Annotated in this window: 66 protein-coding genes and 2 tRNA genes (1 of these 68 running past the window's edge); 20 read left to right on the top strand and 48 right to left on the bottom strand. The window is 50.9% G+C overall.

The window, feature by feature from the left end:
• The first annotated feature begins 942 nt into the window (after nucleotides 1–942).
• The 3 genes from HK11_RS09170 (at nucleotide 943) to spt (ending at nucleotide 4,269) form a co-directional block, all read left to right on the top strand.
• Nucleotides 943–2,700, top strand: coding sequence for a fatty acyl-AMP ligase (locus HK11_RS09170; protein WP_086555031.1), 1,758 nt, complete (start codon nucleotides 943–945; stop codon nucleotides 2,698–2,700).
• 111 nt (nucleotides 2,701–2,811) lie between these two features.
• On the top strand, nucleotides 2,812–3,063 hold the full coding sequence (locus tag HK11_RS09165; protein WP_086555030.1) for an acyl carrier protein: 252 nt from the start codon (nucleotides 2,812–2,814) through the stop codon (nucleotides 3,061–3,063).
• 6 nt (nucleotides 3,064–3,069) lie between these two features.
• Nucleotides 3,070–4,269: a serine palmitoyltransferase gene (gene spt, locus HK11_RS09160; RefSeq protein ID WP_086555029.1), complete on the top strand. Its 1,200-nt coding sequence runs from the start codon at nucleotides 3,070–3,072 to the stop codon at nucleotides 4,267–4,269.
• A gap of 3 nt (nucleotides 4,270–4,272) precedes the next feature.
• Here the strand turns inward: spt and HK11_RS09155 are convergent, their stop codons facing one another.
• The gene (locus tag HK11_RS09155; RefSeq protein ID WP_233133404.1) at nucleotides 4,273–5,229 is read right to left on the bottom strand and encodes a hypothetical protein; all 957 of its coding nucleotides are present in this window, start codon (nucleotides 5,227–5,229) and stop codon (nucleotides 4,273–4,275) included.
• A 2-nt stretch (nucleotides 5,230–5,231) separates the two neighbouring features.
• Entirely contained in the window at nucleotides 5,232–6,227 is a 996-nt protein-coding gene (locus HK11_RS09150) for a diacylglycerol kinase family protein (RefSeq protein ID WP_233133403.1), read from the bottom strand.
• Between the two features lie 484 nt (nucleotides 6,228–6,711).
• On the opposite strand from HK11_RS09150, the gene HK11_RS09145 reads away from it, so the two are divergent.
• Genes HK11_RS09145 through HK11_RS09130 form a run of 4 tightly spaced genes read left to right on the top strand, consistent with a single transcriptional unit; the run spans nucleotide 6,712 to nucleotide 10,527 of the window.
• Nucleotides 6,712–7,860, top strand: a complete 1,149-nt coding sequence (locus HK11_RS09145; RefSeq protein ID WP_233127764.1) for an LptF/LptG family permease — start codon at nucleotides 6,712–6,714, stop codon at nucleotides 7,858–7,860.
• Nucleotides 7,861–7,910: 50 nt separating this feature from the next.
• Nucleotides 7,911–8,951, top strand: coding sequence for an LptF/LptG family permease (locus tag HK11_RS09140; RefSeq protein WP_086555058.1), 1,041 nt, complete (start codon nucleotides 7,911–7,913; stop codon nucleotides 8,949–8,951).
• Nucleotides 8,948–9,751, top strand: a complete 804-nt coding sequence (locus HK11_RS09135; protein ID WP_086555025.1) for a sterol desaturase family protein — start codon at nucleotides 8,948–8,950, stop codon at nucleotides 9,749–9,751. The genes HK11_RS09140 and HK11_RS09135 overlap by 4 nt, the downstream gene beginning before the upstream one ends.
• On the top strand, nucleotides 9,748–10,527 hold the full coding sequence (locus HK11_RS09130) for a nucleotidyltransferase family protein (RefSeq protein WP_086555024.1): 780 nt from the start codon (nucleotides 9,748–9,750) through the stop codon (nucleotides 10,525–10,527). The genes HK11_RS09135 and HK11_RS09130 overlap by 4 nt, the downstream gene beginning before the upstream one ends.
• Before the next feature lie 29 nt (nucleotides 10,528–10,556).
• Here HK11_RS09130 and HK11_RS09125 read toward each other — a convergent pair whose 3' ends face one another.
• Nucleotides 10,557–11,240: an HAD hydrolase-like protein gene (locus HK11_RS09125; protein WP_086555023.1), complete on the bottom strand. Its 684-nt coding sequence runs from the start codon at nucleotides 11,238–11,240 to the stop codon at nucleotides 10,557–10,559.
• Between the two features lie 112 nt (nucleotides 11,241–11,352).
• On the opposite strand from HK11_RS09125, the gene glmU reads away from it, so the two are divergent.
• Nucleotides 11,353–12,705 carry a bifunctional UDP-N-acetylglucosamine diphosphorylase/glucosamine-1-phosphate N-acetyltransferase GlmU gene (gene glmU / locus HK11_RS09120; RefSeq protein ID WP_086555022.1) on the top strand — a complete coding sequence of 451 codons (1,353 nt, stop codon included), beginning with the start codon at nucleotides 11,353–11,355 and terminating at the stop codon, nucleotides 12,703–12,705.
• A complete protein-coding gene (gene glmS / locus HK11_RS09115) occupies nucleotides 12,705–14,528 on the top strand; it encodes a glutamine--fructose-6-phosphate transaminase (isomerizing) (protein WP_086555021.1) in 1,824 nt (607 codons plus the stop codon). Before glmU ends, glmS begins: the two co-directional genes overlap by 1 nt.
• Before the next feature lie 52 nt (nucleotides 14,529–14,580).
• On the opposite strand, the gene HK11_RS09110 is transcribed toward glmS, so the two are convergent.
• Both HK11_RS09110 and HK11_RS09105 read right to left on the bottom strand, forming a co-directional pair.
• Nucleotides 14,581–15,405 (bottom strand): DUF3108 domain-containing protein, encoded by an 825-nt coding sequence (locus tag HK11_RS09110; RefSeq protein WP_086555020.1) that lies wholly within the window; start codon nucleotides 15,403–15,405, stop codon nucleotides 14,581–14,583.
• Nucleotides 15,406–15,472: 67 nt separating this feature from the next.
• Nucleotides 15,473–16,270, bottom strand: coding sequence for an IclR family transcriptional regulator (locus HK11_RS09105; protein ID WP_194299611.1), 798 nt, complete (start codon nucleotides 16,268–16,270; stop codon nucleotides 15,473–15,475).
• A 240-nt stretch (nucleotides 16,271–16,510) separates the two neighbouring features.
• On the opposite strand from HK11_RS09105, the gene HK11_RS09100 reads away from it, so the two are divergent.
• On the top strand, nucleotides 16,511–16,996 hold the full coding sequence (locus HK11_RS09100; RefSeq protein WP_086555019.1) for a glutathione peroxidase: 486 nt from the start codon (nucleotides 16,511–16,513) through the stop codon (nucleotides 16,994–16,996).
• 27 nt (nucleotides 16,997–17,023) lie between these two features.
• Here the strand turns inward: HK11_RS09100 and HK11_RS09095 are convergent, their stop codons facing one another.
• The 27 genes from HK11_RS09095 to HK11_RS08965 all read right to left on the bottom strand — a co-directional run bounded on the left by HK11_RS09095 (nucleotide 17,024) and on the right by HK11_RS08965 (nucleotide 45,303).
• Nucleotides 17,024–17,707 carry an ABC transporter ATP-binding protein gene (locus HK11_RS09095; RefSeq protein WP_086555018.1) on the bottom strand — a complete coding sequence of 228 codons (684 nt, stop codon included), beginning with the start codon at nucleotides 17,705–17,707 and terminating at the stop codon, nucleotides 17,024–17,026.
• Nucleotides 17,700–18,950: a lipoprotein-releasing ABC transporter permease subunit gene (locus tag HK11_RS09090; protein ID WP_086555017.1), complete on the bottom strand. Its 1,251-nt coding sequence runs from the start codon at nucleotides 18,948–18,950 to the stop codon at nucleotides 17,700–17,702. The genes HK11_RS09095 and HK11_RS09090 overlap by 8 nt, the downstream gene beginning before the upstream one ends.
• Complete coding sequence (gene proS, locus HK11_RS09085) at nucleotides 18,950–20,269, bottom strand: proline--tRNA ligase (protein WP_086555016.1); 1,320 nt, start codon at nucleotides 20,267–20,269, stop codon at nucleotides 18,950–18,952. Before proS ends, HK11_RS09090 begins: the two co-directional genes overlap by 1 nt.
• 148 nt (nucleotides 20,270–20,417) lie before the next feature.
• Nucleotides 20,418–22,064 (bottom strand): ribonuclease J, encoded by a 1,647-nt coding sequence (locus tag HK11_RS09080; RefSeq protein ID WP_086555015.1) that lies wholly within the window; start codon nucleotides 22,062–22,064, stop codon nucleotides 20,418–20,420.
• 14 nt (nucleotides 22,065–22,078) lie between these two features.
• A complete protein-coding gene (locus tag HK11_RS09075) occupies nucleotides 22,079–22,885 on the bottom strand; it encodes a type III pantothenate kinase (RefSeq protein WP_086555014.1) in 807 nt (268 codons plus the stop codon).
• Nucleotides 22,869–23,633 carry a biotin--[acetyl-CoA-carboxylase] ligase gene (locus HK11_RS09070; RefSeq protein WP_086555013.1) on the bottom strand — a complete coding sequence of 255 codons (765 nt, stop codon included), beginning with the start codon at nucleotides 23,631–23,633 and terminating at the stop codon, nucleotides 22,869–22,871. Before HK11_RS09070 ends, HK11_RS09075 begins: the two co-directional genes overlap by 17 nt.
• A gap of 12 nt (nucleotides 23,634–23,645) precedes the next feature.
• On the bottom strand, nucleotides 23,646–25,088 hold the full coding sequence (gene nuoN, locus HK11_RS09065; protein ID WP_086555056.1) for an NADH-quinone oxidoreductase subunit NuoN: 1,443 nt from the start codon (nucleotides 25,086–25,088) through the stop codon (nucleotides 23,646–23,648).
• A gap of 78 nt (nucleotides 25,089–25,166) precedes the next feature.
• Complete coding sequence (gene nuoL / locus HK11_RS09060) at nucleotides 25,167–27,107, bottom strand: NADH-quinone oxidoreductase subunit L (protein ID WP_086555012.1); 1,941 nt, start codon at nucleotides 27,105–27,107, stop codon at nucleotides 25,167–25,169.
• A 6-nt stretch (nucleotides 27,108–27,113) separates the two neighbouring features.
• On the bottom strand, nucleotides 27,114–27,437 hold the full coding sequence (gene nuoK / locus HK11_RS09055) for an NADH-quinone oxidoreductase subunit NuoK (RefSeq protein WP_173559295.1): 324 nt from the start codon (nucleotides 27,435–27,437) through the stop codon (nucleotides 27,114–27,116).
• A complete protein-coding gene (locus HK11_RS09050) occupies nucleotides 27,434–28,144 on the bottom strand; it encodes an NADH-quinone oxidoreductase subunit J (RefSeq protein WP_086555011.1) in 711 nt (236 codons plus the stop codon). Before HK11_RS09050 ends, nuoK begins: the two co-directional genes overlap by 4 nt.
• Nucleotides 28,145–28,180: 36 nt before the next feature.
• Complete coding sequence (nuoI, locus tag HK11_RS09045) at nucleotides 28,181–28,669, bottom strand: NADH-quinone oxidoreductase subunit NuoI (protein ID WP_086555010.1); 489 nt, start codon at nucleotides 28,667–28,669, stop codon at nucleotides 28,181–28,183.
• Nucleotides 28,669–29,697: an NADH-quinone oxidoreductase subunit NuoH gene (gene nuoH, locus HK11_RS09040; protein ID WP_086555009.1), complete on the bottom strand. Its 1,029-nt coding sequence runs from the start codon at nucleotides 29,695–29,697 to the stop codon at nucleotides 28,669–28,671. The genes nuoI and nuoH overlap by 1 nt, the downstream gene beginning before the upstream one ends.
• A gap of 7 nt (nucleotides 29,698–29,704) precedes the next feature.
• On the bottom strand, nucleotides 29,705–31,780 hold the full coding sequence (gene nuoG / locus HK11_RS09035) for an NADH-quinone oxidoreductase subunit NuoG (protein WP_086555008.1): 2,076 nt from the start codon (nucleotides 31,778–31,780) through the stop codon (nucleotides 29,705–29,707).
• Nucleotides 31,781–31,785: 5 nt separating this feature from the next.
• The gene (gene nuoF / locus HK11_RS09030) at nucleotides 31,786–33,117 is read right to left on the bottom strand and encodes an NADH-quinone oxidoreductase subunit NuoF (RefSeq protein WP_086555007.1); all 1,332 of its coding nucleotides are present in this window, start codon (nucleotides 33,115–33,117) and stop codon (nucleotides 31,786–31,788) included.
• Between the two features lie 13 nt (nucleotides 33,118–33,130).
• Nucleotides 33,131–33,766: an NAD(P)H-dependent oxidoreductase subunit E gene (locus HK11_RS09025; RefSeq protein ID WP_086555006.1), complete on the bottom strand. Its 636-nt coding sequence runs from the start codon at nucleotides 33,764–33,766 to the stop codon at nucleotides 33,131–33,133.
• Between the two features lie 2 nt (nucleotides 33,767–33,768).
• Nucleotides 33,769–34,983 carry an NADH-quinone oxidoreductase subunit D gene (locus HK11_RS09020; protein WP_369822944.1) on the bottom strand — a complete coding sequence of 405 codons (1,215 nt, stop codon included), beginning with the start codon at nucleotides 34,981–34,983 and terminating at the stop codon, nucleotides 33,769–33,771.
• Between the two features lie 65 nt (nucleotides 34,984–35,048).
• The gene (locus tag HK11_RS09015) at nucleotides 35,049–35,711 is read right to left on the bottom strand and encodes an NADH-quinone oxidoreductase subunit C (protein WP_198943246.1); all 663 of its coding nucleotides are present in this window, start codon (nucleotides 35,709–35,711) and stop codon (nucleotides 35,049–35,051) included.
• On the bottom strand, nucleotides 35,704–36,267 hold the full coding sequence (locus tag HK11_RS09010; RefSeq protein ID WP_086555004.1) for an NADH-quinone oxidoreductase subunit B family protein: 564 nt from the start codon (nucleotides 36,265–36,267) through the stop codon (nucleotides 35,704–35,706). The genes HK11_RS09015 and HK11_RS09010 overlap by 8 nt, the downstream gene beginning before the upstream one ends.
• A gap of 11 nt (nucleotides 36,268–36,278) precedes the next feature.
• On the bottom strand, nucleotides 36,279–36,644 hold the full coding sequence (locus HK11_RS09005) for an NADH-quinone oxidoreductase subunit A (protein WP_086555003.1): 366 nt from the start codon (nucleotides 36,642–36,644) through the stop codon (nucleotides 36,279–36,281).
• A gap of 205 nt (nucleotides 36,645–36,849) precedes the next feature.
• A tRNA-Val gene (locus HK11_RS09000) sits at nucleotides 36,850–36,924 on the bottom strand.
• 83 nt (nucleotides 36,925–37,007) lie between these two features.
• Nucleotides 37,008–37,292, bottom strand: a complete 285-nt coding sequence (locus HK11_RS08995) for an HU family DNA-binding protein (RefSeq protein ID WP_086555002.1) — start codon at nucleotides 37,290–37,292, stop codon at nucleotides 37,008–37,010.
• A 144-nt stretch (nucleotides 37,293–37,436) separates the two neighbouring features.
• Nucleotides 37,437–39,929, bottom strand: a complete 2,493-nt coding sequence (lon, locus tag HK11_RS08990; protein ID WP_086555053.1) for an endopeptidase La — start codon at nucleotides 39,927–39,929, stop codon at nucleotides 37,437–37,439.
• A gap of 174 nt (nucleotides 39,930–40,103) precedes the next feature.
• The gene (gene clpX / locus HK11_RS08985) at nucleotides 40,104–41,369 is read right to left on the bottom strand and encodes an ATP-dependent Clp protease ATP-binding subunit ClpX (protein WP_086555001.1); all 1,266 of its coding nucleotides are present in this window, start codon (nucleotides 41,367–41,369) and stop codon (nucleotides 40,104–40,106) included.
• A 120-nt stretch (nucleotides 41,370–41,489) separates the two neighbouring features.
• Nucleotides 41,490–42,155, bottom strand: coding sequence for an ATP-dependent Clp protease proteolytic subunit (locus HK11_RS08980; protein WP_173559301.1), 666 nt, complete (start codon nucleotides 42,153–42,155; stop codon nucleotides 41,490–41,492).
• A 168-nt stretch (nucleotides 42,156–42,323) separates the two neighbouring features.
• Nucleotides 42,324–43,655, bottom strand: coding sequence for a trigger factor (gene tig / locus HK11_RS08975; protein WP_086555000.1), 1,332 nt, complete (start codon nucleotides 43,653–43,655; stop codon nucleotides 42,324–42,326).
• An 89-nt stretch (nucleotides 43,656–43,744) separates the two neighbouring features.
• Nucleotides 43,745–43,829, bottom strand: a tRNA-Leu gene (locus HK11_RS08970).
• A 76-nt stretch (nucleotides 43,830–43,905) separates the two neighbouring features.
• Nucleotides 43,906–45,303 (bottom strand): NAD(P)H-hydrate dehydratase, encoded by a 1,398-nt coding sequence (locus HK11_RS08965; protein ID WP_086555051.1) that lies wholly within the window; start codon nucleotides 45,301–45,303, stop codon nucleotides 43,906–43,908.
• Nucleotides 45,304–45,525: 222 nt separating this feature from the next.
• Here HK11_RS08965 and HK11_RS08960 point away from each other — a divergent pair, with 222 nt between their 5' ends.
• From HK11_RS08960 to rlmD, 3 genes are all read left to right on the top strand, one after another.
• Nucleotides 45,526–45,981, top strand: a complete 456-nt coding sequence (locus HK11_RS08960; protein WP_086555050.1) for a hypothetical protein — start codon at nucleotides 45,526–45,528, stop codon at nucleotides 45,979–45,981.
• Between the two features lie 173 nt (nucleotides 45,982–46,154).
• Complete coding sequence (locus tag HK11_RS08955) at nucleotides 46,155–48,149, top strand: DEAD/DEAH box helicase (protein ID WP_086554999.1); 1,995 nt, start codon at nucleotides 46,155–46,157, stop codon at nucleotides 48,147–48,149.
• A 2-nt stretch (nucleotides 48,150–48,151) separates the two neighbouring features.
• A complete protein-coding gene (gene rlmD, locus HK11_RS08950; protein WP_369822942.1) occupies nucleotides 48,152–49,474 on the top strand; it encodes a 23S rRNA (uracil(1939)-C(5))-methyltransferase RlmD in 1,323 nt (440 codons plus the stop codon).
• Here rlmD and HK11_RS08945 read toward each other — a convergent pair.
• From HK11_RS08945 to HK11_RS08905, 9 genes are all read right to left on the bottom strand, one after another.
• Entirely contained in the window at nucleotides 49,428–49,802 is a 375-nt protein-coding gene (locus HK11_RS08945; protein WP_086554998.1) for an iron-sulfur cluster assembly accessory protein, read from the bottom strand. The two genes, rlmD and HK11_RS08945, sit on opposite strands and share 47 nt — an antisense overlap.
• Before the next feature lie 14 nt (nucleotides 49,803–49,816).
• On the bottom strand, nucleotides 49,817–50,284 hold the full coding sequence (locus HK11_RS08940) for an SUF system Fe-S cluster assembly protein (protein WP_086554997.1): 468 nt from the start codon (nucleotides 50,282–50,284) through the stop codon (nucleotides 49,817–49,819).
• Nucleotides 50,271–50,726, bottom strand: a complete 456-nt coding sequence (gene sufU / locus HK11_RS08935) for a Fe-S cluster assembly sulfur transfer protein SufU (protein ID WP_086554996.1) — start codon at nucleotides 50,724–50,726, stop codon at nucleotides 50,271–50,273. The genes HK11_RS08940 and sufU overlap by 14 nt, the downstream gene beginning before the upstream one ends.
• The gene (locus HK11_RS08930; RefSeq protein WP_086554995.1) at nucleotides 50,723–51,973 is read right to left on the bottom strand and encodes an aminotransferase class V-fold PLP-dependent enzyme; all 1,251 of its coding nucleotides are present in this window, start codon (nucleotides 51,971–51,973) and stop codon (nucleotides 50,723–50,725) included. Before HK11_RS08930 ends, sufU begins: the two co-directional genes overlap by 4 nt.
• Nucleotides 51,974–53,248: a Fe-S cluster assembly protein SufD gene (gene sufD, locus HK11_RS08925; RefSeq protein WP_086555048.1), complete on the bottom strand. Its 1,275-nt coding sequence runs from the start codon at nucleotides 53,246–53,248 to the stop codon at nucleotides 51,974–51,976.
• 5 nt (nucleotides 53,249–53,253) lie between these two features.
• Entirely contained in the window at nucleotides 53,254–54,024 is a 771-nt protein-coding gene (gene sufC, locus HK11_RS08920; RefSeq protein WP_086554994.1) for a Fe-S cluster assembly ATPase SufC, read from the bottom strand.
• Nucleotides 54,025–54,036: 12 nt separating this feature from the next.
• Complete coding sequence (gene sufB / locus HK11_RS08915; RefSeq protein ID WP_086554993.1) at nucleotides 54,037–55,527, bottom strand: Fe-S cluster assembly protein SufB; 1,491 nt, start codon at nucleotides 55,525–55,527, stop codon at nucleotides 54,037–54,039.
• The gene (locus tag HK11_RS08910; protein ID WP_086554992.1) at nucleotides 55,515–56,003 is read right to left on the bottom strand and encodes an SUF system Fe-S cluster assembly regulator; all 489 of its coding nucleotides are present in this window, start codon (nucleotides 56,001–56,003) and stop codon (nucleotides 55,515–55,517) included. The genes sufB and HK11_RS08910 overlap by 13 nt, the downstream gene beginning before the upstream one ends.
• Nucleotides 56,004–56,116: 113 nt before the next feature.
• Nucleotides 56,117–57,415, bottom strand: coding sequence for a DUF445 domain-containing protein (locus HK11_RS08905; RefSeq protein WP_086555047.1), 1,299 nt, complete (start codon nucleotides 57,413–57,415; stop codon nucleotides 56,117–56,119).
• Between the two features lie 418 nt (nucleotides 57,416–57,833).
• Between HK11_RS08905 and HK11_RS08900 the strand changes: the two genes are divergently transcribed.
• Together HK11_RS08900 and HK11_RS08895 are read left to right on the top strand one after the other, a co-directional pair.
• Nucleotides 57,834–59,948, top strand: a complete 2,115-nt coding sequence (locus HK11_RS08900; protein WP_086554991.1) for an AsmA family protein — start codon at nucleotides 57,834–57,836, stop codon at nucleotides 59,946–59,948.
• 243 nt (nucleotides 59,949–60,191) lie between these two features.
• Nucleotides 60,192–62,507, top strand: a complete 2,316-nt coding sequence (locus tag HK11_RS08895) for an AsmA family protein (protein ID WP_086554990.1) — start codon at nucleotides 60,192–60,194, stop codon at nucleotides 62,505–62,507.
• A gap of 160 nt (nucleotides 62,508–62,667) precedes the next feature.
• Here HK11_RS08895 and fusA read toward each other — a convergent pair whose 3' ends face one another.
• From fusA to HK11_RS08875, 4 genes are all read right to left on the bottom strand, one after another.
• Entirely contained in the window at nucleotides 62,668–64,755 is a 2,088-nt protein-coding gene (gene fusA / locus HK11_RS08890) for an elongation factor G (protein ID WP_086554989.1), read from the bottom strand.
• Between the two features lie 223 nt (nucleotides 64,756–64,978).
• Entirely contained in the window at nucleotides 64,979–65,284 is a 306-nt protein-coding gene (gene rpmB, locus HK11_RS08885; RefSeq protein WP_086554988.1) for a 50S ribosomal protein L28, read from the bottom strand.
• 112 nt (nucleotides 65,285–65,396) lie between these two features.
• Nucleotides 65,397–65,681 carry a hypothetical protein gene (locus tag HK11_RS08880; protein ID WP_086554987.1) on the bottom strand — a complete coding sequence of 95 codons (285 nt, stop codon included), beginning with the start codon at nucleotides 65,679–65,681 and terminating at the stop codon, nucleotides 65,397–65,399.
• 205 nt (nucleotides 65,682–65,886) lie between these two features.
• On the bottom strand, nucleotides 65,887–67,704 hold the full coding sequence (locus HK11_RS08875; RefSeq protein ID WP_086554986.1) for an ABC transporter ATP-binding protein/permease: 1,818 nt from the start codon (nucleotides 67,702–67,704) through the stop codon (nucleotides 65,887–65,889).
• A gap of 114 nt (nucleotides 67,705–67,818) precedes the next feature.
• Between HK11_RS08875 and HK11_RS08870 the strand changes: the two genes are divergently transcribed.
• Nucleotides 67,819–68,676 carry an NUDIX domain-containing protein gene (locus HK11_RS08870; protein ID WP_086554985.1) on the top strand — a complete coding sequence of 286 codons (858 nt, stop codon included), beginning with the start codon at nucleotides 67,819–67,821 and terminating at the stop codon, nucleotides 68,674–68,676.
• Between the two features lie 64 nt (nucleotides 68,677–68,740).
• Here HK11_RS08870 and HK11_RS08865 read toward each other — a convergent pair whose 3' ends face one another.
• From HK11_RS08865 to HK11_RS08855, 3 genes are read right to left on the bottom strand one after another with little or no spacing between them, the layout of a single operon-like run.
• Nucleotides 68,741–71,647 carry a [protein-PII] uridylyltransferase gene (locus HK11_RS08865; RefSeq protein ID WP_086554984.1) on the bottom strand — a complete coding sequence of 969 codons (2,907 nt, stop codon included), beginning with the start codon at nucleotides 71,645–71,647 and terminating at the stop codon, nucleotides 68,741–68,743.
• A 46-nt stretch (nucleotides 71,648–71,693) separates the two neighbouring features.
• Nucleotides 71,694–74,348, bottom strand: a complete 2,655-nt coding sequence (gene mutS / locus HK11_RS08860; RefSeq protein ID WP_086555046.1) for a DNA mismatch repair protein MutS — start codon at nucleotides 74,346–74,348, stop codon at nucleotides 71,694–71,696.
• Between the two features lie 41 nt (nucleotides 74,349–74,389).
• A complete protein-coding gene (locus HK11_RS08855; protein WP_086554983.1) occupies nucleotides 74,390–76,276 on the bottom strand; it encodes a tetratricopeptide repeat protein in 1,887 nt (628 codons plus the stop codon).
• Nucleotides 76,277–76,369: 93 nt separating this feature from the next.
• Here HK11_RS08855 and HK11_RS08850 point away from each other — a divergent pair, with 93 nt between their 5' ends.
• From HK11_RS08850 to HK11_RS08835, 4 genes are all read left to right on the top strand, one after another.
• Complete coding sequence (locus tag HK11_RS08850; protein ID WP_086555045.1) at nucleotides 76,370–77,884, top strand: carboxypeptidase M32; 1,515 nt, start codon at nucleotides 76,370–76,372, stop codon at nucleotides 77,882–77,884.
• Nucleotides 77,885–77,950: 66 nt separating this feature from the next.
• The gene (locus tag HK11_RS08845) at nucleotides 77,951–79,102 is read left to right on the top strand and encodes an L-dopachrome tautomerase-related protein (RefSeq protein WP_086554982.1); all 1,152 of its coding nucleotides are present in this window, start codon (nucleotides 77,951–77,953) and stop codon (nucleotides 79,100–79,102) included.
• A gap of 95 nt (nucleotides 79,103–79,197) precedes the next feature.
• Nucleotides 79,198–80,595, top strand: coding sequence for a threonine synthase (thrC, locus tag HK11_RS08840; protein ID WP_086554981.1), 1,398 nt, complete (start codon nucleotides 79,198–79,200; stop codon nucleotides 80,593–80,595).
• A gap of 50 nt (nucleotides 80,596–80,645) precedes the next feature.
• On the top strand, nucleotides 80,646–81,775 hold the 5' portion of the coding sequence (locus HK11_RS08835; RefSeq protein WP_086554980.1) for a pitrilysin family protein. 136 nt of this gene lie beyond the right edge of the window; 1,130 of the gene's 1,266 nt are visible here — the first part of the coding sequence; the start codon lies at nucleotides 80,646–80,648; its stop codon lies beyond the right edge, outside the window.

Here is an 81,775-nt window from a genome sequence, read left to right as displayed (position 1 = left end):
CCTTCTACAGACACAAAACCGTAACGTCAATCATAAAAATTAAAAAAATCATGAAAATTTCAAATTCTTATTTTTTCTATATTTTTCAATGAGTTGCCTTCGTTTCATCAGATGAGGCCGCCGCCTTAGTGTCTTTGGCCACATATTCGCCACGCTGATAAAGCAGGCCGCCCGTTCAAAGCGCATAATGAGTGATGCGAAGCTTCTCAAAGCACACCGGACAACCTCTCCTCTGGCTTTAAAGGGAGTGAACAGGCACCAAAGCGGGCTAAACTCAAAACTTCACGTTGTGTGCGGTGATCAGGAGCTGCGGAGAGCTTTTATCGGTTAAAGGATCAGATCAGTAACGTCAGAAGAGCGGATGTTCTGCAGGCAGCTCTTGCCGACAAGACAAAAGAGCTATCGGAGGCAGAGGCTATGACAGCAATAAAACTACATAGCCTTTCGTAACCCAGACTATCACCACCTTCTACGTCTCAAAAAGAGTCCTGAGCCAGGTTATTGCCCCTCCCCCGCCTCTTTAATGGGAAAGTGTTTTACGAAAAGCTAATTTTGAGTTGCATCGTAAGAAAGCAGATGTCAGGCTCCTCCCACATTAATATAAGGCATAAAAAAATACTTCTTTAATAATACGATGAGTGACCTCAAAATTTCGCTCCAGAACTGATTATCTGACTTTCACAAGCGTGCGTATGTTTTTCTTAACCGATGAAAAATTCTTCAGATTTGAGAAGAAAATCTATATATTACAATGCATTAAATGATATTCTCCCTTGTGAAGTTTCATAAAAAATTCTTATTGGGCCAGCATTTTACGAACATGATACTTTCGTAAAATCACAAAAAGACTATATAGGCCTCACGTTCGATCTTACAGGAAGCGGACTACGCCCCTTATGTCAGGGGTGATTTACCAGTTAATTTTCTTCGAATGGCCAACTGATGACCCTGATGAACTCTGCACCTTCACTCCACAATGATGAATCGTTGCAGCCGGTTCCTTCCAGTTCTGGCCAGCCACGTCGGTATGGAGATTTTCCTACCTTCCCAGCCGCACTTGACTATGCAGCTCAGGGGGAAGCAGGCCTCAATATATACTCAGGCAAAGGCTTACTGCTGGAAGCCCTGCCCTATAAGAAATTGCGCAACCAGGCTGTTCAGACCGCTCAGCGCCTTTTAGGAACAGGCCTGAAACCTGGCGACAAAGTCGCTATTATCGCTGACAGCGATGGTGATTTTGCCCGTATTTTCTTTGGATGTCAGTATGCCGGGCTTGTTGCTGCCCCGCTTCCCCTGCCCGTTGCATTTGCAGGTAAAGAAGCATACCTGGCGACACTCCGCGGCATGATCAGCAGCGCTGAAGCCAAAGCTGTTATTATACCAGATGTCATTGCTGACTGGACCAGTGATATTATCGGCGGTCTCGATCTGGTTTTTGCCGGTTCACCGACTGAACTCTTCGACCGTCCGGCTTTTGACACAGCCTTACCTGAAATTGAAACCGAAGCTCTTTCTTATCTTCAGTTTTCCTCAGGCAGCACCCGTTTCCCTATGGGAGTTTGTGTCAGTCAGCGTTCTGGTATGGCAAATGCTATGTCTATCGCACGTGATGGCCTCCAGGTGCGCCAGACCGGCGATCGCTGTGTTTCATGGCTTCCGCTTTATCATGATATGGGCCTGGTAGGCTTCTTTCTCACGCCTATGACCTGTCAGCTTACTGTTGATCTGCTGCCAACGCGCGAGTTTGCACGCCGGCCTCACGTCTGGCTTGACCTGATCAGCCGTAACCGCGGCACGTTGTCTTACAGTCCGTCATTCGGTTATGAGCTTTGCGCACGTCGTGCTCCCGCAGCCGGGCTCGACCTCTCAAGCTGGCGTGTTGCTGGAATTGGCGGCGATATGATTCGTCCGCACGTACTGGCTGAATTTGCGGAGTGTTTTGCCCCTGCCGGCTTTGACGCACACTCATTTGAAGCCAGCTACGGCATGGCAGAGACGACTCTGGCTATCAGTTTTGCTCCACTTGGCACTGGCATCGAAACCGATACCATTGACCTGGATATTCTTGAAAGCGAGGGTGTCGCCACTCCTCCGACACATACCAGCACCACAACACGAACCTTCGTGTTGTGTGGCAGAGTATTGCCCGGGCACGCAATGGAAGTACGCGACCAGAACGGAGAAGCTCTGCCAGACCGTAAAGTGGGCACCATCTTTGTTCACGGCCCTAGCCTGATGGATGGTTATTACCGCCACCCTGAAGAAACAAGAAACGTTCTTGATGAGCAGAAATGGCTTAATACCGGTGACCTTGGCTATATGCTTAACGGGCAGGTTGTTGTTACCGGGCGCGCCAAAGACCTGATTATCATTAACGCACGTAATATCTGGCCTCAGGATCTGGAGTGGTCGGCAGAAACTCATCTGCAGGCTCTGCGTAGCAATGATGTTGCGGTCTTTGCCGTTGAAAAAGATAATAAAGAGCACATTGTCGCCCTCATCCAGTGCCGCGCAACAGACCCGGAAAAACGTGCAGCTCTTCAGTCCGAAGCTGTCAGCCTTTTCCGCAGGCTCCACGGACTTGATGTTGCCGTCACCCTGGTGCCCCCACGGGCTCTGCCACAGACATCATCCGGCAAACTGACCCGTGCCAAAGCACGCACGATGTTTCTCAACGGAGAATTCACACCTCAGCAATAGCCTTTTACAAACGGTGCGCAGCTGATATAACCCGCCTTGTTTCTCTGAATGTTACCGCGCGCAGACAAGCAGGTTGCGTCCGTTCTTTCGTTTTCTAAGGATAATTCGACTATGAGCGAAACAGTTGATAGCGTTTCAGCACTTATCATTCAGAAGCTGCTCGATAACCCTAAAGTGCCACGTGACATCAACGGCGATTGTAAGATCATGGAAGATCTCGCCTTTGATTCGCTTGCCGTTATGAATTTCGTCATGGAAATCGAAGATACGCTCGACGTCTCTGTTCCCCTGGATAAGCTGGCAGACGTAAGAACTGTCGATGACCTTGCTAAGTGCATCGTTGACCTGCAAAATAAAGGCTGAGCGTAAATGTCTTCTATTTTTGCCAAATTCAGCGGCACTGCCAGCGCCCTTGGCGGCCTGATAGAAAGCGGTGGCCGTAACCCGTTTGGCGTGGTCATCGAGAAAGTTGTATCTTCAACTGTTGGCGTGATCGAAAATCGTGAAACGTTACTGTTTGGCACGAATAACTATCTCGGTCTTAGTCAGTCACAAAACGCTGTTAAAGCTGCACAGGATGCTGCTGCGAAATATGGTGTTGGCACTACGGGTTCACGCATTGCCAACGGCACGCAGTCTCTTCATCGTCAGCTCGAGGTGCAGATAGCCTCCCATTTCAACCGCCGTGATGCCATGGTTTTTTCAACCGGATATCAGGCAAATCTGGGTATTATCTCGGCTCTGGCTGGCAAAGAAGACTACCTGCTGCTAGATGCCGACAGTCATGCCAGTATCTATGATGGCAGCCGTCTGAGCACTGCTCAGGTTATTCGCTTTCGTCATAACGACCCTGATGATCTTCATAAACGTCTCAAACGCCTCGAAGGAACACCAGGAGCAAAACTGGTTGTTGTAGAAGGCATCTATTCAATGACCGGCAACATTGCCCCGGTTGCTGAATTTGCTGCTGTTAAGCGTGAAACTGATTCTTACCTTCTGGTTGATGAAGCACACTCTTTTGGCGTTATCGGTGAAAACGGCCTTGGCGTCGCGGAAGCTGCCGGCGTTGAGAAAGATGTCGATTTTATTGCCGGAACATTCTCTAAAAGCCTTGGTACCGTTGGCGGCTACTGCGTATCAGACCACCCTGAGATGGATCTTATTCGCGTAAACTGCCGCCCTTACATGTTCACGGCCTCTCTGCCCCCTGAAGTCATTGCCGCAACCATGACGGCTCTTGATGAGATGAAGGCACATCCTGAATTGCGTACCCAGCTGATGGACAATGCAAAACGTCTGCATGGCGGCCTGCATCGTATCGGCCTGAATGCAAGTAAACAGGTTAGCCCTGTCGTAGCCGTAACCCTGGAAACACTGGGCCAGGCTATTACAATGTGGAACCGGCTGCTTGAGGAAGGCGTGTATGTAAACCTTTCTCTGCCACCTGCCACGCCTGACAACCGTCCATTACTGCGTTGCTCTGTTATGGCAACACATACTCCGGCTCAGATTGATAAAGCTCTTGAGGTTTTTGCATCTGTTGCCAGGGAATGTTCAGTGCTCTCCTGAGCACTACGAGCGGACATTCCTCTGAAATGCACCCTTCTGCCACAGGCGTATCAGCAACGGTACGCCACAAATCAGAGGGTGCTTTTCCATAAATGGTGTAAGCGGCACTTTTATACCGCTGTGGCGCTCAATTTTCCACGCAGCGTAACGTGCTCCGCCAGTAAATGTAAAAGCTGCCTTTATAAGCCTGGCGATATTAAGCGGTTTACCAAAAGCGGTTCTTAGCCGCCATTTTTGCTCAAGCTTATGCCGCTCCTGCGCTGAGAAACAGGGTGAAAGCCCCTCACCTGCCTGTGTAAACTTAACACCTGCAGCCTCCCAGCATGGCACGAGCAATTCGGCATAACGCCTGGGGTATGTCTCAACAATACCAGCACCACGGCTGGCTTTTTCAACACGTAATTCTGTCTGATACGTTTTCTGGTACAGAGCTTTCCAGAAACTCAGGGCATCCCCACCATGAACAGGCCCCATAAAAGCGGCCCAGCGCGACGCTGTGACAACAGCACGCGTTATACATGTACAAACAGCAGATTCAGCCTGTTTATCTCTTACCCACACCAGCCTGACAGGCTGCGAAAAACGTGCCCATACTGTTGTATCCAGCGTTGAAAAACCAGTTTGGTGCCGAAGCTGAGCCAGCGTAACAAAAGCAATTTTTGCCCTGAGCATACGGCCCGCTACAGGAATTTCATGATATTCAACATTAGGAGGCAGTATGGCATTACCAGACCTGGCCAGAAAAGATCGCGGCCAGTCTGCCTGACGATTGAGAACGATATAAAAATCAAGCAGCGTGTCGTCCTGGATCCCCCCTCTTAAACCTGATCCATAAAATATGACCGCGAGAGGGTTACCCTGCTTAACGAGGCTCTGAACAAACCTGCTCACTTCCTCCGGGACAGGTTCAGAAAGCTCCTGCTTGATATAATCAGGCAACCCTGAGACGTTCTGCCTCACTTTCAGTCGTCCTTTTTGCTGAACTGAAGAAAAGAAACTTCTGGTCCTGCCTCAATTTCAAAACCTCCCTCCGGAGAGGTTTGCAGAATTTCTCCGTCCAGAACCAGTAACGGCTCTCCTCTGAGTGAGATTTTATCAGCCAGACCACTGTTATATGACGGGCTCTGACGGATCCATGAAGGAATACGATTACGCAACAGGTTAAACACTGCTGTCGTCAGACGTTCAGGATGTGCTGCAACATCGAGATAAACTACCCCCTGCTCAGCCGAATCTGATCTTTGCCAGAATGGCCAGACACCATGAGGGAAGCGGCGAAGCGCCGTAAACAACATCAGAAAATGTCTTTTGCTTTCTGCTGGCACGCCATCAAGCGTGACATCAACAGCTGAACCATCGAGCCATTTTTTACGTGAATGAGGCGCCAGTAACTTTAATACTGTGAGTAAAAATGCGCAGATAACAGCCGCTTCATGGGAGAAGGTTTTAAGAAATCCAGGGCGATGAGCTATTTCGATACCGCGTGTAAAAGCACCCAGCCCTCCGAAAAAACCAAGGACGGAAACATGAGAGCCATCCGGCCACGAAACCACCAGAGGGCGCCTGCGCACAACTGAGCATTTATTCATCTGCCCCTGAGCGAGGAGTGCAAGCTGCTTTAATGCTGCCTCACCTCTCAGGCCAAAACCCACATCCTCTGCGACCAGGTTTGTATTGCCTGATGGCAAAACAATAAGAACAGGCCATTCCTCTTTCGGCCAGCCTGATGCATGCATTACGCTCAGCACCTTACTGACTGTACCATCTCCGCCATCGACAATCAGATATTTGATTTTACGCGGAGCAATATCTGCCAGAGCTGCAACTAAAGCGGCTTCTGTCTCAGGGGCACAGAACAGCAGATCTGGTAAAGCACGCAGCACGTCAGAAGCACTCAGCCCTGTCTTTACGTTGCGTCTGCTCTGAGGATTGTGGATTAACGCGAAACTACAAGGCACATAAATTCTCATACATTCACAGAATGAACACCGATGCCTTATGCCTCGGCTGGAGACGGTGGTATAGTCTGAGTTGTCACTCTTGTCACATGCTGTTTACACAAATGCATTACGCATTACGCTGCTGCTCTCTGCACTTACGTCTTTCTGCGTCACGATTATGTCTCAATCCTGTGCATTAACGCAGGTGTATAACCTCCCTGCTTTGTCACCAGTACACAAAGCCGGAAAAAGACCAGAAGAGGTCATCTGTTTTGCTGCGCCACTATAGCTTTCAGACAGTATGTCGTATTATATAGCCTACTCCTCTAACGATCTCAGAGCCGGAGTTAAGAACGCAAGAGCCTGAGGGCCGCACCAAAGCGGCGCAACACTACAACTATTCGTTTCATGCCGTTCCTTTTTTTTCCTGATCGACGTAAGATCTCTCATGCTCTCATTGCCGTTCGTACATAAGATAAAAGCACATCTGCGGCCAACTACGATGGACCGCTATCTGATTACTCAGACACTGCCTCCTTTTTTTCTGGCTCTGTCGGTTGTTATGATCGCGCTGCTTCTTGAGCGTTTACTCGCTTTGTTCAACCTTCTTGCCGCAGGTAACAATCATCTTTTTACCTTTCTGGGACTGCTGACAACTCTCACCCCTCATTATCTGGGGCTGGCCATACCGGCTGCACTCTGCGTCAGTGTCTTCACCGTTGTACGACGCATGAGCCAGAATGAGGAGATTGATGCGATAAACAGCAGCGGCATGTCTTTGATTCGCCTGACACGCCCTCTTATGCAACTGGGCCTGCTCCTTGGGTGTATATCCTTTTTACTTTATGGCTTTATCCAGCCATATGCGCGCTACGATTTTCGTCAGTCGCTCTATATTGCCAGTCATACCGGGTGGGCACCTCGTCTTCAGTCTGGTGTTTTTGCCAGTCCCTCTCCCAATATTACCATTGTCGCAGACCATGTTGATCTTGCCGGGTCGCGACTAAAAAAAGTTTTCATCAGAGATATGTCAGGCCATAAAGAAAGAGATATTACTGCCAAAAATGGACAGATCCGCCTGACAACGAATGATGATTCTGTGGAAATTGACTTGCAGGATGGTGAAATCCTGACAATTCCGGAAACAGGAGCGCCAACCCTGACAACGTTCGATCATGCAACACGTCTGCTGGTTGAAGCGTCTCACATATCTCCGTTCCGCAAACGAGGCGACGATGAGCGGGAGCTGACATCACATGAACTTATTCGTCATATGGTCAGGCAGGATACGCAGATACCCTTCTCAAGCCTGCGCGCAGAACTTCATTTCAGGCTGGCACGCAGTATAACCATCCCCTTCATTCCGGCTCTTGCTGCTGCTCTGGCTATCGTACGCAAACGTCAGCGCAATACCAGTGGTCTGATTATTGCCTTCCTGATACTTGTGGGTTTTGACCATATTCTGCAGTTTGGTCACAGTCTTGTAGACACAAAAAATGCTTCCCCTTACTTAATGACGTGGCTGCCCTCATTTTTGTTTATTATCGGCTGCTCAGCCCTTCTGGCTTCAAAGTCAGGCCTGCTGCTCACAGCAAAAGCACTCTGGTTTCGTAAACCTGAAGCTTCCGCACCACTGAAAGAACAGCCGTGAGCAAAATCGAACGTAATAATCGATTTGTGCTGCTGCGCTATCTTTCGGGAATGCTACTCTCCCGCGTTCTGATATGTGCTGCCGCACTGGTCGGCCTGCTTGAAATTCTGGCCCTGCTGGAACAGACCACTCCTATTCTGCAGAGACATCTTGGTATTTCAGGTATCCTTACCTACGCAGGTATGCGACTACCGTTTTTACTCTCCAGCACACTCCCTCTCAGCGTGCTCATCGGCAGTCTCCTGACACTGACGCAAATGACTCTCTCGAGCGAGATGGCTATTCTTCAGGCATCCGGCCTGTCGATGATTGGTCTGTATAAAAATCTTATACCCGCGGTTCTTATCGTCGGCGTTCTTGGCATCGCGCTTGATGACCAGATAACACCCCGGTCGGAGCAGGCTCTTACCGCATGGTGGAATCGTACTAACCCGCACCCTGAGGACGGACATTTTTTCTGGTTTCGTGGAAAAGACACATTAACCCGCGTCTCTTATGTCGCTGATGGCGGCAATGCATTACAGGGAATCGATATCTACTCACGCACTCCGCAGGGTTTGTTACAATATGTGACACATGCAAAAAATGCTGATTATACCCACGTAACTGGCTGGACGCTGAGGCACATAACCCGCGTTGAAGTAAAAGCCACGACAGCTGTGACTTTACCCGAACAGCCTGAGCAAACATGGGATATCCCATTGCTGCCTAAAGATTTTATCAGACTCTCCGTTAGTAACCCACCTCTCTCATCAGGCACAATTCTTGGCATGTTACGCGGCCGTCTGCCGTCAGATGCCAGCCCCGGTTATTTGCAGGGCGGGTTGCTGGAGCGCTTTTTAAGGCCGATGACTTTGCTCGTATTACTGTTAATTACGATGCCGGTTATCCATATTCCCCCACGGACGGGAATAAGAAGCTGGACACCAGTGTGGTGTCTTGCCTCCGGGTTACTGTTCGTAATTTTACAGGGCTTATTACGCGCCATGGGGAATGCTGGTCTTTTACCCCCTCCGGTCGCAACTATACCCGGACTGATTATTTTTACACTGGGAGCTATGACAGCTCTTCTGAGGAATGAAACAAAATGAGTGGAACGCTAAACAATGCGAGCCTGAGAACAGGTCGTAGCTTTGATCTGGGGAAAATGAACCTCAGGCAGCTCTGGATAGCTTATCTGACTTACCCTACCATTCTTCTGTATTTTGCACTGATCATCGCAAATGTCGCGATTTCAGCACATTTCTTTGCAGGCTGGCTACACACACTATGTGCCGTTGTTGCTGTCATGCTGGTTTACCCCGTGGTGTGGTATCTGCTTCATCGCTTTGTTCTGCACGGGCGGGTACTTTATAAAATTCGTGCAACATCAGCATTGTGGAAACGTATCCACTTTGATCACCATCAGGACCCTCATCTGCTCGATGTTCTGTTTGGCTCCCCTATGACCACGCTGCCGACCATTGCTATCATTACCATTCCTATCGGATATATGATTGGTAGCTGGGGATGCTCAGCCGCTGCATTTGGTGCCGGCATTACCATAACCTGCATTTATGAGTTTTTTCACTGCATTCAGCATCTGAACTATAAACCCCGGGCCGCCTGGATTCAGCGTATGAAAGCCTATCATGTGCTGCACCATTTTCATGATGAAGATGGTAATTTCGGCATCACAAGCTACGTTGTCGATCGTGTTATGGGCAGCTTCTATCTTGATGCAAAAGCACGCCCGCGCAGCCCGACTGTGTTTAATCTTGGCTATGACCTTCAGGAAGCGAAGCATTATCCCTGGGTGATGGACCTGACAGGCTCCCCTCCCCGTGACCGCCCCGATGGTGCCCGCCCCAAAACCGAAAAAAACGATAGTAACCGCCGGAATGCGGCATGAGTGCTGATACTGCTAAAATCTGCGCACTCATTCTGGCCGGCACACGGCCAGGGGTGGCTGACCCTATGGCACAGGCTGCCGGAGTGTCGCACAAAGCGATACTGCCAGTTGATGGCATCCCCATGATTTCACGCGTTATCAGCACATTACGCAATACTCCCGAGGTGGGACGCATTGTTGTCTGTATTGATAATGCTGATGTGCTGAAAGAGGTTGTGCTCCCGGATACGGATATTATCGCCGCCCGTCCTGAAGGACCAAGTGCCAGCGTAATGGCCGGCCTCAGAGAACTGGGGGCTCCTTTACTCGTGACCACAGCGGATAATGCGTTGCTGCGCCCTGAATGGATAACGGAATTTCTCAACAAAGCCAGTCCGGCAGCTGATCTTTCAGTCGCCGTTGCCGCGAAAGACAATGTCCTGCGGGATGTTCCGCTCACAAAGCGTACTTTTATTCACCTGTCAGACTTGTCTTTTTCAGGCTGCAATCTGTTTCTCTTACGCTCCGGCCGCTCTGCGAATATCGTAAAGCTGTGGCAACACATAGAGAAAAACCGCAAACATCCCCTCCGCATTGCCTGGCTTTTAGGTGTTTTCACTCTTATACGCGCGCTGTGCAAACAGCTTAGCCGGGCGGCTTTATATGCCCGTCTGAAAAAAATGACCGGTGCACAGGCTGAGCTTGTCTGCCTTAATGATGGCAGAGCTGCCGTCGATGTCGACAAACCAGCCGACCTGATACTGACAGAGCGGCTTCTGCGCGAGAGCAGACCCTGACTTTAGCAGGGCCTGCTGGCGTCAGATTTTTAAACTGATCCGGCCAGCAGCTGCTCTGCCGCTTTGGGCACATCGTGCATATCAGCTACCTGCATGTCAGCCATTTCTGCAAGTTCCGGGCCGCCATAACCCCATGCAGCAAATAAAGAGCGACAACCGGCACTACGGGCGGCAATCAGATCTGGTGACATATCGCCTATCATCACACTCTGCTCCGGCGTGCCATCAGCCTTTTTAATTGTACCGAGCAAATGGACCGGATCAGGCTTTCTGGCTGGAAAACTATCTCCACCTCCGACACAACTAAACAACTCGAACAAACCAAACCGCTCCAGAATAGCCAGAGCAGCGACCTCAGGTTTATTGGTGCACACAGCCAGACGCCAGCCCTGAGCACGCATGGTTTTCAGCGTTTCTTCAGTTCCGGGGAAAAGGCGGGAATACCGTGTTGCCCGTGGAGTATAAAACTCCATAAAACGCTCACAGGCCTCTGCAGGGCTGATCGAACCGACATCAGCTCCTTTTCTGAGTGCCGATGCAAGCAGACGCTCAACAAGAGCTGCTACGCCGTTACCAATCATTGCGCGCACCTCTGTGTCAGTGACCTCAGGAAAGCTGTAAGAAGAGAGGAGCTGACGAGCGCAGTCTGCCAGGTCAGGTAATGAATCGATCAGGGTGCCATCCATATCAAACACCGCAAGTTTTACAGACATGACTCCTCCAGTTCTTTTAAATACCCTATAAGGAGAATGTCATAACTATGACTTTGTCAAAACACGTTCTGAGTTTGACAGAACGCTGAGGTTAGCCTACCGGAATCCTGTCATGACATCATCTTCCTCCCCCCGTCCCGCTACCGCTGTTCTGCTCGCTGCAGGGCGTGGAACCCGCATGCAGTCCTCCCGTCCAAAAGCCATGCAAAGGCTTGCCGGCCGCCCGATGCTGGCACACCTGATCGACAGTGCTGCCCGGGTTTTTGACAAACTTGTTGTCGTTGTCGGCCCTGACATGCCTGAGGTTGAACAGCTGGCCGCACCACATGCCGTTATTGTACAAAACGAACGGCTTGGCACCGCACACGCAGCACTGCAGGCAGAAGCCCTGTTTGGAGACGGTGATGTTGCCGTTCTTTATGCTGACAACCCCCTGATTTCCTCCGACACACTTTCCCGTCTGTTAACGGAAAGCCGCAAATCTGATACAGGCCTTGCCCTGCTGGCTATGCGCCCTGCTCAACCCGGGCGTTATGGCCGCGTTATCACATCAGCTCAGTCTCACAACGTGCAGAAAATTGTCGAGTGGGCCGATGCAACACCAGAGGAACGTGCTGTTAACCTGTGCAACGCAGGTGTGCTCTGTGCAAAGGCGCAGGATTTTCGTCGCTGGCTGAAAGAGGTTAAAAATACAAATGCGAAACAGGAATATTACCTGACAGATGTTGTCGGGCTTGCCGTCAGGGAGGGTGTCTCTGTCAAAAGCGTCGAGGCAGCTGAAAGTGAGCTTCGTGGCATTAACTCCCGCGCTGAACTGGCTGAAGCTGAAGCCGCACTGCAGCAACGTCTGAGACTGCATGCCATGGAGAAGGGTGTCACGCTTGTCGCACCTGAAACTGTTTTCCTCTGCACAGATACTGTTCTTGAAGCTGATGTGCTGATTGAACCCAATGTTGTGTTTGGCCCGGGTGTGACCGTGCGCAGCGGCGCCGAGATCCGCGCATTCAGTCATCTGGAGGGATGCGAAGTACAGTCCGCCGCTATTGTTGGTCCTTATGCCCGCCTGCGCCCCGGAGCACAGATTGGCGAAGAGGCACATATCGGCAACTTTGTCGAAATCAAAAATTCTGTGATTGGCAAAGGCAGCAAAGCAAACCACCTGACTTATCTTGGTGACACCTCTGTTGGCACGCGCACCAATATCGGAGCTGGTACCATTACCTGCAACTATGATGGTGCCTCCAAACATAAAACGACTATTGGTGATGATGTGTTTGTTGGCTCTAACGCGATACTGGTAGCTCCGCTCACTGTCGGGTCTGATTCTTTAATCGCTGCCGGCAGCACAATCACAAACGATATTCCACCCGACGCCCTGGCACTGGCACGTGCAAAACAGGTCAATAAACCCGGGCTTGGAAAAAAACTGAAAACCGCTTTAAAAAATAAAAAAGGAAATGGCTGATGTGCGGAATATGCGGTGTTACTGGTCTCCGACATGCCACCCCGATTGTTTTCGAAGGTCTGAGACGGCTTGAATATCGCGGATATGATTCTGCGGGTATCGCCACCCTGGTTGACGGAAAAATAAGTCGGCGGCGCGCAGCTGGTAAACTCGACAATCTGGGCCTTCTGCTTGAAGAAAAACCTCTTGCCGGCACTACAGGCATTGGCCACACCCGCTGGGCCACGCATGGTGCGCCGACAACATCAAACGCCCACCCCCATGGCACAGACCGGGTTGCCATCGTGCATAACGGAATCATCGAGAATTTCGAAACGCTGCGCCACGAGCTTGAAGCCGAAGGTGTTGTTTTTGAAACAGAAACTGACAGTGAAACAATAGCTCGGCTCATCGACTTATATTTATCACAGGGGCACACCCCGAAAGAATCTGTGCTTAAAAGCCTGAAACGCCTTGAAGGGGCGTATGCCATTGCTGTCATTTTTGCAGAACATGACGGCCTGATGATTGGTGCCTGCCATAGCGCACCCCTCGCAGTGGGCTATGGTGATGACGAGATGTTTCTGGGCTCTGACTCTCTTGCCCTGGCACCTCTGACCCGCCGTATCACTTACATGCAGGATGGGGATTGCGTTGTCATTACCCCCGCCGGCGCACAATTTATGACCTTTGACGGAGAGCCGGTCGAGCGTGAAGAAAAAATTGCGGCTCTGACCTCAGGCGCAATTGGCAAAGACGGTTATCAGCACTTCATGGAAAAAGAACTCCATGAACACCCGCTGGTTATTGGTCAGACCCTGCAGCGTATGATTGACCCGGCCACACGCCAGGTTGTTTTGCCTGAGCTGCCCTGCAACCTGGCTGAAGTGCCCCGTGCGGTTATGACAGCATGTGGCTCTGCCTTCTATGCGGCTATGGTTGGCCGTTTCTGGCTTGAGAGCGTTGCCCGCCTGCCCGTTGACATCGATATTGCCAGCGAGCTGCGCTACCGCGACCCTCCCCTCACAAAAGGCTCTCTGGGATTACTGATTTCTCAGTCAGGTGAGACGGCAGATACCCTGGCCGCCCTGCGCACTCTGCGTCAGAACTCAGCGCATATCCTGTCAGTGCTTAATGTTGAGCACAGCACCATGGCCCGTGAGAGTGATGCTGTTCTTGGCACCGCAGCCGGCCCGGAGATTTCTGTCGCCTCAACAAAAGCGTTTACAGCTCAGCTCACCGTACTGGCCTGCCTGACCATTGCTGTAGCCCGCAGTCGTGGCACGCTGGATGCCGCCGGAGAAGAAGAGCTGGTAACAGCCCTGCTTGACCTGCCCAGCCGTGCAGCTGACGCCCTGGCTCAGGCTGATGCCATACGCTCAATGGCCAGAATTATCGCTGATGCCAGCAATGTTTTATATCTGGGCCGGGGTAGTATGTTCCCTGTTGCTATGGAGGGTGCCTTAAAACTTAAGGAGATCTCCTACATACACGCCGAAGCCTATGCCGCCGGTGAAATGAAACACGGTCCGATCTCACTGATTGACAACACCGTGCCGATTGTTGCCAGCGCACCTTTCACGCCATTATTTGATAAAACACTGTCAAACCTGCAGGAAGCAAAAGCACGGGGCGGACGCCTGCTTGTGTTTACTGACACAAAAGGAGCTGAACGAGTCTCAGCAATTGCGGAACAAATGGTTGTTCTGCCGCATGTGCATGATTTTACAGCGCCTGTAGTGCAGACTATTCCTGTACAGATGCTGGCTTATGAAGTTGCCGTGCTCAGAGGGACAGACGTCGATCAGCCTCGTAACCTGGCAAAGTCTGTTACTGTGGAATAATTACAAAAGGCAGAGAAAATTTTCTTTTCTCTGCCTTCCCTGTCAGCGGGAGTCAGGGCTGATATTTAGGTGTTTTATTCAGCAACATATTAATTTGCCCCATTGTTGCAGTCGTCAGCTCAAAACGAATGGCAACAAGCCCCATATTATCAATCTGTTCAAACCAGATACTGCCTGCCTGGGGCTTTTCCAGTTCTCCGGGGTTACCATCGTCTTTAAAGCTTTTAATAACCTGCCAGCTAAAATCACAGCGCAGTGCGGTCTTCCCCCAGCGAAATGGCCCGGCAGATGGAATTTTTTGTTCTCCTGCTGTACGCGCGGTAAATATGCTCAGATGACGGGTGCCATCAAAAATCCTGTTACTGCTATCGCAACGATGCGTCGCCCTGACCTGATGAAGTAACTGTATAAGCATAGACATCGCGTCAAGCGCACCTTTACGCTGCTTCGCTGACGGAAGTTCTTTAGCCGGGTTCGGAGACTGCAACTCAGGTATTTTATTTTTATAAATAATGTTTTTCGTGTCAGCCTTGTCACTGGTTTCACGATGCATCTCAAAAGTTTCAGGCTCAGCAGCCATACCGACGAAGCGTCCGCGTGCCTTCATCAGCATATCTGTTTTCATAAACCAGCTTAGAAAACCTGAAGTTTTCATATGCATATCAATACTGTACTGCTCGCTGCCCAGTGCATAAGACGTATTAACATTCAGTACATGCATACCATGAACAAACACATGGTAACTCAGTGTCATTTTTTCAGACTGCGACCATGCAGACTGCGGATCAGAAAAGCCGAGTGCTATGCTCAGACCGGCAACTGCCATCCATTTTTTATGGCTCCGACATCCGGTAAGCACACTCTTTTTAAAAATCATCAACACTCTCCAGGAGACGCATTAAAAAAGCGCGCCTGTGAACAGAGCGTCAGACCCGAACGCCCCTTCAGGCCGCAGAAACGGACCTGTATCCCAGACGCTTAGAAACCGCCTGTGCAAGAGCCATAGCGCGGTTACCCAGCGATGCTATGTCATAACGCCCTACTTCAGCCTGCAACAGGCTGATGCCAAGCCCCGCCACGACATGCCCCGAGTAATCCCTTACAACTGCTCCGGCACACCACAACCCTTCGTAAACATTTTCACTATCGACAGCATAGCCTCGCTCCCGAATTACGGCAATTTCACGGACAAGACCGGTCACAGAACATACACTTTTTGACGTCAGCGGCTCAGGCCAGGCAGAAGCCGGGTATAACGTAAGCCACTCCCTGAATGAAGTATCATCCATTTCGGCCAGGATCGCGCTCCCTGTGGCTGTAAAAATTGCCGGCAGGCGCATCCCGACCCGAAAAGACGCACTCAGCCCGGTCTGACTGCTGCGGCAGGCTACGTACACCACTTCCATCCCCTCCAGCAGAGTCAGGGTGATGGTAAATGAATCCAGCCCGGAAAACCCGTCAAGTGCATGATAAAACTCTGCGACAAGATCACGCTTTTCGGCAGCTCCGCCAACCCACTCAAGCAAACGTGTTCCGATACGATAACCGTGATTAACGGTCTTTTCCAGCAGTCCAAGCTCAACCATGACAGCCAGAAGCCCGTGGGTTGTACTCCTTGGCAAACCAAGCTGACGGGCCACATCTGCCGCTAAAGGCGGGTGTGATGCTCCCCTCACCATATCCAGAACGCGAACAGCCCTGCGTAGAGCCGGAACAGAATCAGCCTGTTTTGTCACAACCATTTTTATTTTCCTTATTGACAAAAAAGGCCGATGCCCTCATTGTTCCAAATACGGGATTAAGTTCAATATAATGAACAAAAATAATGAACGCAATCTTTTAGAAAACTACGTGCGGAAGTCAGAAGAAGAACCCGAAAAGGGCCTCTGATTTCCGCATAGTTTTCCCATCCTGTTTCTCCTGCGCATATGTTAGAGTCTCTCTCGTATATCCTGCCTAAGCTATTAATAGAGATTTTTCTAATGACAACAGTGTACGATTTTACTTTGCCTGCTTTAGACGGCGGCACTCTGGATCTGGCAGCTTATAAAGGGCGCCCTTTACTGATTACCAACACAGCATCACAATGCGGCTTTACACCACAATATGAAGGCTTACAGGCTATCTGGTCCCAGTTTAAAAAAACCGGCCTGGTGGTTATTGGCATCCCATGCAACGACTTTGGTCAGCAGGAACCAGGCACGTCTGCCGAGATCAGCACGTTTTGTCATAAAAACTACGGGGTCAGTTTTCCTATGGCGGCACGCAGCTCTGTAAAAGGGAATACTGCCATTCCTCTTTTTACATGGCTGACGAAAGAACTCGGTTTTTTTGCACAGCCAAGATGGAATTTTTATAAATATATCTTTGACAAACAAGGGCAGCCAGCAGCCTGGTTCAGCAGCATTACGCCACCCACAGCTAACCGCACCAGAAAAGCGATTGAAAAAGTCGTCTGCAGCTACTGATCAGATAAATGCGATGACCACATTGTGTCATCGCTCTGCAATAAGCCCGTCACGCAGCGTAATAACCTTGTCCATACGCGACAGAAGCTCTTCATTATGCGTGGCAATTAATGCTGCCAGCCCCTGCTCTCTGACGGCCTGTGTCAGTTCTTCAAAAACGCGATCGGCAGTATTAACGTCAAGATTACCTGTTGGCTCATCAGCCAGCAATAAAGACGGTTTATTTGCCAGTGCACGGGCAATGGCCACACGCTGCTGCTCGCCACCGGATAACTTACCTGGCAGATGACTGACACGATGGGACAACCCAAACAGATTAAGAAGTTCTTTTGCCTGAAAACGGGCCTCATTTTTATGCACACCGGCAATCATCTGCGGCAGCATCACATTCTCTAACGCTGTAAATTCACCCAGCAGATGATGAAACTGATAAACAAAGCCAATACGGTCACGGCGTAACGCTGTACGCTGGCGCTCAGTAATGCCGCTGGCTTTTTGTCCGCAAATTTCTATCTCACCCTTGTCCGGTGTATCAAGCAGACCAGCCAGGTGTAACAGCGTTGATTTACCCGTACCTGACGGTGCCACCAGAGCGACCAGCTGCCCTTTTTCAAGCATAAAATCAGCGCCCTGTAACACAGGGAGAGCGTTTACCTCCCCCCTGTTATAGACTTTCGTTATGCCCGACAGACGCAGAACAATATTATTCATGACGCAAAGCCTCTACCGGGTCGGTTCGTGCCGCACGCCAGGACGGATAAAGTGTAGCGAGAAGAGAGAGCACCAGAGCCATAATCATGACCTCAGCCACCTGCCCCCATATAAGCCGGGCTGGCAGGCGGGTCAGAAAATAAACTTCAGGATTAAACAGGTTCGTACCGCTCAGAGACTGTAAAAACTGACGGATACGCTCGATATTAAGCGAAAATACAACCCCGAGCGCAGTACCCGCGAGTGTACCTGTAACCCCCACAGAGGCACCACACATCAGAAAAATACGCATAATTGCGCCACGGCTGGCACCAATGGTGCGCAGCACGGCGATGTCTCGTGTTTTATCTTTTACCATCATGATCAGTGACGAAATCACGTTAAATGCTGCAACCAGAATAATCAAAGTCAGAATAAGAAACATCACATTCTGCTCGACCTGTACCGCACCAAACAATGCATTGTTAGCATTTGTCCAGTCCAGCACGCGCAGACCATTAGGGTCGCCCACAGCATTCACAATCTGATGCGTAACACTACGAATATTCTGTGCGTCTTTTACCATCACCTGAATCTGGGTGATCTGATCGGGCATTTTGAAGTAAACCTGCGCTGCATGCAGGGGCATAAACACATAACCTGAGTTATAATCGTTCACACCCGCATCAAAAATAGCAACAACATGGTAAGTTCTGATACGTGGCACGGTGCCAAAAGCCGTAGCCGCCCCTTCGGGGGAAATCAGCGTAACCGGCGAGCCAATATAAAGACCAGCTTTTGAAGCCAGTGACACACCAACGATAACAGCGTCAGGCCCCTCAAATTTATCGAGAGAACCTGCGATAAGAGAGGAACTGACATCTTTAAGGTCAGTCAGCCCCTGTTTTGTCATGCCATGCACAATGGCACCACTATTAAACTGCCCGGAACTAATCAGCACCTGCCCTTCGATCAGAGGGGTAGCGCTTGTGACATCCGGAACAGTTTTAACGCGTTTAACAACCTCTTCATACTGGCTGATTGTCCGGCCAGATCCGTAAACTGTCAGGTCACCGTTCAGCCCGAGAATCCGATCCATCAGCTCAGACTGAAAGCCGTTCATAACGGCCATAACAATAATAAGAGTCGCCACCCCGAGCGCGATGCCAATCAGCGAAAAAATAGCGATAACAGAGACAAAGCGCTCTCCACGCCTTGCACGCAGATAACGCCCTGCGACAGCGCGCTCAAAGGGGCCAAACATTATGCGCCTGCCAGAACCAGAGACAGAGCTTCATCAACCGTCAGGTCATGACGCTCGCCCGTCGCGCGACGTTTAAGCTCAACACGTCCTTCTTTCGCGCTGCGTGGCCCGACAATAATCTGCCACGGGTGCCCCATCAGGTCAGCATTAGCAAATTTGGTACCTGCACGGTCTGACGTGTCATCATACAGAAAATCTTCTGTATTTTTGTTATAGATGCCTTCACATACCGCGTCACAGGTTTCATCACCCGCTTTCAGGTTAATGATAACAGCTTTAAACGGTGCGACAGCGTCAGGCCAGATAATGCCGTTATCGTCGTGGCTGGCTTCAATAATCGCACCAACCAGACGTGACACACCAATACCATAAGAACCCATTTCAGGATAAAGACGTTCACCATCAGCACCCACCACGCTGACATCCATTGCTTTGGTATATTTATTACCAAAATGGAAAATATGACCGACTTCAACACCACGTCCTTCACGACGGCGTTCCTCAGGCACTTCCTCCCAGGCAGTCGTATCATGCATCTCGTCAGTTGCGGCATAAGGTGTTGTGACACGTTTATAAAATGTCTCAAGCGCTGCCGGATCAGTCACATCAACCGGGGTATCAAGCCAGTCCTGCCCCTCAAGGGCTGCATCATAGAAAACACCGCTCTCACCCGTTGGTGCCAGAATAAGGAATTCGTGGCTTAGTTCACCGCCGATCGGCCCGGTATCAGCGCGCATTGGCACGGCTCTTACACCAAGACGCTGAAAAGTACGCAGGTAAGCCAGCATCATACGCTGGTAGCTGGCAACGGCAGCCTCATAATTCAGATCAAAGCTGTAAGCATCTTTCATCAGAAATTCACGACCGCGCATAACGCCAAAACGTGGCCTGACCTCATCACGGAATTTCCACTGAATATGATACAGGGTCTGAGGCAGCTCTTTATATGAATTAATGATCTGACCAAAAATATCAGTAATCATCTCTTCATTTGTCGGTCCGTAGAGTAGATCTCTCTTATGGCGGTCCTGAATGCGCAGCATTTCAGGGCCATAAGCATCATAACGCCCGGAGCGTTTCCACAGATCAGCGGACTGCAGAGTCGGCATCAGTACTTCCTGAGCACCAACGCTATCCTGCTCTTCACGTACGATCTGACTGATATTACGTAAAATTTTCAAACCAGCCGGAAGCCAGGCATAAATGCCTGAAGCTGTCTGACGAATAAGACCCGAACGGAGCATCAGACGATGCGAGACAATCTGTGCCTCTGCCGGATTTTCTTTAAATGTCGGGAGAAAACTGCGCGAAAGACGCATAATAAGACCCAGCCCTGTTGAACAAAGCAGCCCTTTCAGGCTGCTGAAAAAATTACAATGCTCTGTGCGCTACGGCGCGACACCTGTAAAGCGATGCTTTCGCCTCCAGGTGTTATTTTTTTTGATGATGCGCGGGAGAAAACGCCTGTCACACCCGTAAAACATGTACATCAACAAGCGGACGCTTTTGCAGTTTACGCCCTAAAGCGCGACGCAAAGCCGTTTTTGCTGCATCACAAAATGCCTTATCATCATTACGCAGTTCATCAGGTATCATATCAATCGCGCTGGCAAACTCTTCGCACACGCGAACACTTTCCTGATCATCAGCGTCGAGCAGACCCGGGGCGCTGACCTTGGGCTCACCAATAACAAACCCCTCGTCATCAATCGCCACACTGGCAATGATAATACCGTTAAACAGCATTTTACGACGGGCCGCGAGAACACCACCATCCATCGGCAGAAGACGGCCACCATCAAGAGCAAGACGACCACTGGGAGCCGTATCAACAACCTCGACTTTTTCTGGCGCAAGTCGCAGCACATCCCCGTCCTCGAGCAGCACAGGTGTAATATTCTTATCCTGAGCCAGAGCAGCATGCGCTGTCAGATGCCGCCACTCACCATGCACCGGCACAGCATAACGTGGCCGCACCAGGTCATACATCATGCTGACATCATCACCTGTTGCATGACCTGAAACATGCACAAAATGCTCTTTATCAGTAATAACCCGGACACCACGGCGTGACAGATTATCCTGCACGGCCATAATCGCGCGTTCATTACCCGGAATCATACGGCTTGAATAAATAACCGTATCTCCCTCACCCAGTGACACACTGGGGTGTACATCCATCGATATACGAGAAAGAGCTGAACGCGGCTCACCCTGACTGCCTGTGATAATCATAACGACCTGATCGTCAGGCAGGTCATTTACCTCCTGCTCTGTCAGGAAAGGCAGCACACCGGAAAGATAACCGCAGTCACGCGCAGCAACATCAAGGTTACGCAAAGAACGCCCGACCAGAACGACTGTGCGACCCGCTGCCTGCGCAGCCATGGCAATGCTTTCAACGCGTGCAACGTTTGACGCAAAGCAGGTGACCGCCACACGGCCTTTCAGACTGGCAATAAGAGACGTCATGCTGCGACGGACCTCAGCCTCTGACTGAGACGGACCTGAGCTCATCACGTTAGTGCTGTCACACACCAGAGCGAGGACACCCTCATCACCCACCTCTTTCAGGCGGGCGATATCGGTTGGCGGGCCAACCAGAGGTGTCGGGTCAAGCTTCCAGTCACCTGTGTGAACGATTACCCCTGAAGGTGTACGCAGCACAACAGCCTGAGCCTCAGGTACAGAATGCGTGACCGGTATAAATTCAAGATCGAAAGACCCCACCTCAAAACGTCCCCCACAGGGAATGACGTGAATGGGTACATCCTGCAAAATACGCGCTTCACCCAGTTTGCGGCGCAAAACAGCACCTGCAAAAGGCGTCACATAAACCGGGCACTCAAGCAAAGGCCATAAATGGGCAACTGCACCAATATGATCTTCATGAGCGTGAGTAATGATCAGACCTGCAAGCTGGTCACGTCGTTCGGCAATAAACACCGGATCAGGAACCAGAATTTCTGCTTCAGGTGTATCATTACCACTAAAACCAATACCGCAATCTATCGCAAGCCAGGTTTCACCCTGACGATAAAGATTGAGGTTCATGCCAATCTCGCCTGTTCCGCCTAATGGCAGAAAGGCCAGATCGCCGTTCTGTTCTGTCATTCGTATAGTTATCCTTAAGCTAAACTGTCTTTTTCAGTGATAAAACGAGGCAGAGCATTACGCTCTGCCAATATTCGCAACCCATTCAGGGTCAGCATTGAATCAACATGGTCAAAGACCTTCGTTCCTTCTGAGAAGAGCGGAGCCAGACCACCGGTCGCGAGCACTTTCATTGGCTGCCCGACTTCCCGCCTGATCCTCTCAACGATCCCCTCAATTAATCCCAGATACCCCCAGAACACGCCTGACCTCATAGCCGAAACCGTATTCCGCCCTACAACCGTCTCTCCAACCGGCCTGCCGACCCCGATGCGGGGCAGACGGGCTGCTGCCTTATGCAATGCCTCAACTGACAAATTAATACCAGGAGCGATAACACCACCGCAATAATTACCTTCACCATCAACAACATCAAATGTTGTCGCAGTACCAAAATCAATCACAGTCAGGGGGCCGCCATAATAGTGATGTGCGGCCAGACTGTTGAGCAAACGGTCGACCCCGACCTCCTCGGGGGTATCCATCTTAACTTCTATACCCCAGTTGAGCTCTACAGATGCGAGAAGAGGCTCCACAGAAAACCACTGACGACACAACGCCCGCAGATGGTATAAAGCAGCAGGAACAACCGTACCGATAACTGCCCCGTTAATATCCTCTCTGGCAATGCCGCTCATGCTCAATAACGTCAAAAGCCAGACGGCATACTCGTCAGAAGTCCGCTGTGAACTTGTCGTAATGCGCCAGCTACCCCGCCATGCTGCGCCGTCATACACCGCAAACACAACATTGGTATTCCCTGCATCAATAACCAGTAACACGATCAGTCTCCTGTGATAGCAGAAGCACTTCGCCAGCGGCAATTTTTTTTATGCCCTGCCCGGTTTCAAGTAACAAACGCCCGTCGGGTTCAAGCCCTATAAACCGGCCCTGTTCATTCAATGATTCATTTCTGACAGTCAGCACAGTTCCTACCGGATGAGCTCTGCTTTGCCACTCGTGACATAAAACTGCAAAACCCTGCTGTGCCCAGACATCAAGCCAGCGATGGATTTGCTTTAACAAAGCCTCAGCCAGTGCTTCAGCACCGACCTCTGCATAGCCGTCAAGTGAGGCAACCTGCCGGCCAATGTCATGCTGAGACGGAGGAGCATGAAGATTGGCACCAAAACCTATGACCATCGCACTCCCCTCATATTCGAGCAGAATGCCACCAAGTTTTTTCCCTGCCAGAAGAATATCATTCGGCCATTTAATAAGAAGGTCAGCGCGCGCAGCCGGTGCAACATCAGCCAGTGCATCATAAAAAGCCAGAGAGGCCAGGAAAGGCCAGCACCCAAGCTGCAGATCAGATGTGACGGAGGCAGGATCAAGCAAAACCGAAAGAGCAAGACTACGCCCTGCATCCACCCACGAGCGGCCACGGCTGCCGCGGGCTTTTGTCTGATGATGGGCCAGCAGAGCCAGACCAGGAGCGGCCCCTGCCCGGGCGCGCTCCTTACATACATCAGAAGTTGAAGTCAGCTCATCATAACATTCCAGGCGCCATGGCGGACAAACCAGCTTCATTCCACTCTCTTTTTACCCTACCAGAGCCTGTGCGGCCTGCTGTGCGATTGACATAATCGGTGACAATACCAGCAGGAAGAACAATGTGGCCAGCCCCATACTGCCAGAAACAAGTGTCAGAGCCGGTGCGTAGCGGTCAAATTTCTCAGCCGGAGCTTCAAAATACATAACTCTGACGACATTGAGGTAGTAATAAGCACCCACAATACTTGACACAACACCGATAGCAACCAGGGTATAAAGACCAACCTGCCAGGCTGCAGCAAACACCATAAACTTGCCAAAGAAGCCAGCCAGAGGTGGTACACCAACCATGCTGAACATGAAGATAGCCATCAGACCAGCCATCAGAGGGTTTCTCTTACCCAGCCCGGCGAGATCAGAAATTGAAGTCATCTCTGTTCCTCTGCGGCGCATAGTGGCGATGACACCGAATACACCGGCATTCATAACCAGATAGGCGGCAAGGTAAACCAGAGTAGCTCTTACACCCTCAGCAGAATCAGCGGCCAGGCCAATAAGCGCATAGCCCATGTGACCGATAGAAGAATATGCCATAAGACGTTTGATGTTCTGCTGCGGAATAGCAGCCAGTGAGCCATAAAGCATGGAACAGACAGCAACGACTTCTATCAGCAGTTGCCAGTGCTGAGCCACCAGACCAAAAGGTCCGGTCATAATACGAAGGAACAGAGCAAAAGCTGCAAATTTAGGAGCACCTGCCATATAGGCTGTCACTGGCGTTGGTGCACCCTGGTAAGCATCTGGTGTCCACATATGGAAAGGCACAACAGAGAGCTTAAAGCACAAACCAGCAATGATAAAAATGACACCAATGGTAAGACCGGTTGGAACAACCTCAACGGCATCAACAGTTTTCATCAGACCGGAATAGTTCATTGTGCCGGCATAACCATAAACCAGCGACATGCCGTAAAGCAGCAGACCAGAAGCCAGAGAGCCAAGTATGAAATATTTCATACCAGCTTCTGATGACAAAATATTCTCACGCTCAAGAGCGCAGAGGATATAAATAGACAGAGATGACAGCTCCAGCCCGACGAACAATGTCATCAGATTAGAGGAAGACGCCATCACCATGGCACCAAGCGTTGAGAATAAAATAAGAACCGGCGTCTCAAACGGTAAAGTCCGCTTTCTCTCCCCCGTCCGGCTCAGGCCTCTGTAGCCAACTGCAACCAGAACTGAAAGAATAGCCGAAGCCAGAATGAGCAGCTTCATAGCTTTTGAGAAGCTGTCATTCACAAATGTACCAGAAAACGCCGAACCGTCAGGCGCATTGATAACCAGAAAAATACACCCCAGAAAAGAAGCAAGAGTCAGCATCGAGCACGGGAAAAAAGCTGTCTCCTTCTTTTGCGAAACACCAGCGGCAAGAATGACAAGCCCCGAAAATGCAAGTGCTATTTCTGGTATAGACAGTGACCAGTTGATATCATTCAGGGGCATCACAGCGCACTCCGTTCAAAACAACCTGCAAGAGAAGATTATTAATCAGCATGCCTCTTCCCCTTATGCACACAGAGCGACGGTCAGCAGCACGACAAGCCCCGCCAGCATTGTAAAAGCGTAAATGGCCACCGAACCAGTCTGCATCCGTGCTGCCTGACCCGCTGTATCTGACGTTAGTTCTGCCAGGTCACGTGGCAGACCTTCAGCTGCCCCCAACTCGACATCCTTCGACAGAATGCCTGCAATCGCTTTGTATGGACGCACAAAAATGAACCCATAAAGCTCATCAAAATACCATTTATTAAGCAGGAAACGATAAAGCGGCCCCATTGCCCGAGCCAGTGCTGCCGGAATAGCCGGAGAGTGCACATAAAACACATAAGCCAGAGCAATACCGCACAGCCCTGCAATAGAAGGAAGCAGGCTGATAAATGACGGGATATGCTCAAAAGCTTCCATGATATTATTAGAAGCGCCGTTCACAATCGCACCGTTCCAGAACTGCTCCTGATGAACACCAATATAGAACGGGGCGAGAAGCACACCGGCAACTGTTGCACCCGTAGCAAGCAGTACCAGGGGCAGAGCCATAGAGAACGGGCTTTCATGCGCTGCATCACGGGCGGCCTCATTTGCAGGCCGACCATGAAACACCAGGAACAAAAGCCTCCAGCTATAAAATGCAGTAAGAAATGCTGTTATGGTACCCAGCGCCCAACCATAGTGGCCGACTGAGGTATTAGCGGCCCACAGCGATTCCAGAATAGCATCCTTTGACCAGTAGCCAGCGAAGGGAAAAACCCCGGCCAGCGCAAGGCTGCCTATCCACATAACCACATAGGTTAACGGCAGCTTTTTCCACAATCCGCCCATACGAAACATATTCTGCTCATCATGCATCGCATGAATAACCGAACCTGCACCAAGGAACAGAAGCGCTTTAAAGAAAGCATGAGTTGTCAGATGGAACACTGACATCTGATAAGCACCAACACCCGCCGCGGCAAACATATAACCCAGCTGAGAGCAGGTTGAATAAGCAATGGCACGCTTAATATCAGGCTGAACCATGCCAACCGTTGCGGCAAAGAAGCAGGTCGTTGCACCGATCACAACAATCAGTTTCTGAACAGACGGCGCACAGTCAAACAGGGGTGACATACGGGCGATCAGAAAAATGCCTGCGGTCACCATGGTTGCAGCATGAATCAGTGCTGAAACAGGTGTCGGCCCTTCCATCGCATCTGGCAGCCATGTGTGCAGAAACAGCTGAGCCGATTTACCCATTGCCCCAATAAAGAGCAGCAGGGCAATGATCTCTGTCGTGCTCCAGGAGTGACCAAGGAAATGATAATGCGAACCAGAAATCTCGGGTATGGCAGCAAAAATTGCTTCATACTGAACGGAGTGGAACACAACATAAATCAGGCCGATACCGACCAGAAAGAAAAGGTCAGCAACGCGGTTTACTACAAAGGCTTTGATGGCAGCTGCTGTTGCTGAAGGCTTGTCGTACCAGTATCCGATCAGCAGATAACTGGCGAGGCCAACGCCCTCCCACCCGAAAAACAGCTGGATCAGATCATTGGACGAAACCAGCATAAGCATGGCAAAGGTAAACAGAGACAAATATGAGAAAAACCGGTAGGTCGGCATACTCTCATGGCTCATATACCCAAGGCTATAGCAATGCACGAGCAGAGAAACGGAAAGAACCATCGCCGTCATTGTGACAGACAGGGTGTCGGCTCTTAAAACCCACTCGGCATGAAAACCACCTGCATTGATCCACTCAAGAACCGGGAGCGCATGCAGCGGGAAGCCAGCACTCCAGTTAGCATAAAGTGTAACAATACCGCACAGAGCTGCAACAGACATACAGCTCAGAGTAATAATCTTAGCGAGCACATCACCGAAGAGACGGCCACCAAGCCCTGCGACGACAGAGCCGGCAAGCGGTAAAAAAATCGCTGCTGCAAACAGGTGAAGATCGGTCTGCATGTCCGCTCATCCCTTCATCATAGTGACATCCTCAACCTGGATAGAACCACGGTTGCGGAAATAAGTGGTCACAATTGCAAGCCCGATTGCAGCTTCAGCAGCAGCAATGGTAAGGACAAACAACACCATAATCTGACCTGATAAATCGTTATGAGCCGACGAAAACGCCACAAAATTTAAATTTGCGGAGAGAAGGATCAGCTCCATAGACATCAGGATAATGATTACATTTTTTCTGTTAAGAAAAATGCCAAACACTCCAAGCACCAGTAACGCGGCACTGACGACCAGGTAGGGTGTGAGTCCGACGGAGGCGATTGCCGGGGTCATACATCTTTCTCCTTCTTATCGGCCTCGATCTGCCCGCCAGATGCATAAGAGTCAGGGACAGATGTTTCATGATATGAGGTGTGCGGACGCAGAAAACCGCCCTGACTGATGACGCCCACGCCCAGCGGAGCATCAATCATCTCAAGTGTTTCTGAGGGCACACGCGCATGCTGTTTATCAATGATCTGACGACGACCTGAACCAACCGGACGGAGCGTCAGCACAATTGCGCCAATCATTGCCACCAGCAAAATCAGGCCACATCCCTGAAAAAGAAGGATGTAGTGCGTATAAATAAGGTCACCCAGTGCAGCGGTGTTCGTCTGACCGGGGGCTCCCGACAAACGGGTTACGCTCACTGATGACATATGCCAGTTGCCAACAGCGACAAGAAGCTCGGCAAAAAGAACCACGCCAAAGCATACGCCAATCGCAGCATGTTGCTGGAGACCTTCACGCAGTTTCGTGAAGTCAATATCAAGCATCATCACGACAAACAGGAAAAGAACAGCAACAGCACCGACGTAAACGATTACCAGCAGCATCGCGAGAAACTCAGCTCCGGCCACCAGAAACAATCCTGCAGCATTAAAAAATGCTACGATAAGGAACAGAACTGAGTGCACCGGGTTACGGGCACTAATCACCATCACGGCTGAAATCAGCAGAACTGTTGAAAATAAATAAAATACAAGCTGCGGTAACATCAGGCGTTCTCCTGCCGGATCATGACAAGCATCCCTTCAACGATACGGGGCATCGAGCTCAAGGCGGCGGGCCAGCAGGGCTTCCCACCGATCGCCATTCGAAAGCAACTTATCTTTGTCGTAGAATAATTCTTCACGAGTTTCGGTCGCAAACTCGTAGTTTGGCCCCTCAACAATCGCATCTACCGGGCAGGCTTCTTCACACAAGCCGCAATAAATGCACTTGGTCATATCAATGTCATACCGGGTGGTACGCCGTGACCCGTCATCACGCTCTTCAGCTTCGATGGTAATCGCCTCAGCCGGGCATGTCGCTTCACAAAGCTTGCAGGCAATGCAGCGCTCTTCTCCGTTAGCATAACGGCGCAGCGCATGCTCACCACGAAAGCGAACTGACAGTGGCCCCTTCTCGTAAGGGTAGTTAAGGGTCACCTTTGGCTGAAACATCATTTTAAATGTTGATGCCATACCAGCGACAATTTCAGTCAGCAGAAAGGAGCGGATATTTCGGCTTAATGTACTCATCAGTTCATACCTCCACCCTGAGGGAGAAGCCCAGTCACCATCAGAAAAGCTGCTGTTCCAATCATCCAGATCAGACTGAATGGCAAAAACACTTTCCACCCGAGACGCATAAGCTGATCGTAACGAAAACGCGGGAACGTTGCGCGCACCCAGATGAAAACAAACAGACAGAAAAGAATTTTAGCAATCAGCCACAGCGGCCCTGGCACCAGCGTAAAAGGAAAGACGCCAATAGGTGGCAGCCACCCCCCGAGAAAAAGAATACTAACCAGAGCCGACATCAGAATCATGTTGGCGTATTCACCAAGGAAGAAGAGACCGAAAGCCAGAGAAGAATACTCAACGAAGAACCCGGCAACCAGTTCACTTTCACCTTCGGGCAGGTCAAATGGTGCACGCCCCGTTTCGGCCAGTGCTGAAATAAAGAAAATAATGAATACCGGGAACATTGGCAGACAGAACCAGATATGCCGCTGAGCCAGCACAATATCATTCAGGTTCAGGCTGCCCACGGCCAGCAGAACTGACACAATAATCAGCCCGATGGACACCTCGTAAGAAACCATCTGTGCCGCGGCTCGCATAGACCCCATAAAGGCGTATTTCGAGTTTGAAGCCCAGCCTGCGATAAGAATACCGTAAACACCCAGCGATGACACAGCCAGCAGGTAGAGAATTCCGACATTAATATTTGCAACAGCCAGACCATTACCTGTAGGGATAACAGCCCACGCCAGCATAGCCAGGGCAAACGCCAGAAATGGTGCAAACAGAAACAAAATACGGTTAGCACCTGCGGGAATGACCGTTTCTTTCACGATCATTTTAATCGCATCAGCAAACGCCTGCAGCAAACCGAACAAACCATTAACGTTTGGGCCGCGACGACGCTGCATCGCAGCCATTACCTTACGTTCCATAAGGGTAAGGTAAGCAACGCCGATCAGCAAAGGGACGAGAACAGCAAGGGTCTCGAGCACCATAAGAATAATCTGACCGACAAGCGTTTGATAAAAGAAGTGCGCCATCAGTCTCTTACTCCGCTGCTACAGCGCGCATGGGACCATACACGCGAGAACATTCTGCCATTGTCAGGCTGGCCCGGCTGATAGAGTTTGTCTGGTAATAATCATCAATAACCGGACGGATACGAGCATTATTGAACTCTGCCGTACCTTTTGAAACACTGCTGTCTGTCACCGATTGCGGTGCGGGAGCAATTTCATTACCGGCGTTCGAAAAGACCGGATTAACTTCGGCCATACGCGCCCTCAGAGCTTCAACAGAATCATAAGGCAAAGGATGCCCGGCAACTTCTGAGAAAGCTCTGATAATCTGCCAGTCTTCTCTGGCCTGACCTGGAGGGAATACAGCCCGCAGGGCACGCTGCACCTCGCCCGCCGTATTAACATAAGTCCCTGATTTTTCGGTATAAGCTGCACCGGGCAGAATAATATCGGCCCTTGCCGCAGCAGCATCACCGTGATGCCCCTGATAAATCACAAACGTATCTTTGCTGATCTTATCAAGTGGGAAATCATCTGCCCCCAGGAGCCACAGAATTTCAACTCCGCCACGGAGCATATTCGTAACAGCAAAACCTCGGCTACCAGGAACAAACCCGATATCAAGCGCACCCACACGAGACGCTGCTGTATGCAGAATATTCAGCCCGTTCCAGTCCTGAGTAATCACACCGGTCTGATGTGCCAGTTGCAGGGTGGCTTCATAAATAGTCTGCGCATCCGGACGGGTTAGTGCCCCATGCCCCAGAATAATCATAGGGCGCTTTGCTGTTTTCAAAACCTCGGCAAAAGCCTCTGAACCATCAAGCAGCCGGGTCAGGACTTCCGGCCCCTCCCCCAGTACATCGACATTATAGGTCAGGTCGACAGGCAATGCACCAATACTGGCAACAGGGAAACCACCACGTCCTTTATGCAAATACTGCTTGCGAATACGGGCATTAAGTACAGGAGCCTCGTGACGGGGTATGCTGCCAATCAGCAGAAGAGCATCTGCCTCATCAATACCGGTGATACCGCTGTTAAACAGATACCCGCTGCGGCTGCGCATATCATACCAGGCACCGTCCTGCCGGCAGTCTGTATGAGAGGAACCCAGAGCCGTCATCAGGTCTTTCAGAGCGCACAGGCTTTCAACATCACACAGATCACCTGCTATTGCACCGATACGATCACCGGAAACGCCTTCAAAACGACGCGCCATCGAAACCAGGGTATCCTGCCAGCTTGCCTTATGCAGCTTGCCGTGCACACGCACCCATGGGTGGTCAAGGCGCCTTTTCTTCAGGCCATCAACCGAAAAACGCCCTTTATCTGAAAGCCACTCTTCATTCACCTCGTCATTAATACGAGGCACAATGCGCATAACTTCAGCGCCCCGGGCCTGGATCTGAATATTCGTACCCACAGCATCCATCACATCAATGCTATCGGTTTTTTTGTATTCCCATGAACGCGCACGAAACGCCGTTGGTTTTGCCGTTAGTGCACCGACCGGACATATATCAATCAGATTACCTGACAGCTCGGATGTCAGTGCCTTTTCGACATAAGTCGTAACTTCTGCATTTTCACCGCGCGAAACGATGCCAAGCTCAGGCGTGCCAGCCACTTCGGTTGAAAAGCGCACGCAGCGTGAGCACTGAATGCAGCGCGTCATTACCGTCTTAACCAGAGGCCCGAGTTCTTTATCTGTTACAGCGCGCTTGGCCTCCTGATACCGTGACACACCCGAGCCATAACCATAGGCCTGGTCCTGCAGGTCACACTCACCGCCCTGATCACAGATAGGGCAATCAAGAGGATGGTTAATCAGCAAGAATTCCATAACGGCACGGCGCGCCCGTCTGACAACATCAGTGTCAGTAAGAATCTGCATCCCTTCAGCAACCGGGAAACCACATGAGGCAACCAGCTTAGGTGCACGGACAACCTGCACCAGACACATGCGACAGTTACCAGCTACCGACAGACGCTCATGATAGCAAAAACGGGGGATTTCTTTCCCCGCAGCTTCACAGGCCTGAAGGGCACTTGAACCCGCCGGCACATCGACCGGGGTGCCATCAACAAGGACTTTTACCATGCCCTTTACTCCGCTACTGCCGGCAGCACATCGGAGGCAGGAACCTGAACCAGCCCTGAACCACCATGTGCAGCCTTATACTGCTGGATACGCGCTTCCATCTCCGGACGAAAATGCCGGATCAGCCCCTGAACAGGCCAGGCTGCGGCATCACCCAGAGCACAGATTGTGTGCCCCTCGATCTGTCGTGTTACCTGCTCAAGAAGATCAATTTCTTCAATCTCGGCACGCCCCTGAACCATACGGTCCATCATACGCATCATCCAGCCGGTTCCTTCACGGCAGGGCGTACACTGACCGCAGCTTTCATGCTTAAAAAAGCGGGAAAAGCGTGCAATAGCTTCAATAATATCAGTAGAACGATCCATAACGATCATACACGCGGTGCCCAGCCCCGAACCCACAGCACGCAGACTATCGTAATCCATCAGCACTGTTTCACAGACAGACTTAGGCAACATTGGCACAGAGCAGCCGCCGGGTATAACCGCCAGCAGATTGTCCCAGCCGCCCCTGACGCCACCGCCATGTTTTTCTATAATCTCTTTAAGCGGTACACCCAGCTCTTCTTCGAAAACGCATGGTGTATTCACATGCCCCGAAATCGCCATAAGCTTGGTGCCTGCATTATTAGGCCTGCCAAGTGCTGAAAACCAGGATGCACCCCGTCGCAGAATGGTTGATGCGACAGCAATACTTTCAACATTATTCACTGTAGTCGGACAGCCATATAAGCCTGCGCCGGCAGGGAAAGGCGGCTTCATACGAGGCTGGCCTTTTTTACCCTCAAGGCTCTCAAGCAGAGCAGTCTCTTCACCGCAGATATAAGCGCCTGCACCACGATGAATATAGAAGTCAAAATCCCAGCCGGTTCCGGCAGCATTTTTACCGAGCAGACCAGCTTCATAAGCTTCATCAACGGCCGCCTGCAGATGCTGCGCTTCCTGATAAAACTCACCACGAATATAAATATAAGCCGCATGTGCATTCAGGGCGAATGACGCTATCAGCGCACTTTCTATAAGTTTATGTGGCTCATGCCGCATAATCTCACGGTCTTTACAGGTCCCTGGTTCAGATTCATCGCCATTAATGACCAGATAGTGCGGACGACCATCAAAATTCTTTGGCATGAAAGACCATTTCATACCGGTCGAGAATCCTGCTCCGCCGCGACCACGAAGGCCCGAAGCCTTCATTTCAGCAATAATCGCCTCAGATCCCCGGGACAGGATAGAGGCCGTGTCATGCCAGTCACCCCTTGCCCGCGCCCCGGCGAGTTTCCAGTCATTCTGCCCGTAAAGATTCGTAAAAATACGATTTTCGTCCTGCAACATACCGGCTCTCCTGCTACTCACCTGAAGATCTGGGTGACGTTTCTTCAAGCAAAGTTTTCCTGCCGCCTTCAGGCGCAGAACTTAATCTGCCCGTAGATGGGCCAGGGGCAGGATCTTCACCTGCACGCAATGCATCAATCACGGCTTCTGTCCTGGGACCATTCATATCTTCGTAATAATCGTCATTAACCTGAAGAATGGGGGCATTTGCACAGGCCCCAAGGCACTCAACATGCGATAATGTGAACAGCCCGTCTTCACTGGTTTCACCAAACTCTTTAACGCCGGCTGCTTTTTTACAGGCTGCCACAACATCATCTGATCCGCGCAGCCAGCACGATGTCGTGGTACAGATCTGCAGATGATATTTACCTACAGGCTTAGTATTAAACATCGTGTAAAAAGAAGCGACTTCGTACACTCTGACAGATGGTACCGCCAGCCGTGCCGCAATCAGATCCATCGCCACAAGCGGGATCCAGGCATGGCCTGTCTCACGCTTCAGCTGATCCTGCACAATGTAAAGGAGAGGAAGCGTACCGCTGGCTTTACGTTCTTCAGGGTATTTCGACAGTATTTTAGCAATTTCTTTTTCAGAAATATCGTCAAACTCAAAACTGTCAGGTTGTTCTGCCGGGGTCCAGGCCATCTTCAACGATCAACCTCTCCAAAAACAAGATCTAAAGAACCAAGAACCGCCACCATATCGGCCAGCATCGACCGCCTGGATAATTCATCCAGCGCCTGCAAATGCGCAAAACCTGTGGGGCGTATCTTGCAACGATAAGGACGGTTTGAACCGTCAGCGACCAGGTAAACACCAAACTCGCCCTTGGGGCTCTCTACCGCAGTATAAGTAGCGCCCGGAGGCACATGATAACCCTCACTATATAATTTAAAGTGATGAATCAGTGCTTCCATCGAGCGCTTCATTTCGGCGCGGGGTGGCGGTGCAAACTTGGGGTCCTGTATTTTCACAGGTCCGGCTTTCATCTGAGCAAGGCCCTGCTCGATAATTTTTACACTCTCACGCATTTCCTGAATGCGCACGAGGTAACGGTCATAGCAGTCACCCTGTCGTGTAACAGGAACCTTAAAAGATACTTTATGATAATTGTCATAGGGCTGGCTGCGACGAAGGTCCCAGGGCACACCTGAAGCACGCAGACACGGACCACTAAAGCCCCATGCCAGAGCCTGCTCAGAAGTAAAAATACCGATACCGACAGTACGCTGTTTCCAGATTCGGTTTTCGGTCAGCAGACCTTCCAGCTCATCAATCCAGGCCGGGAATTCCTGTGTCCAGTTACCGATGCGATCTTCAAGCTCCTGAGGAATATCGCGGGCCACACCACCGGGACGAAAATAGTTCGCATGGAAACGCGCACCTGAAGCTGCCTCATAAAATTCAAGCAGCTTCTCACGCTCTTCATAGCCCCACAGCGCAGGCGTTACCGCACCGCAGTCGAGACCCATAGCTGTAATATTGAGAATATGGTTCAGAACGCGCGTAATCTCGGCGAAAATAACCCGAAGCCATTTTGCACGATCGGGCGCTTCTATACCAAGAAGCTTCTCTGTAGCCAGTGCGAAAGCCTGCTCTTCACACATAGGCGAGGCGTAATCAAGGCGGTCAAAATAAGGCAGCGCTTTCTGATAGGTTTTATATTCGATCAGCTTTTCTGTGCCGCGATGCAGCAGACCGATATGCGGGTCAGCACGACGCACAAGCTCCCCGTCCATATCGAGAATAAGACGCAGCACACCATGCGCAGAAGGATGCTGAGGACCAAAATTCAGCTTGTGCGAGTCAAACTCTATTGTTCTCAGCTCTGCCGTTTTCGCTGCAGTATCAGAAATCAGCATTTCGGGGATGTCATTTTTAACCAGAACATCGCCCGGTGCCAGACCGTCTGTTTTATTGTGCTCTGTCATCCGCGAGCCCTCTTCATACCCAGCCTGACTTCATGAGCCTTTTCATCACCAGGCAGAGTCAGCATTCCCTCCCAGGGAGAAACGAAATCAAAGTCACGGAAATCCTGCGTCAGAGAGACAGGTTCCTTAACAACCTGTCGCGTTTCAATATCGTAACGCACCTCTTCATACCCCGTCAGCGGAAAGTCTTTACGCAAAGGGAAATGCTCGAAGCCATCATCAGTCAAAATACGACGCATATCGGGCTGACCGGAAAACAGAACCCCGAACATGTCATAGCACTCACGCTCCCACCACGTAGCAACTGGCCAGAGCTGATGCACTGAAGGAACGGGTGTCACTTCATCTGTCGTAATAATGACGCGAATACGACGATTGTACGAAACAGACAGGAGGTTATAGACCACGTCAAAGCGCTCAGCGCGTGCGGGAAAGTCAACACCGCATAAATCCATGAGCTGCTCAAAACGATAAGCAGAGTCGTCGCGCAGAAAGGTCATCAGCGGCAAAAAAGTTTCGCGATTCGTACGAACAACCAGCTCACCGTTTTCAACGGCAGCAGAATAGATACCAGGAACAGAGGTCGCCAGCGTAAAAGCCATGGCACCAATTTGCCCCTGGAGGGCCTCAGCCTCAGGATTTACAACAATATCACCCACGGAGAATCGTTCCTGTACGGCGAATTTTTTTCTGCAAAAGCATGATGCCGTAAACCAGCGCTTCTGCTGTCGGGGGGCAGCCAGGGACATAAACGTCAACCGGCACTATGCGATCACACCCACGCACGACTGAATAAGAATAGTGGTAATAACCGCCACCATTTGCACACGAACCCATGGAGATAACCCAGCGCGGCTCTGCCATCTGGTCATAAAGGCGACGCAAAACCGGTGCCATTTTATTGGTCAGCGTACCGGCAACGATCATCACATCAGACTGACGCGGCGAACCACGGGGAATAACACCCATTCTGTCCAGGTCATACCTTGGCATATATGCGTGAATCATTTCAACCGCACAGCATGCCAGACCAAAAGACATAGGCCACAAACTGCCAGTACGCCCCCAGTTTACCAGTTTATCAAGGTTTGCAACGACAAACCCCTTTTCAGCAATAGCACCGGTAATACCACGCACAACGGCGTCCTGCTCTTTACCCGGAGGCAGAGCCTCACGATTCCAGAGAATTGTATCTTCCTGCGGATTGTCAGACATAGGCGCCCCCTTCAGTCCCAGTCCAGCGCGCCTTTGCGCCACTCATAAAGGAAACCAATACCAAGTACGCTGAGAAACCCCAGCATTGAAAAGAAACCAAAATAACCAATACGCGACAGACTCACTGCCCAGGGGAAGAGAAATGCCACTTCCAGGTCGAAAATTATGAAAAGAATGGCCACAAGATAAAAACGCACATCAAAGCGACGGCGCGCATCATCAAATGCCTCAAAGCCACATTCATAAGCCGTTGTTTTTTCAGGGTAAGGCTTTTGATGCCCACTAAACAGTGCCATACCAAGCATTGCAGCAGAAATAACAATAGCAAGCGCACCAAATATAAGAATTGGGGCATAACTACCCAGAACAGACTGCATTAGTCACTCCTGCTTCCTGATAAATCAATAAACAACGAACTGTTAAATGCAGACTACTCCCAACGCGCGCGAACGACCATGCCTCAATGCATGATTACAGGGAAATTTCTTGTGAAGAGAAAATGAATAAAAAAAAACATCTGATATTGTTACTTATTTTGAACAACAATATCAGATGTTTTTAGTACTCACAGAAAACTGTGAATGGTGGGCGATGAGGGGATCGAACCCCCGGCCATCTCGGTGTAAACGAGACGCTCTACCGCTGAGCTAATCGCCCGCCGCTCATATCTCACAAACAAAAACGGGTGGCAACCCCTTTTTTAGGAATTACCACCCGTTAAAAGCTATTTTTTTAAAAAATTAGCTTACGGCGTCTTTAAGTGCTTTGCCCGGTTTGAAACGGACAGAAGTAGAAGCCGGAATGTCAATTTCCTCACCTGTGCGAGGATTACGCCCTTTAGCAGCTTTACGGTTTGCTGTTACAAACGTACCGAAGCCAACCAGACGCACTTCCTGTTTGCGAGAAAGAGCTTTCTCGATAGCACCGAACACGGCGTCAACCACTTCTCCAGCTTTAGCCTTTGGCAGAGCGACTTCGTCAGCTACTGCTGCAACGAGTTCTTGCTTATTGAGCGGCTTATCCATTTTACGCCTTTCTCCAAAAAATTAAGTTGCCGACGTGATACCTAATACCCGTTACCACGTCGTCTCCCGGTCGCACTATGCCGCTGTTTTTCTTTACGTCAACTCACCAAATAAAAACTTTTGGATTTATCTGGCATTTTCCTCTCAATGCGGCAAAGTAACCGCAGCCGCATTTTGTTTTGACTCCAGAACAGACTCTGCAACATCTTCCCATTCAATCGGCTTGAGCTTATGTGTCAATGCCAGAGCCAGAACTTCATCAACATGTGCGACAGGAACAATCTTCAGCGCATCCTTGATAGAAGATGGTATTTCCACGAGATCTTTTTCATTGTCTTTAGGAATAAAGACAAGTCTGATCCCGGATCTGACCGCGGCCAGAAGCTTCTCTTTAAGCCCGCCAATAGCAAGAACACGACCACGCAGAGTAATTTCGCCCGTCATAGCCACATCACGACGCACAGGAATGCCTGTCATGACACTAACAAAGGATGTCACCATCGCAATACCGGCAGATGGCCCATCTTTTGGTGTTGCGCCTTCAGGCACATGGACGTGGAAATTACGCTTTTCAAAGAGTGTTGGCAGAATACCATAGGCCGGAGCACGGCTTTTTACGAAAGAAAATGCCGCAGATACACTCTCCTTCATAACATCACCGAGTTTACCCGTTTCAACAACACCGCCCTTACCTGGGGTCATAACACTTTCAATAGTAAGTATCTCACCACCGACTTCAGTCCATGCCAACCCGGTTACCATACCGACCATATCTTCGTCTTCGGTCTCGCCGTAGCGGAAGCGTTTAACACCTGCGAGTTTTTCCAGATTCTCTTCGGTGATGTCCATCTTCGTGACTTTACCAGTCACGATTTCCTTGACGACTTTACGCGCAAGATTCGCAATCTCACGCTCAAGATTTCTGACACCTGCCTCACGCGTATAATAACGAATCAGGTCACGCAAAGCCCCGTCGGTAACTGACCACTCTTCAGTTTTAAGGTTATGAGCTTCAGCCTGCTTTGCCAGAAGATGACGGCGGCATATTTCAAGCTTTTCATCCTCAGTGTAACCTGACAGACGAATGATCTCCATACGGTCCAGCAACGGCTGCGGCATGTTAAGGCTGTTCGCTGTCGTCACAAACATTACGTCAGACAGGTCATACTCAACTTCAAGGTAATGATCGGCAAATGAGCTATTCTGTTCAGGATCAAGCACCTCAAGCAAAGCAGAGGCCGGGTCACCACGCCAGTCAGCGCCAAGCTTGTCAATTTCATCCAGCAGAAAGAGCGGATTAGAGACTTTAGCTTTCTTCATACCCTGGATAATTTTACCCGGCATTGAGCCTATATAGGTACGACGATGACCGCGTATCTCTGCTTCATCCCTCACCCCGCCAAGAGACATCCGGACGTACTGACGACCTGTGGCTTTCGCAATCGACCGGGCAAGAGTTGTTTTACCAACACCCGGGGGGCCAACAAGACAAAGAATCGGACCCTTTAATTTCTGAGAGCGACTCTGCACTGCCAGATACTCAAGAATACGCTCTTTCACTTTATCGAGGGCATAATGACCATCACTGAGGACTTTTTCCGCTTCACCCAGGTCATGACGAATTTTACTACGTTTTTTCCAGGGGATACCTAAAAGCCAGTCAAGATAATTTCTGACAACAGTCGACTCTGCTGACATGGCACTCATGCCACGGAATTTTTTAAGCTCAGCAATAGCTTTATCACGGGCCTCTTTCGAAAGCCGGGTTTTTGCTATACGTTCTTCAATCTCAGTCAGCTCATCTTTGCCGTCCTCGCCTTCACCGAGCTCCTTCTGAATGGCTTTAAGCTGCTCATTCAGATAATACTCACGCTGTGTTTTCTCCATCTGGCGTTTAACACGGTTGCGAATTTTCTTCTCAACCTGGAGAACACCAATTTCAGCTTCAATGTGAGCAAGTACTTTTTCCATCTGCTCAACAACAGACGGCGTCTCAAGAATTTCCTGCTTTTCAAAAATCTTGAGATTAAGGTGGCTGGCAACTGTATCAACAAGACGAGATAAATCTGTAATCTGCCCCAGGGAAACCAGAACCTCAGAGGCAACTTTCTTGTTCAGTTTAATATATTCTTCAAACTGAGAAACAATTGTACGTCCCAGCGCCTCAGCTTCTGAACTCACATCCTGACTGCCGGCAACATCCTGAATATCTGCTTCAAAATGGCCTTCAACTTCGTGCAGATGTTCTATTCTGGCACGGCGCACACCCTCTACCAGGACTTTAACTGTGCCGTCAGGCAGCTTGAGAAGCTGCAGAATAGTGGAAACTGTACCAAAGCGATAAATATCATCAGCGCCCGGGTCATCAAGCGCTGCATCCTTTTGTGCCACAAGAAGGATCTGACGATCTTCACGTGTAACAGACTCAAGCGCTTTAACCGATTTTTCCCGCCCTACAAATAAAGGCACTATCATATGAGGGAAAACGACAATGTCACGTAAAGGCAGAACAGCGATACGATTCGCACCCTGAGCTTCAGAAACAGAACCCACTTCAACAGCAACCGTTGTAAGTTCTTTATTTTCAGCCGGCGCTTTTTTCTTGCGTTTTACAGTCGTTTTTTTTTCTTCTGCCATAACCATGACCTCCTTCAAGGACGATCCAGACCTGGCACCCGCCTGGCGGCATACCCCTGTGGTCTGCGAGGGCCATAAAGCCCCCTTCTTGTGTTTGCTACATATTGTAGCAAACACCGCACTTAACAATGGATTTAAAGGTCAGACCGGGATTTTTTTTCTAAAAATATCGCTTCAGGCTGACTGTTCTGCAGAAACGTCGTCTTTTTTACCATAAACATAAACCGGTGGTGTCTTCTCATCAGCAACATCATGGTTCACAACAACTTCCTGAATATCTGACATCCCAGGAAGATCAAACATCGTCGACATCAGAATGCTCTCCATAATAGAGCGCAGCCCTCTGGCGCCTGTCTGACGTTTAATGGCCCGGTCTGCAATGACTTTCAGAGCATCATCCGTGAAAACCAGATCAACATTTTCCATCTGGAACAGACGCTGATACTGCTTCACAAGCGCGTTTTTAGGCGCAGTCAGGATACTGATAAGAGCTGCCTCATCGAGATCACCAAGCGTTGCCAGCACAGGCAAACGACCAATAAATTCAGGAATAAGACCAAACTTCATCAGATCTTCAGGCTCTACATCCTGCAAAATCTCGCCGGTTTTACGCTCGTCAACAGAGGTAACATCTGCTCCGAAACCCATACCAACACCCTTACCTCGTGCTGAGATAATTTTATCCAGTCCGGCGAACGCACCGCCACAGATAAAGAGCATGTTGGTCGTATCAACCTGAAGGAATTCCTGCTGCGGATGCTTACGCCCACCCTGAGGGGGAACAGAAGCAACTGTGCCTTCCATCAGCTTCAGCAGAGCCTGCTGAACACCCTCACCACTCACATCGCGTGTGATAGACGGGTTATCTGATTTGCGGGAAATTTTATCAATTTCGTCAATATAGACGATACCGCGCTGAGCACGCTCAACATTATAATCGGCTGCCTGAAGAAGTTTGAGAATAATGTTCTCAACATCTTCACCAACATATCCGGCCTCGGTCAGAGTCGTCGCATCTGCCATTGTGAAGGGCACATCAAGAATGCGGGCGAGTGTCTGAGCAAGAAGCGTCTTACCTGAACCTGTAGGGCCGATCAGCAGAATGTTAGATTTTGCAATCTCAACTTCGCCGCTTTTAGCAACCTGGGTCAGACGTTTGTAATGATTATGTACAGCTACTGAGAGAACTTTTTTTGCCTGGAACTGACCAATGACATAATCGTCCAGGATTTTACAGATCTCTTTGGGGGTAGGAACACCCTCACGTGAGCTGACCTGAGATGTCTTATGCTCTTCACGGATAATATCCATGCAAAGCTCGACACATTCATCACAGATAAAAACGGTTGGACCTGCAATTAATTTTCTGACCTCATGCTGCGACTTGCCGCAGAATGAGCAGTACAATGTATTCTTGGAATCGCCTGTTTTCGCGTTCATGAGTGCACTCCCTCGATCATCCAGGACCCCAGAAAACCGCAGGTCGCCTTGTTCATCTTATCAGCACCGCGCGAAGCAGAGACTGCCCCTGCAGTGCTGAAAATAACTTTATAAACCAGGTTAAGGATGATTTTTATCCTTCCCCGCTGTCTGTTCCGTTGCTTTATGATGGCTGATAACTTTATCAACTATACCAAAGCTACGCGCTTCCTCTGCAGACATATAGCTGTCACGCTCAAGTTTATTCTCAATATCCTCGAGAGACTGCCCGGTATGCTCGCGATAAATTTCGTTCAGACGCTGACGAATAATCAGAATCTCTTTTGCCTGAATTTCAATATCACTGGCCTGCCCCTGCGCACCACCTGATGGCTGGTGCACCATGACGCGTGCATTAGGCAGAATAAAGCGACGACCTTTCTCGCCACCAGCCAGGAGCAGAGACCCCATAGAGGCTGCCTGACCAATACACACTGTGCTGACAGGGCTGCGGATATATTGCATCGTGTCATAAATCGCAAGACCAGCCGACACAACGCCACCCGGACTGTTGATGTAAAAAGAAATCTCTTTTGTCGGGTTTACACTCTCAAGATAGAGAAGCTGAGCAGAAATAACAGACGCAACCTGATCGTAAACAGGGCCTGTCAGAAAAATAATCCGCTCCTGAAGCAGACGGGAATAAATATCGAAAGCCCGTTCACCCCGAGATGTCTGCTCAACCACCATGGGTACTAGAGCATTACTAAAAATCTCAACGGGATTAGTATCCCTCATATCAATCATTCCCGTAAAAAACCTGCTCAAGCCTTATCCCTCACACATAGTGCAGGAAGGAGCAGCTCAGGCACTCCAGACTAAAGATAGAGAAAATGCAGCAATATGCTACCCCGGAACGGAAAAAGAGGCACAAAAAAATGTCCCGTCAGAATTTTCTGACGGGACTGGAAGGCATTAAATGCTGGCTTCCGGGTTTTCCGCCAGCTCTTCAGGAGAGACTTCTTTGTCTTCCACCTTAGCCAGCTCCAGCAGATAATCGATAACTTTATTTTCGAAAATCGGCCCACGGATCGTTTCAATCGCCTGTGGATTACTCTGGAAGAACTGCAGAACCTGCTGTTCCTGACCGGGGTAGCGGGCCATTTCTGCCTGCAGCGCACGGTTCATTTCTTCCTGAGTGATGCTGATCGTGTTTCTGCGACCAATTTCAGCCAGCCACAGACCCAGCTTCACACGACGTTCTGCGATCTTACGGTAATCAGCACGCAGGGTGTCTTCGTCTTTTTCTTTGTCTTCGTCATCAAGCTGACCAGCTTTTTTGTCAGCTTCAACACGCTGCCAGATCTGCTCAAATTCTGCATCGATCATGCTTTCCGGCGCTGAGAAGTCAGCTTTTTCGGCCAGAACATCAAGCAGATCACGTTTAATGCGCAGACGTGACACGCGGTCATATTCGCCTTCAAGCTGCTGACGCACCATGCTGCGCAGCTCTTCAAGGCTACCGAGGCCAACTTTCTTTGCCAGCTCATCGTCAAGAGCTGCAGCAACAGGTTTTTTCAGAGCTTTAGCTTTGATGTCGAATGTGACTTCTTTGCCAGCCAGCTCAGCTGCACCGTAATCAGCCGGGAAAGTAACCGTGATCACTTTCTCTTCACCAGCTTTTATACCGGCAATCTGCTCAGCAAAGCCGGGGATAAAGCCCTGGCCACCAATTTCAACATTAACATCCTGAGCTGTACCACCTTCGAAAGGAACACCATTGTCCTTACCTTCGAAGTCAACAGTCACGACATCACCGGTTTCAGCCGGACGATCTTCTTCAATCACTTCGAAGCTGCGCTGATTTTTAGCAATATCATTCAGAACATCGTCAACAGCTTTATCGCTGACAGCTGCTTTGAGGCGGGTAAGCTCAACACCTGACAGGTCAGGATCTGCTATTTCCGGCAGAATTTCAGCTTCAACAGTGAATGATACGTCCTGCCCTGCTTCCTGGCCTGAAACCAGATCAACTTTAGGCTGACCGCTCGGGCGCAGACCACGCTCTTCAAAAACTGTTTTCAGCGTATCTGAAACAACCTGCTCCAGAACTTCGCTGCGAACAGATTCGCCATAGCGCTGCTTTGCAAGAGTGAGAGGCACTTTCCCTGGACGGAAACCGGGAAGCTTCAGATTTCCTGCTACTTCTTTAAGGCGCGCATCCTGTTTTGCTGCGATATCTGCTGCAGGGATCGTAACGGTGAAACCACGTTTCAACCCTTCGGAAAGAGTCTCAGTAACCTGCATTGGCCAGGCCTTCCTTTCGGTACAAATAAAAAATCCCGCATCGTGCCGAAAGGCTGCTGCGGATCAGACGGAGCTACCAACAATAATGTTGGTACGGGCGGAGGGACTTGAACCCCCACGACTTGCGTCACCAGAACCTAAATCTGGCGTGTCTGCCAATTCCACCACGCCCGCACAGCTTTAAACTGCTCCGTCATAAGTTGCGTGGACTTAGCGCAGAGCGAAGCACTCTGCAAGAGAGTGATTGCAATTAATCGAAAGAACTGAGCATCTGCAGCCGCGCTGCTTTTTCACGCGCACTCCCCAGAAAACGATCCAGATCCTCCGCAAGCGGCCATGATCCAGCCTCCAGGCCTGCCTCACCATGCAGCCAGACACCTGCACAGGCGGCCTCCCAGGCTGACATCCCCGCTGCCAGCAAAGCAGCAATAACCCCGGAAAGAGTATCCCCTGAGCCCGCCGTTGCCAGCGCAGGACTCGCGTGGTTATTAATCGCAAGACGCCCGTCAGGCGCAGCTATCAGCGTTGACGCGCCTTTAAGCACCACAACCGCGCATGTCAGACGTGCGGCCCGGCGTACCTGTTCTGGCAGGTCCGCCTCCGGCGCTCCAAATAATCTGGTAAACTCTCCGCTATGTGGCGTCATAACAGCAACACCACGTAATTTTTCCGGATCACCGGCACAGGCTGACAGAAGCCCGGCATCAGCCAGTATGGTTTTCTTTGCGCGCAATAAAACTGGCAAAGCCTGCAAGGCCTCAGCCTCAGTCAGCCCAGGCCCGCACACCCACACCCTGCGTCGCGAATCAGCCATCAGGTCACCAAGCGGCTCTTCATCTATCACAAGCCCAGGCATGCCCATGCGGTAAGCCGAAGCACCACTCCCCGCAGCCACCCGCACAAGCCCTGCACCGACGGCTCTCGCACCACCGGCACACAGGCGCGCGGCCCCGGGCATGACATGCCCGGCACAGATACTGACAACGCCCCGGCTGTATTTGTGATCCTCAGGGGACGGTAACGGCAACTGCCATAAGCCTGGCTCATTACACCAGGTACGTGGCACCACCTGCTCAGGCACGACATCAGGCATTCCAATATCTGCCAGCACCAGTTTACCCATAAGGCTACGAGCCCGATAAAGCAGATGCCCCGGCTTAAAACGTACGAAAGTGACAGTCATTTCTGCGGGCGATACAACTCCACACAATGCACCGGTCGCACCATCAACCCCCGAAGGCACATCAATCGCAACAATGCGACGCGCTGCCTGTAAAAGGTCTGATACATCGTTCGCCAGATCACGCTTCAGACCTGCACCAAAAACTGCATCGATCACCAGATCGGCCCGCTCAGCTTCAGCTGGCGTAAATGGCACCCGGGTCCCCTTAAAAAGCCTGGCAGACTCCGATGCCTCGGCCCTGCCCCCGCCATCCGGGCAGGAGGCCACAGCAACAGGCCAGCCTGCATTGAAGAGATATCGCGCTGCAGCATAGCCATCGGCACCGTTATTGCCCGGCCCACACACAACCAGCACACGGCACGGCCTGAAATGCCGCCGCACTGCTCTGGCAACCGCACGCCCGGCGGCATCAATCAGGGCAGAAACCGGTTTCAGATCCTGAGCCAGGCGATCAGCCTGCGCCATTTCAGCCGGTGTAAAAAGAGCGAGAGCCGAACGTCGTGATATGGGCAACACTGCCTCCTCTATCCCGCCAGACAACAGAATACTCACTTGCACCTGAGCGCCTGGCTTGGCAATCAGTATCATAATTATAGGTCTGTACGGGCTGCCTGTCAGCTTAATGACGTGGCCTTACTGGTTAAAACGACGAAACCCTCAGCGGTTTCCTGCATCTGCGGAGTCTCTATGTCTTACCCTGTTTTGTGGAGCCTCATCCTCGCTCTGCACATTATCAGTATCTGCGTGTGGATCGGAGGAGGCTTTTATGCCGTAGTTGTTCTGCGCCCCAGCCTGAGCCTACTCGACAACACACAACGCAGCTCTGTGCATCTTCAGACACTTCAGCGTTTCTTTAAAATGCTGAAACATATTGTGCCGACTGTGCTCATTACCGGCTGGCTCATGATTATTCACGAAGGAGGTTTTGCACACGCCCCCTGGACAACTAACGTCATGCAGGCAATCGGCCTGATCATGGCGATTCTTTTCATCAGAATACTCAGCGGCCCTTACCAGAAATTACGCCGCGCCATTCGCCCGCAACCAGCCACATTTGATGCTGTACGCAAGCAAATCATGCTCATTGTGGCACTAGGCCTGCTGACTGTTGTCGTGGCATCAATGGGACACCCTTTCCTTTAATCGAATCGTAACGCACAGGAAAACTTGATTCTCAGTGCAAATCGCTTTATCGGAACACCGTGCGACCGGCTTTAAACTCTTCACTCTTGCCCTGGTCTTAAATAGTGCAAACAGTAAAGTTTTGAGCCGGTTAGTGTGCGATTAATCACGACTGACTTAAACCCGAGAGCATATTGACAGCCCAAAAACCCGCCCGGACCCGCAAGACTGTAACCCGCACCCGCAAAAAAGCGGATACAGACGCCCCTGTGACTCTGGCTGAGACCGGAACAGAGACGCCTGAGGTTACTCCCACTGATGACAGCGCAGTCACCACCGAGCCGGCCAGCAAGCCTGCACGCAAGCGTCGTGTCACAAAGCCAAAAGCTGCGGCACCTGCGGCTGAAGCTGTTGTGGAATCTGCGGCGGAAGAAACGGCGGAAGAAAAAAAGCCAGCACGTAAAAAAGCACCTGCAAAACCACGCAAAACACCAGTTCGCAAAAAAACGGCTAAAGCTGAAAAAGCTGAGCAGCCTGCTATTGAGCAGTCTGCTATTGAGCAGTCTGCACCGGTCGTCATCGCAGAAGATGTCGTTGCAGAAGAAACTGTGGCTGAGCCCGCTCCTGAACTTCCTGCCGCCGTAGCTGAGACGGCTGTTCCTGAAGCTGACGCTGCAACGGCACCGGAAGAAAAGAAAACTCTTTTCAGAGATCTTGGTCTGTCTGAGCCTATTTTAAAAGCCATTGCGGAGATGGGTTATACTCATCCAACCCAGATTCAGGAGCAGGCTATTCCTGCTGTACTGATGGCGAAGGATGTTCTTGGCGTAGCCCAGACGGGCACAGGCAAAACAGCCTCCTTCACTTTGCCTATGCTTGAAATCCTCTCTGATTCGCGTGCCCGTGCCCGCATGCCACGCTCGCTCATTCTTGAGCCAACGCGTGAACTGGCACTGCAGGTCGCAGAAAATTTTGTAAATTACGGCAAGCACCTCAAACTGACACATGCACTCCTCATCGGCGGTGAGAGCATGGCTGACCAGAAAGAGGTCCTTAACCGCGGTGTTGACGTTCTGATAGCAACGCCTGGCCGTCTGCTCGACCTCTTCGACAGAGGCGGGCTGCTCATGAATCAGACACGCATTCTGGTGATTGATGAGGCAGACAGAATGCTCGATATGGGCTTTATTCCCGATATTGAGAAAATTGTCGCTCTGCTTCCCCCTAACAGGCAGACTCTCTTCTTCTCTGCGACAATGGCTCCCGCCATTCGCAAGCTGGCTGATGCTTTCCTGCATTCACCCAAAGAGATTACTGTTGCCCGCCCTTCTTCCGTCGCTACGACGATCGAAACAGGCCTGGTAATTGTTGATGAGTTCAGCAAACGCGAAACGCTGCGCCAGATGCTCAGGGACCCTGAGCTGCAAAATGCGATTGTATTCTGCAATCGTAAGCGCGATGTTGATATTCTGATGCGCTCGCTCTCCAAGCATGGTTTTTCAGTCGGATGCCTGCATGGTGATATGCACCAGAGCGCCAGATTTACCACTCTTGAAAAATTCAAGAATAACGAGCTGAAAATTCTCGTCTGCTCTGATGTCGCTGCACGAGGCATTGATATTGGCGGTTTATCGCACGTCTTTAACTTCGACCTTCCATTCCAGGCCGAAGATTATGTGCACCGAATCGGACGTACCGGCCGTGCCGGACGTACAGGTCATGCCTACAGCATAGCCTCGCCTTATGACAAAGCTCTGGTTGATGCGATTGAAAAGCTAACTGAAAAGCCCATTCCACTTCTGAAGCCGGAGGGAATTGAGACGCTCGAATGGTCGGAAGAAAAACGTCCCCCTCGTGGGAACCGGCAGGATCAGTCACGCCGCAATTCTCAGAGCAATAAAGACCGGCAGAATAAAGAGGCCGCGCCTCGCAATGCCCCTGCACAGCCAGCTGAGCAGGACAACGCAGGCAGGAACGCAACGAAATACAACCCGAAAAAATCTTATCGGGAACGCGACCGCCAGCGCGAGGAGATTCAATCCTCCACACAGGGCAATGATGTCCCGGGCTTTGGTCAGAATGTGCCAGCTTTTATGATGCTGCCTCGTCGCACGACCATTCTCTCTGAGCTTGCCACAACCGCTGAACCGGGATTTTCTGAAGACAATACCGCGTCAGAGACACTCTGACTGTGACTTCAGAACATACGCCCTCACCCGGCGGTAAAAGCGTAGAGGTCATGATCCACTCCCTGGGAGCCCAGGGAGATGGGATTGCGGCCCTGCCTGATGGACAACCTCTTTACGTTACTGGCGCTCTGCCCGGCGAAAAAGTTGAAGCTCAGCCCGTATCAGGGCAGAAATACCAGCTTGTTTCTGTCATTACCCCTGCGTCAGACCGGGTTGAGCCACCCTGCCCCCTGTTTCAGTCCTGTGGTGGCTGCACCCTTCAGCATATGAGCCTGCCCGCCATTCTTGAATGGAAAACACAGCGCGTTGTTTATGCACTAAAAAAAGCAGGGTTTTCTGATACTCCTGTACCAGCACAGCGCCAGGTGCCGGCCCATTCACGGCGCCGGGCAGACCTGGCAATACGCCGCAATGGCAAAAATGTTCTCGTTGGCCTTCATGCGCGCAATAGCGATCAGGTTATTGACCTGACAAGCTGCACTATTATGCACCCGACCCTGATGGCTGCGCTGCCTTCTGTTCGTCAGACGCTGCAAAGCCTGGAAGGACTGCGCCAGGCTGGTGAAATACAGCTTAACCTGCTCGAATCCGGTCTTGATATTCTGCTGACAACGGATGGTCCACTCAGCAGTGGTGACAGGACACGCCTTGCCAGTCTCTCGGCCACTATTTCCGCTCCACGTATCAGCTGGTATCAGCGCGGCACAGAAGCCTATGAGACCGTTGCACAGTCTGGTCCGGTATACCATACGATGGCCGGTGTAACGGTTGCTCTGCCCCCAGGAGCATTTTTACAGGCCACTGCCCCCAGTGAAACCTGGATTCAGGATGCTGTACTTAGTGCCCTGCCAAAAAAAATCGGTAAACGGGATAAAATTATCGAACTCTATGCCGGCTGCGGCACGCTAAGCCTGCCACTGGCAGCGCATCATCAGGTCTTTGCTTATGAAGGATATGCACCAGCGGCAGCCTGCCTGAAGGCTGTCTCAGGTGGCACACGGCTTAACGTTGAATGTCGCGACCTCAACCGGCAGCCTGTTATGGGCACTGTACTGAAAGCCGCTAATGTTGTTGTGCTTGACCCGCCACACAGCGGAGCAGGCCTGCAAATGCGGCAACTGACAACCGGCAAACCGCAACACATTATTTATGTCAGCTGCAACCCGGCTGCCCTGGCGAAAGACGCAAAAGCCCTGCATGATGCTGGCTATCGCCTGAACAGCCTTGAAGTTATTGACCAGTTTTTGTGGTCAGCTGAAACAGAGGTGGTTTGCAGCTTTACACATGGAAGCTCTCGCCGCAGCCGCAGCGGCCTTTCTCGTTAGGGTTGTTAAACACAAACCCCTCCTCCAGGTCTGACTGACGAAAGTCCATTTCTGTTCCGATCAGGAACAGAACGGCTTTCCGGTCAACCAGCAGAGTCAAACCTTTATCTTTAACAACTTCATCGCCTTCGGTTGGCCCCTCGACAAACTGCATGTCGTAAGCCTGTCCTGAGCAGCCACGTGTGGTAACTGAAATACGTAAAACCTGCCCGCTATGCGCTGTATTATACAAATGTTCCAGCTGACGGGCTGCGCTCTCGCTCAGTCGCATAAGAGGTGGCAATTCTCTTTTAGGTGATGAGCCAGCTGCCGATAGTGATGCAGACATTATCATCCTCTCTGTCAAAACATATTCAAAGCAAGGCGGGCTTCATCGCTCATACGCGACATATCCCAGGGTGGATCCCACACAATATCAACAGTTGCGGCACCGACACCCGGCACTTTTTCAACTGCTTCTTTGACCTGCAGCGGCAGCTCCTGCGCGCTGGGACAGTTAGGTGCCGTCAGGGTCATTTCAATTTTCACCTTACCATCATCATAAAGATCAATGGCATAGATCAGACCCAGCTCATAAATATTAACCGGAATTTCCGGGTCATGAACCGTTGCGATCGCACTGATAACCGCATCTTCATCAACCTGTGCGGCAGAGGCAGATGCATGAGATGCCTCATCATCTCCTTCAGGAGACCAGCTCTCTACTTTCGCACGCTCTTCACTGTCAGGCGTATGCTGCACTGCCTGGCCAGTCACAGCCTCATCGGCAGCCTCAGGCACTGACTCCTGCACTTTTTCAGATATCGACATGAGAAAGCGCCTCCTTTAAAGCAACCCATGGTAACTCAGCACACCGGATACGCGCCCGATGTGACTGCAAAGGGGAAAAAATAGTTAAAATACCAAGTTCCGTTTCTTCCGTACCAGATGAAGAGTGAGACTCGTCCCCAACCAGCATGGCAGAAAATTTTTGAGCAACAGTCAGCGCCTCGGCTTTTTTTAAACCTGTGACACGCTCGGCCATCAGATCAGCCGCAGCCAGACAAATTGCACATCCTCTGGTCACATGCCTTACAGCACTGATATGGTACTCTTCAACACCAATTTCCACTCGTGTCTTATCACCACAGAGAGGATTACGCCCTTCACCTGTAGCCTGCGGGTTTTCCAGGTGACCATTAAACTGTGGCTGGCGTGATCGCCCGACTATCAGCTCATCATAAAGGGCCGCGACATCTCCGGTGTGTGTCACACGAAGAAATCCCGTATTTTAATGAGAGTATCTGCCAGTGCATCTATGTCTTCTTCGGTGGTATAAACACCAAAGCTGGCACGTGCCGTAGCTGTAAGCCCCAGACGCCTGATCAGCGGTTCTGCACAATGATGCCCGGCCCTGATCGCGATACCGTTACGGTCAAGCAGGGTCGCCATATCATGAGGATGAACATCATCCATCACAAAAGAAATAACCCCGCCACGATCTTTGGGCTTCCCGATCACGCGCAGGCCTGGCACATCAGCAAGACGCTTCAGAGCATAGCCTGTCAGCTGTGCTTCATGGGCAGTAATTGCCTCCATACCGATAGCTTCAACCCACGAGATAGCGGCACCAAGCCCGACAATTTCAACAATAGCAGGTGTACCGGCTTCAAACTTATAAGGCAGAGCAGCCCACTCTGAACGTTCGAACGAAACGGTTGAAATCATATCGCCACCACCCATAAAAGGCGGCATAGCATTCAGCAGCTCTGAGCGTCCCCACAGCACACCAATACCGGTGGGGCCATAAAGTTTATGGCCGGTAAAGACATAAAAATCAGCCCCGATATCCTGCACATCTGTTTTGCGGTGCACCGCAAACTGACTGCCGTCAAACAGCACCTGTGCACCGGCAGCATGTGCAATGTCTGCAATCTGCTTTGCAGGTGTCACAGTGCCCAGCACATTCGACATATGCGTTATGGCAACAAGAGCAACCTTTCCATCTGCCAGCAAAGCCTGCAGAGCAGTCAGATTAAGGTCTCCATCATCTGTAATCGGAGCAACCCGCAGCTCAATACCGGCTCTATCACGTAACAGCTGCCAGGGAACCAGGTTTGCATGATGCTCCATTTCAGAGATCACAACAGCCTGACCGGGTTTAAGCAAAGCACCAAAGGAATATGCTACGAGGTTAATAGCTTCGGTGCTGTTCTTAGTAAAAATAATCTCATCACGTGATGGCGCATTAAGAAAAGCGGCCACCTGGTCTCTGACTGCTTCACAGGCTTCTGTTGCCCGCTCGCTCATCCAGTGCAGACCACGATGCACGTTAGCATATTGCGTACGCATGGTGTGCACCATGCTATCAATCACACTGGCTGGCTTCTGCGCTGAGGCACCACTGTCAAGAAAGACCAGCGGGCGCCCGTGAACAGTCTCCTTCAGGATCGGAAACTGCTCGCGAATATGCTGACTATTGAACGCAGCGTGCGTTTTTATAACCTGATCAGCTGACATTTACGCCCCCTCTTCACTGACGGGAAAACGGCGCGCTATAACGGTTTTGCAAACCTCACGTGCTGTTTCATCCCCGATCAGTTCAAGAACCTCTTCAAGAAAAGCATCAATCAGAATCTGACGCGCCTCACCCTCAGGCACCCCACGACTGCGCATGTAAAACAGCTGGTCATCATCAAGCGCACCTACGGTCGCACCGTGGCTACATTTGACGTCATCAGCATAAATTTCGAGCTGTGGTTTAGCATCAATCTCTGCCTGCCCGGAAAGGAGCAGCGCCTGATTCATCTGATAACCATCTGTTTTCTGAGCAATCTGTTCAACCAGAACCTTACCCTGAAAAACACCACGTGCACGGTCATCAAGCACATTACGAACTGTCTGCCGCGAGATACAGTCAGGTGCAGCATGGGTAATAACACTCGTAATGTCGCCATGCTGTGTCTGAGCCAGTCTCTGCACGCCATTGATATGGACCTGGGCAAAAGATTCCGCGAGACACGCATGCACTTCATGACGAGACAGAGCCGCACCAATCCCTACGACAAAGCTGTCATAATTACCGCGCTCTTCAATCTGGGCATAAAGCGTTGATAAATTAGCCGCAGCATCGCTTTCAGCCTGAAGCGTGACGTGACGCAGCTCAGCCTCAGCGGCGACAAACACCTCTGTTACCGGGTTATGCAGATAATGTCCCTCACCCGCCTGCACTGACAGCAAAGATAATTTTCCGCCCTTTGCAACATGTACACTGTGACGAGGGTGATATGACACCGCATCAGAATCTGCCTGCCCCAGAGAAACCAGCAGAACCTGACCGGCATCAATGCCTTCGGGCACAGAAATCACAACACCGTTCTCGGCCAGAACTGTATTCAGAGCCGCCAGTGGCTCACGGTCAGAGCGAACAAGAGAACCGGGTTCAGCTTTATCTGCCGTGTAGAAGGAGCATGCAAAAAGCCCTTTAGTCACGGACAGATCAGCCACAAAATGACCATTGACAAAAACCAGGCGAGGCAGCTCAGCTACGGCGCCCTCTGCCAGCCCAAGAGCGGCAAGTGCTGCACGGGCCTTTGCACTGTCGTAATTTTTACCAGGCTTATGAAACACGGTGCCTGCAAGAAAACGCAGGCTTGTGTATTTCCAGTCTTCTACTCTGCGGTCAGGCAGACCCGTGTGATGCAAAGCCTCAAGCGCGGTTTTCTGCTGCTGACCGGAAACACCCTCGAGCTGTTTGCGAAACGGCTCAAGCGTTACCGCTAATGGTGCAGACATATCACTCACGCTGCCTCCGCCAGAAATTTGGTATAACCTTCACGGTCAATCTGCTGTGCCAGCTCAGGACCACCGGAATGGATGATGCGCCCTTTTGCCATAACGTGAATACGATCAGGCACAATATATTCAAGCAGACGCTGATGATGGGTAATAACCAGTGCTGAGAACTGAGGAGAGCGCAGGCGCTTCACACCCTCAGCCACAATACGCAGTGCATCAACATCAAGGCCACTGTCTGTCTCATCAAGAATAGCGAATGACGGCTGCAAAAGGGTCATTTGCAACACTTCGTTACGTTTTTTCTCACCACCAGAGAAACCAACATTGACATTACGCTTAAGCATGTCCGGAGACATACCCAGCTCTTTAGCTGCGGCACGAACGGTTTTAAGAAAATTAACCGCATCAAGCTCTTCCTGCCCACGCGCACGGCGCACGGCATTTACTGCTGTACGCAGGAAGTTTGCATTATTCACCCCAGGCAACTCAACAGGAGACTGGAATGCCAGAAACAGCCCGGCAGCAGCGCGCTCTTCGGGCTCCATTTCAAGAAGATCTTTCCCCTGGAAGCTGACACTCCCTGAGGTTACTTCATAATCTTCACGCCCGGCGAGCACATAGGACAGGGTTGATTTGCCGGAACCATTTGGCCCCATAATGGCATGAACTTCACCCGGGGGGATAACAAGGTCCACACCACGCAGAATTTCTTTTTCCTGACCGTCTGCATCAATCCGGGCATTCAGGCCGGAAATATCCAAAAACTGGCTCATATCGTGCCCCTCTTACCCTACGCTGCCTTCAAGGCTGATCTGTAATAATTTCTGTGCTTCAACTGCAAATTCCATAGGCAGCTCTTTCAGCACATCGCGACAAAACCCGTTAACGATGAGCCCGACAGAATCTTCTTCTGAAAGCCCGCGCTGACGGCAGTAAAACAGCTGATCCTCAGAAATTTTAGAGGTTGTTGCTTCATGCTCAATACGCGCCTGTGCATTGCGGCATTCAATATAAGGCACAGTATGTGCACCACACTGGTCACCGATAAGAAGGCTGTCACACTGTGTAAAGTTGCGCGCGCCCGATGCTTTTGGCTGCACCCTGACAAGACCGCGATAGGTACTGTCTGAGTTACCTGCGCTGATAGTTTTCGCAATAATTGTCGAACGGGTATTCTTACCAATATGGATCATCTTCGTGCCGGTATCAGCCTGCTGATGATTATTGGTAACCGCGACTGAGTAGAACTCGCCGACAGAGCCTTCGCCCTGGAGAATACAGGAAGGATATTTCCAGGTAATTGCTGAGCCTGTTTCTACCTGCGTCCACGAAATTTTAGACCGTGCTCCGCGGCAGGCGCCACGCTTGGTCACAAAATTATAAATGCCGCCACGTCCGTTCTCATCACCCGGATACCAGTTCTGCACCGTTGAGTATTTGATCGAGGCATCTTCCATCGCGACCAGTTCAACAACAGCGGCGTGAAGCTGGTTCTCATCACGCATCGGGGCTGTGCACCCTTCAAGATACGAAACGGAAGCTCTGTCTTCAACAATGATCAATGTGCGTTCAAACTGCCCGGTATTACGACTGTTAATACGGAAGTAAGTTGAAAGCTCCATCGGGCACCGCACCCCTTCGGGCACATACACGAAAGAACCATCTGTAAACACAGCAGAATTCAGCGCTGAAAAGAAATTATCACCAACCGGCACCACGGTACCAAGATATTTTTTAACCAGCTCTGGATGTTCTTTAATCGCTTCAGAAATAGGGCAGAAAATAACCCCTGCCTCCTCAAGCGTTTTACGAAACGTCGTAACAACCGAGACACTGTCAAACACGGCATCGACGGCAACCGGCATGCGGGCCTGTTCACCCTCAGGCACTTCAACGCCTGCCAGCATAGCCTGCTCATGCAGAGGGATACCCAGCTTCTCATATGTTCTGAGCAGCTCCGGATCGACCTCCTCAAGAGATTTCGGGCCTGGCTTCTTTTTTGGCGCAGCGTAGTAATGCGCATCCTGATAGTCAATCGGAGGATGTGAGACCTTAGCCCACTCAGGCTCTTTCATCTGTAACCATGAACGAAAAGCAGCCAGACGCCACTCAAGCATCCATTCCGGCTCTTCTTTTCGCGCTGAAATCAGGCGAACAATATCCTCGTTCAGACCTTTTGGCGCGACATCCATATCAATGTCGGTTTCGAAACCCCATTTGTAGGACGAAAGGCCAAGCTTTTCTACTGCCTCGCGAGTCTCTGTCACTGCCGGCATTGTTCAGATCCCCCACATTGCCTCATCGTTTTTGTCGGCATCTCATTGCCTGAAAATGCAGATATAACGAATTCTTTCGATCGACTGTTTTGCATCACATCCAGAGAAATCTTCTCCAGAGCGTCACGTATCGCACTGTTCATTGCATCCCAGCTTCCACACATCCGACAGGAGACCCCGGCATCACACTCTCCTCCGTCGACACATGCTGTTAGCGCTATAGGTCCATCAACTGTCATAATAACGCTGGCTACCGAAATTTCAGACAATGGACGAGAGAGACGATACCCTCCTCTGGCCCCTCGCTGAGACGTAACCAACCCGCCTGAAGCCAGCATTTTAAGCACCTTGGCCACTGTCGGCTCCGGAACACCGGTCTGTGTTGCAAGAAAAGGCGAAGTCACTACACCCTCCTGCCCCCCGAGAGTAACGAGGATCACAACAGCGTAGTCAGCCAGACGGGATATTTTTAGCATTATATTCTGCCACCTGATAAAAGACCTTTTGAGTCCTGTTTCAAACACATGACGTCAGACACCAGAAAGGTCAACCCAAAAGCACATTGTTTTTAACCTGAAAGACACACTTTTTACTGAGCATTCAGGCCAAACAATAATCTAAGAACAATAAAAAGAAGCGCACCCGCACCAAAACCGACGAGAGTGCCATTAAACCTGATAAACTGGAGGTCTTTACCGACACGCAGCTCAAGCTTTTCAGCGACCTGCACGCCATCCCAGCCGGCAACGACCTGAGCAATAAACTCTTCAATCTGCTCTCTGACAGACGGCAGCGCTCTGATCAGAACAGCATGAAGTTTATCAACAATTTCCTGCCGCAAGGCCTGATCATCTTTCAGCTGCCCGGCAAACCGCCCCAGCGCATCCTGCAACATTGACGCTATACGCCCGTCGGGGTTTTCTGCGTCGGCTTCTGCCATACGACGAAACCGCCCCCAGATATCTGACCACCAGACGACAACACTTTCATGCGACAAAATACCCGTGATCGCACGTGACATTTCCTGGCTTCTTTCAGGATCATGCTCAATCCGGTCAATCTGCGCACGGGCCCATGATGTAAATCCTTCTCGCAGGCCTGAATTCTGAGGGTCAACACGATCAAGCTCCTTACTGACCGCGAACAACACTTTGGTTGCTATAGAACCACCAATAGCCCACCCCAGGAAGCGCCCGCCCTGCTCACGCACACGATCCTCAATCATTGTACGCAACGCGCTCTCACGCGCCTGCAACCCCTCTTTGACCTGCTCCAGCAGATATGAAAGCACTTCCTGATGGCGGTCATTATCAACCATCGACCTGAGCGCTCTGGCCACGACCGGCGTCAGATTACTGCTACCCACCAGACATGGTAAAATACGGCTTATAGCCTCTGAAGCACGGCCATCTTCAAGGCGGTCAAATGTCTGACGCACAGATGAAGAAAAAATACGTACCGCCATTTTCCGGGTTGCCGGATCATCAAGCGTTCCTGAAAGGATTGAGGGAATATCCAGCCGGTCAAAAACCCGCTTAACCTCCTCTTCCGTTAAAACCTGACGAGAAACGAAACGCCCCAGAGCACGACCCAGACGCTCTTTTTGCGCAGGAATGATCGCCGTATGCGGTACAGGCACCCCCAGCGGATGACGAAACAACGCAACAACAGCAAACCAGTCTGCCAGCCCGCCGACAACACCAGCCCGCGCACCAGAGCGCAGAACCTCCAGCCAGAAGGCCTCCTTAACCCAGCCTGCGGCCGGTGCCGCATACCCTGCCACAGTTAAAAGCACCATAAAGACAAGCAGAGCTGTCGCCGTCCACTGGTAGCGCCTGAGCGTTCTGCGCGCTTCTAAATCTGCTTCAGTATCAGGATAAGACGTCATAATTTTACCGACAGCACCCTCAGACAAACCGCCCAGGAGTACAACACATGCCAGAGAGAGAACGCTACCAGGGCTCGTAGCATGCTCATGTATATCTCACGGCACCAGGGAGACAAACCAGCAGGAGCATAAATGCAGCCATCACTGATATCACCTCGCAAAATATGCCTCAGCCAGTATAGCAAGCACAACGATATTCTCTGAAACCGCAGAATCAGCGAGGTAAAAGCATTTCCTTAACTCATCTATCAGAGATATTTTATATAGTTCATTAAAATTTTGACACTTTCTTCACTTAAAAACCATAAAAAATTATCTGGAAAGAAGGTGTTTATACCCTGTCATTCCTTAGTTTCTTATAATAACGCCTTGCAAATCCAGGCTTTTACCCTGTTACGAGAGCATGTTAAGAACTGTCATGACCACAAAAATATCTGCTTCTCATTTTTTAAAAAAACACCCGATTATATCAGCCTTCGGCGGTTTTTTTGTTTTATTTTGTATACTTATTCTGTTCTGGTCGTGGGACTGGTTCATCCCCCTGATCAATATGCGCCTTACGGCGCTGCTGCACCGCAAAACAACAATTGAACACCTGCATATTTCCCCTGGGTTTGTAACAGCCGTACGCGTTGAGGGTTTGAAAATCACACAGCCCGCGACTTTCAGTGGCGAAAAACGTCCCTTTGCGACTGCACAGGAGATCACGGTTTCATTCAGTGTCATCGATTTTATCAAAGACAGAAAAATTCATCTGCCAGTCGTTATGCTCAACGGTGCCGATGCCGATCTGATTGCTCTCAAAAATGATTTAAATAATTTTACATTCACTGAAGATGGAAAACCTGCTCAGCAAAAAAGCTCAGGCTCATTCACTCTTCCTCAGATCGACAAACTCTCAGTTACTGCAACACGCCTGCATGTCGTCTACGCCCCCCTTCAGGCTGATATCACAGCGACAATTCAGGCTGATCCGACCACTCAGAACAGCAGAGGTATTCTGCATATCAATGCCAGTGGCCGCTATGCGAAACAGCCTGTCACAGCAACCTTTACGGGCGGAGCGCTACTCTCTGTCATGAGTGAAAATAACCCGTATCCTGTCAATCTGAAAATACAGAACGGTGAAACAACAGCCTCTCTGGCCGGGCAGATTGACCAGCCCATGACTTTCTCCGGCGCGCAGCTTAAACTCCATTTTGCCGGGCCGGATATGGCCTTGCTTTACCCCCTTACCGGCGTGCCCATTCCACACACTCCAGCTTACGCCATCACTGGCAACCTTGATTATAACCGCGACAAAATTGTTTTCAAAAACTTCTCAGGGCAGCTTGGAACCAGTGATATCGGCGGCACAATTCAGCTCAACCCACATACAAAACCAGTATTTGTTGAGGCTGCACTTTTTTCAAAACAGGTCAACCTGAGTGACCTCGGAGGTTTTATCGGCGCCTCTCCCGATAAAACTGCTCAACAGAAAAAAAGCGACGCCAGAAGCGATGCTATTTTACCTGAAACACCTATCAATATTCCCAAGCTCAATACTGTTAATGCACATCTGACGTATCACGGCACACATATTGAGAACAAAAACCTTCCGCTCGATAATATTGATGTCGATTTTTCTGTCACAAACGGAGCTATTACACTCAAAAAGCTAAATTTTGGTGTAGGAAGCGGCACCATAGCCAGCACAGCGAGCCTGAAACCCGCAGGAAAACTCTTTGACACGAGTGCCCGCGTTGATTTTTCACGCATTGACCTGGGTCATATTATGCAGGCCACTGTGAAGTCAAAAGCAAAAGGAATTATCGGTGGGCACATGACACTCACCGCAAGAGGGAACTCTGTTGCCAGCCTGATGGCCGCAGGTAATGGAGGATTGACACTCATTCTCGATCAGGGCGGCAATATTACCGCTTTTTTACCCAATCTGCTCGGCCTGCAGCTTGCCAACGCTGTCATGACAGCTATTGGCATCCCCTCGCATACTGAAATACACTGCTTCATAACGGATATGCCTCTTAAAAATGGCATCGCTTCAACAAAGGCTTTACTGCTTGAAACAGGTGAGGCCCGCACCACGGGCACAGGCACGATAGATTTTCGTAATAATACACTCAACTATTACCTGACGACACGCTCACGTGGCTTCACAATCGCCTCCCTCCCCGGAGCTTTTCATATTTATGGCCCGATAAAAGACCCCACCATTTTACCTGGTGCGGAAATTATTGGGCGTGCAGCCATCGCCGCCGGCCTGGGTGTCGTGTTCCCGCCTCTGGCACTTCTTCCGACAATCCAGCTCGGTGTCGGCAATAAATCCCTCTGCGCCACAGCGGTAAAGGAAGTCAACGCGGCACCAAGCTCTGGCATTACCACCGGCAATCTATCTCGTTCCACCAGCACTCTGAATAAAAATGGCATTACAAACCACCAGCCTGCCCGACGCAGACCACCGGCAAAGTCAAACACTATGACACCAGCAGAAGTACGGGCAGCATGGCGTATAAAACTTGACCAGAAAAAATAAGAAAAAAGAGTAACAGTGTCTGAGGCGTGGCCGTACAACCAATAAACGAGATAACAGCGGTCATACCTCAGGCAAAAATATTTTTTATTCCTTTACAATAATTTAATTTTTTAATAACTAAATTCTTTCATCAGGATAACCAGAAAACAAACAAAACAATCTGCCACTCTCAGATCAAAATAAAGCATACCACTTCATCTGGTTGATTTTTAAAAAATAATAGATTTATGAAAACTAATTTCTATGCTTCTTTTATCCAGATATAGTCATTTAAATATAAAAAATATTTTCTTAAAAAAGCGCATTCTTGGCGGCCTTCTATGTTTTAGCGCAATTATTATTACTTATATTTTTTTCTGGTCGTGGGACTGGTTTATCCCTCAGCTCAACACTCGCCTGAGCGTTCTGCTATGCCGCAAAGTCAGTGTTGAACATCTCTCTGTCTCTCCTGGTCTTACGACAACCATCCGGATGAAAGGGGTGAAAATTGCACAACCCGATAATTTTTCAGATGCTGAAAATAATTTTGCAGAAGTAAAAGACGCCTCACTATCCTTTAATACGATAGACTACCTCATATTTAAAACTTTTAATTTTTCAAAAATTACACTCAACCATCCCGATATAGATCTCATTACACTAAAAAATAATATTAATAATTATACGTTCACCTCTCCTGGTAAAACCAGAAAAGAAGAATTATTTACACTCCTTCGTAATGGGCAGATTTATATCACTTCGGGCATTTTACATTTTACGCATGACCCTATGCAAACAGATGTTATTGCCAGGATAGAATCCACCCCTGGAGCAGCAGATGGACAAGGGTTTTTACGCATAAATGCCACAGGACGTTATGCTCAGCACCCTATAACTCTCTCATTTACCGGCGGAAACATTCTGACTGCTCTGGATGAACACACAGCTTATCCCATCCGTCTGACAGTTCAGAATGGCAGCACAGCTCTCTCAGTTACAGGGCAGATTGACCAGCCCCTTACTTTTATCGGAGCGCAGCTGAGATTCAAACTTACAGGGGCAGACATGTCCCGACTTGCTTCCATTACAGGCTGGCCAGCACCACAGACGCCCGGTTATGTTCTGACCGGTGCGCTCGATTACTCGCCTGAGAGAATTATTTTTAAAAACCTTTCTGGTAAAACCGGAGAGAGCGATATCAGCGGTACGGTACAGATCACCCCTCATACAAGCCCACTTTTTATCGATGCCAGTCTTTTTTCACGCAATATGAACTCAAATGACCTGACTGGCTTTTATGAGAGCAATAATCAGAGCCTGCCTTTGCATGACAACACAAATAACCAGGTCCTGTCAGATACTCCGGTCAATATTCCTAAATTATATAACGTGAATGCCCACATCCTTTTTCAGGGCGTACATCTCCAGAATGACAGGCTACCGCTCGATAACATTGACACAGAACTTTCTGTTTCCAACGGCAACATTGCTGTCCGGCACCTGAACTTTAAAATTGGAAATGGTACGATTGCCAGCTCAGCCAGCCTCCGCCCTCAGGGGGATGAATTTAAGGCTGCTGCCCGTATTGATTTTAACCAGCTGGATATAGCCCGCCTTACACGAACTAATATCGCATCACATGCACAGGGCATTATGGGAGGGCACATCACCCTCACCTCAGAGGGGAACAGTATCGCAACTCTCATCGCTGGCGGAAGTGGCAACCTGACGCTTGTACTTGACCAGGGCGAAAATATAACTGCCTTCCTGCCCGATATTCTGGGAATGAGACTTACCAATGCTGTGCTCTCAGCCATAGGCAATCCATCCAATACTGAACTACGTTGTCTGATTGCTGATATGCCTCTCAGAAACGGGATTTTCACAACAAAAGCTTTTTTTCTTGCCACGAGTAAAATAAAAACTTTTGGTAATGGTATTATTGATTTTCGCAACAACACACTCGACTATTACCTGACTACTCATGCGCAGGATACAAAAAATAATCGTACAGCACAGTCTTTTCATATTACCGGCTCTATCAAAAACCCACAGATAACCGCTCATATAAATGGTGTGAGTCAGGCTGCAGCCACCTCTGCACTCAGAAACATTTTTCCGCTTATTCAGTTCAGACCGGCAGCCCGGCAACAAATATTCACACCAGGCCTGCACGAAGAAAATACGCTTCTCAAAACGGAAATTATTAACAACCTTGCCGCAGTAGTCGGTTTGAAATTTGCACTGTCGTCAGGTAACAGAGCTTTTCACCCTGAACTGAACAATAGTTCTCTGTGCAATGAGGCTATGGCGTATTCTTCATCCTTTTCACAGGCCAGCTCTTTTAATAATGACACAGCAAAACAATCAGTAAATGTTTCTGAGAAGTCAGCACATCCTGATATCCCTCAGCAAACTCCGGCTTCCACAACAAATAATTACCCAAAAATATTGCCAGCTAAAGCAAAAAAATCAAACAAACACTCAGTACTTTCTGATCGTGCAGCAGAAATCAGAGCTATATGGGCAGAAAAATTAAAGCAGCCGCAGGAAGAAGACGAAAATATAAAACTTCCCTGACAAGTATCATATTATGTGATCAGGGCGGTTTTACTTTCTGGCAATACCCGCAGGGCAGCAGCAAAATATCAGCTCCTGTATGTTTATTAATCCATCAGAACATTAAAAAAGCCGCCCCTTTTCAAGGGCGGCTCTTAACACAATAAGTTCTAATAAAAACTTATTTAGAAGCAGACATAATCTCTTCAGCCACGTTACGTGGAACCGGATCATAATGATGGAACTGCATGGTGAAGGATGCACGACCCTTCGTCATAGAACGCAGATGAGAAATGTAACCAAACATTTCTTTCAGCGGCACATGAGCGCGAACCATAACGGTTGAACCTGAAGTTTCCTGGCTCTGGATCATACCACGACGACGGTTAAGGTCACCCACCACGTCACCAACATGGTCGTTAGGTGTTGTCACCTCTACGTCCATAATTGGCTCCAGAATAACCGGGCTGGCTTTTTTCATACCTTCGCGGAAACATGCTTTCGCAGCGATTTCGAAGGCAAGAGCTGACGAGTCAACGTCATGGTATTTACCGTCGAGCAGCGTAAACTGGAAGTCAACGGTCGGGAAGCCTGCAAGCACACCAGTTGAAGACTGAACGCGGATACCTTTTTCAACTGCCGGGATATATTCTTTAGGAATAGAACCACCGACAACTTTGTTTTCGAACAGGATACCTGCGTTACGCTCAAGAGGAGCGAACTCAATTTTCACTTCAGCGAACTGACCTGAACCACCAGACTGTTTCTTGTGGGTATAGATCTCTGTGTGAGGCTGAGAAATCGTTTCACGATAAGCAACCTGAGGTGCACCAACGTTCGCATCAACGCCATATTCACGACGCAGACGGTCAATGATGATGTCCAGATGCAGCTCACCCATACCTGACAGAATGGTCTGACCTGTTTCCTGATCGGTTTTCAGCTGCAGAGAAGGATCTTCACCAGCCAGCTTCTGCAGGGCCAGTGTCATTTTCTCAACGGCGTCTTTTGTGCGTGGCTCAACAGAGATGTCGATAACCGGAATCGGGAAAGTCATACGTTCCAGAATGACCGGATCAGATCCGTCTGCCAGCGTGTCACCGGTCTGTGTGTCTTTCAGACCAACGAAAGCTGCGATATCACCAGCATGAACTTCGCTCAGCTCAACGCGCTTATCAGCATGCATCTGATAGATACGACCGATACGCTCTTTGTGACCTTTGGTTGTGTTCATAATGGTGTCGCCTGTTTTCAGAACACCACGGTAAACACGAACGAAGGTCAGCGTGCCGTATTTGTCGTTAATAATTTTGAAGGCCAGGCCAGCAAATTTACCATCGGGGTCAACCGGGATAACAGGCTGAGAGTTTTCGCTTTCTTCCTCACCTTCTGGTGGAGCAACGCGAATACCTTCAACATCGTCAGGAGCTGGCAGGTAATCAAGAATACCATCGAGCAGCGGCTGAACGCCTTTGTTCTTAAACGCAGTACCACACAGAACCGGACGGAACTCACCGGAGATGGTACCTTTTTTAATGCAGCGTTTCAGTGTTTCGACAGAGACTTCACCCTTTTCGAAATACTCTTCCATAGCAGCATTATCAACAGCCAGAGCTGTATCAAGCAGAGCCTGACGCGCTTCTTCAGCTTTCTCTTTCAGATCAGCCGGAATTTCTTCGTCATGGAACTTCGCACCCAGCTCACCGCCTTCCCAGACGATCGCTTTCATCTCGACCAGGTCGACAACACCAAGGAACTGGTCTTCTGCACCGATTGGCAGCTGCAGAGGAATAGCAACGATGTCGAGCTTTTCTTTCAGCGTGTCAAATGCACGGTAGAAGTCAGCACCGGTACGATCGAGCTTGTTGATGAAGATGATACGGGGAACGTTGTAACGATCAGCCAGACGCCAGTTCGTTTCTGACTGAGGCTGAACACCGGCAACACCCTCGATGATGAACACAGCACCGTCGAGAACACGCAGAGAACGGTTCACTTCGATGTTGAAGTCAATATGTCCGGGTGTGTCGATGATGTTGATGCGGTGATCGTTCCAGTCACAGGTCACAGCAGCAGAAGTAATCGTGATACCGCGTTCACGTTCCTGAGCCATATAGTCTGTAGTGGTATTACCTTCGTGCACTTCACCGATTTTGTGTGAAACGCCGGTGTAATACAGAATACGCTCTGTAGTGGTTGTCTTGCCCGCGTCAATATGCGCGGTGATCCCGATATTACGGATCTTTGAAAGTTCAGATTTGGCGGACACGAAAACCTCCGGAAAACAGATCAGGCGCGAAAGGAATCTCCCGCGCCTGTGGCCGCCGAACACCGTGCTGTCACCAGAAAAATCTTAGTACAACCCGGCTGCCGGAAACCGGCCAGTCACTTAATATAAAGGCCTCTGGCACCTTGCCAGACACCTGAAATACAAACTTCACTCTGCGTTACAAAACAAAGCTGAAGCCATGAAAAAGGCAGATACCCCTGAATCAGGCGCCGGCAGCTGCCTGCTTTTTAGCCTGCGCGCGGAGAACACGACGCTTAACAACCAGAGCTTCCTGAGGAAGTTTACGGTCAGGTGTGCTGATCAGGAATGCATCGAGACCGCCATTGTGCTCGATGGTACGCAGACCACGTGTAGAAACACGCATGTGCACTGATGCATTCAGTGTTTCTGACATCAGAGCAGCTTCCTGCAGGTTAGGCAGAAAGCGACGACGTGACTTGTTGTTAGCGTGGCTGACGTTATTTCCGCTCAGCACGCCTTTGCCGGTAATCTGGCAGCGACGGGACATTGTCTCATCCTTGTCTAAAAAAGCAACGGAGCCGAGACATATGCCCGGCGACCACATTCAGGTATTTGGCGCGGCTTATCACCCACTCACGGCGCCACGTCAAGAGCCGAGGTCAGGCTTTCTCGTTTTTTGCGCTGTTTTCTGCTGATGCAGAGGCATGAACGTCCCCTGCCCGGACACTGCCGGCGGCTGATTCAAGAATTTTGAGAATAGTTTCTTTATCCATAGTCCGGGCCAGCAGACCCAGAGAGCCACCAAGAAGTGCTGAGGCAATAGCCAGCGGAGGATGATTTTCCTTAAGCAGGTGCTCTACCGCACTTTCAATAACCATTGCGCAGCGTGCCAGCTCGTCGGGCACATCATGACCTGGTTCAGCACCTGAAGTATTTTGATCCATAAAAACTTTTAACCTCTCTCAACATCCCCGCGGCGGATGATTTACCCCCGGCGATTCGTCAACACGAGCTGCAACCCATACAGAGTTGTAAGATCTGTGGCTTGCACGATAGAGGCACATAGCAATAACGCACAAGCTCCTGGTGCGGCTCTATCACCACAATTTCATCAAAAACTGACAGGTATTGCAAATTATGCCACGACACTCAGCCCGCTGCGCTGTTCTCAGCTCCCTGAGCCGCCCACATTGAGGCATATCGGCCGTCAGAGCCAAGCAGAACCTCATGTGTTCCACGTTCTATAATACGACCCTTTTCCATTACCAGTATTTCGTCTGCATCTATAATGGTTGAAAGCCTGTGAGCGATAACAAGAGTGGTACGCTGTGCCGAGACAACACGCAAAGCAGACTGAATTTCCTGCTCAGTGTGGGTATCAAGCGCGCTTGTTGCTTCATCCAGCACCAGCACTCGCGGGTCTTTGAGAATAGTTCGCGCAATTGCCACACGCTGCTTCTCGCCGCCTGAAAGTTTAAGCCCACGCTCCCCTACCTGCGTTTCATAGCCAGCAGGCAAAGACATAATAAAATCATGAATCTGCGCCAGTCTTGCCGCCTGCTCTATATCCTCCTGAGCAGCTCCAAGCCGCCCATAGGCGATGTTGTAGCCAATTGTATCGTTAAACAGCACCGTATCCTGCGGCACGACACCAACAGCTGCACGCAGATCAGCCTGACGGCAGTCCCGCACATCATGGCCATCAACCAGCACAGCACCTGATGACACATCATAAAAACGAAATAGTAACCGGCTGATTGTAGACTTACCTGCACCGGTCGAACCCACAATCGCCAGCTTTTTGCCAGGAGCCGCAAAAAAGCTGACATCATGTAAAATCTGCCGCTCATCACTATAACCGAAACTCACATTGCGAAACTCAACAGAGGCCGCCTGGTGGCCCTGCAATGTCAGTGTCATTTCTGCCGGATTCTCGGGGTCTTTAACTTCAGGTGTTTCATCGGTCAGACCAAGCATATGCTCAAGATCAACAAGAGCTGTGCGAATAGCCGAGTACATTGACCCCAGAAAATTGAGTGGCCCATAAAGCTGCAGCAGATACGTGTTGATCATTACAAACTGACCAACGGTTATGTGACCGGTTTCAACATCCCGGCCAGCCAGCAGCATAATAGCGGTCAAAGCCACGGCAATAATGGCAGCCTGCCCAAAATTCAGAGCGCCAAGAGAATATTGCGTTCTGAGAGCTGCCTTTTCATAACGCGCCTGAGCCGCATCATAACGTTTTGCTTCATGCTCTTCGTTACCGAAATACTTCACTGTCTCATAATTTAGCAGACTATCAAGAGCACGGCTGGTTGCCTCTGTATTGCTCTCGTTCATGCTGCGACGAATACTCAGCCGCCATGATGTAAACTTCATTGTAAAGAGAATATAGGCCGCGATCATCAGCGCGATCAGAACAACATATTTCCAGTCAAAAACACGCCATATAACCGCAGCAACAAGGAAGGCCTGCAAAATTGTAGGCGACAATGACATTCCCATCCGCAGCAAAGTCTCTACCGCTTCTGTGCCGCGCTCAATCGAACGTGTTACCCCCCCTGTTCTTCGGTCAAGGTGAAAACGCAGAGATAACTGGTGCATATGCTCAAAACTACGCAACGCAGCCTGGCGAGCCACCCTGAAGCGAACAGGAGAAAATAACGAATCACGCAAATTCGTCAGGGCTGCTGACACCAGCCTGACCAGCCCGTAACCCAGGATAATAGCGGCAGGTACGATAGCCATACTGACAGGGTGCGAAAGCCGGTCAACAACATGGCTATACACCAGCGGCACAGCCAGAGTTGCCAGTTCACCCCCCACCATTACGAGCAGAACAAGCAGGATCCGCCACTTCAGCCCCATATTTCCACGAGGCCAGAGATAGGGCAAAAGACGCGATATCGTCACAGAAGCCGGTTTTTGGGGTGCACCGGAAACACGCCTTTGACGAGGAGACATTCTTCTGATGTGCCACGCCTTTAACATTTTGCAAGCCTAATATGTTGCTTGCCACCCTCTGAGAGGTGCGGGATAACAGCCTTTCTCGCTGAGCCGAACACGACAGGATTAAATATGTCAGCTGACAATGCCCCCTTCCTTCGTCATCTCAGGCAGTGCAACACTGCTGTTGTGCCAGGAGAGCGCTCTCCTTTCACACTGGGTATGCACCATGCCGGCTGGATTGATCCCGTCATCGCCGGCAGGCTCGAGCAGGAAGGCCTTGGCTCACAAGACAGCGGCTTTACCCTTACTGACCCTGCGGCTCTCGAAGCACTGGGCGAAAAACTCGCCAAAGAAGGGTTTTATCGTTCACACCATGAACTGTTTGATGTGTTTACTGCACCAGGGCTGGCACCGGTAGCCCGGATAGACCGTGGTGCGCTGCCTTTATTTGGCCTGCTTGCATCTGGCGTGCATATGAATGGCCTGGTTAAAAAATCTGATGGTCTTTATCTGTGGACAGGCCGCAGAGCGAGCAATAAACGTCTCGACCCGGGTAAACTCGACCATCTTGTTGCCGGCGGTGTACCGGCAGGTCATGCCCCCTTTGCTGCCCTGATTAAAGAGGCGGCTGAAGAAGCTGATATTCAGGAACAGCTGGCCTTACAGGCAAAGGAAGTCAGCCGTATCGTCTATTCTCTCGACCGTCCCGAGGGCCTGCGCCGCGACATTCTTTATTGCTACGACCTTCTGCTGCCTGAAAATTTCGTTCCTGTCGCAGCAGATGGTGAAGTTGAATCATTTCACCTTTACCCGATAGAAAAAGTCTTTGCGCTGGTGCGTGACACAGATGACTTTAAATTTAACGTCAACCTTGTACTGATTGACCTGTTTTTACGCTACGGGCTTATCGACCCGGCCTCTGATACCGGTCGTATTTTACGCGATGGCCTGGCTGAAGGCCTGTCACCTGCCAGTCCCGGAAAATAACAGAACAAAAAAGGCAGCAGGAACAGACTTCCTGCCGCCTTTTCTTCATTTCCCAAAGAATTTCTCAGGCTGAGATTTTTGAATCCACTACAGCATGAGCTTCTTCTTCAGCTTCTTTCATACACACCAGCAGCCGCTCACGAATTTCTGCGAGGCGGGTTTTATCGGTAATTTTCAGACCAAACAGATCCTTGACATAGAATACGTCAACTGCACGCACGCCATATGTCGTAATATGTGCCGATGCAATCTGAAGGCTTTCTTTGCTCATTGCCTCTGTGACATCGTGCAGAAGCCCCGGACGGTCACGGCCATTAATTTCAATAACCGTATGTGTATTTGATGCACCATTATCAATCACGACACGCCGCGGCACATGAATGGCGCGCATACGCATAGGCATATGACCAAAACCAGCCTGCGCGATTTCGGCACCAACATCCATATGCCCGCTCAGAGCCTGCTCAATCAGACTGGCAAGCCGTGTCAGACGTGGAGTTTCCTCATAAACGCCGCCAACCATATCCTGAACCCAGAAGGTATCAAGCGCCATGCCATGTGTCATGGTGTGAATACGCGCATCAACGATAGATGCACCCGCCAGCGCTAAGGCTCCTGCAATTTTAGAGAAAAGGCCAGGCACATCGCGGCTGTAGACAATAATTTCTGTCACGCCACGGTCAGCCAGAGGTACGGTCTCTACGGTCAGAGGGGCATGACGCGCATCAGCTTCACAAATCAGACGTGCATGGCGCTTATGCGTTTCGTGATCGAACGAAAGCCAGTATCCTGCATAGCCAAGACCGAGAAAATGATCGATGTCCTGCTGAGACATCTCATGCTCTGTCAGAGTTTCAGCAATCATATCTTTAGCATGGCGCACACGCACATCGCGCTCAGTGGTGGCAAGCCCACCAGCCAGAACCTCAGCCACACGCACATAAAGCTCACGCAGCAGGGTGGCTTTCCAGGCATTCCAGACGCGCGGGCTGACCGCCCGTATATCGACAATAGTCAGCAAAAGGAGAAGGCGCAGACGCTCGGGAGACTGAACAACGTCAGCGACATCAAGAATGGTCTTCGGATCATCAATATCGCGCTGAAACGCAGTATGGCTCAGTAACAGATGATGCAGAACCAGCCATGACACTGTTTCCGTTTCTTCTGCAGAGAACCCAAGCCGCGGACAAAGCTCCAGGGCTATTTCGGCACCCAGCTCTGAGTGGTCCCCGCCCCGTCCTTTAGCGATGTCATGCAAAAGCACAGCCATATACAACGAACGCGGTGAGTGCAGGTCTTTTACCAGTTCGTATGCCACTGGTATTTCGTCAGCCATACGCCCTGCAACGACTTCATCGAGGATACGTACCGCCTCAATAGTATGCTCATCAACTGTAAAGACATGGTACGTGTCAAACTGCATCTGCCCGACAACACGGCTCCAGTCAGGTATAAGACGCCCGAAAATGCCGGTCTCGTTAAGAATATGCAGCCAGTGCGCATGCCCCGGCACCGCATCCCGTTCCTTCACACTATCGGGAACTGATACAGCGTCACGACGACGGCGTGGCGGCGGAGGCGCAACCTCACCACACAGAAGATCAAGGAAAATACGTGCTGCTTCAGGATTATCCCTGAGCGTTGTTGCCCTGCTCTCCCAGCGGATCAGCTCGTGTCGCGCCATAGGGTGTAACGGCTTGCGCCTTATACGCGCCCAGTCAAGCAGCCGTAACATTCTGATCGGCTCACGCTCAAACGAGGTGCCACTCTCGGGCAAAATCTGCCCGTCAACCAGAGTAAAGCCGGCATCCCGCATTTCAGCATCTGGCTTGGGGGCGGTTGCAACTGCGCCCTGCGCCTGCCGTAAGACAGCAGGCTCGAGCACATGCGTCAGACGCATAACCTCACGGGCTGTCAGAAAATAATGCCGCATAAAGCGCTCAACACCATTCTGACGGCCATGACGTGTATAACCGATACGCGCACCAATAACCGGCTGCATATCAAATGTCAGGCGATCTTCAGCACGACCCGCGACATAATGAAGGTGCAGCCTGACCGTCCATAAAAAATCCCATGAACGGCGGGCACGGGCAACTTCCTGCTCAGTCAGCAGGCCCATCCATATAAAATCAGGAGCAAGCAGATCTGTCACATGACGGGTGCCGAATGTGTTGCGACACATCCAGTATAACGTCTGCAAATCACGCAGACCGCCGCGCCCTTCTTTTATATTTGGCTCAACCAGATAAGGACTGTCACCAAAACGACGATGCCGCTCAAGGCGCTCGCGGCGTTTGTCAGTGATAAATCCGGCAGCGCCAGCCTCAACACAGGCCACAATATAGCGGGCCTCAAACATAGCAAACAGCGCTTTATTACCGGCCAGCAACCGCGCATCAAGCAGGGCAGTGCGCACGGTCGTATCTTTACGGGCCTCTTCTATACATTCCTCAATAGAGCGGGTGGCATGCCCGACCTTAACCCCAAGGTCCCACAGAAAGTATAAAACATACTCAACAAGGCGATGCGTGGCCGCAACGTCTTCCGCCTCGGTAAGAAAAAGCAGATCCACATCACTGAAAGGCGCAAGCAGGCCACGTCCGTACCCTCCGGTCGCTGCGACAGCGAACCTGCGGGTTTCTGTACCACCATTACCTTCAGCAGTGGCACGCAAAGCCAGATCGACAGTGCCCTGCACAATAACATCGGTAAAAGCTGATATCTCTTTTGCAGCCAGGGTGCCTTTCAGCTCATGCTGCTCAAAACGCCGGCGTACATCCGCCTGATAACGCCCAAGGTAACGCCTGAAAATGGCAACAGCCTGGTCTCTGTCAGGCACACTTACCCCTTCAGGAATGATGTCCTTCAGCTCTCGTGTCAGGCAGACAGCAAGATCCTGCGGTGTAATAGAAGTCTGTTTTACAGGCTCATACTGCACAGCGGCAGTGTTTACGGTGGCGTTAGACATATGCTCCTGCTTGCAATCCGTCGGCTTGGGGTTCTGCTTAATTAATTCATAACATCGATTCTGGCTCAGAGCTTTCTAACTCTTTACGCAGCTCATAAAGAATATCCAGGGCTGAGCGGGGCGTCAGAGTATCGAGGTCCAGCTCGAGCAAACGTGCTTTTAGCGCATTTTCATCCTGTTGCGGTAATATCTTCTGCGCTTCAAACAAAGGAAGGGGTTTTACTCCGACAGAGTGTTGCGCTTCAAGTTCGTTCAGAAGCCTGCGGGCTCTCTCAACAACCTGAGGTGGCACGCCAGCCAGCATCGCCACATGTACACCCCAGCTTTTTTTTGCTGATCCTGCAAGGACTTCATGTAAAAAAACAATACGCCCCTGCCACTCTCTCACTGCCATGGTATGCAGGGAGAGACGAGGCAAAACTTCTGCCAGACCTGACAATTCATGAAAGTGAGTTGCAAAAATAGCACGACAGCATATCGTTGAATGCAGAGCTTCAAGCACTGCCCAGGCGATGGAAAGACCATCCAGGGTTGCTGTTCCTCTGCCAATTTCATCAACCACGACCAGAGAGTTCGGCCCGGCCTGATTAAGAATCGCAGCTGTTTCAGTCATTTCAACCATAAAGGTCGAACGACCACGCGCGAGATCATCTGAGGCACCAACACGCGAGAAAAGCTGATCAACAATGCCGATATGCGCTTTTTCAGCAGCAACGGGAAAGCCCCCCTGAGCAAGAATAACCGCGAAAGCTGTCTGCCGGAGGAAGGTTGATTTACCAGCCATATTCGGACCGGTAAGCAGCATAACACTGCGCCCGGGAGAAAGATCACAGTCATTCGGTGTGAAACGCCCGTCTGATGGCAATGCGGCCTCTACCACAGGATGACGACACCCCCGCACATCGAAGGCCTGATCCTGCGTGACCTCGGGGCGACACCAGCTTCCACCCGCAGCAAGGCCTGCGCACGACTGAAACACGTCAAGCACAGCAAGAGCCTGAGCCAGAGGTGGCAGATCACTCTCTGCCAACGCAGCCTCTGCCAGCTGACGAAATAAAACCCGCTCACGCGCGGCAGCATGATCCGCTGCCTCAGAAATTTTCGTATCAAGCTCAGAGAGTTCTTCTGTGCAAAAGCGCGAACTGGTGGCCGTACCCTGCCTGAACAGGAGATCTTCACGATCTTTCAAACGTTTACCAGCCGCCGCAGGCACCTCAATGACGTAACCAAGCTGCGCATGATGTTTGATTTTAAGCGTTGTAACACCAAAGCGATCGGCATAGGCATTCTGCAGGCTGGCAATAACCCGGCGTGAGTTATCACGCAGCGCACGGGAGTCATCGAGCTGCACATCATAACCCGGAGCAATCACCCCGCCATCCTCAAGACGGGCTGGCAGCTCTTCAGCCAGCGCACGAACAAGCTCCTGTTCAAGTGCCGCAGCTTTACCAAGCTGCCCGACAGCCCTGATCAGAGCTGATGGCAGATCATTTTTATTATCAAAGGCAGAAGCAGCAACCCGTGCGGCAGCCAGACCATCTCTGACCGCAGACAGATCACGTGGCTGACCACGCCCCAGAGAGAGACGCCCCAGAGCACGGGCAATGTCAGGCGCTCTTTTTAAAGCTTCACGCAGTACATTACGGGCAGCCGGGGCCTCTTTCAGCCAGCACCAGCCATCCTGACGATCCGTGATGCGGGCAACATCTGTCAGCGGAGAAGCCAGCCATTCGGCTAAAAGGCGGGCTCCCGCAGCTGTCACAGTTCTGTTCACAGCCGAGAACAGCGTATGCTCCACACCGCCATCACGGGCACGTAAAATATCGAGACTTGAACGTGTTGCCGGGTCAATCCCCATGGTGCTGCCGTCCGCCTGCGGCATGGGACGGGCGAGTCGCGGGAGCTGTCCTGCCTGACTGCGCCTGACAAACTCGACAGCAAGAGCGGCCGCGACCGCTTCTTCATCCGCAAAGGTGCCAAAAGCATCAAGGCTTGCTACCCCAAAGTCTGCCGCAAGGCGTTTTCGCGATGACTCTGCTGGTGAGGAAGGCATTTCAGGTGCACGGCGGCTATCAAAATCACCCAGCTCAAGCTGTGCCGGTGCCAGAATTTCAGCCGGATCAAGGCGGGCGAGTAACCCGGGCAAAGCGGCTGCGTTGATGCTGGCTGTTTCGAAAATACCAGTTGAAACGTCAATCCAGGCAGCTCCCAGAGGAGCCTGAGACTGTGCTGCGACCTCAGCATTTTTATCAGCTCTTCCGCGCCGGGGAGCTACACCCTCTGCCAGGGCCAGCAGCAGGTTAGAGCGACCGGGCTCAAGCAGCTCATCTTCCGTCAGGGTACCAGGTGTAACCACGCGCACCACAGCACGGGCCAGCGGACCTTTACCTGCGCCCTTGCCTTTACGCGGCGCTTCTGTCTGCTCAGCTACTGCGACACGAAAGCCACGACGGATAAGACGCGCAAGGTAAGCCGATGCCGCAGCAACCGGAACACCACACATCGGTATCGGCTCACCCGCGTGCGAGCCACGCGCTGTCAGCGCAATATCAAGTGCCGCTGCCGCTCCTTTGGCATCATCAAAAAAGAGCTCATAAAAATCACCCATACGAAAAAACAGCAGTGCCTCAGGGTTTTCAGCCTTTAGCGTGAACCACTGGAGCATGGCGGGCGTTGCACCCTCAGAAGAATAACGTGTCATGCCCGGCATCATAAGAAAGTCGCAAAAGAGAGCAACACTCTTTAAGCCCGTTTTTCTACAAACTGCGACAGAGCCCTTACCACCTGTGCAACAGGCCCTGCCCATGGCTGCAGCCCCTCACCCGGTGCAGGCTGTGTCATAACCCTCACGGAGGGATACCACCGGCTTACAACCTCACCAGATGAACTGCGCATGCATGAGCCTTCCGCCCATCGCCAGTCCCCTCCGAAACGATTTAAAAGCCAGGTCGGTTTACCCAACAGGCCGGCCAGATGCGCAATAGCCGTATCTGCTGTCACAACCCCCTCAAGCGTAGCAATCAGAGCAGCTGTCTGCAGCATATCTCCTCCCGGCAACGGCCTCAGTGGGAATGCCGGTGAGCTTATACCGTCACGCTGCAAAGACTGGTAACGAACCCCTGCCACCTCTCCTAATGGTGCAAGACATACCGGGTTGAGAGAGCGACGTCTGTCAAACCGATAGGCAGGGTTACCTGCCCAGCACAGCCCGATAGTCACATTTGCCGGATCGGTTTGTACGCCCCCCTCCCTAACGGAAGGGACAGAAAATGAAAGCTGGCAGGGCACAGGTTCATCCTGCCCCAGTACATAAGGCAGACTTAACAGCGAACAGGCTGCAACGGCACCACACTTTGCGCCACAACTCTCAGCGTTAAGAAACGTCATACGCTGCCGTTGCGTAAAACAGGCTGCGTTAAAAAAACTATACAGGCTTTGTGGCACGCTTAGTATAACTGGCGCGCGCTCAGCTGCTGCATCAATATAGCGCATAAACTGAAGCGTATCTCCAAGCCCCTGCTCGGCATAAAGCAGAACGGGCTGAGCCTGTTGCTGCCCATGCCACTCCGGCAGCCCCTGATGCCCTCCGGACGGCGCAATCAGTTTACGATTTTCGAAAAGTGCCCATCCTTCATGAAAGCGGCCATCAGCCAGCAACAGGGTGCTCAGGTTAAACCGCGCTCTGACGCGATCAGCATCAGGAGCTGCCTGATTACCTGCTACGGCACGAAACAAACTTTCTGCTTTATCTGCCTCACCACTATCTGCCAGGGCTGTGCCCAGATTAACGGCAAGCCGTGCGTCATCAGGCTCCAGAGCAAGCGCGTAATGAAGCTCAGACACGGCCTGAGGCAAGTCACCCAGTGCCATATGCACCAGCCCCAGATTACTCCGTGTTCTCGATGCATCAGGTTTCAGCCTGGCAGAATCGGATAACAGCTGACGCGCCTCGTCAAACCTGCTGGTTTCAAACAGCGCCACACCATAATTTGACAAAGCTGCTGCATTATCAGGCAGAGCTTTTGCAACCGCTGAAAAATAGGGGCGCGCCTCATCTATCCGCCCGGCTTTCTCAAGCAAAAGGGCATGCTGATTTTGTGAAAAAATATCATCAGGTGTCAGCAAAACTGCTTTTTCTGAAACCGCAACAGCCTCAGCGACCTTACCCTGCCGGGCAAGAAAGGCAGCAAGGCCTAAGTGATACTCAGCCTCAAGCGGGCGCAAGCGCAGAGCATTGCGCAAAGCCTGCTCAGCATGATCTGTACGATTCTGCGCTTCCAGCACCTCAGCCATCGCCAGGTGCGCCCTGGGGTCGCGGGGGCACTCCGCTACCGCCACATTAACCGCAGCCCGTGCCTCCTCATAATGACCGAGAGCCAGCAAGGCCAGTCCCAGAGTTATATGAAAATGCGCTTCAGGCCTGAGCTGTATGGCCTGCCCCGCAAGCCCCGCAGCTGCCTTAGCATCACCACCGGCACGGGCAACGCAGGCCATAGCGTGCCAGGCATCAGCATCAGCAGGGTTTGTATCCAGCACGTTACGGAGCATATCCGCGGCACGCTCTGCATCTCCCTGAGCAAGCCAGCTCAGTGCCATCCCGACCGGACCGGCCTCAGAAGAGTGTGACATAGTGCGTATTCTCCCTCTGCCACGCTCTGGCAGCTATGAGATATGTGACAACAAAACTTTTCGATTACCCCGTTCGTGCGGTATGCTGCCCGTATGACCACGACCTATCAAGCTCTTGAGCGCCACTTTGCCCGTCTTTCCTCTCTCAGAGATGCTTCAGGCATTCTGTCATGGGATAAAGAAGTCATCATGCCACATGGTGCTGCCGAACGACGCGGCGATGTGCTGGCCACCCTGGCCGGCCTTGAGCATGAGATGACTGTATCAGCGAAAACGGCTGATCTGCTTGATGCCGCAGAGGCGCTGCCTGCTGAACGCCTGACACCCTGGCAACGCACAAACCTGGCTCTGATGCGTCGCAGTTATCAGCAGGCCACTGCTCTGCCCGGTGATCTGGTTGAAGCTCTGACGCAGGCAACAACCCGTAGTGAAATGGCCTGGCGCAACGCAAGAGAAAACAGCGATTATGCAGGCTACCTACCTCATTTGCAGGAGGTTCTTACCCTCACGCAGCAGACCGCCCGCACCAGAGCGGATGCTCTGGACCTCTCCCCCTATGATGCGCTGCTTGATACTTTCGACCCCGGCACCCGTCAGAGCGATATTGACCCGATTTTTACGCAGCTTCAGGCGCAGTTACCTGAACTGATTGGTTCCGTGCTTGAACATCAGGCAGCGCTGCCACCTGCTCTCCCTCTGCAGGGCCCGTTCCCCACCAGCAGGCAGGAGGCTCTGGGCCGCAGCCTGATGCAGCAGCTTGGCTTTAATGCCGCACGCGGCCGCCTTGATGTCAGTCTTCATCCCTTCTGTGGTGGTGCGACATATGATGTCAGAATAACCACGCGCTACGACGAGTCTGACTTTATTCCCGCCATGATGGGTATTATCCATGAAACCGGGCACGCGCTCTACGATCAGGGGCTGCCTGCTGAGTGGATCTCTCAGCCGGTTGGTCAGGCTGGCGGCATGACACTACATGAGAGCCAGTCTCTGATAATGGAAATGCAGATCTGCCGTTCACGGCCTTTTGCCGACTGGCTGGCACCTGTTGTACAAAAAGGCATGAACGCGCCGAACACTAAAGCCTGGCAGGCCGACAACCTGCACCGCCACCTGACACAGGTGAGCCCGGGCTTTATTCGTGTGGATGCTGATGAGGTGACCTACCCCGCACATATTCTGCTGCGCTATAAACTTGAAAAAGCGCTGATCTCAGGTGACCTCGCACTCAAAGATCTGCCGGCTGCATTTAATGACGGCATCCATTCTCTGCTGGGACTGAAGGTGCCCGATGACCGCCGGGGATGCCTGCAGGATATTCACTGGCCAGAGGGGCTGTTTGGTTACTTCCCCTGCTATGCTCTGGGAGCTATGGCCGCAGCGCAGCTGCGTGCTGCTGCCTGCACACAAAACCCTGATATTTTACCCTCTGTTGCACGTGGTGACTTTACACCACTGCTGACATGGCTGCGTACAAACGTGCATAGTAAAGCATCGAGTGCTCCCCTTCAGGATATTCTGAAAAATGCCACCGGCGCTCCATTGCAGGCTGACGCATTTCTGACTCATATCCGCCGACGCTACCTTGATCAGGCAGCTGATGCCTGACATCAGATAGAAATAATTGCTGCACCCACTTCATTCCTGCCCTGTCACCTCACGAGCCGTGTCCTCATGTCTGTAGATTTTTCACGTCGCCTTTTCACTCTCCTTTGTGGCACATGCCTTACACTGGCTGTTTTTACCCCCCAGGCTCAGGCTGCCCACATGCCAAAGGAGCCTGAGCTCCAGGCTTCAGCCCTGACCCCGGCTCTGCAGTCAGACAAACAGGTATGGGATGCTGTCGTTGTACTGCCTGATGAAAGACTGGTGCTTGAAGCTCCTGTATGGGTTGGCAACACAGCCCCTCAGCTTTCTGTGGCTGCGCCTGACGGCTCACTCTCGCCTTACCCGTCCGCAAGCTGGAATGCCGCAGAAGGCGATGCTGAGAGCAGAATTATCTCAGCCGCTGGCATGACCCTTCTGGCAGACGGCACATTATGGGTGCTCGACAGCGGTGTGCCTGACCACAAAGCCCCCGCAGTTGCGGCACCGAAACTGCTGCAGATTGATACAAAAACAAACACGGTTGTACGCACCATAACAGTAGAAAGCTCTGCCCTGCGCAAAGAGAGCATTCTTTCAGGCATCGCTGTTCATGGTATGATGGCCTATGTCCCGGACTCAGGCAGCGCGGCCCTTATTGTCGTTGATCTGAAAACCGGGCACTCCCGCCGTTTTCTTGACCAGCATCCTGCCCTGGCTGCGCACCGCCCTATACTGACGCCCAAAGGGTCAGTGCGGGCTGCAAATGGCCATCTGCTTGCCATTGATGCCAGTATGATTGCTGTCAGCCCTGACGGACAATGGATCTATGTGCAACCTCCCTGTGGTTATCTCTCACGTATTGGCACAAGTATTTTCACAGATCCTTCTGTCACTCCCGCAGCTATGGAGGAAAGTGTCTCTCAGTGGTTTAAAACCCCGACACTTGGCGGCATGACCATAGCACCCGACGGCACCATGTACTGGTCTGACGTAACGACAGGCAGTATTCTGAGCTATAGTGGCGGCGTCATTCCTGTTCCCCACCGTCTCATCACAGACCCGAGACTGCAATGGCCAGCCACACCGGGGCTTGATAAAACGGGCCATCTTTACGTGCCGGCAGCGCAGCTCAACCGCACAGCAGCCTTCACGAATGGCAAGCCAACAATTAAATGGCCGGTCACGGTTTATAAACTGACACTGCCCACCTCAGCCCCACCTGCTGCCAGCGGAAACTAAACGACCCCCTCATCTGTTTTTTTGCCTCTGTGCTGTGATAACAGATCAGCATAAGAGCTCTTCGCGCCACCTCTTAATCAGAGTATCATCCTGCCATGCGCTATATTTCGACCCGGGGCGAAGCACCCGTTCTCTCCTTCTCTGACGTTCTGCTGACCGGCCTTGCTGAAGATGGCGGACTGTATCTGCCTCAGACCTGGCCGTCTCTTTCACCGGAGGAGTGGCTCGCTCTGCGCGGGCTGCCTTACCCTGAACTGGCAGCGCGCATTCTCTCTCTGTTCACCGGGGATGATATTGACGAAGCGACGCTGCGGCAGCTGTGTGCAAAAGCGTATGCAGGTTTTGACCACCCGGCTGTTGTGCCGGTTGTACAGCTTGAAAACGGCCTGTTTGTACAGGAGCTGTTTCATGGTCCAACCCTGGCCTTTAAAGATATGGCCATGCAAATTCTGGGACATTTGTTTGAGTATGTCCTCAGCGAGCGTGACAGTCATGTGACCATTGTTGGCGCAACATCAGGCGACACAGGTTCGGCCGCTATTGAGGCCTGCCGTGGCCGCAAAAGATTGTCGGTCATCATTCTGCACCCTAAAGGCCGTACGTCAGAAGTACAGCGCCGGCAGATGACCACAGTGCATGAAGCCAATGTGACCAACCTGGCTGTTGAAGGCACTTTCGATGACTGTCAGGACCTGGTGAAAGCCTGCTTTGCGGACTTAACCTTCCGTAAAGACATGCACCTCTCAGCTGTTAACTCTATCAACTGGGCGCGTATTGCAGCGCAAATTCCTTATTATGCTTATGCTGCCCTGAATTTTGGCGCACCAGGCCAGGATGTTTCCTTCGCCGTGCCAACAGGTAACTTTGGCAATATTCTTGCTGCATGGGCTGCTCGCAAAATGGGTCTGCCGGTTAGCAGGCTCTGCGTGGGGTCAAACCGCAATGACATTCTGACCCGCTTCCTGAATAAAAATGACATGACAATGAAGGACGTTGTTCCCAGCCTGTCACCGTCAATGGATATTCAGGTCTCATCAAACTTTGAACGGCTTCTGTTCGAGCTGCTGGACCGCGATGCCACCGCCTGCGCACGCATCATGACGTCTTTCCGCAGTTCAGGACACATGGATGTGCCAGAGCAGACATGGGAAAAAGCCAGAACACTCTTCTCCGGCCTTGCACTTGATGATGCTCAGACCGAAGCTGAGATCAGACATCTGCACCAGAATTCTCACTACATGGCTGATCCGCATAGTGCGATCGGCATTGCCGCCGGCCGCAAATTTCGGGATAAAAACAGCCCGATGATTGCCGTTGCAACAGCACATCCGGCAAAATTCCCCGATGCTATGGTCGCAGCCACGGGTATACACCCGGCTCTGCCTGAACATCTGGCGGACCTGTTCTCCCGTAAAGAATATTATGAAACCATTCCTGCTACAGCTGATGCCGTGAAAAATGCTGTGCGTACCGCTGTTGCTAACACACACTAATTTCTTTTTTTCAGGCCGGTTCTGCCGGCCATTGTGTTTTCAGGACAAGAATGACCGACCCTATCAATATTACTCGTCTCCCCTCAGGTCTGACTATCGTAACAGAGCGAATGGAACGTGTAGAAACCATCTCTTTTGGTGCTTATGTCTCAACTGGCACACGTGATGAAACCGCTGAAGAAAACGGTGTTTCGCACTTTCTTGAACATATGGCCTTTAAAGGCACAACCCGTCGCTCTGCCCTGCAGATTGCCGAAGAAATTGAAAATGTCGGTGGTCACATAAACGCCTATACTGCGCGTGAACAGACTGCTTTTTATGTCAAACTTCTCAAAGATAATCTCGACCTCGGCGTTGATATTATCGGCGATATCCTGACCCACTCGACCTTTGACCCCACTGAGATCGAACGCGAACGCGGCGTAATTTTGCAGGAGATTGGTCAGGCTAACGATACCCCCGATGATATCGTATTTGACCATTTTCAGTCCTGTGCGTTTCCCGATCAGCCTATGGGTCGCCCGACACTGGGCACAGAACAACTCATTCAGAATATGAGTCGTGAAACGCTCATGCGCTATATGAGCACTCATTATACCAGCCAGAATATGGTGGTTGCAGCAGCAGGCAACCTCCATCATGACGATGTTGTTGAGCGCGTAACGCATTATTTTGCTGACCTGCCCTCAACACCACCGGCCTCACCGGTTCCGGCTCTCTATCGCGGCACAGAATTTCGCCTCGAAAAACAGCTCGACCAGGCACATGTTGTTCTGGGCTTTCCATCCGTCAGTTTTAATGACCCTGACTATTACGCTATTCTGCTGCTTTCTATGCTGCTGGGCGGTGGTATGTCTTCACGCCTTTTTCAGGAAATTCGTGAAAAACGCGGGCTGGTTTACTCTGTTTACTCCTTCAACGCGCCATTTGCTGACAGTGGTCTGTTTGGCATTTATGCCGGCACAGGAGAGAGCCAGTGCGCAGAGCTGGTGCCCGTAATGATTGAAGAACTGCATAAAGTACAAAAACTGGTCAGCGCGGAAGAACTCTCACGCGCCAAAGCACAGCTTAAAGCCTCGTTACTGATGTCGCTTGAAAGCACTGGCAGCCGCTGTGAACAGATTGCCCGCCAGCTTCAGCTCTTTAACCGCATTGTACCGGTTGCTGAAACCACGGCCCG

Origin of the sequence: Acetobacter sp. DmW_043 (genome assembly GCF_002153485.1) — a bacterium.
Lineage (GTDB): Bacteria > Pseudomonadota > Alphaproteobacteria > Acetobacterales > Acetobacteraceae > Acetobacter > Acetobacter thailandicus.
Note: the sequence above shows the minus strand (reverse complement) of the source record. Positions and strands in the feature narration are given on the sequence as shown.

Bases quoted from the DNA above. Each gene is read 5' to 3' on its own strand.
- lon (WP_086555053.1), bottom strand. From the start codon at position 39,929: ATGGCAGAAGAAAAAAAAACGACTGTAAAACGCAAGAAAAAAGCGCCG.
- nuoG (WP_086555008.1), bottom strand. From the start codon at position 31,780: ATGGTAAAAGTCCTTGTTGATGGCACCCCGGTCGATGTGCCGGCGGGT.
- HK11_RS08995 (WP_086555002.1), bottom strand. From the start codon at position 37,292: ATGGATAAGCCGCTCAATAAGCAAGAACTCGTTGCAGCAGTAGCTGAC.
- HK11_RS09110 (WP_086555020.1), bottom strand. From the start codon at position 15,405: ATGATTTTTAAAAAGAGTGTGCTTACCGGATGTCGGAGCCATAAAAAA.
- HK11_RS08930 (WP_086554995.1), bottom strand. From the start codon at position 51,973: ATGTCAGCTGATCAGGTTATAAAAACGCACGCTGCGTTCAATAGTCAG.
- HK11_RS08900 (WP_086554991.1), top strand. From the start codon at position 57,834: ATGACCACAAAAATATCTGCTTCTCATTTTTTAAAAAAACACCCGATT.
- HK11_RS08905 (WP_086555047.1), bottom strand. From the start codon at position 57,415: ATGACGTCTTATCCTGATACTGAAGCAGATTTAGAAGCGCGCAGAACG.
- HK11_RS08960 (WP_086555050.1), top strand. From the start codon at position 45,526: ATGTCTTACCCTGTTTTGTGGAGCCTCATCCTCGCTCTGCACATTATC.
- tig (WP_086555000.1), bottom strand. From the start codon at position 43,655: ATGCAGGTTACTGAGACTCTTTCCGAAGGGTTGAAACGTGGTTTCACC.
- HK11_RS08875 (WP_086554986.1), bottom strand. From the start codon at position 67,704: ATGTCTCCTCGTCAAAGGCGTGTTTCCGGTGCACCCCAAAAACCGGCT.
- HK11_RS09100 (WP_086555019.1), top strand. From the start codon at position 16,511: ATGACAACAGTGTACGATTTTACTTTGCCTGCTTTAGACGGCGGCACT.
- rpmB (WP_086554988.1), bottom strand. From the start codon at position 65,284: ATGTCCCGTCGCTGCCAGATTACCGGCAAAGGCGTGCTGAGCGGAAAT.
- thrC (WP_086554981.1), top strand. From the start codon at position 79,198: ATGCGCTATATTTCGACCCGGGGCGAAGCACCCGTTCTCTCCTTCTCT.
- HK11_RS09105 (WP_194299611.1), bottom strand. From the start codon at position 16,270: ATGGTTGTGACAAAACAGGCTGATTCTGTTCCGGCTCTACGCAGGGCT.
- clpX (WP_086555001.1), bottom strand. From the start codon at position 41,369: ATGAACGCGAAAACAGGCGATTCCAAGAATACATTGTACTGCTCATTC.
- nuoF (WP_086555007.1), bottom strand. From the start codon at position 33,117: ATGTTGCAGGACGAAAATCGTATTTTTACGAATCTTTACGGGCAGAAT.
- HK11_RS09095 (WP_086555018.1), bottom strand. From the start codon at position 17,707: ATGAATAATATTGTTCTGCGTCTGTCGGGCATAACGAAAGTCTATAAC.
- HK11_RS08880 (WP_086554987.1), bottom strand. From the start codon at position 65,681: ATGGATCAAAATACTTCAGGTGCTGAACCAGGTCATGATGTGCCCGAC.
- HK11_RS08945 (WP_086554998.1), bottom strand. From the start codon at position 49,802: ATGTCTGCATCACTATCGGCAGCTGGCTCATCACCTAAAAGAGAATTG.
- glmS (WP_086555021.1), top strand. From the start codon at position 12,705: ATGTGCGGAATATGCGGTGTTACTGGTCTCCGACATGCCACCCCGATT.
- HK11_RS09130 (WP_086555024.1), top strand. From the start codon at position 9,748: ATGAGTGCTGATACTGCTAAAATCTGCGCACTCATTCTGGCCGGCACA.
- HK11_RS09090 (WP_086555017.1), bottom strand. From the start codon at position 18,950: ATGTTTGGCCCCTTTGAGCGCGCTGTCGCAGGGCGTTATCTGCGTGCA.
- HK11_RS08865 (WP_086554984.1), bottom strand. From the start codon at position 71,647: ATGTCTAACGCCACCGTAAACACTGCCGCTGTGCAGTATGAGCCTGTA.
- HK11_RS09170 (WP_086555031.1), top strand. From the start codon at position 943: ATGACCCTGATGAACTCTGCACCTTCACTCCACAATGATGAATCGTTG.
- HK11_RS09025 (WP_086555006.1), bottom strand. From the start codon at position 33,766: ATGGCCTGGACCCCGGCAGAACAACCTGACAGTTTTGAGTTTGACGAT.
- HK11_RS09140 (WP_086555058.1), top strand. From the start codon at position 7,911: ATGCTACTCTCCCGCGTTCTGATATGTGCTGCCGCACTGGTCGGCCTG.
- HK11_RS08845 (WP_086554982.1), top strand. From the start codon at position 77,951: ATGTCTGTAGATTTTTCACGTCGCCTTTTCACTCTCCTTTGTGGCACA.
- HK11_RS08850 (WP_086555045.1), top strand. From the start codon at position 76,370: ATGACCACGACCTATCAAGCTCTTGAGCGCCACTTTGCCCGTCTTTCC.
- HK11_RS09125 (WP_086555023.1), bottom strand. From the start codon at position 11,240: ATGTCTGTAAAACTTGCGGTGTTTGATATGGATGGCACCCTGATCGAT.
- nuoH (WP_086555009.1), bottom strand. From the start codon at position 29,697: ATGGCGCACTTCTTTTATCAAACGCTTGTCGGTCAGATTATTCTTATG.
- HK11_RS08895 (WP_086554990.1), top strand. From the start codon at position 60,192: ATGCTTCTTTTATCCAGATATAGTCATTTAAATATAAAAAATATTTTC.
- mutS (WP_086555046.1), bottom strand. From the start codon at position 74,348: ATGACACGTTATTCTTCTGAGGGTGCAACGCCCGCCATGCTCCAGTGG.
- HK11_RS08855 (WP_086554983.1), bottom strand. From the start codon at position 76,276: ATGTCACACTCTTCTGAGGCCGGTCCGGTCGGGATGGCACTGAGCTGG.
- HK11_RS08910 (WP_086554992.1), bottom strand. From the start codon at position 56,003: ATGCTAAAAATATCCCGTCTGGCTGACTACGCTGTTGTGATCCTCGTT.
- glmU (WP_086555022.1), top strand. From the start codon at position 11,353: ATGACATCATCTTCCTCCCCCCGTCCCGCTACCGCTGTTCTGCTCGCT.
- nuoL (WP_086555012.1), bottom strand. From the start codon at position 27,107: ATGCAGACCGATCTTCACCTGTTTGCAGCAGCGATTTTTTTACCGCTT.
- HK11_RS08870 (WP_086554985.1), top strand. From the start codon at position 67,819: ATGTCAGCTGACAATGCCCCCTTCCTTCGTCATCTCAGGCAGTGCAAC.
- HK11_RS09050 (WP_086555011.1), bottom strand. From the start codon at position 28,144: ATGTTACCGCAGCTTGTATTTTATTTATTTTCAACAGTTCTGCTGATT.
- sufD (WP_086555048.1), bottom strand. From the start codon at position 53,248: ATGTCTGCACCATTAGCGGTAACGCTTGAGCCGTTTCGCAAACAGCTC.
- HK11_RS08980 (WP_173559301.1), bottom strand. From the start codon at position 42,155: ATGATTGATATGAGGGATACTAATCCCGTTGAGATTTTTAGTAATGCT.
- HK11_RS09005 (WP_086555003.1), bottom strand. From the start codon at position 36,644: ATGCAGTCTGTTCTGGGTAGTTATGCCCCAATTCTTATATTTGGTGCG.
- HK11_RS09145 (WP_233127764.1), top strand. From the start codon at position 6,712: ATGGACCGCTATCTGATTACTCAGACACTGCCTCCTTTTTTTCTGGCT.
- HK11_RS09080 (WP_086555015.1), bottom strand. From the start codon at position 22,064: ATGACAGAACAGAACGGCGATCTGGCCTTTCTGCCATTAGGCGGAACA.
- nuoK (WP_173559295.1), bottom strand. From the start codon at position 27,437: ATGACCCCGGCAATCGCCTCCGTCGGACTCACACCCTACCTGGTCGTC.
- HK11_RS09010 (WP_086555004.1), bottom strand. From the start codon at position 36,267: ATGTCTGACAATCCGCAGGAAGATACAATTCTCTGGAATCGTGAGGCT.
- spt (WP_086555029.1), top strand. From the start codon at position 3,070: ATGTCTTCTATTTTTGCCAAATTCAGCGGCACTGCCAGCGCCCTTGGC.
- sufC (WP_086554994.1), bottom strand. From the start codon at position 54,024: ATGAGCCAGTTTTTGGATATTTCCGGCCTGAATGCCCGGATTGATGCA.
- HK11_RS09165 (WP_086555030.1), top strand. From the start codon at position 2,812: ATGAGCGAAACAGTTGATAGCGTTTCAGCACTTATCATTCAGAAGCTG.
- HK11_RS08940 (WP_086554997.1), bottom strand. From the start codon at position 50,284: ATGTCGATATCTGAAAAAGTGCAGGAGTCAGTGCCTGAGGCTGCCGAT.
- HK11_RS08965 (WP_086555051.1), bottom strand. From the start codon at position 45,303: ATGGCGCAGGCTGATCGCCTGGCTCAGGATCTGAAACCGGTTTCTGCC.
- proS (WP_086555016.1), bottom strand. From the start codon at position 20,269: ATGCGTCTTTCGCGCAGTTTTCTCCCGACATTTAAAGAAAATCCGGCA.
- nuoI (WP_086555010.1), bottom strand. From the start codon at position 28,669: ATGAGTACATTAAGCCGAAATATCCGCTCCTTTCTGCTGACTGAAATT.
- HK11_RS09020 (WP_369822944.1), bottom strand. From the start codon at position 34,983: ATGCTGATTTCTGATACTGCAGCGAAAACGGCAGAGCTGAGAACAATA.
- HK11_RS09070 (WP_086555013.1), bottom strand. From the start codon at position 23,633: ATGAAGCTGGTTTGTCCGCCATGGCGCCTGGAATGTTATGATGAGCTG.
- HK11_RS09135 (WP_086555025.1), top strand. From the start codon at position 8,948: ATGAGTGGAACGCTAAACAATGCGAGCCTGAGAACAGGTCGTAGCTTT.
- sufB (WP_086554993.1), bottom strand. From the start codon at position 55,527: ATGCCGGCAGTGACAGAGACTCGCGAGGCAGTAGAAAAGCTTGGCCTT.